This window comes from Pseudomonas sp. KK4 (assembly GCF_001984065.1).
In the GTDB taxonomy this organism is placed as follows: Bacteria; Pseudomonadota; Gammaproteobacteria; order Pseudomonadales; family Pseudomonadaceae; genus Aquipseudomonas.
Window position 1 is genome coordinate 1 of the sequence record NZ_LYVP01000002.1, and the last position, 115343, is coordinate 115343.

The 115343-nt window shown below is 59.5% G+C and carries 99 protein-coding genes, 2 tRNA genes and 5 pseudogenes; 53 read left to right on the forward strand and 53 right to left on the reverse strand.

Annotated features, from left to right (window positions below):
* From B0W55_RS00730 to hutC, 12 genes are all read right to left on the reverse strand, one after another.
* On the reverse strand, nucleotides 1-1167 hold a 1167-nt coding region (locus B0W55_RS00730), incomplete at its 3' end, for a hypothetical protein (RefSeq protein ID WP_139340852.1).
* A gap of 165 nt (nucleotides 1168-1332) precedes the next feature.
* Nucleotides 1333-2136 (reverse strand): N-formylglutamate deformylase, encoded by an 804-nt coding sequence (gene hutG / locus B0W55_RS00735; protein ID WP_077044152.1) that lies wholly within the window; start codon nucleotides 2134-2136, stop codon nucleotides 1333-1335.
* Nucleotides 2137-2146: 10 nt separating this feature from the next.
* Nucleotides 2147-3352, reverse strand: a complete 1206-nt coding sequence (gene hutI, locus B0W55_RS00740) for an imidazolonepropionase (RefSeq protein WP_077044153.1) — start codon at nucleotides 3350-3352, stop codon at nucleotides 2147-2149.
* A 100-nt stretch (nucleotides 3353-3452) separates the two neighbouring features.
* Nucleotides 3453-4985 (reverse strand): histidine ammonia-lyase, encoded by a 1533-nt coding sequence (gene hutH, locus B0W55_RS00745; RefSeq protein WP_077044154.1) that lies wholly within the window; start codon nucleotides 4983-4985, stop codon nucleotides 3453-3455.
* A 116-nt stretch (nucleotides 4986-5101) separates the two neighbouring features.
* A complete protein-coding gene (gene hutH / locus B0W55_RS00750; RefSeq protein ID WP_077044155.1) occupies nucleotides 5102-6625 on the reverse strand; it encodes a histidine ammonia-lyase in 1524 nt (507 codons plus the stop codon).
* 143 nt (nucleotides 6626-6768) lie between these two features.
* The gene (locus tag B0W55_RS00755; RefSeq protein ID WP_077044156.1) at nucleotides 6769-7599 is read right to left on the reverse strand and encodes a glycine betaine/L-proline ABC transporter ATP-binding protein; all 831 of its coding nucleotides are present in this window, start codon (nucleotides 7597-7599) and stop codon (nucleotides 6769-6771) included.
* On the reverse strand, nucleotides 7596-8447 hold the full coding sequence (locus tag B0W55_RS00760) for a proline/glycine betaine ABC transporter permease (RefSeq protein WP_034148578.1): 852 nt from the start codon (nucleotides 8445-8447) through the stop codon (nucleotides 7596-7598). Before B0W55_RS00760 ends, B0W55_RS00755 begins: the two co-directional genes overlap by 4 nt.
* A 193-nt stretch (nucleotides 8448-8640) precedes the next feature.
* The gene (locus tag B0W55_RS00770; RefSeq protein ID WP_077044158.1) at nucleotides 8641-9609 is read right to left on the reverse strand and encodes an ABC transporter substrate-binding protein; all 969 of its coding nucleotides are present in this window, start codon (nucleotides 9607-9609) and stop codon (nucleotides 8641-8643) included.
* Between the two features lie 69 nt (nucleotides 9610-9678).
* Complete coding sequence (locus B0W55_RS00775; protein ID WP_077044159.1) at nucleotides 9679-11151, reverse strand: cytosine permease; 1473 nt, start codon at nucleotides 11149-11151, stop codon at nucleotides 9679-9681.
* A 161-nt stretch (nucleotides 11152-11312) separates the two neighbouring features.
* Complete coding sequence (gene hutU / locus B0W55_RS00780; RefSeq protein ID WP_077044160.1) at nucleotides 11313-13001, reverse strand: urocanate hydratase; 1689 nt, start codon at nucleotides 12999-13001, stop codon at nucleotides 11313-11315.
* Between the two features lie 481 nt (nucleotides 13002-13482).
* Nucleotides 13483-14052 carry a HutD family protein gene (locus B0W55_RS00785; protein ID WP_077044161.1) on the reverse strand — a complete coding sequence of 190 codons (570 nt, stop codon included), beginning with the start codon at nucleotides 14050-14052 and terminating at the stop codon, nucleotides 13483-13485.
* On the reverse strand, nucleotides 14049-14759 hold the full coding sequence (hutC, locus tag B0W55_RS00790) for a histidine utilization repressor (RefSeq protein WP_175645450.1): 711 nt from the start codon (nucleotides 14757-14759) through the stop codon (nucleotides 14049-14051). Before hutC ends, B0W55_RS00785 begins: the two co-directional genes overlap by 4 nt.
* Nucleotides 14760-14905: 146 nt before the next feature.
* Between hutC and B0W55_RS00795 the strand changes: the two genes are divergently transcribed.
* Nucleotides 14906-16270, forward strand: a complete 1365-nt coding sequence (locus B0W55_RS00795; RefSeq protein WP_077044163.1) for a formimidoylglutamate deiminase — start codon at nucleotides 14906-14908, stop codon at nucleotides 16268-16270.
* Between the two features lie 123 nt (nucleotides 16271-16393).
* Here B0W55_RS00795 and B0W55_RS00800 read toward each other — a convergent pair whose 3' ends face one another.
* Complete coding sequence (locus B0W55_RS00800) at nucleotides 16394-16963, reverse strand: lipocalin family protein (protein WP_077044164.1); 570 nt, start codon at nucleotides 16961-16963, stop codon at nucleotides 16394-16396.
* Between the two features lie 31 nt (nucleotides 16964-16994).
* Nucleotides 16995-17249: a hypothetical protein gene (locus tag B0W55_RS00805; protein WP_077044165.1), complete on the reverse strand. Its 255-nt coding sequence runs from the start codon at nucleotides 17247-17249 to the stop codon at nucleotides 16995-16997.
* 419 nt (nucleotides 17250-17668) lie between these two features.
* Here B0W55_RS00805 and B0W55_RS31440 point away from each other — a divergent pair.
* The 4 genes and pseudogenes from B0W55_RS31440 to B0W55_RS00820 form a co-directional block, all read left to right on the forward strand.
* Nucleotides 17669-18568: pseudogene (locus tag B0W55_RS31440) on the forward strand (cache domain-containing protein); the annotation flags it as partial.
* Between the two features lie 93 nt (nucleotides 18569-18661).
* Nucleotides 18662-19426: a methyl-accepting chemotaxis protein gene (locus B0W55_RS31445; protein WP_371807248.1), complete on the forward strand. Its 765-nt coding sequence runs from the start codon at nucleotides 18662-18664 to the stop codon at nucleotides 19424-19426.
* A 178-nt stretch (nucleotides 19427-19604) separates the two neighbouring features.
* Nucleotides 19605-19877 (forward strand): type II toxin-antitoxin system Phd/YefM family antitoxin, encoded by a 273-nt coding sequence (locus B0W55_RS00815; protein ID WP_077044167.1) that lies wholly within the window; start codon nucleotides 19605-19607, stop codon nucleotides 19875-19877.
* A complete protein-coding gene (locus B0W55_RS00820) occupies nucleotides 19874-20200 on the forward strand; it encodes a type II toxin-antitoxin system RelE/ParE family toxin (protein WP_077044168.1) in 327 nt (108 codons plus the stop codon). The genes B0W55_RS00815 and B0W55_RS00820 overlap by 4 nt, the downstream gene beginning before the upstream one ends.
* Here B0W55_RS00820 and B0W55_RS00825 read toward each other — a convergent pair.
* The 5 genes from B0W55_RS00825 to B0W55_RS00845 all read right to left on the reverse strand — a co-directional run bounded on the left by B0W55_RS00825 (nucleotide 20197) and on the right by B0W55_RS00845 (nucleotide 29327).
* The gene (locus tag B0W55_RS00825; RefSeq protein ID WP_077044169.1) at nucleotides 20197-20799 is read right to left on the reverse strand and encodes a DUF924 family protein; all 603 of its coding nucleotides are present in this window, start codon (nucleotides 20797-20799) and stop codon (nucleotides 20197-20199) included. The two genes, B0W55_RS00820 and B0W55_RS00825, sit on opposite strands and share 4 nt — an antisense overlap.
* A gap of 3 nt (nucleotides 20800-20802) precedes the next feature.
* Entirely contained in the window at nucleotides 20803-21813 is a 1011-nt protein-coding gene (locus B0W55_RS00830) for a class 1 fructose-bisphosphatase (RefSeq protein ID WP_077044170.1), read from the reverse strand.
* A 263-nt stretch (nucleotides 21814-22076) separates the two neighbouring features.
* Nucleotides 22077-23447: a DUF3999 domain-containing protein gene (locus B0W55_RS00835; RefSeq protein WP_077044171.1), complete on the reverse strand. Its 1371-nt coding sequence runs from the start codon at nucleotides 23445-23447 to the stop codon at nucleotides 22077-22079.
* A complete protein-coding gene (locus tag B0W55_RS00840; protein WP_077044172.1) occupies nucleotides 23444-26617 on the reverse strand; it encodes a DUF2339 domain-containing protein in 3174 nt (1057 codons plus the stop codon). Before B0W55_RS00840 ends, B0W55_RS00835 begins: the two co-directional genes overlap by 4 nt.
* Before the next feature lie 259 nt (nucleotides 26618-26876).
* Nucleotides 26877-29327, reverse strand: coding sequence for a glycogen/starch/alpha-glucan phosphorylase (locus tag B0W55_RS00845; RefSeq protein ID WP_077044173.1), 2451 nt, complete (start codon nucleotides 29325-29327; stop codon nucleotides 26877-26879).
* A gap of 257 nt (nucleotides 29328-29584) precedes the next feature.
* On the opposite strand from B0W55_RS00845, the gene B0W55_RS00850 reads away from it, so the two are divergent.
* A complete protein-coding gene (locus B0W55_RS00850) occupies nucleotides 29585-30022 on the forward strand; it encodes a YkgJ family cysteine cluster protein (RefSeq protein ID WP_077044174.1) in 438 nt (145 codons plus the stop codon).
* Between the two features lie 210 nt (nucleotides 30023-30232).
* Here B0W55_RS00850 and typA read toward each other — a convergent pair whose 3' ends face one another.
* Together typA and thiI are read right to left on the reverse strand one after the other, a co-directional pair.
* Nucleotides 30233-32053: a translational GTPase TypA gene (typA, locus tag B0W55_RS00855; RefSeq protein WP_040063516.1), complete on the reverse strand. Its 1821-nt coding sequence runs from the start codon at nucleotides 32051-32053 to the stop codon at nucleotides 30233-30235.
* Nucleotides 32054-32192: 139 nt separating this feature from the next.
* On the reverse strand, nucleotides 32193-33647 hold the full coding sequence (gene thiI / locus B0W55_RS00860) for a tRNA uracil 4-sulfurtransferase ThiI (RefSeq protein ID WP_077044175.1): 1455 nt from the start codon (nucleotides 33645-33647) through the stop codon (nucleotides 32193-32195).
* Nucleotides 33648-33975: 328 nt separating this feature from the next.
* Here thiI and glnA point away from each other — a divergent pair, with 328 nt between their 5' ends.
* The 5 genes from glnA to ntrC all read left to right on the forward strand — a co-directional run bounded on the left by glnA (nucleotide 33976) and on the right by ntrC (nucleotide 39424).
* Complete coding sequence (glnA, locus tag B0W55_RS00870) at nucleotides 33976-35382, forward strand: type I glutamate--ammonia ligase (RefSeq protein ID WP_077044176.1); 1407 nt, start codon at nucleotides 33976-33978, stop codon at nucleotides 35380-35382.
* A gap of 179 nt (nucleotides 35383-35561) precedes the next feature.
* Nucleotides 35562-36071, forward strand: coding sequence for a DUF4124 domain-containing protein (locus B0W55_RS00875; protein WP_077044177.1), 510 nt, complete (start codon nucleotides 35562-35564; stop codon nucleotides 36069-36071).
* Nucleotides 36068-36685: a DUF4124 domain-containing protein gene (locus B0W55_RS00880; RefSeq protein ID WP_077044178.1), complete on the forward strand. Its 618-nt coding sequence runs from the start codon at nucleotides 36068-36070 to the stop codon at nucleotides 36683-36685. The genes B0W55_RS00875 and B0W55_RS00880 overlap by 4 nt, the downstream gene beginning before the upstream one ends.
* Nucleotides 36686-36905: 220 nt before the next feature.
* Nucleotides 36906-37991: a nitrogen regulation protein NR(II) gene (glnL, locus tag B0W55_RS00885; RefSeq protein ID WP_077044179.1), complete on the forward strand. Its 1086-nt coding sequence runs from the start codon at nucleotides 36906-36908 to the stop codon at nucleotides 37989-37991.
* Nucleotides 37988-39424 (forward strand): nitrogen regulation protein NR(I), encoded by a 1437-nt coding sequence (ntrC, locus tag B0W55_RS00890; protein WP_077044180.1) that lies wholly within the window; start codon nucleotides 37988-37990, stop codon nucleotides 39422-39424. Before glnL ends, ntrC begins: the two co-directional genes overlap by 4 nt.
* A 692-nt stretch (nucleotides 39425-40116) precedes the next feature.
* Here the strand turns inward: ntrC and B0W55_RS00895 are convergent.
* A complete protein-coding gene (locus B0W55_RS00895; RefSeq protein WP_077044181.1) occupies nucleotides 40117-40557 on the reverse strand; it encodes a hypothetical protein in 441 nt (146 codons plus the stop codon).
* On the opposite strand from B0W55_RS00895, the gene B0W55_RS00900 reads away from it, so the two are divergent.
* The gene (locus B0W55_RS00900; protein ID WP_077044182.1) at nucleotides 40556-41011 is read left to right on the forward strand and encodes a tRNA (cytidine(34)-2'-O)-methyltransferase; all 456 of its coding nucleotides are present in this window, start codon (nucleotides 40556-40558) and stop codon (nucleotides 41009-41011) included. The genes B0W55_RS00895 and B0W55_RS00900 overlap by 2 nt on opposite strands.
* Before the next feature lie 126 nt (nucleotides 41012-41137).
* On the opposite strand, the gene secB is transcribed toward B0W55_RS00900, so the two are convergent.
* The 3 genes from secB to B0W55_RS00915 are packed head-to-tail and all read right to left on the reverse strand — an operon-like array spanning nucleotide 41138 to nucleotide 42336.
* On the reverse strand, nucleotides 41138-41623 hold the full coding sequence (secB, locus tag B0W55_RS00905) for a protein-export chaperone SecB (protein WP_077044183.1): 486 nt from the start codon (nucleotides 41621-41623) through the stop codon (nucleotides 41138-41140).
* 43 nt (nucleotides 41624-41666) lie between these two features.
* Complete coding sequence (gene grxC, locus B0W55_RS00910; RefSeq protein WP_053153180.1) at nucleotides 41667-41921, reverse strand: glutaredoxin 3; 255 nt, start codon at nucleotides 41919-41921, stop codon at nucleotides 41667-41669.
* A gap of 1 nt (nucleotide 41922) precedes the next feature.
* Entirely contained in the window at nucleotides 41923-42336 is a 414-nt protein-coding gene (locus B0W55_RS00915) for a rhodanese-like domain-containing protein (RefSeq protein WP_077044184.1), read from the reverse strand.
* Nucleotides 42337-42487: 151 nt separating this feature from the next.
* On the opposite strand from B0W55_RS00915, the gene gpmI reads away from it, so the two are divergent.
* From gpmI to B0W55_RS00940, 5 genes are all read left to right on the forward strand, one after another.
* Nucleotides 42488-44017 (forward strand): 2,3-bisphosphoglycerate-independent phosphoglycerate mutase, encoded by a 1530-nt coding sequence (gpmI, locus tag B0W55_RS00920; protein ID WP_077044185.1) that lies wholly within the window; start codon nucleotides 42488-42490, stop codon nucleotides 44015-44017.
* Between the two features lie 253 nt (nucleotides 44018-44270).
* Entirely contained in the window at nucleotides 44271-45566 is a 1296-nt protein-coding gene (locus B0W55_RS00925) for a murein hydrolase activator EnvC (protein WP_077044186.1), read from the forward strand.
* Between the two features lie 31 nt (nucleotides 45567-45597).
* Nucleotides 45598-46917, forward strand: a complete 1320-nt coding sequence (locus tag B0W55_RS00930; RefSeq protein ID WP_077044187.1) for a S41 family peptidase — start codon at nucleotides 45598-45600, stop codon at nucleotides 46915-46917.
* Nucleotides 46918-46919: 2 nt separating this feature from the next.
* A complete protein-coding gene (locus B0W55_RS00935; protein WP_077044188.1) occupies nucleotides 46920-47696 on the forward strand; it encodes a divergent polysaccharide deacetylase family protein in 777 nt (258 codons plus the stop codon).
* A gap of 102 nt (nucleotides 47697-47798) precedes the next feature.
* A complete protein-coding gene (locus B0W55_RS00940; RefSeq protein WP_077044189.1) occupies nucleotides 47799-49133 on the forward strand; it encodes a Vps62-related protein in 1335 nt (444 codons plus the stop codon).
* Here the strand turns inward: B0W55_RS00940 and B0W55_RS00945 are convergent.
* The 7 genes from B0W55_RS00945 to B0W55_RS00980 all read right to left on the reverse strand — a co-directional run bounded on the left by B0W55_RS00945 (nucleotide 49114) and on the right by B0W55_RS00980 (nucleotide 54915).
* Nucleotides 49114-49869, reverse strand: a complete 756-nt coding sequence (locus B0W55_RS00945; protein WP_077044190.1) for an ABC transporter substrate-binding protein — start codon at nucleotides 49867-49869, stop codon at nucleotides 49114-49116. The genes B0W55_RS00940 and B0W55_RS00945 overlap by 20 nt on opposite strands.
* 77 nt (nucleotides 49870-49946) lie before the next feature.
* On the reverse strand, nucleotides 49947-50717 hold the full coding sequence (gene hisF, locus B0W55_RS00950; RefSeq protein ID WP_077044191.1) for an imidazole glycerol phosphate synthase subunit HisF: 771 nt from the start codon (nucleotides 50715-50717) through the stop codon (nucleotides 49947-49949).
* A gap of 9 nt (nucleotides 50718-50726) precedes the next feature.
* Nucleotides 50727-51464, reverse strand: coding sequence for a 1-(5-phosphoribosyl)-5-[(5-phosphoribosylamino)methylideneamino]imidazole-4-carboxamide isomerase (gene hisA / locus B0W55_RS00955; RefSeq protein ID WP_015093076.1), 738 nt, complete (start codon nucleotides 51462-51464; stop codon nucleotides 50727-50729).
* A gap of 42 nt (nucleotides 51465-51506) precedes the next feature.
* Nucleotides 51507-51764: a DUF2164 domain-containing protein gene (locus B0W55_RS00960; RefSeq protein ID WP_077044192.1), complete on the reverse strand. Its 258-nt coding sequence runs from the start codon at nucleotides 51762-51764 to the stop codon at nucleotides 51507-51509.
* On the reverse strand, nucleotides 51765-52403 hold the full coding sequence (gene hisH / locus B0W55_RS00965; RefSeq protein WP_077044193.1) for an imidazole glycerol phosphate synthase subunit HisH: 639 nt from the start codon (nucleotides 52401-52403) through the stop codon (nucleotides 51765-51767). It lies immediately after the preceding gene.
* Nucleotides 52403-52996, reverse strand: a complete 594-nt coding sequence (hisB, locus tag B0W55_RS00970) for an imidazoleglycerol-phosphate dehydratase HisB (RefSeq protein ID WP_024778052.1) — start codon at nucleotides 52994-52996, stop codon at nucleotides 52403-52405. The genes hisH and hisB overlap by 1 nt, the downstream gene beginning before the upstream one ends.
* Nucleotides 52997-53253: 257 nt before the next feature.
* Nucleotides 53254-54915 (reverse strand): OFA family MFS transporter, encoded by a 1662-nt coding sequence (locus tag B0W55_RS00980; protein WP_077044195.1) that lies wholly within the window; start codon nucleotides 54913-54915, stop codon nucleotides 53254-53256.
* A 268-nt stretch (nucleotides 54916-55183) separates the two neighbouring features.
* Here B0W55_RS00980 and B0W55_RS00985 point away from each other — a divergent pair, with 268 nt between their 5' ends.
* The 6 genes from B0W55_RS00985 to B0W55_RS01010 all read left to right on the forward strand — a co-directional run bounded on the left by B0W55_RS00985 (nucleotide 55184) and on the right by B0W55_RS01010 (nucleotide 60064).
* Complete coding sequence (locus B0W55_RS00985; RefSeq protein ID WP_077044196.1) at nucleotides 55184-55588, forward strand: acetyl-CoA sensor PanZ family protein; 405 nt, start codon at nucleotides 55184-55186, stop codon at nucleotides 55586-55588.
* A 78-nt stretch (nucleotides 55589-55666) separates the two neighbouring features.
* Entirely contained in the window at nucleotides 55667-57889 is a 2223-nt protein-coding gene (locus tag B0W55_RS00990) for an AsmA family protein (RefSeq protein ID WP_077044197.1), read from the forward strand.
* Nucleotides 57886-58953, forward strand: a complete 1068-nt coding sequence (gene mutY / locus B0W55_RS00995) for an A/G-specific adenine glycosylase (RefSeq protein ID WP_077044198.1) — start codon at nucleotides 57886-57888, stop codon at nucleotides 58951-58953. The genes B0W55_RS00990 and mutY overlap by 4 nt, the downstream gene beginning before the upstream one ends.
* Nucleotides 58950-59222 carry an oxidative damage protection protein gene (locus tag B0W55_RS01000; protein WP_003220737.1) on the forward strand — a complete coding sequence of 91 codons (273 nt, stop codon included), beginning with the start codon at nucleotides 58950-58952 and terminating at the stop codon, nucleotides 59220-59222. Before mutY ends, B0W55_RS01000 begins: the two co-directional genes overlap by 4 nt.
* Before the next feature lie 91 nt (nucleotides 59223-59313).
* Nucleotides 59314-59389: transfer RNA gene (locus B0W55_RS01005), tRNA-Phe, on the forward strand.
* 234 nt (nucleotides 59390-59623) lie between these two features.
* Complete coding sequence (locus B0W55_RS01010) at nucleotides 59624-60064, forward strand: hypothetical protein (RefSeq protein ID WP_077044199.1); 441 nt, start codon at nucleotides 59624-59626, stop codon at nucleotides 60062-60064.
* A gap of 143 nt (nucleotides 60065-60207) precedes the next feature.
* Here the strand turns inward: B0W55_RS01010 and B0W55_RS01015 are convergent, their stop codons facing one another.
* The gene (locus tag B0W55_RS01015; protein WP_077044200.1) at nucleotides 60208-60657 is read right to left on the reverse strand and encodes a carboxypeptidase-like regulatory domain-containing protein; all 450 of its coding nucleotides are present in this window, start codon (nucleotides 60655-60657) and stop codon (nucleotides 60208-60210) included.
* 261 nt (nucleotides 60658-60918) lie between these two features.
* Here B0W55_RS01015 and B0W55_RS01020 point away from each other — a divergent pair, with 261 nt between their 5' ends.
* The 4 genes from B0W55_RS01020 (at nucleotide 60919) to B0W55_RS01035 (ending at nucleotide 63929) form a co-directional block, all read left to right on the forward strand.
* Nucleotides 60919-61965 carry a YhcG family protein gene (locus B0W55_RS01020; RefSeq protein WP_077044201.1) on the forward strand — a complete coding sequence of 349 codons (1047 nt, stop codon included), beginning with the start codon at nucleotides 60919-60921 and terminating at the stop codon, nucleotides 61963-61965.
* A 77-nt stretch (nucleotides 61966-62042) separates the two neighbouring features.
* Nucleotides 62043-63017 carry an alpha/beta fold hydrolase gene (locus B0W55_RS01025; protein ID WP_077044202.1) on the forward strand — a complete coding sequence of 325 codons (975 nt, stop codon included), beginning with the start codon at nucleotides 62043-62045 and terminating at the stop codon, nucleotides 63015-63017.
* A gap of 36 nt (nucleotides 63018-63053) precedes the next feature.
* Nucleotides 63054-63470, forward strand: a complete 417-nt coding sequence (locus B0W55_RS01030; RefSeq protein ID WP_077044203.1) for a hypothetical protein — start codon at nucleotides 63054-63056, stop codon at nucleotides 63468-63470.
* A 6-nt stretch (nucleotides 63471-63476) separates the two neighbouring features.
* A complete protein-coding gene (locus tag B0W55_RS01035) occupies nucleotides 63477-63929 on the forward strand; it encodes a hypothetical protein (protein ID WP_077044204.1) in 453 nt (150 codons plus the stop codon).
* A gap of 102 nt (nucleotides 63930-64031) precedes the next feature.
* On the opposite strand, the gene gabP is transcribed toward B0W55_RS01035, so the two are convergent.
* Entirely contained in the window at nucleotides 64032-65423 is a 1392-nt protein-coding gene (gene gabP / locus B0W55_RS01040; RefSeq protein WP_077044205.1) for a GABA permease, read from the reverse strand.
* Between the two features lie 542 nt (nucleotides 65424-65965).
* Between gabP and B0W55_RS01045 the strand changes: the two genes are divergently transcribed.
* From B0W55_RS01045 to B0W55_RS01110, 12 genes are all read left to right on the forward strand, one after another.
* On the forward strand, nucleotides 65966-66739 hold the full coding sequence (locus B0W55_RS01045; protein ID WP_007972784.1) for an ABC transporter ATP-binding protein: 774 nt from the start codon (nucleotides 65966-65968) through the stop codon (nucleotides 66737-66739).
* A 13-nt stretch (nucleotides 66740-66752) separates the two neighbouring features.
* Nucleotides 66753-67499 carry an ABC transporter substrate-binding protein gene (locus B0W55_RS01050; protein WP_077044206.1) on the forward strand — a complete coding sequence of 249 codons (747 nt, stop codon included), beginning with the start codon at nucleotides 66753-66755 and terminating at the stop codon, nucleotides 67497-67499.
* 72 nt (nucleotides 67500-67571) lie between these two features.
* Nucleotides 67572-68267 (forward strand): ABC transporter permease, encoded by a 696-nt coding sequence (locus tag B0W55_RS01055; protein ID WP_077044207.1) that lies wholly within the window; start codon nucleotides 67572-67574, stop codon nucleotides 68265-68267.
* A complete protein-coding gene (locus B0W55_RS01060) occupies nucleotides 68264-68953 on the forward strand; it encodes an ABC transporter permease (protein ID WP_077044208.1) in 690 nt (229 codons plus the stop codon). The genes B0W55_RS01055 and B0W55_RS01060 overlap by 4 nt, the downstream gene beginning before the upstream one ends.
* Nucleotides 68934-70163, forward strand: a complete 1230-nt coding sequence (locus tag B0W55_RS01065) for a methyltransferase (protein ID WP_077044209.1) — start codon at nucleotides 68934-68936, stop codon at nucleotides 70161-70163. Before B0W55_RS01060 ends, B0W55_RS01065 begins: the two co-directional genes overlap by 20 nt.
* A 371-nt stretch (nucleotides 70164-70534) precedes the next feature.
* Nucleotides 70535-70610 (forward strand) — tRNA-Thr (locus B0W55_RS01070).
* A 171-nt stretch (nucleotides 70611-70781) separates the two neighbouring features.
* Entirely contained in the window at nucleotides 70782-72104 is a 1323-nt protein-coding gene (locus B0W55_RS01075) for an integrase arm-type DNA-binding domain-containing protein (protein WP_077044210.1), read from the forward strand.
* Nucleotides 72105-73011: 907 nt separating this feature from the next.
* Nucleotides 73012-73992: an integrase domain-containing protein gene (locus tag B0W55_RS01085; RefSeq protein ID WP_077044211.1), complete on the forward strand. Its 981-nt coding sequence runs from the start codon at nucleotides 73012-73014 to the stop codon at nucleotides 73990-73992.
* Nucleotides 73993-74500: 508 nt separating this feature from the next.
* Nucleotides 74501-78310, forward strand: a complete 3810-nt coding sequence (locus B0W55_RS01095; protein ID WP_083743150.1) for an SIR2 family protein — start codon at nucleotides 74501-74503, stop codon at nucleotides 78308-78310.
* Between the two features lie 503 nt (nucleotides 78311-78813).
* Entirely contained in the window at nucleotides 78814-79632 is an 819-nt protein-coding gene (locus tag B0W55_RS01100; protein ID WP_077044214.1) for a hypothetical protein, read from the forward strand.
* Nucleotides 79633-80990: 1358 nt separating this feature from the next.
* On the forward strand, nucleotides 80991-81548 hold the full coding sequence (locus tag B0W55_RS01105) for a Panacea domain-containing protein (protein ID WP_256576159.1): 558 nt from the start codon (nucleotides 80991-80993) through the stop codon (nucleotides 81546-81548).
* On the forward strand, nucleotides 81548-81946 hold the full coding sequence (locus B0W55_RS01110) for a hypothetical protein (RefSeq protein ID WP_077044215.1): 399 nt from the start codon (nucleotides 81548-81550) through the stop codon (nucleotides 81944-81946). Before B0W55_RS01105 ends, B0W55_RS01110 begins: the two co-directional genes overlap by 1 nt.
* A 15-nt stretch (nucleotides 81947-81961) precedes the next feature.
* Here B0W55_RS01110 and B0W55_RS01115 read toward each other — a convergent pair.
* Together B0W55_RS01115 and B0W55_RS31450 are read right to left on the reverse strand one after the other, a co-directional pair.
* Nucleotides 81962-83009 (reverse strand): annotated as a pseudogene (locus tag B0W55_RS01115) (phage portal protein).
* Nucleotides 83009-83170, reverse strand: a pseudogene (locus B0W55_RS31450) (hypothetical protein); the annotation flags it as partial. The pseudogenes B0W55_RS31450 and B0W55_RS01115, both read right to left, overlap by 1 nt.
* 7 nt (nucleotides 83171-83177) lie before the next feature.
* Between B0W55_RS31450 and B0W55_RS31040 the strand changes: the two are divergent.
* A pseudogene (locus B0W55_RS31040) lies at nucleotides 83178-83357 on the forward strand (integrase); the annotation flags it as partial.
* Nucleotides 83358-83566: 209 nt separating this feature from the next.
* Here B0W55_RS31040 and B0W55_RS01125 read toward each other — a convergent pair.
* The 8 genes from B0W55_RS01125 to B0W55_RS01160 all read right to left on the reverse strand — a co-directional run bounded on the left by B0W55_RS01125 (nucleotide 83567) and on the right by B0W55_RS01160 (nucleotide 92741).
* Entirely contained in the window at nucleotides 83567-84277 is a 711-nt protein-coding gene (locus tag B0W55_RS01125) for an SDR family NAD(P)-dependent oxidoreductase (protein WP_077044216.1), read from the reverse strand.
* Between the two features lie 42 nt (nucleotides 84278-84319).
* Entirely contained in the window at nucleotides 84320-84976 is a 657-nt protein-coding gene (locus B0W55_RS01130) for a DsbA family oxidoreductase (RefSeq protein WP_077044217.1), read from the reverse strand.
* Nucleotides 84973-85191, reverse strand: coding sequence for a 4-oxalocrotonate tautomerase family protein (locus tag B0W55_RS01135; protein ID WP_056852134.1), 219 nt, complete (start codon nucleotides 85189-85191; stop codon nucleotides 84973-84975). Before B0W55_RS01135 ends, B0W55_RS01130 begins: the two co-directional genes overlap by 4 nt.
* A 298-nt stretch (nucleotides 85192-85489) precedes the next feature.
* Complete coding sequence (locus B0W55_RS01140) at nucleotides 85490-86776, reverse strand: OprD family porin (RefSeq protein ID WP_077044218.1); 1287 nt, start codon at nucleotides 86774-86776, stop codon at nucleotides 85490-85492.
* A 337-nt stretch (nucleotides 86777-87113) separates the two neighbouring features.
* Nucleotides 87114-87326 (reverse strand): hypothetical protein, encoded by a 213-nt coding sequence (locus tag B0W55_RS01145; protein WP_077044219.1) that lies wholly within the window; start codon nucleotides 87324-87326, stop codon nucleotides 87114-87116.
* 246 nt (nucleotides 87327-87572) lie between these two features.
* Entirely contained in the window at nucleotides 87573-88679 is a 1107-nt protein-coding gene (gene aguA, locus B0W55_RS01150; RefSeq protein ID WP_077044220.1) for an agmatine deiminase, read from the reverse strand.
* Nucleotides 88680-88684: 5 nt separating this feature from the next.
* The gene (aguB, locus tag B0W55_RS01155) at nucleotides 88685-89563 is read right to left on the reverse strand and encodes an N-carbamoylputrescine amidase (protein ID WP_077044221.1); all 879 of its coding nucleotides are present in this window, start codon (nucleotides 89561-89563) and stop codon (nucleotides 88685-88687) included.
* 265 nt (nucleotides 89564-89828) lie between these two features.
* Nucleotides 89829-92741 (reverse strand): aminotransferase, encoded by a 2913-nt coding sequence (locus B0W55_RS01160; RefSeq protein ID WP_077044222.1) that lies wholly within the window; start codon nucleotides 92739-92741, stop codon nucleotides 89829-89831.
* A gap of 154 nt (nucleotides 92742-92895) precedes the next feature.
* Between B0W55_RS01160 and rfbC the strand changes: the two genes are divergently transcribed.
* From rfbC to B0W55_RS01180, 4 genes are read left to right on the forward strand one after another with little or no spacing between them, the layout of a single operon-like run.
* Complete coding sequence (rfbC, locus tag B0W55_RS01165) at nucleotides 92896-93441, forward strand: dTDP-4-dehydrorhamnose 3,5-epimerase (protein WP_077044275.1); 546 nt, start codon at nucleotides 92896-92898, stop codon at nucleotides 93439-93441.
* A 36-nt stretch (nucleotides 93442-93477) separates the two neighbouring features.
* A complete protein-coding gene (locus B0W55_RS01170; protein ID WP_077044223.1) occupies nucleotides 93478-95286 on the forward strand; it encodes an ATP-binding protein in 1809 nt (602 codons plus the stop codon).
* Complete coding sequence (locus B0W55_RS01175; protein WP_077044224.1) at nucleotides 95283-96677, forward strand: sigma-54 dependent transcriptional regulator; 1395 nt, start codon at nucleotides 95283-95285, stop codon at nucleotides 96675-96677. The genes B0W55_RS01170 and B0W55_RS01175 overlap by 4 nt, the downstream gene beginning before the upstream one ends.
* A 31-nt stretch (nucleotides 96678-96708) precedes the next feature.
* Nucleotides 96709-97164, forward strand: a complete 456-nt coding sequence (locus tag B0W55_RS01180) for a thioesterase domain-containing protein (RefSeq protein WP_077044225.1) — start codon at nucleotides 96709-96711, stop codon at nucleotides 97162-97164.
* Between the two features lie 180 nt (nucleotides 97165-97344).
* On the opposite strand, the gene cysQ is transcribed toward B0W55_RS01180, so the two are convergent.
* A complete protein-coding gene (gene cysQ, locus B0W55_RS01185; protein WP_077044226.1) occupies nucleotides 97345-98172 on the reverse strand; it encodes a 3'(2'),5'-bisphosphate nucleotidase CysQ in 828 nt (275 codons plus the stop codon).
* Nucleotides 98169-98735 carry an ADP compounds hydrolase NudE gene (gene nudE, locus B0W55_RS01190; protein WP_077044227.1) on the reverse strand — a complete coding sequence of 189 codons (567 nt, stop codon included), beginning with the start codon at nucleotides 98733-98735 and terminating at the stop codon, nucleotides 98169-98171. The genes cysQ and nudE overlap by 4 nt, the downstream gene beginning before the upstream one ends.
* Nucleotides 98736-98823: 88 nt before the next feature.
* On the opposite strand from nudE, the gene yrfG reads away from it, so the two are divergent.
* A complete protein-coding gene (yrfG, locus tag B0W55_RS01195) occupies nucleotides 98824-99492 on the forward strand; it encodes a GMP/IMP nucleotidase (protein WP_077044228.1) in 669 nt (222 codons plus the stop codon).
* A gap of 47 nt (nucleotides 99493-99539) precedes the next feature.
* On the opposite strand, the gene lysM is transcribed toward yrfG, so the two are convergent.
* Nucleotides 99540-99980, reverse strand: coding sequence for a peptidoglycan-binding protein LysM (lysM, locus tag B0W55_RS01200; protein ID WP_077044229.1), 441 nt, complete (start codon nucleotides 99978-99980; stop codon nucleotides 99540-99542).
* Between the two features lie 137 nt (nucleotides 99981-100117).
* Between lysM and B0W55_RS01205 the strand changes: the two genes are divergently transcribed.
* The 4 genes from B0W55_RS01205 (at nucleotide 100118) to B0W55_RS01220 (ending at nucleotide 105118) form a co-directional block, all read left to right on the forward strand.
* Nucleotides 100118-101005, forward strand: a complete 888-nt coding sequence (locus B0W55_RS01205; protein WP_077044230.1) for a LysR family transcriptional regulator — start codon at nucleotides 100118-100120, stop codon at nucleotides 101003-101005.
* Between the two features lie 92 nt (nucleotides 101006-101097).
* Nucleotides 101098-101937: a formate dehydrogenase accessory sulfurtransferase FdhD gene (gene fdhD / locus B0W55_RS01210; RefSeq protein ID WP_077044231.1), complete on the forward strand. Its 840-nt coding sequence runs from the start codon at nucleotides 101098-101100 to the stop codon at nucleotides 101935-101937.
* Nucleotides 101934-104282, forward strand: a complete 2349-nt coding sequence (locus B0W55_RS01215; protein ID WP_077044232.1) for an FdhF/YdeP family oxidoreductase — start codon at nucleotides 101934-101936, stop codon at nucleotides 104280-104282. Before fdhD ends, B0W55_RS01215 begins: the two co-directional genes overlap by 4 nt.
* Before the next feature lie 356 nt (nucleotides 104283-104638).
* Entirely contained in the window at nucleotides 104639-105118 is a 480-nt protein-coding gene (locus B0W55_RS01220) for a glycine zipper domain-containing protein (RefSeq protein WP_077044233.1), read from the forward strand.
* Between the two features lie 67 nt (nucleotides 105119-105185).
* On the opposite strand, the gene B0W55_RS01225 is transcribed toward B0W55_RS01220, so the two are convergent.
* From B0W55_RS01225 to B0W55_RS01235, 3 genes are all read right to left on the reverse strand, one after another.
* Nucleotides 105186-105605, reverse strand: coding sequence for a thioesterase family protein (locus B0W55_RS01225; protein ID WP_077044234.1), 420 nt, complete (start codon nucleotides 105603-105605; stop codon nucleotides 105186-105188).
* 158 nt (nucleotides 105606-105763) lie between these two features.
* Nucleotides 105764-106990, reverse strand: coding sequence for a 3-hydroxyacyl-CoA dehydrogenase (locus B0W55_RS01230; protein WP_077044235.1), 1227 nt, complete (start codon nucleotides 106988-106990; stop codon nucleotides 105764-105766).
* A 116-nt stretch (nucleotides 106991-107106) separates the two neighbouring features.
* Nucleotides 107107-109041: an ATP-dependent DNA helicase RecQ gene (locus B0W55_RS01235; protein WP_077044236.1), complete on the reverse strand. Its 1935-nt coding sequence runs from the start codon at nucleotides 109039-109041 to the stop codon at nucleotides 107107-107109.
* Between the two features lie 327 nt (nucleotides 109042-109368).
* On the opposite strand from B0W55_RS01235, the pseudogene B0W55_RS01240 reads away from it, so the two are divergent.
* Both B0W55_RS01240 and B0W55_RS01245 read left to right on the forward strand, forming a co-directional pair.
* Nucleotides 109369-109548, forward strand: a pseudogene (locus B0W55_RS01240) (hypothetical protein); the annotation flags it as partial.
* A 42-nt stretch (nucleotides 109549-109590) separates the two neighbouring features.
* Entirely contained in the window at nucleotides 109591-110445 is an 855-nt protein-coding gene (locus B0W55_RS01245; RefSeq protein ID WP_077044276.1) for a DMT family transporter, read from the forward strand.
* Nucleotides 110446-110505: 60 nt separating this feature from the next.
* Here the strand turns inward: B0W55_RS01245 and B0W55_RS01250 are convergent, their stop codons facing one another.
* The 3 genes from B0W55_RS01250 to B0W55_RS01260 all read right to left on the reverse strand — a co-directional run bounded on the left by B0W55_RS01250 (nucleotide 110506) and on the right by B0W55_RS01260 (nucleotide 113741).
* Complete coding sequence (locus B0W55_RS01250) at nucleotides 110506-112047, reverse strand: phosphoenolpyruvate carboxykinase (RefSeq protein WP_077044237.1); 1542 nt, start codon at nucleotides 112045-112047, stop codon at nucleotides 110506-110508.
* Nucleotides 112048-112228: 181 nt separating this feature from the next.
* Complete coding sequence (gene hslO / locus B0W55_RS01255; RefSeq protein WP_077044238.1) at nucleotides 112229-113131, reverse strand: Hsp33 family molecular chaperone HslO; 903 nt, start codon at nucleotides 113129-113131, stop codon at nucleotides 112229-112231.
* A gap of 202 nt (nucleotides 113132-113333) precedes the next feature.
* On the reverse strand, nucleotides 113334-113741 hold the full coding sequence (locus tag B0W55_RS01260; protein WP_077044239.1) for an RNA-binding S4 domain-containing protein: 408 nt from the start codon (nucleotides 113739-113741) through the stop codon (nucleotides 113334-113336).
* 234 nt (nucleotides 113742-113975) lie between these two features.
* Between B0W55_RS01260 and B0W55_RS01265 the strand changes: the two genes are divergently transcribed.
* Complete coding sequence (locus B0W55_RS01265) at nucleotides 113976-114437, forward strand: ATP-dependent zinc protease (protein WP_175645451.1); 462 nt, start codon at nucleotides 113976-113978, stop codon at nucleotides 114435-114437.
* Nucleotides 114434-115339 (forward strand): 30S ribosomal protein S6--L-glutamate ligase, encoded by a 906-nt coding sequence (rimK, locus tag B0W55_RS01270; RefSeq protein WP_034148478.1) that lies wholly within the window; start codon nucleotides 114434-114436, stop codon nucleotides 115337-115339. The genes B0W55_RS01265 and rimK overlap by 4 nt, the downstream gene beginning before the upstream one ends.
* The last annotated feature ends 4 nt before the right edge of the window (nucleotides 115340-115343 follow it).

The window sequence follows — 115343 nt, forward strand, 5'->3', positions numbered from 1 at the left end:
ACCCAGGACGGCGCCATCCTGGGCGGCGATGATTTCGACTTCTGCGTCTTGGTCACAAACACCTGAAACATAAACATTGACTGCGGAATAGGTAACGCCGTTGACTGGGAAAAGAACAAGAGGCGGGGACATTACGAAATTTACCGTGACGGTATGGCTGTAATCCGAGAACTCTGAACCGTTCACCTGCTGCTTTACACGGAATTGGAGCGAAGCACCGAAATCCAAATAGTATTTATTCCGCCCCCTTGAAAACCATCTCGTACCGACAACGCTCGCTGTGTACTCCTCGCCATTCTCTTCAACGATGACCGTTGCCCCCTGCGCGCATTCGCCAACGATCTGCAATTCTTTCTCTACTAATTGATTGGTTCCGTTCGCGGGCGAAACAATAGTAGGAGATCCAGGTTTTTGAGCATTCGTCGATGCAGCGTCGCAAAGCTTTTCAGAAGACGAGCGCGCAGACCCTACGTATTTGACGGTAACAAGCGGACCAGGATCGGAGGGTAAGTAACCGGGTACCGTCTGCCGGACTTGATAAGTGACGGTTCGAGGATAAGAGGACCAGTTGGTGCTAAACCAGACGCCGCTATGCTCTACGGCGTATCGCACATACCAAGCTCCATCGATGGCCACATCAACTCCAGCGCCGAGATCGCATATACCCCACAAGATAATTCCGGGATCGCCTATCGGATGCTCACTTCCATTCTCGGGTGACCCCATCTGCGGAACGGGCGACTTTTCGAGATTCCCCACTGAAAATGTCTGAGTACCGCTCTGTATGCGATCGTTGCCTACCGTTTGAATGACAAAGCAACTCAGTGAACCCGCTCCATGCCCAATCCAGCCGAGCCAAAGGCCCGTGTATAGCGGGTGGGCCGCTTCTCCCCACACGACATAGAAATACCAGCGAAAGCCGATGACTACGGCGTCACCCATTTTGCCCTGAAGGCTGTACACCTCAATTTTCGCATCCGTCGCGCAGGTGCCACTGAGTAGCACTGATGTACCGGCTGGATGCTGGCTCATCTGGGAAGGCGTAATGATCACCGGGTTAACCAGCGTCTTCTTCGGTAGCCCAAACCTCTGTCCGTGAGCATAAGGATTCAGGTCAGACTCAGCGACTTGCGACTCTGAACTCGATTCATCGATTTTGCTGGACATGATTGCAATGCTCCTTTGCGACGCACGGCGTGCGCTCTTCTGGCGAAGTGTTTAGCAAAAGGAGAACGGGATTTGACCTGTCACAAATGACAGTGAGGACGAATGGCAGGGGCAAAAGCCTGTGGATGTCCGTTCCCACGCAGAGCGTGGGAACGATCAAGGAGGTTACGCACCGTAGTGCTTTTCGCCCCAGGCCAGCAGGCCCTGGAGCAATTCTTTCAACACCACGCGGGTGGGCTCGGCGAGGTCCGGACGGTAGCGGAACGGTTCGAATTCTTCCATGTAGGTGCACTGGCCCAGTTCCAGTTGCACGGCGTGGATGTTGTCGGCCGGGTTGCCGTAGTGGCGGGTGATGTGGCCGCCCTTGAAACGTCCGTTGAGCACATGGCTGTACTGCGGGTGGCCGGCGCAGATGGCCTCCAGTTGCGAGGCCAACTGCGGATCGCAACTGGCGCCGTTGAAGGTGCCGAGGTTGAAGTCCGGGAGTTTGCCGTCGAACAGGTGCGGGATGATCGAGCGGATCGAGTGGGCGTCGAACAACAAGGCGTAACCGAACTCGGCCTTCAGGCGCGCCAGTTCCTGCTGCAGGGTGCTGTGATACGGCGTCCAGATCTGCTCCAGGTAGGTTGCGCGTTCTTCCTTGGACGGCTCCAGGCCTTCGCGGAACAACGGCACGCCATCAAACAGGGTCGCCGGGTACAGGCCGGTGGTCGCGCCCACGTATAGAGGTTTGTCGTCGGACGGCCGGTTGAGGTCGATGACGAAACGCGAATACTCGGCCGCCAGGGTGCTGGCGCCCAGTTCGGCAGCAAAGTCGTACAGCTGCGGGATATGCCAGTCGGTGTCCGGCAGGCTTTTCGCATCGGGGATCAACCCGGCCTCGACCGCAGGCGTCAGGCGCACGCCGGCGTGGGGCATGCTGATCAGCAGCGGCACGCGGCCTTGTTTGAAGTTCAGAACCTTATCCACTACTGCCCTCCTACAGGCTTGTTTCGACGCCGTGACGCACGACGCGTTTGTCCAGGTCACCGCCCAGCCAGTACGACAGGTCGGCCGGGCGATCGATTTGCCAGGCGACGAAGTCCGCGACTTTGCCGGCTTCGATCGAACCGTGGGTGTCGGCCATGCCAAGTGCCTGCGCGGCATGAATGGTCGCGCCCGCCAGGGCTTCTTCCGGGGTCATGCGGAAACAGGTGCAGGCCATGTTGAGCATCAGGCGCAACGACAGCCCTGGCGAGGTACCCGGGTTGAGGTCGCTGGCGATGGCGATTTTCACGCCGTGCTTGCGCAAGGCTTCCATCGGCGGCAACTGGGTTTCGCGCAGGAAGTAGAACGCGCCGGGCAGCAGTACAGCGACGGTGCCAGACTCGGCCATGGCAATGGCGTCGTCTCCGGTCATGAATTCCAGATGATCGGCGGACAACGCCTGATAACGCGCCGCCAGGCTCGAACCGTGCAGCGACGACAGTTGCTCGGCGTGCAGTTTCACCGGCAGCCCCAGTTCCTGGGCCTTGATGAATACGCGCTCGACCTGCGCCGGGGAAAACGCCAGGTATTCGCAGAACGCATCCACGGCATCTACCAGCCCTTCGGCGGCCAAAGCCGGGAGCATTTCGGCGCAGATGTGCTCGATGTAGTCGTCGGCGCGATCTTTGTATTCCGGCGGCAAGGCATGGGCCGCCAGGCAGGTGCTGCGCACGCTGACCGGCAGCTCGGCGCCAAGGCGACGTGCGACCCGCAGCATCTTGCGCTCGTTGGCCAGGTCCAGGCCGTAACCGGACTTGATCTCGATGCTGGTAACGCCGTCGCGCATCAGGCTTTTCAGGCGCTTGGCGGCGCTGGCGAACAATTCGTCTTCGCTGGCGGCGCGGGTGGCGCGCACGGTGCTGGCGATGCCGCCACCGCTGGCGGCGATTTCCGCGTAGCTCACACCTTGCAGACGCTTTTCGAATTCGCCGCTGCGGTTACCGCCGAACACCGTATGGGTGTGGCAGTCGATCAGGCCCGGCGTGACCCAGGCCCCGTTCAAATCATTGACCGCCGGGTATTCGCCGGACGGCAGCTCACTGCGCGGGCCGACCCACTCGATGTGTGCACCGCACGTCACGATGGCCGCGTCCTCGATGATCGAGTAGACGCCTTGCGCCATGGTTGCGACGTGGCAGTGTTGCCAGAGGGTTTTCATCCCTTAGTCTCCACAGTATTCAAAATCGATTCGCGAGCAAGCCCGCTCCCACCTTGGAATGCATTCCCCTGTGGGAGCGGGCTTGCTCGCGAAGAGGCCCTTACAGGCTCGGCAAAAGCTGGGTCGAGACCAGCTCATTCAGGCACCGCGACGCCAGAAGCTCAGTCGCCGCAATGATGTCCGGCGCGAAGAAACGGTCCTTCTCGTAGAACGGCACTTCGTTACGCAGGATGGCGCGGGCCTTTTCCAGTTTTGGCGAAGTCTTCAGGCCGTTGCGCAAGTCCAGGCCCTGCACCGCCGCCAGCCATTCCACCGCCAGAATCCCACGGGTGTTCTCGGCCATTTCCCACAAGCGCTTGCCAGCAGCCGGAGCCATGGACACATGGTCTTCCTGGTTGGCGGAGGTCGGCAGGCTGTCCACCGAATGCGGATGGGACAGGGCCTTGTTTTCGCTGGCCAGGGCCGCTGCGGTCACCTGGGCGATCATGAAGCCGGAGTTCACGCCGCCATTGGCCACCAGGAACGGCGGCAGTTGCGACATGTGCTTGTCCATCATCAGCGAGATGCGACGCTCGCTCAGGGAGCCGATTTCGGCGATGGCCAGGGCCATGTTGTCGGCGGCCATGGCCACCGGTTCGGCGTGGAAGTTACCGCCGGAAATCACATCGCCTTCAGCAGCGAACACCAACGGGTTGTCGGAAACGGCATTGGCTTCCACCGCCAGCACCTCAGCGGCCTGACGGAACTGGGTCAGGCAGGCGCCCATGACTTGCGGCTGGCAGCGCAGGGAGTAAGGGTCCTGGACTTTTTCGCAGTTCTCGTGGGAGTCGGACACTTCGCTGCGCTCACCCAGCAAGTCGCGGTAAGCGGCGGCGGCGTCGATCTGGCCTTGCTGGCCACGGGCGGCGTGGATACGTGCATCAAATGGCGAGCGCGAGCCGAGCACCGCTTCGACGGTCAGGCTGCCCAAGGCCAAGGCACCGGCGAACAGGTCTTCACCTTCGAACAGGCCACGCAGCGCGAATGCGGTGGACACCTGGGTGCCGTTGAGCAGCGCCAGGCCTTCTTTGGCGGCCAGAGTCAGCGGAGTCAGGCCGGCGACTTTCAGCGCTTCGGTAGCCTCCATCCACTCGCCCTTGTAGCGAGCCTTGCCTTCACCGAGCAGCACCAGCGACATGTGCGCCAGCGGTGCCAGGTCGCCGGACGCGCCCACCGAACCTTTCAATGGAATGTGCGGGTAGACCTCGGCGTTGATCAGGGCGATCAGCGCGTCGATCACCACACGGCGAATACCGGAGAAGCCACGGCTCAGGCTGTTGACCTTGAGCACCATGATCAGCCGTACCAGGTCGTCACTGATCGGCTGGCCGACACCGGCGGCGTGGGACAGCACCAGCGAGCGCTGCAGGTTTTCCAGGTCTTCGCTGGCGATGCGGGTCGAGGCCAGCAGGCCGAAACCGGTGTTGATGCCATAGGCCGTGCGGTTTTCGGCGAGGATCTGTTCCACGCAGGCAACGCTGGCTTCGATCTGCTTCGATGCGCTGTTGTCGAGGGTCAGTTTCACCGGTTGCTGGTACACGTCACGCAGTTGGGCCAGGGTCAGTTGGCCGGGAATCAGGTTAAGCGCAGTCATTTTTGGCTCCTTTTGAGAGTTGTCAGTAACTACCAGACGCTCCGGAAATGTCCGTTGTCCGTCGCTTCCCGCCTTTTGGGCGGGCTGGCGCCTTGGCACGCTGGTGTCGGGGAAAATCAGTGCAAATTCGGTATGGCCTGGTGCAGCACAATCGGGTCTTTCAATACGCTTGCAGCGGCGGCAATGTCCGGCGCCAGCCAGCGGTCCTGATCGTAGGCCGGCACCCGCTCGCGCAGCAGACGCCACGCCGCATCGGTGCCCGCGCCGAAACGTTGCGCTTTGAGGAACTCAAACGCCTGGGCCGCCAGCAGGTATTCGATGGCGAGGATCTGCGTGCAATTTTCCAGTGCGCGATGCAGCTTGAGCGCGGCGTTGGTCCCCATGCTCAGGTGGTCTTCCTGCAGGCCCGAGGTGACGTAATTATCGAGCACCGCCGGTTGTGCCAGTTGGCGGTTTTCCGCGCACAGCGAAGCGGCGACGTACTGCACGATCATCATCCCGGAATTGACCCCCGGGTTGGCCACCAGGAATGCCGGCAGACCGCTGACGTGGGGGTTGATCAAACGATCGAGGCGACGTTCGGCGATCGAGCCGATTTCCGCCATGGCAATCGCCAGCAGGTCAGCCGCCAGCGCCACGGATTGACCGTGGGGATTGGCCTGTGACATCACACGGAAATTGTCCGGCGTACCCAGCAGCAGCGGGTTATCGGTGCAGCCGTTGAGTTCGGTTTCGATCTGTTTTATCGCGTGTTCCAGCTGATCGCGAGCGGCGCCGTGCACCTGCGGAATCGAACGGATGCTCAATGCATCCTGGGTGCGAATGCCTTTGCTCGAAGCAATCACTTCACTGCCATCGAGCAGCGCCCTCAGATTGATTCCGACCTGCTGCATGCCCGGGTGCGGCTTGAGCGCAATGATCTCGGCATCGAACGCGGCGATCTGCCCGCGCTGGGCTTCGAAGCTCATGGCGCTGATCACATCGGCCCATTGCAGCAGGCGCGTGGCGTCGGCGATCGCCAGGCAGCTGAGGCCGGTCATGCATGGCGTACCGTTGACCAGGCACAGACCGTCCTTGGCGCCGAGCTGAACCGGTTGCAGGCCTTCCTCTGCCAGCGCCTCTTGAGCAGAAACGATCTGCCCGCGATAACTGACGTTGCCGACGCCCAACAGCGCGATGCCGACGTGGGCCATGTGGGTCAGGTAACCGACCGAGCCCTGGGACGGCACCTGCGGGGTGATGCCGTGGTTGAGCAGCGCCAGCAAGGCCTGAACCACTTGGCGATGAATGCCGGACTTGCCCTGGGAATAATTGCGGACCGCCGCGCACATGATCGCGCGGGTCTGTTCGTCGGCCAGTGGCGCCCCGACACCGCAGGCGTGGCTGAGCAGGGTGTTGCGCGACAGTTGGCTGAGCTGTTCGTCCTTGAGCGACACGTTGCACAGCGCGCCCAGGCCGGTGTTCACGCCATAGGCGCGTTCGCCGCTGGTGACGATGCGCTGGACGATGGCCTGGGCATTGTCGATGCGTGCCCAGGCTTGCGCCGACAGCTCGAGTTGCGCGCCATGACGGGCTACCGCGACCACATCCTGCCAACGCAATTTGGCGTCGGCGATAACGATTTTTTCAGCCTGGGACATCTTTGACCTCAAACAAAATTCATGGCGCATGAAACCTGTGGCGAGGGAGCTTGCTCCCGTACGACCGCGCAGCGGTCGCCAAAGTCGGGTCTGCTGCGCAGCCCAGCGGGAGCAAGCTCCCTCGCCACAAAGGCGTTCGATCCTCAGACCACTGCAGCCCGGCGCTGCACGAAGCGGTCGACATACTCGTCCGCGGGCGAATGCAGGATCTCTTTCGGCGTGCCGACCTGAATCAGGCGGCCGTCCTTGAGGATCGCGATGCGGTTGCCGATGCGCACGGCCTCGTCGAGGTCGTGGGTGATGAAAACGATGGTCTTGTGCAGGGTCTTTTGCAGCTCGAGCAACTGGTCCTGCATTTCCGCGCGGATCAGCGGGTCGAGGGCACTGAACGCTTCGTCCATCAGGATGATGTCGGTGTCCGCCGCCAGGGCGCGGGCCAGACCCACGCGCTGGCGCATGCCACCGGAGAGCTGGTGCGGGTATTTGTTTTCGTAGCCCTTGAGGCCCACGGTGTTGATCCAGTGCAGCGCACGTTCGTTGCACAGGGCTTTGCTTTCGCCACGGATTTTCAGGCCGTAGGCGACGTTGTCCAGCACGGTCTTGTGCGGCAGCAGGCCAAAGCTCTGGAACACCATGCTGATCTTGCGCCGACGAAATTCGCGCAGGGCTTCCATGTCGTATTGCAGGATGTCCACGCCGTCCACCAGGATCGCGCCGCTGGTCGGGTCGATCAGGCGGTTGAAGTGGCGCACCAGGGTCGATTTGCCGGAACCGGACAGGCCCATGATCACGAAGATCTCGCCGCTGCCGATGCTCAGCGACAGGTCGTTGACGCCGACCACGCAGCCGATTTCCGACAGCACCTGATCCTTGGTCTTGCCCTGGCCGACCATGGCCAGCGCATCTTTGGCGCGGTTGCCGAAAATCTTGAAGACGTTTTTGACTTCGATCTTGCTTACGGTTGCGTTGTTCATTTGCTCACCTCATGCCGTGCGCGACCGTACGCCTGTGTAATGCGGTCGATCACCACTGCCAGAATCACGATCGCCAGGCCGGCTTCCAGGCCACGGCCGACGTTGAGGGTCTGAATCCCCACCAGCACGTCTTCACCCAGGCCACGGGCACCGATCATCGAGGCGATCACCACCATCGACAGGGCCATCATGGTGGTCTGGTTGATCCCGGCCATGATGCTCGGCAGGGCCAGCGGCAGTTGCACGCCGAACAGTTGCTGCCAGCGGTTGGCACCAAAGGCGTTGATCGCTTCCATCACTTCGCCGTCCACCTGGCGGATGCCCAGGTCGGTCAGACGGATCAGCGGCGGCGCGGCGTAGATCACGGTGGCGAAAATCGCCGGCACCTTGCCCAGGCCGAACAGCATCAACACCGGGATCAGGTACACGAAGCTGGGCATGGTCTGCATGATGTCCAGCAGCGGCATCAATACCGAGCGCAGACGATTGCTGCGGGCCGAGAGAATGCCCAGCGGGATGCCGATAAGCACCGAAATGATCGTCGCCACCATCATCAGCGCGAGGGTCTGCATCAGCTTGTCCCAGAGGCCGACCGCCCCCACCAGGAACAGCAACCCGACGATCACCGCCGTGGTCACCACTTTGCGGGTGGCGTGCCAGGCCACGCCGGCCACGATCGCCAGCATCAGCCACCAGGGCGCCGCGCGCAGCAGGCCTTCGAGATTGACGATGGCCCACAACAGGGTGTCGGAGATGTGCCGGAACACGTCGCCGTAGTTGGTGACCAGCGAATCGACCCAACCGTTGACCCAGTCGGCGATGGAAAAGGTAAAGCTTTCGGGAAACATAAGAGACTCTCAATCAAGGGCTTCGCAGCACCACAAAGCAGTGCTGTAAAGCTTTGCCCTTATAAACAAGCTGTTTGAAAACGTAGCGAGCGAAGGCAAGACAAGGCGAAAGCAGGCGAGAAAGCGGAGTTGACTTTAGTCAATGAGCATTTCGAGTCTGCTTTCAACGCAGTATTGCCGAGCGCAGTAGTTTTCAAAGCGCAGCGTCGATTTTCTTGGCTGCGTCTTCGCTCACCCATGCGTGCCAGACTTCAGGATGTTCCTTCAGGAAGATCTTGGCCAGTTTTGGCGACTCGATCCGCTCCTTGGTCATGCGGCCCAGGTTCTGGTTGAGCAGGTCGATCGGCAGGTTGACCTTTTCCAGCACGGTCACCAGTTCCGGGGCTTCGTCGTGGAAGGTCTTGGACAGGCCGACCTTGATGGTCACGCTCTTGTCCACGCCTGGCTTCTCTTCGAGCTTGACCACATCGACCTGGCCCATCAGCGGCGTTGGCGACCAGTAGTAGAACAGGATCGGCTCGCCACGCTTGTAGCTCGACAGCACGGCGGCATCCAGCGCCGGGCCGGTGCCTGGGCGGAAGTTGGTGTAGGTGCTTTCCAGGCCGTAGCTCTTGAGCATCTCGCTGTTGTCCAGCTCACAGGTCCAGCCGGCCGGGCAATTGTAGAAACGGCCTTTGGAGGGCTCTTCGGCGTCCTTGAAGATGGCGGAGTACTTGGCCAGGTCGGCGATGTTTTTCAGGTCCGGCGCCTTGGCTTCCAGTTTGCGCTTGGCGTCGCCTTCGATCACATAACGTGGCACGTACCAGCCTTCAACGGCACCGACGACTGGGGCGCCAACGCCGACGACCTTGCCGGCCTTCTCCGCCTTGTTCCAGACTTCGCTGCGGCCGACCCACTCTTCGGAAAACACCTGGATGTCGTTGCTGCTCAGGGCGTTTTCCATGGTGATGGAGTTGCCGGGCAGGCTGTCGGTCTTGCAGTCGTAGCCTTTTTCCAGCACGAACTGCATCACGTCGGTCAGCAGCATGCCGCTTTCCCAGTTCAGGCCGGCGAATTTCACCGGTTTGCCCGACTCGCACCAGCCCGCCGCCTGAGTGGCGCCGGCACTGGCCAGCAGGCCCATGGAAAGCAGTGTGGTCAGCAGGGTCTTGTTCGATTTCATTGTTGTGACGCTCCTAATCATGAATTGGCTTACGGCAGTCAAGAGGCATCCAGCCCTGTCCACGTCCAATCAGGCCTGCGCCGCAGCGCGACCAGCCCCACTTGTTTTTTGTTCGATGACCGCGTCCTGCTCGACCGGCAGGATCAGTCGATCAGGCACGCTGCCGTGCCATTTTTTCGCACACACGTAATACAGGGCAGCGGGTAGCACCAGACCGATGATCCAGGAAATATCCACATCACCCAGGGCCGCCACCAGCGGACCGGTATAGAACTTGGTGGAGATGAACGGCAGCTGCACCAGCACCCCGAAAACATAGACGCTGATGCCCAGGGCGTTCCAGCGACCGTAGCGACCTTTCGGATCGGCCAGCGCCGGCACGTCATAGCGCTCGCGGGTGATGCAGTAGTAGTCCACCAGGTTGATCGCACTCCACGGCGTGAAAAACGCCAGCAGGAACAGGATGAAGGACTTGAATGCACCGAGGAACGAGTGCTGGCCGAGCAACGCCATCAGGGTCGCGGCACCGACGATCACCAGCACGAAGACCAGACGCTGCAGGCGCGAGACCTTAAGCTCACCACGGAAACCGCTGATGATGGTCGCAATGCACATGAAGCTGCCGTAGGAGTTCAGCGTGGAAATGGTGACCTTGCCGAACGCGATGCTGAAGTACAGCAGCGCGGCGGTGGCACCGGTCCCGCCCAGGCCCACGATGTAGGCCACTTCGTGACCGGCGAATTGGCCATTGGCCGAGGCTGCGGCAAACACGCCGAGGATCATCGCCACTTGTGCGCCGATCACCGAACCTGCGCCGGCAGCGAAGAAGGTTTTCACCGAGGAAACCTTGCTCGGCAGGTAACGGGAATAGTCAGCCACGTAAGGGCCGAAAGCGATCTGCCAGGAAGCCGCGAGCGACACCGCCAGCAGGAAGCTGCTCCAGCTGAAATGACGGATTTGCAGGAGTGCGCCAATGTCGACCTGGCTCATCAAACGACTGAACAGGTAAACGAAGGCAATGACACCAATGATAGTGGCGACACGGCCGATGAAGTGAATCACCCGATAACCCAGCACCGTCACCAGCACGATGACACTGGCGAAAATAAGAATGCCGGCACTGTCGCTGACATCAAACAACTGACCCAGCGCCTGACCGGAAAGCACGGTCCCCGTTGCGGTGAAACCGAGGTACATCAAGCACACCAGCACGATCGGGATGGCTGCGCCATAAACACCGAACTGGACACGGCTGGAAATCATCTGTGGCAGGCCCAGTTTCGGCCCTTGCGCCGCATGCAACGCCATGACGGCGCCGCCCAGCAGTTGACCGATCAACAGACCGATCAACGACCAGAACACGTCACCGCCCAGCACCACGGCCAGGGCCCCGGTGACAATCGCGGTGATTTGCAGGTTGGCCCCCATCCAGAGGGTGAACTGACTCAACAGACGACCGTGTCTTTCCGCTTCCGGGATGTAGTCGATCGAACGCCTTTCGATCAACGGTTTGTTACCTGCACGATCATCATTGACAGCCATGGTTCAACCTCTGTGGATTGTTCTGGGTAAGTTCTTGTCCAGCCCCCCGTGGGAGCGGGCTTGCTCGCGAAGAGGCAGGCACATTCAACATGTGTGCTGACTGATCCGCCGCATTCGCGAGCAAGCCTGCTCCCACAAAGAGCAGCGCCGACAGGTCCGGGTTACTTGCCGGTAATCATCGGCAGGTTCAGCCCTTGTTCCTTGGCGCAGTCGATCGCGATCTGGTAACCGGCATCGGCGTGACGCATCACACCCGTCGCCGGGTCGTTGTGCAGCACGCGAGCAATACGCTCGGCCGCTTCATCGGTACCGTCGCACACGATCACCATGCCCGAGTGCTGGGAGAAGCCCATGCCGACGCCGCCGCCGTGGTGCAGGGAAACCCAGGTCGCGCCGCTGGCGGTGTTGAGCAAGGCGTTGAGCAGTGGCCAGTCGGACACGGCATCTGAACCGTCCTGCATCGATTCGGTTTCGCGGTTCGGGCTGGATACCGAACCGGAGTCCAGGTGGTCGCGACCGATGACGATCGGTGCCGACAATTCGCCGCTGCGAACCATTTCGTTGAACGCCAGGCCGAGCTTGGCGCGCAGGCCCAGGCCGACCCAGCAGATACGTGCCGGCAGGCCCTGGAAGCTGATGCGCTCGCGGGCCATGTCCAGCCAGTTGTGCAGGTGGGCGTCGTCCGGGATCAGTTCTTTGACCTTGGCGTCGGTCTTGTAGATGTCTTCGGCGTTGCCCGACAGCGCCGCCCAGCGGAACGGGCCGATGCCACGGCAGAACAGCGGACGGATGTAGGCCGGTACGAAGCCTGGGAAGTCGAATGCGTTTTCCACGCCTTCTTCCTGGGCCATCTGACGGATGTTGTTGCCGTAATCGAAGGTCGGGATGCCTTGCTTCTGGAATTCCAGCATGGCTTTGACGTGCACGGCCATCGACTGCTTGGCGGCCTTGATCACAGCGGCTGGCTCGGTCTTGGCGCGAGCGCGGTATTCGTCCCAGGTCCAGCCGGCCGGCAGGTAGCCGTTCAGCGGGTCGTGGGCGCTGGTCTGGTCGGTGACCATGTCCGGGCGTACGCCACGGCGAACCAGTTCCGGCAGGATTTCGGCGGCGTTGCCCAGCAGCGCGATGGAGATGGCCTTGCCTTCCTTGGTGTATTTGTCGATGCGGGCCAGGGCGTCGTCGAGGTCTTTGGCCTGCTCGTCGACGTAACGGCTTTTCAAGCGGAAATCGATGCTCACTTGCTGGCATTCGATGTTCAGCGAGCAGGCACCGGCCAGGGTGGCGGCCAGTGGCTGAGCGCCGCCCATGCCACCCAGGCCTGCGGTCAGGACCCAACGGCCTTTGAGGTCATCGTTGTAGTGCTGGCGACCGGCTTCGACGAAGGTTTCGTAGGTGCCCTGGACGATGCCCTGGCTGCCGATGTAGATCCAGCTGCCGGCGGTCATCTGGCCGTACATGGCCAGGCCTTTGGCGTCCAGTTCGTTGAAGTGTTCCCAGCTCGCCCAGTGCGGCACCAGGTTGGAGTTGGCGATCAGTACGCGCGGGGCGTTGCTGTGGGTCTTGAACACGCCGACCGGCTTGCCCGATTGCACCAGCAGGGTCTCGTCGTCGTTCAGGTGGGTCAGGCTCTCGACGATCTTGTCGTAGCACTCCCAGTTACGCGCGGCACGGCCGATACCACCGTACACCACCAGTTCCTTGGGATTCTCGGCCACTTCCGGGTCGAGGTTGTTCATCAGCATGCGCAGCGGCGCTTCGGTCAGCCAGCTTTTGGCGGTCAGCGTGTTACCGCGGGCAGCGCGGATTTCAACGTCACGGTATTTAGTAGGTTTCTGGGTATTGTCAGTCACGAAAAAGACTCCTCAGCGATCAATCCAAACCAACCCTGGCGGTGGGTAAGCCAGCCTGTGCGCCTCGTTGCGCTACAGGCGAATCAGTGGACGCTGCGGAGAGTCTCTGTCGACTCATACGCATACGTCTTTACTTGTACATACAAGCATATGCAATCAAGCGGCCAACTTATTGGATGGGTGTTCAAGAAAAATTCTGAAACACCTTGGAGGGCTTGTGGATCAAGGGGTCTGGGGGAGATGAAATTTTTTGAGGGGTATTTTTGTCAGGAGGCAGCGCTGTTACTTGAGCATGGTTTTGCGCCACGCTGGGGCGTTCGGTAACAAGTTGGTGCGGTGAGGGAAACGATTTTTCACTGTAGGAGCGAGCATGCTCGCGAGGGTCGCGGACGATGACGCGCGGAGCCGCATGCCCTGCGGCGCTCTCGGGTTTTCTCGCGAGCGTGATCGCTCCTACAGGGGATAGTGCAAGGATCAGGAATCAGCGTGCAGTCAGCTCGATCACGCAGCAGGCGCCATTGCTGGAGACTTCCAGAAGGCCAGTGTTACCGTCGAATTGCAGGCAGTCGTGGCGACCCAGTTGCTGGGCACTGTTACCGACCGTCACTTCCAGCGCATCACTGACGCTGAACACCAGCACCGTCCCGGCTTCGCTGAAAAACCGCTGGTCACCCGCCAACCATTGCAGCCGCGCGCTGTAGCGCTTTGGCGCGTAGATCAGGTTGAAATCCCGAATCGGGCCACCGAGCAGGGTGCAGGACACCTGGCTCTCGCCGCTGAAGGCAAACGGATCGATAGGCAGCAGTGACCGGGTGACCTGCCCGTCGACGGACAAGGTCATGCCGTCGCCCTGCAATACGGTGATGACCCGCTGGTAACCGGCGAAGGTGGAAAACCCGCCCGACTCACCGATGTCGGCAATCGACAGGCGCCAGCCGAAGCCATCGAGGCCAGCGCCGGCATCGCGGGTGATTTCTTCGGTGCTGCCGCCGCCGTTTTTCCACGGCATGCGCGGATAATCTTTGGCGCGTAGGACTTTTACGTTACTCATTTATGGAAACGACCTTCCAGACGATGACGAGAACCGGGGTGGATCAAGCGAGCGGCGGTCACCGGTTGACGGCCGGACCAGGTGCGACGACGAATCAGCAGGCAGGGCTCGCCCTTTTCAATCTGCAGCAACTTGCATTCGGACGGCTCGGCCAGGATCGCCTCGACCACATGCTCGCCTTCGGTCAGCGGAGCGACCTGGTTCAGGTAGGCGTAAGGCGTTTGCAGGGTGAAGTCCTGCTTGAGGTATTCGGGCGCCACCAGCGCGTTGACGAAACGGTCCTCGATTTGCACCGGGATGTCGTTTTCGAAATGCACGATCAACGAATGGAACACCTTCTGCCCTTCGCGCATGTCCAGAGCCAGGGCGCGTTCGGAACCGGCGGCCTCTTCCTCCAGGGTGATGACCTGACAGGTGTGGCGATGACCACGGGAGGCGATTTCGTCGGCAATGTTGTGGACTTCAAACAGCGCGGACTGGCTCTTGGGCTCGGCGACGAACGTACCGACGCCTTGCATGCGCACCAACAGACCGTCGGCGGTCATCTCGCGCAGGGCGCGGTTGATGGTCATGCGGCTGAAGCCCAACAGGCTGACCAGCTCGCTTTCCGACGGAACGCGGTAGTGCGGCGGCCAGTTTCCGCTGTCGATTTGCTGGGTGATCATTTGTTTGACGCGAGCGTACAAGGGCGCCGGACTGTCGCCCATGTTCGCGGCCAACGGAGAGACTGGAGGCGGAGTCGGCACGGTTGATCCTTGTTCGTTTGGATAGGGTGGCTAGCTTGCCGGAGTTTACCGGGCAGGCAAACGTCTGTATATGTATATACAAATAACACACGATGGGGTGCTGAACCATGTCCGCCTTCTTTGCCGAACGCGCGCTGCTGCCTAGTGGATGGGCCAACAATGTACGTCTTGAGGTCAGCGCCGATGGCGTCCTGACCCATATCCAGGCCGATTCCCACGCAGATGGCGCCGAACGGCTGAGCGGCCCGCTATTGCCGGGTATGCCGAACCTTCACTCCCATGCGTTCCAGCGGGCGATGGCCGGGCTGGCGGAAGTGGCGGGCAATCCGAACGACAGCTTCTGGACCTGGCGCGACCTGATGTATCGCCTCGTCGGAAAAATCAGCCCGGAACAACTCGGCGTCATCGCCCGTCAGCTGTACATCGAGATGCTCAAGGCCGGTTACACCTCGGTCGCCGAATTTCATTACGTGCACCATGACACCAGCGGCCAGCCCTACGCCGATCCGGCGGAACTGGCGTTGCGCATCAGCCAGGCCGCCAGCGCCGCCGGCATCGGCCTGACGCTGCTGCCGGTGCTCTACAGCCACTCCGGCTTTGGTGGCCAGACGCCAAACGACGGCCAGCGCCGCTTTATCAACAGCACCGAAAACTACCTCAAGCTGCAATCGCGCCTGCAACCGCTGCTGGCCGAGCAGAAGGCCCAATCCCTGGGCCTGTGCTTCCACTCGTTGCGTGCGGTCACGCCACCACAGATCAGCGAAGTTCTGGCAGCCAGCGATAAGCAAATCCCGGTGCATATCCATATCGCCGAACAGCAGAAGGAAGTCGACGACTGCCTGACCTGGAGCGGCCGTCGCCCGCTGCAATGGCTCTACGAAAACGTCGAGGTCGATCAGCGCTGGTGCCTGGTCCACGCCACCCACGCCAACCCGGAAGAAGTCACGCTGATGGCCAAGAGTCGCGCCATCGCCGGCCTGTGCCTGACCACCGAAGCGAACCTGGGCGACGGGATTTTCCCGGCAGTGGATTTTCTCGCCCAGGGCGGGCGCATGGGCATCGGCTCCGACAGCCATGTGTCCTTGAGTGTGGTGGAAGAACTGCGCTGGCTCGAGTATGGCCAGCGTCTGCGCGATCAGCGACGTAACCGCTTGTATGGGGCAGACCAACCAATGGTCGGCCGCACGCTCTACGACGCAGCGCTGGACGGCGGCGCCCAGGCACTGGGCCAGCCGATCGGGGCCTTGGAAGTGGGCAAGCGCGCCGACTGGCTGGTGCTCGATGGCAGCGATCCATACCTGGCCACGGCCACCGGTGACGGGATTCTGAACCGCTGGTTGTTTGCCGGGGGCGATCGTCAGGTGCGCGATGTGCTGGTCAATGGCCAGTGGGTCGTGCGCGATGGGCGGCATGCTGCCGAAGAGGAAAGCAACCGCGCGTTCACCCAGGTGCTGCGCGATCTCCTGGGCTGATACACAAACAAAATGTGGGAGCGGGCTTGCTCGCGAAGAGGACGTCACATTCAACACAGATGTTGACTGACAGTCCGTCTTCGCGAGCAAGCCCGCTCCCACATTTTTGCCCAGCGCTGCCCGCTAATTCGAAGTCTTGGCCATCTGCGTATCCGACGCCCGCCAGATCAGCCTAGTGGTGTCGTAGCCCTGCTGACGCGCCTTGCTCAGCAATTCTTCACGCACGACACCATTGACCGTTGGCGTGCGTGACAGCAGCCACAAGTAGCGACGGCTCGGGTCGCCGACGATGGCTGTCTTGTAGTCATCGCTGACGTACAGCACCCAGTATTCACCCTTGGCCACGCCCGGTATCAAGCGCGAGAACCAGGTATCGAACTCGACCCACAGCTTGTCGGTCTTGCCGGGGACCTGCGGATACGCCGTACCCTTGACCTCTTCCCATTGCCACTGAGCCGTCAGGCAACGGTTCAACACCGCCACATTGCCGTCAGGCTTGAGGGTGTAATGAGCTTCCGATTGCGCACAGTCGCGCTGGAAATACATCGGCAAACGCGCCAATTCGTACCAGGTGCCCTGGTAACGCTTGAGGTTCACACTGCTGGCGGTCTTGGGCGCCAACGAATCCTGGCCAGAAGTGGCACAGCCAGCCAATACCAGGCTGGCAAAAAGCATGATCAATAACCGCTTCATTGTTTTTCTCCCGTGGGCACAGCGCCCCGGTTTACTTCAGGCCTTGGCCGGAAAACATCAACACTTTGTCACCGGCGTATTGCACGCTGATAAAGCTGTTCTTGTCGCCCCATGTGCAACTGGACATGCCGAGCGCGCCTGAACAATCGGCGGGCTTACCCAGCAAGGATTCGACCTCGGCCTTGGCCATGCCGGCCGAAAGCTTCGAGTAGTTTTCCTGATTGACCTTGCTGCATGCAGCCAACAACACACAGAACGAAAGCAGGGCGAGGGATCGCAGCGACATGGTGTAACTCCGGGGGGCGAAGAGGGTTGGCATGGCTGCCAAGCAGAACCTTAGAAGAGAAAACGCCCTTCTGGTTCCCTGGCGAGGCGCCTATTTATAGGGCCGCTCGTCTGCCTTTTGCCGAATAATCAACCACTTTTTCTGGCCATCGAGCCTTTTGTCGTTTTTTGTGAAAAACGACTAATCTTTGGCGCCGCCTGGCCGACATCGAAGGCAGCGCAATGCCCAGGGATGTGGACGTTGCCCCCTCTTTGTCGACAAGCCTTTTTGCGGTAGCTCATTTAATGACCAGAAACATGAAATTCAGCCACAAGATCCTGCTGGCTGCCGCCCTCGTGGTGGTCGTCGCGTTCGCTTGTTTCATCCTGTTCAACGACTATCGCCAGCGTCAGACGTTGCGCAGCAGCACTGAAGCGTCGATGCAGGAACTGGGCAGCCTGACCACCAGCAACATCCAGACCTGGCTGGTCAGCCGCATCCAATTGCTGCAATCGCTGTCCCAGCAAATCGCCGTGGACGGCAGCGCCCCGGCCAGCCTCAAGCGCGCCATCGACCTGCCCGCCTACACCGGCAACTTTCAGCTGAGCTACTTCGGCGGCACCGATGGCGTGATGTTCTCGATCCCGGCGGGCAACCGCGCGGCAGACTACGACCCACGCGCCCGGGGCTGGTACAAGGCGGCCAACGGCGCGCAACAGACCATCGTCACTGAACCCTACATCGCGGCTTCCTCCGGCAAACTGGTGATTACCGTGGCAACCCCGGTGCAGCGTCAGGGCCAGATGATTGGCGTGGCCGGTGCAGACATCGACTTGTCCAGCGTCAGCGCGATCATCAACTCGCTGAATTTCGGCGGCCACGGCCATGCTTTCATCGTCGGCGCCGACGGCAAGATCCTGATCCACCCGGACAGCAAACTGGTGCTCAAGAGCCTGGCCGAGGCGTATCCGAACGACACCCCGAAAGTCAGCCCGGGCATGCAGGAAGTCGAGATCGACGGCCAACGCCAGTTCATCGCCTTCACCCACGTCAACGGCGTGCCGTCGGCGGATTGGTATGTAGCGCTGGTTCTCGACCAGGACACCGCTTTCGCGATGCTCAGCGAATTGCGCACCTCGGCGATCATTGCCATGGTGATCGCAGTGGTGATCATCATCGCCTTGCTGGGCATGCTGATCAGTTTCCTGATGCAGCCGTTGCTGACCATGGGCCGCGCCATGCACGACATCGCCGAGGGCGAAGGGGATCTGACCAAACGCCTGACCATTCACGGTCACGATGAATTCGGCGCGCTGGGGCTGTCGTTCAACCGTTTCGTCGAACGCATCCACACCTCGATCCGCGAAGTGTCCTCGGCCACCGGCCAGGTCAACGAAGTGGCGTTGCGGGTGGTGGCGGCTTCCAACTCCTCGATGTTCAACTCCGACCAGCAGGCCTCGCGCACCAGCAGCGTGGCCGCGGCGATCAACCAGCTCGGCGCCGCCGCCCAGGAAATCGCCCAGAACGCCGCCCTCGCCTCTCAACACTCGAGCGATGCCCGTGCGATGGCCGAAGAAGGTCAGCAAGTGGTGGATAAAACCATCTCGGCCATGCATCAGCTGTCGGCGAAGATCAGCGATTCGTGCGGCAACATCGAGACGCTCAACAGCAACACGGTCAACATCGGGCAGATTCTGGAAGTGATCACCAGCATCTCCCAGCAAACCAACCTGCTGGCATTGAACGCCGCCATCGAAGCGGCCCGTGCCGGCGAGGCCGGGCGTGGTTTCGCCGTGGTTGCCGACGAAGTGCGCAACCTCGCCCACCGCACCCAGGATTCGGCGCAGCAAGTACAGAAGATGATCGAAGAGCTGCAAGTGGGGGCACGCGAAGCGGTCGGCACCATGACCGAAAGCCAGCGCCAGAGCGAAAGCAGCGTCGGCATCGCCAACCAGGCCGGCGAGCGCCTGGGCAGCGTGACCCAGCGTATCGGGGAGATCGACGGCATGAACCAATCTGTGGCCACCGCGACCGAAGAACAGACCGCCGTGGTGGAGTCGATCAACGTCGACATCACCGAGATCAACACGCTGAACCAGGAAGGCGTGGAGAACCTGCAATCGACCTTGCGCGCCTGTGCCGATCTGGAGCAGCAGGCGGCGCGGTTGAAGCAGTTGGTGGGTAGTTTCAGGATCTAGGTCGTTCTTACCGGCCTCTTCGCGAGCAAGCCCGCTCCCACAACGGATCTGTGTACGAGCGTCTCGCGAAGGCGGCCTGGCGGCAGAATTTTCTCAAGCAATCACTGGTCGCCTGGCCCTGACGCAAGACTGAATTAAGACTAAACTCAGTCCTGTTCAACTCGCCGAGCCTGCCAATATGAAGCTTTCATCCCAAATAAAACCCATCAGCTATCTGAAAAGTCATACCGCTGAAATCGTCAAAACTCTCTCAGAAAGCCGCGAGCCTTTGATCATCACTCAAAACGGTGAAGCGAAGCTGGTGGTCATGGATGTGAAAAGCTTTGAAGAGCAGGAAGACACCATGGCCTTGCTGAAGCTCTTGGCGATGGGAAATCGAGAGATTGAAGAAGGCAAGTTTCGCGATGCAGAAGATGTCTTCGCTGATCTGGACAGGGATGATCATCAATGAGTTTGAAGGTCGTCATTCTTCAGTCGGCTGAGTCAGACCTGAAAGAACTTCGTGCCTACCTCATCAAAGAGTTTTCGAACCAAACCTGGCAAACCACCTATGCCAGCCTGAAGAAAGCCATCCGCCATTTGGCAATGCAGCCTTATTCAGGATCAATTCCGGAAGAAATCGAGAAGCTGAACCTCAGCCAGTACAGACAAGTGTTATCGGGAATGAACCGGGTCATTTACGAAGTTCGGGAGAAGACTGTCTTCGTCCACATCATTGCCGACACGCGAAAAAACCTGCCCGCGCTACTGATGAAGCGATTGCTTCAAAGTTAAAACCTCGACCCCGGCTTTGACAGAAACGCCAACTCCTCGGCCGTTGACTCCCTCCCCAACACCGCATTGCGATGGGGAAAGCGTCCGAACTGCGCGATCACTTTCCGATGCTTTTCGGCGTAATTCAGGTAATCGGTAAACAGCGCCTTATCGCTTTCTGGCTGCTGTGCCACCAGGTCGATGTAGCGTGAGATGCATTCGTTTTGTACCGCCAGGTGTTCGCAGTGCTCCAGCACCAGGTAGATGAATACCCGCTGGATCGGCTGCAATTGCCGATCGAAATCCGCGGCAATACCCTGCGCCACCAGGGCCTGCGCTTGGCTGTCACCGGAAAAGGCTTTGGGTGAGTCGCGAAAGAGCATTCGCGGCAGTTGATCGAGCAGCAACACAAGGGCCAGCCAACCTTCGGGGCGTTGCGCCCACTCGGTCAATCCGCCGGCCAGTGCCTGGTCCACCAGTTCCCCGAAACGCGTGCGCGCTTCGAGGTCCTGGCTATCACGTTTGCCGAACCACAACTTGCCCTTCTGCGCCGCCACCTCTTTGGCTGATCTGGCATCGCCGAACCACCACTGAAGCAACGGCTGCCAGGGCGCGTTCATGGCTTATTCCTTGTGGTAGGCCGTGACCCGTGCCACTTCTTCTTTCGAGCCGAGGAACACCGCTACGCGCTGGTGCAGGCCTTCAGGCTTGATGTCGAGGATGCGCTGGTGACCGTCGGTCGAGGCACCACCCGCCTGCTCCACCAGGAACGACATCGGATTGGCTTCGTACATCAGACGCAGTTTGCCTGGCTTGGAAGGCTCGCGGCTGTCGCGCGGGTACATGAACAGGCCGCCACGGGTCAGGATACGGTGCACGTCGGCCACCATCGCGGCGACCCAGCGCATGTTGTAGTTCTTTTTCAGCGGGCCTTCGTCGCCTGCCAGCAGTTCGCTGACGTAGCGCTGCACCGGTGCTTCCCAGTGACGCTGGTTGGAGGCGTTGATCGCGAATTCCTGAGTGGTCTCGGGAATGGTGATGTCTTCGTGGGTCAGTACGAAGCTGCCCATTTCACGGTCCAGGGTGAAGCCCTTGACGCCGTCGCCCAGGGTCAGGACCAGCATGGTCTGCGGGCCGTAGATGGCATAACCGGCAGCGACCTGCTGGGTGCCTGGCTGCAGGAAGGCCTTTTCGTTCAGGGCTTCGTTCTGGCTCAGGTACTCATTAGGGCAACGCAGTACGGAGAAGATGGTACCGACCGGGGCGTTGATGTCGATGTTCGACGAACCGTCCAGCGGGTCGAATACCAGCAGGTAGGCACCCTTCGGGTATTTGCCGGGGATCTGGTAGGCGTTGTCCATTTCTTCGGACGCCATGCCGGCCAGGTGACCGCCCCATTCGTTGGCTTCGAGCAGGATCTCGTTGGACAGTACGTCGAGTTTCTTCTGCACTTCGCCCTGAACGTTCTCAGTGCCCATGCTGCCCAGAACGCCGCCCAGGGCGCCTTTGGAAACGGCGTGGCTGATCTCCTTGCAAGCACGCGCCACCACTTCGATCAGGAAGCGCAGATCGGCAGGAGTGTTGTTGCTGCGGGTCTGCTCAATCAAATAGCGACTCAAGGTAACGCGGGACATGGAAGGCTCCGGTGGAATGGGGGGGCTAAAAACCCGCGCAGTTTAGCGCGAGTCGGGGCGCATTTCCTCCTATCAGACGTGATCGGCCAAAGAGAGTTCATGCGCGGGGTTCAGCGTAGTCCGAAATGGGCTCGGGAATGGTGGCAGGTTCAAGATTTTCATGGCTGATAAACCGTATTCGCGAGCAAGCCCGCTCCCACAGGAATATGCATTCCAATGTGGGAGCGGGCTTGCTCGCGAATGGCGCGCAGCGCCAGCCATCCTCAGGACTTGGCCGGTGGCTTGCGCAACAGACTGAACGCCATCGCCGCCAGAAACAGCACGCTGAGCAACAGCACCGCCCACAGGCCGAACCTCTTCCAGTCGGTGCCCGCAGGCGCTGGCACGGTTGCCGCAACCGGCGCCACTACCACCGCGCCATCAACCGAAGCCCTGCCCAGTGTCGCCAGCTTCGCCGGGCTGTAATCGGGAATCAGCGTCGACAAGGGCAGGTTCGCGGCTTTCGCCGTCGCATTGCCCAAGGCCAGCGTGTAAGGCCCCGGCCCCCGCGCCAGGAACACCAGTTGCGTGGCGCGCACGGCAAATTTCAATGCCGGCGCTTGCGCCCCGAGTCCACCGCCGCGCTCGTCCACGGTCAGTTTCAGCTGCTGGACAGTCTGCCCATACAGCTGCAATTCGTTCTGCACCACGTCCTGGCCGCTCTGGGTCAGGCGATAGAGCAAACCGCTGCTCAATTGCTGCCACGGCAGGCTGCTGTCCCGACGACCGGCCAGGGTCGCGGGCGCCAGGCTGTTGGGTTGATCCAGCACCACCTGCACCCGCTCCACATTCATTCCCATCGGCAGCTGCCAGGTGTACTCACCGGCCTTCACACTGTCGCCGGCCAATGCCTGCGACCACACCAACGGCAACGGCAGGCTGCGCGGACTGGCGCTTTGCACTTGCGCCGAGGTCAGGATCGGCGCCGACTGCGGTGTGTTCCACAGCAGTCGCAGATAGCGCGCCGCCTGCCCCGGCAAGCCCACTTCATGCTGTTCGACCCGTTCGTCGGCAAAGGTCAGCCGCGCCACCTGCCCTTCCCCCCAGGACTGCCAGTTCTGCATATCGTCGCTGGCCTCGATGGTGAACAGCTGGAAGCCGTCGCGCTCACTGGTCCAGTCGAGCAGCAGGCGCTGCAAAGGCGCCTTGATTGCACTGGCATCGAGCAACCAGCCGCGCAGCACTTCCTCGCCCGGCTCCAGCTGACGGGACGGCTGCACCTCGACGAGCGTGCCATTGGCACTCGATTGCACCCGCACACCCGGTACGCGCTCGGTATCGTCCGCCGAATCGTACAAGGGGAACCATTTGACGTCGGTCAGGCTGCGATTGTCTTCGGTTGCCGCAGTTTCCCGGGCCAAGGCATAGGCCTGGGGCTGGCCGGCGGCGTTGAATACCCGCACATCGCCGAGGTCGGTCTGCCGGGCATTGAGCTGCACCGTCAAAGGCAATTGCAGGCGATACCACGGGCCTTCGCCGCTCACCGACAGCGCAACCCGAGTGGCAAAGTCCTCAGGTTTGTCCTGGGCGCCGGCCGACAAGGCCATGCCCATCGCGATGACACCCAACCAGCCCAGGTTCAGCTTCTGATTCAAGACGACACTCCTTCGGTTTCAGGGGCCGGTTTTTCGGCTTGCGGCGCAGCCTCGACGCGTTTGGGCGGCAACGGGGCGAAGTAACCCACCACCAACAGCAACACGCCCACACCAATGAACGAAACGATCCGGGCGAGCCCGCCACGGTTGCTCAGTTCGACAAAGAACAGTTTGGCCACCACGACGCCGATCAGCGCCGCGCCGATCAGCCAGACTTCGCGACGATGGCGCAGGTGGCCGCCGATCATCAGGGCCAGGGCCATCAAGGTCCAGACGATGGAGAGCCCGGCCTGCACCCGCATCGATTCGAGCAACGCATCGAGTTCGAACGGCACGCCGCTCCAATGATGGGCCGCACGCATCACCATGGCCGTGAAAAAAGCGAACAACGAAACGCCGACGATCAGTTGTGCGGCACGGTCCACAGGGGCCCTGTAGATCGTCAGTTGCGGCACCGCGCTGCGCAACCAGGCATAAACACCGAACAACGCAAACAACAATCCCAGCTCCAGCGGATTGATCAGCGGCACATAAGGCAGCGGCTCGGCATTGCCGTCACTGAAGGTATTGGCCAGCCAGAACCAGCCCAGCATCAGCACCGCCAACGGTGCCGCTGCATAAAAGCGGTACTCGCGGGGATACGCGGACACTGGCCACGGCCAGTTGCGCGGCGCGGCCATCAGCACCAGGTACAGGCTCGGCAGGATCGCCCAACCCAACCAGCGCCAGGCGTTGTATTGCTCGGACAACAGCAACAGACCGTAGCGCAATTCCAGGGCCAGCACGCCGATCAGCAGCCAGCAACCCAGTACATGGGCGCCACTCGACGCCCACGCCGGCAGCATCGGCGCCAGACGGCGCAATGAGATGAAATGGACAAGGAACACCGCCGCCCAGGACAACCAGCCGACGTTGGCCGCCGGGTGATAACGCGAATGCCACGCGGCCAGCAACACCAGCCCGGCGGCGGGAATCAACACGGTGCAGAGCACGCCCAGCGATGGCCACTTCAGGCGCAGCGCTAGCAATGTCCACAGCGCAACGCTCAGCGCTGCGACGCCGAGCAGCAGTGTCGCTTGCAACTCCAACGGGGCAAAGCGCAGCACTTCACTGGACCCCGCCAACGCCCACCAAGCCGCGCCCCACACCAGCATTCCCTGAGACAAGCGGCGCGCCAGCAAGCCGTCGATGGCCACAGAACAATTGCCGAACTGCAATCCCCAGGCCGCGACGAACCCGGCCAGCCCCAACAGCAGCGGCGCCCAGAATCCACCCTGGGCCAGCAGTGCTTGCGCGGGTGCCGGCCACACCGTCAGGAACAACGCACCCGCCAACCACTGCACGGCGAGCGCCGTAAACACAAACGCGCGCGATGGCAGGCGCAGGCCGACAAACAGGGTCACCACACCGGCCAGGGCCCAACTGATCACGGTGCCATGGCCGAAGAAAAACAAAGGTGCCAGCAGATAGAGAAACGCCAGCCCGAGGCAGGCCAATACCGGTTGGCCTTTGCGTTCCCAAATCGCCGTTTGCTCCGGCAACGCCTTGTGCAATTGGTGGAAACTGAACAACAAAGCGACGCCGAGCATCAGTGCGCCCAAGGTTGAGCCACCGAGCAAGCTGCTCTCTGAACCGCCCAATTCGCCAAGAAACACCAGCGCCGAGCCCAGCTGCAACAGCAAAGCGAACGCTCGGGCCAATTGCCGATGCTGACGCAGGCCGAGCCAGAAAATCCCCGCGCCTTCCACGGCCCAGGCGGCGGTGGTCCAGCGAGCGTCGAGCCCCAGGGGAATCGCCAGGCTGGTGAAAATCACGCCCAGGGCCAGGCAGGTTTCCGCCAGCAACAACGTGCGACCTTTGAACAACACCCGGGCCAGGCCCATGTAGAGGATGCCCAGCGCCAAGGCACTGAACGCAGCGGCAAACGCCAGATGCTGCACCAGGGCGAACTGCAACCCGAAGCCCACCAACGGCGGCCCGAACAACAGCGTACCGTCAACGTAGTCACCCTTGCGCGCCGACCAGCGCAGCAACGCGTCGCGGTCGTCCTGCTCGGGCGCGTCGCTCATCTCGAGCAACTTGCGCCGGGCAAACAGCAGGCCGATGGCCAGGTACATCAGGAAGAACAGGATCAGGAACGGCTCGGTACTCCACAACATCTCGGGAGAATAGGAGCGCAACCCCCAGGCGACACCGATGCCGAAGGTGCCGACGAAACCGATCACGTTCAGCATGCGCCAGGCCTTGAACCAGGCGATGGCGAGGATGCCGGTATTGAGCAAGGCGAAATAGCTGAACAGCGCGACGTGACTGCCCTCACCGGTGGAGGCGAGAATCGGCGCTGCGAATCCGCCCAAGGCTGCGGCGGCGGCCAAGCCCAGAGAGTCCTGGGTAATGGCGAGGATGGCTGAGAACACCGTCACCGCGACGAGCAAGCCAAACGCCGCCGAGGGCTCAAGCAAGGGGTGCAGACGCATTGCGGCAAATACCGTCAAGTACAAAACGGCAACCCCGGCGCCTTGCAGGATCAGCGCGTACTGAGCGTTGCGCTGTCGCAACCACCAACCCAAGCCCAGCAAACCCAGCGCCGCGCCCGCGACCCCGGCGTAACGCAATTCGAGCGGCACCACCACGCCTTCGGTTGCATAGCGCAGCAGGAACGCCAGACCGAGAAACAACAGCACCACGCCGACCCGCAGCACCGTGTTGCCGCCAAACAGCCAGGCACGTGCAGCATTGATGGCGCGCTCGATGAAGTTGGGGCCTTGGAGGATCGTGGGTTGCTGCTCGCGAACAGCGGGCTGGGGTCTCCAGGGATCGATGGGCGCAACGTTGACCGGGTCGAGTTCCGGTGGCAGTTCCCAGACCAGTTCAGGGGTTTCGACAGGGGGTTGTGCGACAACGATTTGCTCGGCAGGAACGGTTTCGACAGTTTCCTGCGTCCTGACGCCTGACGCTTCCAGCAAGGCCAGCCGCTGTTCCATGCCGTGCAGCGCAACCTGTGCCTGCTCCAGCAGACGCTGCTGCGCACTGGCCAGCGAGGCCAACCGCGCGACACGAATGCCCTGACCAATCGCCAACCCCAGCAACGCGCCCAACAGCGCATCGCTGAACGACTCGTCGAGTATCCAGCCCAGCACCAGGCCAATCAGCATGAACATCCATTGCATGGTCGATATCCCTAAGCGGCCCCATCGCGAGGCATGTCCGGGCAGTACAGCGTCTGACTCAGTCTAGTGTCCAGACACCCGGCATCCAGTGTGAAAGCAGAATGTACCTGCTTCCCAAAATCCAATGTGGGAGCGGGCTTGCTCGCGAAGAGGGCTTGGCAATCAACATCGATGTTGAATGACAGTCCGCTTTCGCGAGCAAGCCCGCTCCCACAAGGATCGAGTTGATGCCCAGTATATCGATCAGGCCCCGCTGACGTTACTCCAACGCCTTCCAGATATCGGTGGCGTATTCACGAATCGTCCGGTCCGAGGAGAACCAGCCCATCCGCGCCGTGTTCAACACCGCCGAGCGCCACCATTCGTTCGAATCGTGCCAGTGGGCTTCGACGCGCATTTGTGCGTTCCAGTAGGAGTCGAAATCGGCGCAGACCAGGAAGCGGTCATAGTCCACCAGCGAGTCGATCAGCCCGGTGTAGCGCGACGGATCATCCGGCGAGAACACCCCGCCGCGAATGGCCTGCAACACATCATTGAGACGATGGGACGCGGCGATGTCCGGCACCGCGCTGAACTCATGGTTCTGTTTGCGCGCTTCCACCTGCTGGGCGCTCAGGCCGAAGATGAACATGTGCTCGGCACCGATGCGCTCGCACATTTCCACGTTGGCACCGTCCAGGGTGCCGATGGTCAGTGCGCCGTTGAGGCCGAACTTCATGTTGCTGGTGCCCGATGCCTCGAACCCGGCGGTGGAAATCTGCTCGGACAAGTCCGCTGCCGGAATGATGCTCTCGGCCAGGCTGACGTTGTAGTTGGGCAGGAACACCACTTTGAGCAAGCCGCGCACGGTCGGGTCGTTGTTCACCACCCGGGCGATGTCGTTGGTCAGTTTGATGATCAGCTTGGCCTGGTGATAACTGGCCGCGGCTTTACCGGCGAAGATTTTCACCCGCGGCACCCAGTCGATTTCCGGCTCGGCACGAATCGCCTGATACAACGCCACGGTGTGCATCAGGTTCAGCAACTGGCGCTTGTACTCGTGGATCCGCTTGACCTGCACGTCGAACATCGCCGCCGGGTTGACCGCCACACCCAGACGCTCATGAATGATGTACGCCAGGGCTTTTTTGCTGTGCAACCGCTGCTCGGCGAAGGCCTTGCGGAACGCGGCTTTCTCGGCGAACGGCTCCAGGTCGAGCAGGCGCTCTTCAGGGTTGTCGAGCAAGTCCGCGCCGAGGGCATCGACCAGCATCGAGGTCAGTTCCTGGTTGGACTGGAACAGCCAGCGGCGGAAGGTGATGCCGTTGGTCTTGTTGTTGATCCGCTCCGGGTAAAGCTTGTGCAGTTCCGAGAACACCGTTTTGCGCATCAACTGCGTATGCAGGCCGGACACGCCGTTGACACTGTGGGAGCCGAGGAACGCCAGGTTGCCCATGCGCACGCGGCGGCCGTTGTCTTCCTCGATCAGCGACACCGCGCGCAATACGTCGAAGTCGTGAATGCCTTTGGCCCGCAGCGAGTCGATGTGCTGGGCGTTGATCAAATAGATGATCTGCATGTGCCGCGGCAGCATGCGTTCCATCAGGCCCACCGGCCAGGTTTCCAGCGCTTCGGGCAGCAGCGTGTGGTTGGTGTAGGACAGCGTATCGACAGTGACCTGCCAGGCGGCGTCCCAGGCCACGTCGTAGACGTCGACCAACTGACGCATCAACTCGGCGACGGCAATCGAGGGGTGGGTGTCGTTGAGCTGGATGGCGGCGTGGTCGCCCAGGGTCAGCACCGAGGTGTGCATGTTGCGATGGCGGCGCAGCAAATCCTGCAGCGACGCGGCGACGAAGAAGTACTCCTGGCGCAGGCGCAGTTCCTGGCCGGCTTCGGTGCTGTCCGCCGGGTAGAGCACGCGGGAAATACTTTCGGCCCGTGCTACTTCGGCGACTGCGCCCAGGTGGTCGCCGGCGTTGAAACGCTCAAGGTGCAGGTCTTCCATGGCCCGTGCGCGCCACAGCCGCAGGGTGTTGACGCTCGCCCCGCGCCAGCCGACCACCGGCGTGTCGTAGGCAATGGCCCGCACGGTTTCGGCCGGGTGCCAGACTTGTTTGGATTTACCGGTTTCGTCGGTCACCGTCTCGACGCTGCCGCCGAAGCCGATCGGGTAAACGACTTCCGGCCGCTCGAATTCCCAGGGGTTACCGAAGTCCAGCCAGTGCTCGGTCTGCTCCTGCTGCCAGCCGTCCACAATCGCCTGACGGAACAAGCCGTGTTCGTAGCGAATGCCGTAACCGTGCCCGGCGATGCCCAGGGTCGACATGCTCTCCATGAAGCACGCCGCCAGACGACCGAGGCCGCCGTTGCCCAGCGCGGCGTCCGGCTCCAGCAGACGGATGCGTTCCAGGTCGACGCCGAGTTCGGTCAGCGCCTCGCGCGCCACGTCGAGCAGGCCCAGGTTGCTCAGGCTGTCGTAGAGCAACCGGCCGATGAGGAATTCCAGGGAGAGGTAATAAACCCGTTTCTGACCTTTGCGGTAGATCTGCCGCGTGTGGTCCATCCAGTGCTCGACCATGTGATCACGCGCGGCCAGGGCGATGGCTTCGAACCAGTCATGGTCGAAGGCGTGATCGGGGTCTTTGCCCACCGCGTAGGTGAGCTTGGTCAAGACGGCGTCGCGAAATGCGGCCACCTCTGCTTCGCGAACAAGTGGTTCTTGAGTCATCGATAGGACCTCGAGCGAGCATGGAGTTGTTGAGCCTAGACGGTCTGACAGACGGTGAGGGCTCTGGTTCGGCAGTTTTTCCTACTAGTGCGAGACAGTCTGGCAATACATTGTCGTGTCGCCGAATCAATGCAGGTGTTGTGCCGGATCAAGGGTGTTTCCAGGGCCCTCTTTAAAAAAACTGGCGAAAGGTTGTTCAAAAATCCACCAGTCCCGGTATGATCGCGCGCCCTGATGCATACGCCTGGTAACAACCGATGATGAAGCCCAACCTGATCGCCGCCGCGGAGATCGACCGACTCGATACCTGGGCCAAATACAGCGCCCCGATGTGCGGCTCGTGCATGTCCAGTTGCTGCACCCTGCCGGTGGAAGTGAAGATCAAGGACCTGATCCGTATCGGCATCGTCGACGAGTTCGAGCGCGGTGAGCCGCCAAAGAACATCGCCAAGCGCCTGCAGAAGGAAGGGATCGTCGAGCGTTACAACCAGAAGTCCGAGATCTTCACCCTCCAGCGCATGAGCAACAACGATTGCCTGTACCTGGATCGTAAGAGTCGTCTGTGCACTATTTATGAAAAGCGCCCCGACACCTGCCGCAACCACCCGAAAATCGGCCCGCGGCCTGGGTATTGCGCGTACAAGCCCAAAGAAGTGGAGCGCGAGCGCAATTCGCGGGGTATTGAGCGCTTCTGACCTCCCCTGGTTGATGCGGCGACGGACCGGCCGCCTTCGCGAGCAAGCCCGCTCCCACAGTTGATCGCATTCTTGCTGAAAGAACTCGGTCACTGTGGGAGCGGGCTTGCTCGCGAAGAGGCCGGGACAAACACCACACAACCCCCCAGACAAACAAAAACGCCCCCGGCCTTTCGACCGGGGGCGTTTTCGTTCAGCCGGGGCTAAATCTTATGCCTTGGCTTTCTTCGCAGCGCGGGTACGCTCGCTTTCGTCCAGGATCTTCTTGCGAAGACGGATGGACTTAGGCGTCACTTCGCACAGTTCATCGTCCTGGATGAATTCCAGAGCCTGTTCCAGGGTGAAGCGAACAGGTGGAACCAGGGCGATGGTTTCGTCTTTACCCGAAGCACGCATGTTGTCGAGCTTCTTGCCCTTGGTAGGGTTGACGCCCAGGTCGTTGTCACGGCTGTTCAGACCAACGATCTGACCGTTGTAGATTTCCTGACCGTGTTCAACGAACAGCTTGCCACGCGCCTGCAGGGTTTCCAGGGAGTAGGTCAGTGCCTTGCCGGTTTCAACCGAAACCAGAACGCCGTTCTGACGGCCGGACATGTCGCCGGACTTCATCACGTCGTAACGGTCGAAGATCGAGGTCAGGATGCCAGCACCGTTGGTCAGGGTCAGGAACTGGTTACGGAAACCGATCAGACCACGAGCAGGGATGTTGTATTCCAGACGTACACGGCCCTTGCCATCCGGCACCATGTTGGTCAGGTCGCCCTTACGCAGGCCCATCTCTTCCATCACCTTGCCCTGGGATTCTTCCGGCAGGTCGATGGTGACGTTTTCGTACGGTTCGTGCTTCACGCCGTCAACCAGACGGATGATCACTTCCGGACGGCCTACAGCCATTTCGAAGCCTTCGCGACGCATGGTTTCGATCAGTACCGAGAGGTGCAGTTCGCCACGGCCGGAGACCTTGAACTTGTCAGCCGAGTCGCCTTCTTCAACGCGCAGTGCAACGTTGTACAGCAGCTCTTTGTCCAGACGCTCCTTGATGTTACGGGAGGTCACGAACTTGCCTTCTTTACCGCAGAACGGCGAGTCGTTCACCTGGAAGGTCATGGAAACGGTTGGCTCGTCGACGGTCAACGGCTTCATCGCTTCCGGGGTGTCCAGCTGGCACAGGGTGTCGGAGATGAACAGCTCGTCCATACCGCTGATGCACACGATGTCGCCAGCAGCTGCTTCTTCTACGTCTACACGGTGCAGACCGTGGTGACCCATCAGCTTCAGGATACGACCGTTACGCTTCTTGCCGTCGGCGCTGATAGCCACAACCGGAGTGTTCGGCTTGACGCGACCACGAGCGATACGGCCAACGCCGATAACACCCAGGAAGCTGTTGTAGTCCAGTGCGGAGATCTGCATCTGGAACGGACCGTCACGGTCAACAGCCGGCGCCGGAACGTTGTCGACGATCGACTGGTACAGCGGGGTCATGTCGTCAGCCATTTCGTTGTGGTCCAGACCGGCAATACCGTTCAGGGCCGAGGCGTAGACGACTTTGAAGTCCAGCTGTTCTTCGGTGGCACCCAGGTTGTCGAACAGGTCGAAGATCTGGTCCAGAACCCAGTCCGGACGCGCGCCTGGACGGTCAACCTTGTTGATGCACACGATTGGACGCAGGCCGGCTTCGAACGCCTTCTTGGTCACGAAACGGGTTTGCGGCATAGGGCCGTCTTGAGCGTCAACCAGCAGCAGAACGGAGTCGACCATCGACATGACGCGTTCAACTTCGCCGCCGAAGTCGGCGTGGCCCGGGGTGTCCACGATGTTGATGTGGTAGCCGTTCCAGTTGATGGCGGTGTTTTTCGCCAGAATGGTAATACCGCGCTCTTTTTCCTGGTCGTTGGAGTCCATCACGCGCTCGTCGTTGAGCTCGTTGCGCTCCAGGGTGCCGGACTGACGCAGGAGTTTGTCTACCAAGGTGGTCTTACCATGGTCAACGTGGGCAATGATGGCGATGTTGCGTAGATTTTCGATCACTTGTGTATCTCGATCAGAGGATTCGGTGTGCTGACAAGTCTTGGCAGCGATTAACAGTAGCGTCCGTGAAAGCCGTTACAGCTTGACGGTGGCATCGGGGGGCCGGTGACGCAGGCCACAGGCAAACAGCCCCGGGCACTTAGCTCGGTCGATAAACGCGCACATTGGCATGCCCCTCACTGAGCAAATGGTGGGCATGCAGGCGACTCATCACGCCTTTGTCGCAATACAGCAGGTACTGGCGAGTAGGGTCCAGTTCCTTGAAACGAGCGTTCAGTGCATAAAACGGCATCGTCTGTACCTCGATACCAGCGAGTTCCAGCGGGTCATCCTCGGCGGCATCCGGGTGGCGGATGTCGATCACGATCTGACCGGCCAGCGCATCGCTGACTTCTTCAATCTGTATGTCCTGGCCCAGTTCATCGATCACCCGATCGATCGGCACCAGCTTGGCATTCTCGAGCGCGCGCTCAAGGACGGCCATGTCGAATTCTTTCTCTTCGTGCTCCACGCGGTAGCGCTTGGCGGCGGTCTTCGGATTGACCGAAATGACCCCGCAGTACTCCGGCATGTGCCGGGCGAAATCGGCGGTGCCGATTTCGTTGGCCGTATCGATGATGTCCTGCTTGTGGCTGGCGATCAGCGGGCGCAATACCAGCTTGTCGGTCACGCAGTCGATCACGGACAGGTTCGGCAACGTCTGGCTCGATACCTGGGAGATCGCCTCACCGGTGACCAGCGCCTCAATGTGCAGTCGATCGGCGATTTGGGAAGAAGCGCGCAACATCATACGCTTCAATACGACGCCCATATGACTGTTATCGACTTTGCCGAGAATTTCGCCCAAAACTTCTTCGAACGGCACACTGACAAATAACACGCGCTGGGAGCTGCCGTACTTCTTCCAGATGAAATGCGCGACCTCCATGACGCCCAGTTCATGGGCCCTTCCGCCCAGATTGAAGAAGCAGAAGTGGGCCATCAGGCCGCGACGCATGATCTGGTAGGCCGCAACGGTGGAGTCGAAGCCACCGGACATCAGCACCAGCGTCTGTTCCAGGGCACCCAGCGGATAACCGCCGATGCCGTTGTGCTGGCTGTGGATCACGAACAACCGTTGGTCGCGAACTTCGATGCGCACTTCGATTTCCGGCTTTTTCAAGTCGATTCCGGCGGCACCGCACTGTCGGCGCAATTGGCTGCCGACATATTTCTCGATATCGATCGAGCTGAAGGGGTGCTTGCCGGCCCGCTTGCAACGCACCGAAAAAATCTTGCCGGCCAATGCATCGCCGTAGTGCTGCTTGCACTTGTCGACGATGTCATCGAAGTCACCCAGCGGGTACTCGTCGATCTGCAAAAAGTGTGCAACGCCTGGCATGCAGCTCAGGCGCTCGCCCATCTCTTTCAGGGCCTTGGGATCCGTGACGCGGGTTTCCAGTTCGAGATTGTCCCACACGCCGTTCACCACCACGGCCGGGTCCAGATCGCGGAGCACGGCACGGATGTTCTTGGCCAATTGGCGGATGAAACGCATCCGTACCGGGCGGCTCTTGATGGTGATCTCGGGAAAGACTTTTACGATTAGTTTCATGAAAACAGCGCGCGCTGGGCCAGCCGAAAAAGGGGGGCGCGGATTATAGCGGAAATTGCTCAAGGTTTAACCAGTTAATGTACAGAAGGTTTTGAGCGCACCAAAACAGGTCATTTTGCATTTTTAGCGCCACATTACGGGGCGATAAATGCTTCCTTTATGCGTCCTGAGCCGCCATAAGCGTGAAATTGGGGCAAAAAACCCATGCTGGGGCACTGGCATGCAATTTGCTCCCTTGTGAGGCAGGTTGCCTTGGCAGAGTATTCGCGCCGGCATCACAAACATTTAAGGGCATCCACTACCAGCCCTAAGCCACCCGGAGGACACTATGTCGAAGTCGGTTCAACTCATCAAAGATCATGACGTCAAGTGGATTGATCTGCGGTTCACGGACACCAAAGGCACTCAGCACCACGTGACCATGCCGGCTCGCGACGCGCTGGACGAAGACTTCTTTGAAGTCGGCAAGATGTTCGACGGTTCTTCCATCTCTGGCTGGAAAGGCATCGAAGCCTCCGACATGATCCTGATGCCGGACGATTCCACCGCGGTTCTGGACCCGTTCACCGAAGAGCCGACCCTGATCCTGGTCTGCGACATCATCGAACCTTCGAGCATGCAAGGCTACGACCGCGACCCACGTGCGATCGCCAAGCGCGCTGAAGAGCACCTCAAAGCCACCGGTATCGGTGACACCGTATTCGCCGGTCCAGAGCCAGAGTTCTTCATCTTTGACTCGGTGAAATTCAAGTCGGACATCTCCGGCTCGATGTTCAAGATCTACTCCGAGCAAGGCTCGTGGATGTCCGACCAGGACATCGAAGGCGGCAACAAGGGTCACCGTCCAGGCGTCAAAGGCGGCTACTTCCCGGTTCCACCGTTCGACCACGACCACGAAATCCGTACCTCCATGTGCAACGCACTGGAAGAAATGGGCCTGACCGTCGAAGTTCACCACCACGAAGTGGCAACTGCCGGCCAGAACGAAATCGGCGTCAAGTTCAACACCCTGGTGAAGAAAGCCGACGAAACCCAAACCCTGAAGTACGTTGTACACAACGTTGCCGACGCCTACGGCCGTACCGCTACCTTCATGCCTAAGCCTCTGTACGGCGACAACGGCTCGGGTATGCACGTACACATGTCCATCTGGAAAGATGGCAAGAACACCTTCGCAGGCGAAGGCTATGCCGGCCTGTCCGATACCGCTCTGTACTTCATCGGCGGCATCATCAAGCACGGTAAGGCCCTGAACGGCTTCACCAACCCGGCGACCAACTCCTACAAGCGTCTGGTGCCAGGCTTCGAGGCCCCGGTCATGCTGGCCTACTCGGCGCGCAACCGTTCCGCTTCGATCCGTATTCCTTACGTGTCGAGCCCTAAAGCCCGCCGTATCGAAGCCCGCTTCCCGGATCCGGCAGCCAACCCGTACCTGGCGTTCGCCGCACTGTTGATGGCTGGCCTGGACGGCATCCAGAACAAGATCCACCCTGGCGATGCCGCTGACAAAAACCTGTACGACCTGCCGCCTGAAGAGGCCAAAGAGATCCCACAAGTTTGCGGCAGCCTGAAAGAAGCCCTGGAAGAGCTGGACAAAGGTCGCGCGTTCCTGACCAAAGGCGGCGTGTTCTCCGACGACTTCATCGACGCTTACATTGCTCTGAAAAGCGAAGAAGAAATCAAGGTACGCACCTTCGTACACCCACTGGAATACGAGCTGTACTACAGCTGCTGATCCGGTAGCGCCTGCGCAAGCGGCGTGACAGAAAGAGGCCTCCTTCGGGAGGCCTTTTTCATTGCCCAAGTTTTAACGATCTCTCCCGCAGAAAAACATGCCCACATGTTGACGGCTTGGGCCAACCGCCATCCGTGACCTATGCTGCAACCCAACGCTTTCTATTTCCGGTCGATTCCATGGGTCGTGGTTTTCTCTTCATCCTGCTGTTGATCGCCCTGCCCGCCGCAGCGCAGATCTACAAGTACACCGACGCCGCCGGCAACACCGCCTACAGCAATCAGCCGCCCGATGGGGTGCAGGCTCAGCCGGTCGATTTGCCGCCCCTCAACAGCGTTGAACCTCAGGCACCGCCCAAGCCCTCTGCCCAGACCCGCACTCGCGAACAGGCTGCGAACCCCTATGAGGTGCTCGAACTCACCAACCTGCCCACCACCGAAGCCTTGCGCGCCAACAACGGCACGTTCACCGTCAACGTACTGATCAAACCGCGTCTGCAAGGTCCGCATCTGTTCAGGCTGCTGCTGGATGAACAACCCTACGGCCAGCCGGGCAACGTGCCGATCCTGCAACTGGTCAACGTCGACCGCGGCACGCACAGCCTCGCCGTGCAGGTCATCGAGGGTCAGACGGTGATACAGCAAAGCCCCACCGTAACCTTCACCGTGCAACGGGTGCACAAGCCTTGAAGGCCTGGCTGCTGATTGCCTGCCTGCTTGCCCTGCCGGCCTCGGCAGAGGTCTTCACCTACGTTGACGCCCAGGGCAATCGGGTGTTCACCGACCAGCCCAAACCCGGCAACGCCAAGCGCGTACCGCTGGCGCCCAGCAATCGCATGTCCGCCCCGGCCACCCCACCCGCTCTGGCGACAACAAACAAGCCTGAGAAAAAACCGCAGTTTCGATACGACATGCTGCGCATCCTGGTGCCGGAACCGGACGCCACCGTGCGCAGCACTGCCGGGGAAATCATCGTCAGCGTCACCAGCGAGCCAGGCCTGCAACGGGGTCACCGCTATCGCTTGCTGCTCGATGGCCAACCCACTGCCGAGCCAGGCCCGAGCCCGGTCTTCCCACTCACCGACATCGACCGCGGCACCCATCAGCTGTCGGTGGAAATCCTCGACGAGCAAGGCCAAATCGTCGAACGCACCGCCAATCAGCCGATGCACATGCTACGAATGTCTCTTGCGCAGAAGCGCAAGGTCAAACCCTGCGCCCTCGATGACTACGGCCAACGGCCGGAATGCCCGTTACGGGATAAACCCGCCGAAGAAAAAAATCTGCTCCAGCGCTTTTTCTAACGCTGTTCAGCTTTGCGCACTATATTGGTGCGATCTGTTGCGCGACGCGCTCATTGCAACCCATTTTGGTTCGAAACGACCCGCCAGAGCGGGCAAAGCGCCACGCAATCGAGCGTTAAACGCCTGTTTCAGGCATCTGGCGCTTCTTTTCGGAGCCTTGGTTTGGTTTTTGCAGTTTCCTCGCATCGGCTTTTTATTCATGCGCCAAAAGAGGTCCTGAATGACCATCAGTGACGCACTACACCGCTTGCTACTGGACAACCTGACCACCGCAACGATTCTGCTCGACGCCGAACTGCGCCTCGAGTACATGAACCCGGCGGCCGAGATGCTGCTGGCCATCAGCGGCCAGCGCAGCCATGGTCAGTTCATCAGCGAGCTGTTCACCGAGTCCACCGAGGCCTTGAACTCGTTGCGACAAGCGGTCCAGCAGGCGCACCCGTTCACCAAGCGCGAAGCCATGCTCACGGCGCTTACGGGGCAGACCCTGACGGTGGATTACGCGGTCACGCCAATCCTCAGCGCCGGCGAAACGATGCTGCTGCTCGAGGTCCATCCCCGCGACCGCCTGCTGCGCATCACCAAGGAAGAGGCGCAGTTGTCGAAGCAGGAAACCAGCAAGATGCTGGTGCGCGGCCTGGCCCATGAAATCAAGAACCCCCTCGGCGGGATTCGCGGCGCAGCCCAGTTGCTGGCCCGCGAGCTGCCGGAAGAAAGCCTGCGCGACTACACCAACGTCATCATTGAAGAGGCCGACCGTCTGCGCAATCTGGTGGATCGCATGCTCGGCTCCAACAAGCTGCCGTCGCTGGCCATGTGCAACGTCCACGAAGTATTGGAGCGGGTCTGCCATCTGGTCGAAGCCGAAAGCCAGGGCTGCATCACTTTGGTGCGCGACTACGACCCGAGCATTCCTGATGTCTTGATCGATCGCGAACAGATGATCCAGGCCGTGCTGAACATCGTGCGCAACGCCATGCAGGCCATCAGCAGCCAGAACGAACTGCGCCTGGGCCGCATCAGCCTGCGCACCCGCGCCATGCGCCAGTTCACCATTGGCCATGTGCGCCATCGCCTGGTGACCAAGATCGAAATCATCGACAACGGCCCGGGCATTCCGGCGGAACTGCAGGAAACCATTTTCTTTCCCATGGTCAGCGGCCGTCCGGACGGTACCGGGCTGGGCCTGGCCATTACCCAGAACATCATCAGCCAGCACCAGGGCCTGATCGAATGTGACAGCCACCCCGGCCACACCACTTTCTCGATCTTTCTGCCACTGGAACAAGGAGCCACATCGACATGAGCCGTAGTGAAACCGTGTGGATCGTCGATGACGACCGTTCTATCCGTTGGGTCCTGGAAAAAGCCTTGCAGCAGGAAGGCATGACCACGCAAAGCTTCGACAGTGCCGATGGCGTGATGAGCCGCCTGGCGCGTCAGCAGCCGGACGTGATCATCTCGGACATCCGCATGCCCGGCGCCAGCGGCCTGGACCTTCTGGCGCGGATTCGCGAGCAACATCCACGGTTGCCGGTGATCATCATGACCGCGCACTCGGATCTGGACAGCGCTGTCGCGTCCTATCAGGGCGGTGCCTTTGAGTACCTGCCCAAGCCGTTCGACGTCGACGAAGCGGTGTCGCTGGTCAAGCGCGCCAACCAGCACGCCCAGGAACAACAAGGCCTGGAAGTCGCCCCGACCCTGACCCGCACCCCGGAAATCATCGGTGAAGCGCCGGCGATGCAGGAAGTGTTTCGCGCCATCGGGCGCTTGAGCCACTCCAACATCACCGTATTGATCAACGGCGAGTCGGGTACCGGTAAAGAACTGGTCGCCCACGCCCTGCACCGCCACAGCCCGCGCGCGGCTTCGCCGTTCATCGCGCTGAACATGGCGGCGATCCCCAAGGACTTGATGGAATCCGAGCTGTTCGGCCACGAAAAAGGCGCCTTCACCGGCGCGGCCAACCTGCGTCGCGGCCGTTTCGAACAGGCTGACGGCGGCACCTTGTTCCTCGACGAAATCGGCGACATGCCGGCCGATACCCAGACCCGCCTGCTGCGAGTGCTGGCCGATGGCGAGTTCTATCGCGTCGGCGGTCATGTGCCGGTAAAGGTGGATGTGCGGATCATCGCCGCGACGCACCAGAACCTGGAAACCCTGGTGCACGCCGGCAAATTCCGTGAGGACTTGTTCCACCGCCTCAACGTGATCCGCATCCACATTCCGCGCCTGTCGGATCGCCGTGAAGACATCCCGACCCTGGCCAAGCACTTCCTCAGCCGTGCTGCGCAAGAGCTGGCGGTCGAGCCGAAGCTGCTCAAAAGCGAGACCGAGGAATACCTGAAAAACCTGCCGTGGCCGGGCAACGTGCGTCAGCTGGAGAACACTTGCCGTTGGATCACGGTGATGGCTTCGGGGCGCGAAGTGCACATCGGCGATCTGCCGCCAGAGCTGCTGAGCCTGCCGCAGGACGCGGCGCCCGTGACCAACTGGGAGCAGGCGCTGCGCCAGTGGGCCGACCAGGCGCTGGCTCGCGGCCAGTCGAGCCTGCTGGACAGCGCGGTGCCGGCCTTCGAGCGGATCATGATCGAAACCGCCCTCAAGCACACCGCTGGCCGCCGTCGCGATGCCGCCGTGCTGCTGGGCTGGGGTCGCAATACCTTGACGCGCAAGATCAAGGAATTGGGGATGAAGGTCGATGGCGGGGACGATGATGAAGGGGATGAAGGCTAAGCAGCCTTTGGGCTTTCGCTGACAGTCATACCGCCTTCGCGAGCAAGCCCGCTCCCACAGTGGATTTCTGGTGCTTTCACTCTCGTGTGAACGCCACTGAACCCTGTGGGAGCGGGCTTGCTCGCGAAGGGGCCATTACCTTCGACATCGATGCTGACGGACCCACCATTTCACGAGCAGGCTCGCGCCCTACTTTCAATCCCTGTGCACCGCCGCAATGCACCGTGAACCGCAATCGCGCACGGCAACGACTCTATCTTCCCTTCTGTTTTCACAAACGAACCCTGTTCGAAAAAACACGAAAGCCCCGAATTACGGGGCTTTCGACCATGGTACGCAACTTTCCATCTCAACTTCTTAACACCTGGCACGCCCCCTGCAATGGTCTCATCAGTGATTCAGATCACGACCCAGTTTCGGGGACCTTGGTACAGGCAGGCCGGGGATTCCCCTCTTTACACCGGGCTCACACCGCACACAGCGACGAGTCCACCGGTTTTGGGGCCCTTGATACAGGCAGGTCAGGGGTTCCTTCTTTACACCGGGCTCGACGCCATGCGCGAGCCCTCCCGTTTTGGGGTCCTTGGTACAGGCAGGCCGGGGATTCCCTCTTTACACCGGGTTCGCGACACCGTGCGCGAATCCTGCCGTTTTGGGGACCTTGGTACAGGCAGGCCGGGGAATCCCCTCTTTTATTGCTCCCGGAGATGGATCTCCAGCCGCCAGCGGTCATCGACCTCGCGACCGGCCCAGTCGCCTTGTAAAGGCCGGGCCGCCACTGCCGTCAGCAACAACCCCCCATCACTCAAACGCACCCGCCAGTTCACGCTTTTGTCGTTGAGCTTGAGCTGACCTTGCTGCGCCTTGCCCTGGGCTTCGAATAACAACGCGACGCTGCCATCGACGATCTCGCCATGGGTCTTGGGTTCGTTGTTGAACCACACCACCAGGCCATCACTGGTCACGTCGACCTGCTGCAGCTCGCTGGGGTCGGGGGTGGTCAGGCGGCCGATCATCATGCCCACCATCACCCCGACAATCGCCAGCGATGCCATCACCCGTGGGAATAGTTTCGAACGAGGGTCGGCTTGCGGCGTAGAATGCCGCTCATCTTTACCTTCGGAGCCGTGCATGTTTCACGTCATCCTTTTCCAACCGGAAATTCCGCCGAATACCGGCAACGTTATCAGGCTGTGCGCCAACAGTGGCTGCCACCTGCATTTGATCGAACCGCTGGGTTTCGAGATGGACGACAAGCGCCTGCGCCGGGCCGGCCTCGATTACCACGAGTATGCCACTCTGCAACGCCATGCGGACCTGGCCAGCTGCCTGGAAAGCCTGGGCCAGCCGCGCGTGTTCGCCTTCACCACCAAGGGCTCGCGGCCTTTCCATGACGCCAGTTTCGTCCCGGGCGATGCGTTCCTGTTCGGTCCGGAAAGCCGTGGCCTGCCCGCCGAGGTGCTCGACGCCCTGCCCGCCGACCAGCGCCTGCGCCTGCCGATGCGTGAAGGTTGTCGCAGCCTGAACCTGTCGAACACCGTCGCCGTGGCCGTCTACGAAGCCTGGCGCCAGAACGACTTCAAATAACACCGCATAGCAAATGTGGGAGCGGGCTTGCTCGCGAAAGCGGTTTGTCAGTCAGCATCAATGCTGAATGATCAAGCGCCTTCGCGAGCAAGCCCGCTCCCACATTGGACGTGCGTGGACGACCGGTTATTGAACGGTCGGCGTCTCGCCAGCCGCCTGCATGCGCTGCAGCTCTTGCGCGTACAGTGCGTCGAAATTCACCGGCGCCAGCATCAGGGCAGGGAACGAGCCACGGGTCACCAGGCTGTCCAGCGCTTCGCGAGCGTACGGGAACAGGATGTTCGGGCAGAACGCGCCCAGGGTGTGGCTCATCGAAGCGTCGTCCAGGTTCTTGATCAGGAAGATACCGGCCTGTTGCACTTCAGCGATGAACGCCACTTCGTCACCGTTTTTAACGGTAACCGACAGGGTCAGCACGACTTCGTGGAAATCGTTTTCCAGCGGCTTCTGGCGGGTGTTCAGATCCAGACCGACGCTCGGCTCCCATTGCTGGCGGAAGATCGCCGGGCTTTTCGGGGCTTCGAAGGACAAGTCACGTACGTAGATGCGCTGCAAGGAGAATTGCGGTGCGGTTTCTTCTTCGCCAGCTGCAGTGTTCTGTTGGTCAGTCATCTCAGATCCTTTCTGATCTTGGGCTTTTTATAGGGTATGGAGTTCAGGCCTTGAGCAGCGCGTCGAGCTTACCCGCGCGCTCCAGGGCAAACAAATCATCACAACCGCCAACGTGGGTGCTGCCGATCCAGATCTGCGGCACGGACGTGCGTCCGGCTTTCTGAGCCATGGCGGCACGCACCTGAGGCTTGCCATCGACCTTGATCTCTTCGAAGGCCACGCCTTTGTTCTCGAGCAGGTACTTGGCCCGCGAGCAATAAGGGCAGTAATCGCTGGAATAGACGACGACGTTGTTCATGTCACTTCACCAGCGGCAGGTTGTCGGCTTTCCAGCTGGAAACGCCACCGGACAGCTTGGCGGCGGTGAAGCCTGCCTTCATCAGCTCGCGAGCGTGGGTACCGGCGGTCTGGCCCAGGGCGTCGACCAGGATGATGGTCTTGGCCTTGTGCTTTTCCAGTTCGCCGATGCGTGCAGCCAGTTTGTCCTGCGGAATGTTCACCGCGCCGACAATGTGACCAGCGGCAAAATCCTTGGTTGGGCGGATGTCCACCACCACGCCGGCGTCCTTGTTGACCAGAGCGGTCAGTTCGCCGGTGCTCAGGCTACGGCCGCCGCCTTGCATCTGATAGGCAATCAGCAGGGCCAGCAGTACGACGAAGATACCGACGAGAATGTAGTGGTTAGTGGCAAATTCAATCAGGTGAGCAACCATCGAAGGAGGTTCCAGGGCGTTAAAATGTCGGCCAGTATACACAGCCCCCATGGTGGGCCAAACCCCGTCCGGCGGTGACGTGGCCGGAACTTCGCTTTAAACTGCCACTCCCTTTTCCATCGCCCCTTTTTAACAGCCACGAGTGGATTCCATGACTACCACGCCTAAACCTTTGGTCCTGATGATTCTCGACGGCTTCGGTCACAGTGACAGCCCTGAATCCAACGCCGTGTTTGCGGCCAACAAGCCCGTACTGGACCGCCTGTGGGCCACGGTGCCGAACGGCCTGATCTCCGGCAGCGGCATGGACGTCGGCCTGCCGGACGGCCAGATGGGCAACTCCGAAGTCGGTCACATGAACCTCGGCGCCGGTCGCGTGGTGTACCAGGACTTCACTCGCGTGACCAAATCGATCCGCGATGGCGATTTTTTCGAGAACCCGACCATTTGCGCTGCGGTGGACAAGGCCGTGGCTGCCGGTAAAGCGGTGCACTTCATGGGCCTGCTGTCCGATGGCGGCGTGCACAGCCACCAGGATCACCTGGTCGCCATGGCCGAACTGGCCGCCAAGCGCGGCGCGCAAAACATCTACCTGCACGCTTTCCTGGACGGCCGCGATACGCCGCCGAAAAGTGCGCAATCGTCGATCGAACTGCTCGACGCCACGTTCCAGGCTCTGGGCAAAGGTCGGATCGCCAGCCTCATTGGTCGCTACTTCGCGATGGACCGTGACAATCGCTGGGACCGCGTCGCCCAGGCTTACAACCTGATCGTCGATGGCCACGGTCAATTCAACGCCGCCACTGCCCAGGACGGCCTGCAAGCCGCCTACGAGCGCGGCGAAAGCGACGAATTCGTCAAAGCCACTTCCATCGGCGAGCCGGTGAAAGTCGAAGACGGCGATGCCGTGGTGTTCATGAACTTCCGCGCCGACCGTGCCCGCGAACTGACCCGCGTGTTCGTCGAAGACGATTTCAAGGAATTCGAACGCAGCCGCCAGCCAAAACTGGCCGGCTTCGTGATGCTCACCCAATACGCCGCCAGCATCCCTGCGCCATCGGCCTTCGCCGCCGGCAGCCTGGAAAACGTGCTGGGCGACTACCTGGCGAAAAACGGCAAGACCCAATTGCGCATCGCTGAAACCGAGAAATACGCCCACGTGACCTTCTTCTTCTCGGGCGGTCGCGAAGAACCGTTCCCGGGCGAAGAGCGCATCCTGATCCCGTCGCCGAAGGTCGCCACCTACGACCTGCAGCCGGAAATGAGTGCGCCTGAAGTCACCGACCGTATCGTCGATGCCATCGAGCACCAGCGCTACGACGTGATCGTGGTCAACTACGCCAACGGCGACATGGTCGGCCACAGCGGCGTGTTCGACGCGGCGGTCAAAGCCGTGGAATGCCTTGACCGGTGCGTTGGCCGCATCGTCGACGCACTGGAAAAAGTCGGCGGCGAAGCGCTGATCACCGCTGACCACGGCAACGTCGAGCAAATGGCCGATGCTTCCACGGGCCAGGCGCACACCGCCCACACCACCGAACCGGTGCCGTTCATCTATGTCGGCAAGCGCGACCTCAAGGTCCGTGAAGGCGGCGTGCTGGCGGACGTGGCGCCGACCATGCTCAAGCTGCTGGGCCTGGAAAAACCGGCGGAAATGACCGGGACATCGATTCTGGTGTAACCCGCCCGTCAAAACACCGCATAAACCCTGTGGGAGCGGGCTTGCTCGCGAAGGCGGTGTGCCAGTCAACGACATTGTCGACTGGCACACCGCCTTCGCGAGCAAGCCCGCTCCCACAGGGGTTTTTGGGGTTTTCAAAATGGAATACGCCCCGTCGCACGGGCCAGTTATCACACAGCCCCAATTGGGCGTTTTTTTTGCAGCGTGGGCCGGGCATACTAAGCTGTCCATTTCCCTGGTGCCGCCCGCCTCTATGCTTCGCGTCCTGATAGCCCTTGCTCTGACCTGCCTGCTCCAACCGGCCTTCGCGGATGAGCGCGCGCAAACCCAACAACAGTTGGACGCCACGCGTCAGGACATTGCCGAGCTGAAAAAACTGCTGGGCAAGCTGCAGGAAGAAAAATCCGGCGTGCAGAAAGACCTCAAGGGCACCGAAACCGAGATGGGCAAGCTCGAGAAGCAGGTCGAAGCCCTGCAAAAAGAGCTGAAGAAAAGCGAATCCGAGCTACAGCGACTCGATGCAGAGAAAAAAAAACTCCAGAGCGCGCGCACTGAACAGCAAAAACTGATCGCCCTGCAGGCCCGGGCCGCCTACCAGAACGGCCGCCAGGAATACCTCAAGCTGCTGCTCAACCAGCAGAACCCGGAAAAATTCGCCCGCACGCTCACCTATTACGATTACCTCAGCCAGGCTCGCATGGAGCAGTTGAAGAATTTCAACGAAACCCTGCGCCAGCTGACCAATGTCGAGAAAGACATCGCCTCGCAACAGGCGCAATTGCTGGTCCAGCAAAGCAGCCTCGACTCCCAGCGCGCCGAACTCGATAAGGTCCGCCAGGAACGCCAGCAGGTCCTGTCCAAGCTCAATGACGACGTGAAGGCCCGCGACCAGAAACTGGCGGCTCGCGAGCAGGATCAGGCAGACCTGTCTAAAGTCCTTAAAACCATTGAAGAAACCCTGGCTCGCCAGGCCCGTGAGGCAGAAGAAGCGCGGCAAAAAGCGCTGATTGCCCAGCAGGAAGCGGAAAAAAAGCGTTTACGTGAGGCCCAGGAGCAGGCAAATGCCAGCGACGACGCCCCACGAAAACCGGTCAGATCGACACCTGGCGCGCTGGTTTCCAGTTCCGGTGAAACTTTTGGCGGCCCGTTCGCGTCTACCCGCGGCAAACTTCCCTGGCCTGTCGATGGTCGACTGCTTGCGCGTTTCGGTGAAAGTCGCGGCGACGATGCGCGGACCAAGTGGGACGGCGTAATGATCGGTGCCTCCGCCGGCAGCACCGTGCATGCCGTACATGGCGGTCGCGTGGTGTTCGCCGACTGGTTGCGTGGCGCGGGGCTGCTGGTGATCCTCGATCACGGCAACGGTTTCTTGAGTCTTTATGGTCACAACCAGACGCTGCTCAAGTCTGCGGGTGACGTGGTAAAAGCCGGTGAGTCCATCTCCACTGTCGGTAACAGTGGCGGGCAGGACACGCCAGCGCTGTATTTCGCGATTCGTCAGCAGGGTCACCCGAGTGACCCGGCGCAATGGTGCCGCGCGCAAGGATAAGCGTGCCGCCTAATTCAGGAGTTCGTTCGACATGCTGCATTTGTCCCGCCTTACCTCGCTGGCCCTGACGATCGCCCTGGTGATCGGCGCGCCTCTGGCGTTTGCCGCTCAACCTGCCCCGGCGGCCGCACCGGCAGGCACTGCCGCGACCACCAAGGCGCCATTGCCGCTGGAAGAGTTGCGCACCTTTGCCGAGGTCATGGACCGGATCAAGGCCGCCTATGTCGAACCGGTGGACGACAAGACCCTGCTGGAAAACGCGATCAAGGGCATGCTCAGCAACCTTGACCCGCACTCCGCCTACCTGGGGCCGGAAGACTTTGCCGAACTGCAGGAAAGCACCAGCGGTGAATTCGGCGGCCTGGGCATCGAAGTCGGCGCCGAGGACGGGTTCATCAAGGTCGTGTCGCCCATCGACGACACCCCTGCCTCCAAGGCTGGCATCCAGGCCGGCGACTTCATCGTCAAGATCAACGGCCAGCCCACCCGCGGCCAGAGCATGACCGAAGCCGTGGACAAGATGCGCGGCAAGATCGGCCAGAAGATCACCCTGACCCTGGTACGTGACGGCGGCACGCCGTTCGACGTGACCCTGGCCCGCGCCATCATTCAGGTGAAGAGCGTGAAGAGCCAGTTGCTGGAGTCCGGCTACGGCTACATCCGCATCACCCAGTTCCAGGTCAAGACCGGCGAAGAGGTCTCCAAGGCGCTGGCCAAGCTGCGCAAGGAAAACGGCAAGAAGCTCAAAGGCATCGTGCTGGACCTGCGCAACAACCCGGGCGGCGTGCTGCAAGCGGCGGTGGAAGTCGTCGATCACTTCGTCACCAAAGGCCTGATCGTCTACACCAAGGGTCGTATCGCCAACTCCGAGCTGCGCTTCTCGGCCACCGGTAAAGACGAAAGCGAAGCGGTGCCAATGGTGGTGCTGATCAACGGCGGCAGCGCCTCGGCATCGGAAATTGTCGCCGGCGCCTTGCAGGATCTGAAACGCGCCGTGGTCATGGGCACCACCAGTTTCGGCAAAGGCTCGGTGCAGACCGTGCTGCCGCTGAACAACGATCGCGCGCTGAAGATCACCACGGCGCTGTACTACACGCCGAACGGCCGCTCGATCCAGGCCCAGGGCATTGTTCCGGACATCGAAGTGCGCAAGGCCAAGATCACCAGCGAGCAGGACGGCGATTACTTCAAGGAAGCCGATCTGCAAGGCCACCTGGGCAATGGCAACGGCGGCGAAGACAAACCGACCGGTTCCGGTGGCAAGGCCAAGGCCATGCCGCAGGATGACGACTACCAATTGGCCCAGGCCCTGAGCCTGCTCAAAGGGCTGAGCATCACCTCCGGCCGCTGAGGATGAGGCTGCGCTTCATCCTCGCCCTGTTGTGCTGCCTGGCAGGTACGGTTCACGCCGAACCCGCCGGGCAATCACCTCGAAAGGCCTACCTGAGCCTGATCATCGATGACCTGGGGCAGAACCTGCCCCGGGATCGCCGCGTGCTGGCCCTGCCCGGCCCGGTCACCACGGCAATCATGCCCGACACGCCCCACGCCACCGAATTCGCCCGCGAAGCCCATCGCGCCGGCAAAATCGTCATCCTGCACATGCCCATGGACCCGGCCACCGGCCCCTTCGCCTGGCACCCCGAACTGCCCCTCGAAGAACTGCAGAAACGCCTCGATGCCGCCTTCAAAAGGGTCCCCTACACGGCTGGCATCAACAACCACATGGGCAGCCGCATGACCGCTCAGCCCGTGGCCATGGCGTGGTTGATGGGGGAGTTGCAGCGGCGCCACAAGTTTTTCGTCGACAGCCGCACCAGCGCTCAGACAGTCGCGGCACAACAGGCGCAGAAGATCGACCTGGCCAGCGTTTCGAGGGATGTGTTTCTCGATGACGAACGCACCGAAGCGGCGATTCTCACCCAGTTGCAGACCGCGATAAGCCTGGCGCACAAGCAGGGCTCGGCGGTCATGATCGGCCATCCCTATCCCCAGACCCTGGCAGTGCTCGAGCGTGAACTGCCCAGGCTCAAGGCCCAGGGCATCGAATGGATCGATATTCGCCAGATGATCAGCCTGCGCAGCAATAAGGCCACTGCTGCCCATGGCAAAGATGGCGTCTACCGATAACCGCTATACATAGTTACCGCCAGACGCCCCGCCCCACTCCTGATAGTGAGCGCTCAACCCTTCGTGACATTGAATGTCACCTTTGAGCTATCAGGATCGCGTATGCAAGTCAGTGAACACGAACAATCGCCAGCACAACGGGCGCCGATAAAGCTCGGTAATCTGTTGATCAACTTCACCACCGAGTTTCACCGGGTCTGGGACAGCAAGGGGTCCGGCGCCAAACCGGGTGCCTTTTGGCGCCCTGTTCCCGCCCCGGATCTGCTGCCGGGGTATTTTCCACTGGGCGATTTCGCCACGCCCGGGTTCGACAATATCAACGGCAACACCATCGTGGCGGTGGTCTGCGAAGGTGCAGCCGAAGATGAAGATTCATCCAAGGGCAGAGCACTCAGCGCCCCCGATGATTTTGAGCGGGTCTGGAAAGATTCACGCTCCGGCGCCGACGCGGACTGCACGATATGGCGCCCGATTCCCCCCGCAGGTTACGTGGCACTGGGAATGGTGTGCTCCAACGGCCGCGACAAACCACTGGCCAACACCGTGCGTTGCGTGCGGGCGGACCTGGTGGTCGCGGCGCAAGCAGGCACCCTGATCTGGAGCGACAGCGGCAGTGGCGCCCGGCAGGACTTCAGCGCCTGGGCCATCAATCCGCCGAGTGCCGAGGCCGGCGAACTCTATTTTTCACCAGGCACCTTTGTCGGTGCCAACAGCCATACGCGCCCGGCGGACTCCGTCGCTTACTCGCTACGAATGCACATACCTCTGCAGGTCGCTGCCCCGCCGACGCCGCCTGTCCTCGGCGGATTCGAGGCGCCCGCCACCGAAGAAACAGCCAGGATCACTCAAACCGCGCGGTTGCCCTGGTTCGCGGTCACGGATCCTGAGTTGAACCCGCTCGAGCAGTTCCACACATCAGCGTTCTACAGCCTGCAAAGAGCGGATCGGTATGTACTTGTCGGGCATGGCCACAACACAGGCGCCGTCGGCCAGACCTTCAGATGGACCGCGCCGCGGGTGCAAAGGACGGAATCACTGGAGGCGTTCACCGACGTCACCACCATCCGGGTCGCCTCCGAATGGCCGCTGTACGTGACAAATCCGATGACGTTGCACCTGTTGCTGGCATCGTCCATCCGCTTTTCGGCGAAACTGGGCACAGGTTTCACCCACACCGAAACCTCGCCTCTGGACTGGACGACCTCTGCCGCCGTGGAGGTCATCACCCGCATAGCGAAAAACACCAGCCTGGCGGTTTATCTACTGCAAAGTCATTACAGACTGCTGCGAGAAGACGGCACTCAAGTGGCGAATGACGTCCTCTACACCGACATCGATAGCCTGTACTTGACCGAGTATCCATCGGAGAGGGACAGCGAAGTGCCTGCCTCCATGTCGAAGGCAGAGTCACCGGTCGCTACAGATAGCGCGCCATGATCTCGTCCACGCCACCTTCCTTGCGCAACTGGTCCAAAGCCGCTTGAAGCTTGGCAACGAACTCGTCCGGCACGTCCTTGTTCAGTGCCAGGTAAAGTTCGGCGCTGTTGAAGCGCAATACCGTCTTGAGCCCGGTCACGCCGTCCTGCCTTGCCAGGTAACGGCCGGCCGGGTCGCCGGTGGCCCACAGGTCGATCTGACCGTTGACCAGCTTCTTCGCGTTGTCCTGGTCGCGCAGCACCACCACCGGGTTCAAGCCCTGCTTGGTCAAGGTCTCGGCAATCGCATCGCCCTTGTAGGCGCCGATCTTGTACTTGCGCGCGTCTTCCAGGGTTTCGAGGGTGATCTTGCTGTCAGCCTTGGCGAGCATGATCCAGTCATCAGGCCCGATCGGGCCCACCCATTTGAAGAGTTTTTCGCGGTCGGGCAGGCGCGCCATGACGAACACGCCGTAGCCGGGCTTTTCCAGGGTGAGTTTGTAGATTCGCTCCCATGGGAAACGCAGCGTGAGGCTGTAGGTAATGTCGGCGCGCTTGAAGATTTCGCGGACGATATCGGTGGCGATGCCACTGATGTTCTCATCCTGAGCGAAGTTTTTGCCGTTCTTGGCCATGTTGTATGGCGGGAAGTTCTCCGTCAGCAACACCATGTCGGTATCGGGGCTGTCTTTGGCGTGCACACCACTGATGAACAACAGAGAAGCGCTGGCAAGAACGAGAAGAAGGCGTTTAAGCATGTCTGGCTACCGAAATCCATGGCGTACCCAAGAGTGCCTTGAGCCCGCCATGATGTCCACTGGCCTGCATCGAATGTTTAGCGCATCACGATTCCGCGATGGGCCATATAGGCTTTTGCTTCCTGAACGGTGTATTCGCCGAAGTGGAAAATACTGGCCGCCAGGACCGCACTGGCGTGACCTTCGAGAATGCCGTCAGCCAGGTGCTGCAGGTTGCCGACACCGCCGGAAGCGATGACTGGAATGCCCAGTGCATCGCTGATGGCGCGGGTAACGCCGAGGTCGAAACCGTTCTTCATGCCATCCTGGTCCATGCTGGTCAGGAGGATTTCACCGGCACCCAGGCCTTCCATCTTTTTCGCCCACTCGACCGCGTCGAGGCCGGTCGGCTTGCGGCCGCCGTGGGTGAAGATTTCCCAGCGCGGGTTTTCGCCCGGGCCCGAGACCTTCTTGGCGTCGATGGCGACGACGATGCACTGCGAGCCGAAATGCTGCGCCGCTTCACCGACGAATTCCGGGTTGAACACGGCCGCGGTGTTGATCGAGACCTTGTCCGCACCGGCATTGAGCAGGTTGCGGATGTCCTGCACGGTGCGTACGCCTCCGCCGACGGTCAGCGGGATGAACACCTGGCTGGCCATGCGTTCAACGGTGTGCAGCGTGGTGTCACGGCCGTCGACGCTGGCGGTGATGTCGAGAAAGGTAATCTCGTCGGCGCCCTGCTCGTCGTAACGACGGGCGATTTCCACCGGGTCACCGGCATCGCGGATGTTTTCGAATTTCACACCCTTGACCACCCGGCCGTTGTCCACGTCCAGGCAAGGGATGATGCGTTTGGCCAGCGCCATGGTCAGTCCTCAGCCTTTGTACGAATCGCAGAAAGCTTGCGCTTCAGCAACGTCGAGGGTGCCTTCATAGATTGCACGGCCGGTGATCGCGCCGATGATGCCTGGCGCCTTGGCGTCGAGCAGCGTCTTGATGTCACCCAGGTTGTGGATGCCGCCGGAGGCGATCACCGGGATCGACGTGGCCGCGGCCAGCGCGGCGGTGAACGGCACGTTGCAGCCTTGCATCATGCCGTCTTTGGCGATGTCGGTATAAACGATGGCGGACACGCCGTCGGCTTCGAACTGCTTGGCCAGGTCGATCACCTGGATGGTGCTGATTTCTGCCCAGCCATCGGTGGCGACGAAACCGTCTTTAGCGTCGAGACCAACGATCACTTTGCCCGGAAACGCGCGGCAGGCTTCGGCGACGAAGGCCGGGTCTTTCACGGCCTTGGTGCCGATGATCACGTAGCTCACGCCAGCCTTGACGTAGTGCTCGATGGTTTCCAGGGAGCGGATACCGCCGCCGATCTGGATCGGCAGGTTCGGGTAGCGCTTGGCGATCGCGGTAACCACTTCGCCGTTGACCGGCTGGCCTTCGAACGCACCGTTCAGATCGACCAGATGCAGACGGCGGCAACCGCCCTCCACCCACTTGGCGGCCATGCTCACCGGGTCATCGGAGAACACCGTGGAATCTTCCATGCGGCCCTGGCGCAGACGAACACAGGCACCGTCCTTGAGATCGATAGCGGGAATAATCAGCATCTGGCAAACCTTCAAATTCGATTGTTCAGCTTGGCTCGGAAATCAGTTTTTCTCGAGCGCCCACAAGTCGCTTTCGATGCTTTCGAACCTCTCTTTGAGGTGTGTCTGCACATCGAAAATCGCCCTGTTGTAATAGTGCGGAGCAATTTCGCGGGTAAACAGCTCAAGGATTTCAGCCGCTTCGAACGAACCCAGGTCCAGCTCGAAGCGATCCTCCATGAAGCGTTTGATCTTTTGATTGGCCTCGCTCTCCTGCTCGGGAGTGAGGGTCAGGATCGGCGGCTTCTTCTTGGCGGCCATTTACCAGCGACCGTCCCACGCCGCGAAGTTCTGCAGCAATTGCAGGCCATGGGTATGGCTCTTCTCGGGGTGGAACTGCACCGCGAAACGCGAGCCATCGGCCAGCGCGGCGGCGAAATCGACCCCGTAGTGACCACCACCCACCACCTGCCGCGCGTTGGCGGCGGCAATGTAGTAGCTGTGCACGAAGTAGAACCGCGCCAGGTCCGGAATGTTGTGCCACAGCGGGTGACTCACCGTCTGCTTCACTTCGTTCCAGCCCATGTGCGGGACTTTCAGGTGCTCGCCGTCTTCATGCAGGTCCTTGCCGAAGAACTTCACCGCCCCCGGGAACAGGCCGATGCAGTCCACGCCGTCGTTCTCTTCGCTGCTGTCGAGCAAGGCTTGCATGCCCACGCAGATGCCGAGAAACGGACGGTCCTGGCTGACTTCACGCACCAGCGAATCGAAACCCAGACGACGAATTTCCGCCATGCAATCGCGAATCGCACCGACGCCGGGGAAAACCACCCGGTCGGCTTCGCGAATCACGCTGGCATCGCTGGTGATCAGCACCTTGCCGGCACCGACGTGCTCGAGGGCCTTGGCCACCGAGTGCAGGTTGCCCATGCCGTAATCGATAACCGCGACTGTCTGCATTACAGAACGCCCTTGGTCGAAGGCATTTGCCCGGCCATGCGGTCATCGAGCTCGACGGCCATGCGCAGCGCGCGGCCGAAAGCCTTGAACACGGTTTCGATCTGGTGGTGGGTGTTGTGGCCGCGCAGGTTGTCGATGTGCAGGGTGACGTTGGCGTGGTTGACGAAGCCCTGGAAGAACTCCTGGAACAGGTCAACGTCGAAGCCGCCGACAGTGGCGCGGGTATAGGGAACATGCATCTGCAGGCCAGGACGGCCGGAGAAGTCGATGACCACGCGCGACAGGGCTTCATCGAGCGGCACGTAGGCGTGACCGTAGCGACGGATGCCTTTCTTGTCGCCGATGGCTTGGGTGAATGCCTGACCCAGGGTGATACCGACGTCTTCCACCGTGTGGTGGTCATCGATATGCAGGTCGCCCTTGCTGACGATATCCAGGTCGATCAGCCCGTGACGGGCGATCTGGTCGAGCATGTGCTCAAGAAAAGGAACACCGATATCAAACCGGGCCTTTCCGGTGCCATCCAGGTTGATCGAGGCTTTGATCTGGGTTTCCAGAGTGTCGCGCTCGACTGACGCCTTACGTTCGGCCATCACCAGCTCCGCAAAATCATTGGGCGAAAAAGGCAACCATTATAGGGGCGCGGGCCGCAAACAGAAACACGAGAGGTGATATCGCTGACGGGCTGAGCCCGATAGACATGTCCATACAAGCCAATTGCCGACACCACAAAACCAATGTGGGAGCGGGCTTGCTCGCGAAAACGGTGGATCAGCCAACAACATCTTCGACCGATATACCGCATTCGCGAGCAAGCCCGCTCCCACAAGGGTGACGCGCTACGATTTACTTAGTGGAACAGCACCGCAGTTTTCTGCAGAGTAACCCACACACCCCATGCCAACGGAATACCCACCACCAGCCAGGCAGCCACGGCCAGAGGCTTGGTGCCAGCAGCCGCTTTCCATTCCAGCACGGTGTTGCTGTCAGCGCCTTTGTCATGGCCCAGCGCCTGTTCGGCAGCCAGTTCAGCATCGGTCATGAAGTACTTGTCGGCCACCGGGCGCACCATCAGGTTGCAGAGGAAGCCCAGCACCAGCAGGCCTGCCAGGATGTACAAGGTGATGTCGTAAGCGGCGGCGCGTTCGACGCCGATGCTCAACTGATATTCACGCAGGTAGTTCACCAGCACCGGACCCAACACGCCCGCCGCTGCCCACGCCGTCAACAGACGACCGTGGATCGCACCAACCATTTGCGTACCGAACAGGTCCGCCAGGTAAGCCGGAACAGTGGCGAAACCGCCGCCATACATCGACAGGATGATGCAGAACGCCGCCACGAACAGTGCCACGTTGCCCAGGTGACCCAGGTTCGGGATCAGCGCGTACAAGGCAAACCCGAGGGCGAAGAACACGAAGTAGGTGTTTTTGCGGCCCAGGTAGTCCGAGAACGAGGCCCAGAAGAACCGGCCACCGATGTTGAACAGGCTAAGCAAACCGGTGAAACCGGCAGCGATCGCGGCGATCGAGGCCAGTTGCGACGCGTCCAGTTGGCCGAACGGCAGGTCATTGCCCAGCAGCTTGCCGCCAAACACTTCCTGCAACAGCGGCGAAGCCATGCCGAGAATGCCGATACCGGCCGATACGTTCAGGCACAGCACCAGCCACACCAGGCGGAACTGCGGAGTTTTCCACGCCACGTTCACGTGCACGTGACGGTGGGTGATCATCGCGTTCGAAGCTTTTTTCGCCGGCGCCGTCCAGCCTTCAGGCTTCCAGCCGGTTGGCGGAACGCGGTACGACAGCGCGCCGCCGATCATGAACACGAAGTAGATCGCGGCCATGGCCACGAAGCTCTGCCAGACGCCAACACCTTCGGGCGAAGCGAAGTGGCTCATCAAGGCTGTCGCCAGGGGAGCCCCGACCATTGCGCCACCGCCGAAGCCCATGATCGCCATGCCGGTCGCCATGCCGCGCTTGTCCGGGAACCACTTGATCAGGGTCGACACCGGCGAGATGTAACCCAGGCCCAGGCCGATACCGCCGATGACCCCGGAGCCGATCCACATCAGCCAGATCTGGTGGGTGTAGATACCCAATGCCGAGATCAGCAGACCGCCACACCAGCACAGTGCCGATACGACACCGGCCTTGCGCGGCCCGGCATGTTCCAGCCAGCCGCCCCAGATGGCTGCCGAGCAACCCAGGAAGATGAAGAACAGGGTGTAGATCCAGCCGAGCATCGAGATCGGCCAGTCGCATTGCGAAGAGAAGACTTGAGCGATGAAGCTCATGTCCGGCGCGCACGTCACGGCCTTGCTGATGCCCAAGGCCTTGGACAGTGGCAGCCAGAACACCGAGAAGCCGTAGGCCATGCCGATGCACAGGTGGATGGCCAAAGCGGCCGGTGGTACCAGCCAGCGGTTGAAACCGGGCTTGGCGATGATTCGCTCCTTGGACAGGAACGAGGGCTGGTCGGCGTAGCCGTCCGCCGCGACACTCGTGGTCATTGTGTATCCCCCAATTATTAGTATGGTTCGCCAGTCAATCTTCATCCCCAGCCTTGTTTGCACGCAGGCATGACTGTTGTTTTCAATGAAGCTCCGTTTTGATGCGACACCGGGTCGCAGAAGGAACGACGAACGGGCGAAGGTTACCATTTGCACGTGACAGAAAAACCAAAGTGCTATCACGTTTTTTCAACGTTGTCTGTTTTCGTACCACCGATGGCTTGCGCACTCCTCGCCGAAGGCCCTCGTATCTCTTGCAGGAATTTCCATGCCGATCATTGTCGAACTGCTGAACGAAGCCACCTATCAAGACCAACAGGATTTGCAGAAAATCTTCCGTGATGCGCCGCAGTGGCTGTTCGCGCCCTTCAGCGGTGGCGAGCAATTAATTGAAACAAGTCTGCGGGAGGGTTCATTGATTGCCGGACGTTTCAATGATCGACTGCTGGGTGCGGCGCGACTGATGCGGCAGCCGCATGTTTGGCATTTGTCGCACTTGTGTGTACGAAAAGTCACCCGGCGCCGTGGCGTCGCGGAACGTCTGGCGAGAGAAGCACAGGCCATGGCTGCGCGCTCCGGTGCCACCCTGCACCTGCTGGCGCCCGCCGGTCACCTGCAAGCCCAAGCCCTGGCGGCCAAGCTGAACGTGCCGCTGGATGTCCTGTCGCAATGATCACTGACCGGTCGTCCGTTCCGGAGCGCTATACTCCTCGGCTAAATTTTGAATTCGATCAACTACAAGGACTCGCCCATGAAAGCGTTCGGCAAAATCCTGGGTCTGGTACTTCTCGGGTTGTTGCTGATCATTGTGGCGCTGGGCTTTGCCCTGACCCACCTCTTCGATCCCAACGACTACAAAGACGAGATCCGTCAGATTGCCCGTGACAAGGCCCACATCGAGCTGACGCTCAATGGCGATATCGGCTGGAGTCTGTTCCCTTGGCTGGGCCTTGAGCTGCACGACGCGGCCGTGGCGACCCTGGCCAAGCCTGCCGAGCCGTTCGCTGATTTGCAGATGCTTGGCCTGTCAGTCCGTGTGCTGCCGTTACTGCGCCGGGAAGTGCAGATGAGCGACGTGCGTGTCGAAGGCCTGAACCTGCGCCTGAACCGCGACAAGGACGGCCATGGCAACTGGGAAGACATCGGCAAGATTCCGGCCAATACCGCTGGCACCCCTGCCGCCACCACCGGCGAAGCCCAGCCGAGAACCACCGCTCAGGCGGAAAAACCGGCACAGCCCATTCGCCTGGACATCGACAGCCTGACCGTCAACAACGCCAGGGTCGAATACAACGACGAAAAAACCGGCCGCCAGTTCAGCGCTGAAAGCATCCAGCTGAGCACCGGCCCGGTCCATGACTCCACCAACATTCCAGTCAAGTTGACCGCGTTCCTGGGCACCAACCAACCGGTCCTGCGGGTACGCACCGAACTCAACGGCGAACTGCGCTTCGAGCGTGCGTTGCAACGCTACAAGCTCGAAGACATGAAGCTGTCCGGTGAAGTCGCCGGCGATCCGCTGCAAGGCAAGACCATGACCTTTGCCGCCCAGGGCCAGTTGCTGTTGGACAGAGCTGCCAACGTCGCCGAGTGGACCGGCATCAAGATCTCCGCCAATCAATTGCGCGCACTGGGCGAGTTGAAGGTCAACGAGCTCGACAAAACCCCGCAGGTGAGCGGCGGCCTGTCGATTGCCCAGTTCGACCTGGCCAAATTCGTCGACAGCATCGGTCAGAAACTGCCGACAATGGCCGAAGGCAGCCTGAGCAAAGTCGAGTTGGTCAGCCGTCTGGCAGGCACACCCACCAGCATCACCCTCGATGACATCAACCTGAAAGTCGACGACAGCACCTTCAGTGGTCGCATCGCCGTTGAGGACTTTGCCAAACAGTCCCTGCGCGCCACCCTCAAGGCCGACACCTTCAACGTCGACCGTTACCTGCCGCCCAAATCGGCCGAAGCCAACAGTGCCAAACAGGTTCGAGAGGCCGAAGTGGCCAGCACCGAAGCCGATGCCATGGCCGGTGCCGGCAGCACACCGCTGCCGCAAGCGCCCACCAAAGAGGCCTGGAGTAACGAACGGCTGTTGCCCGTGGAGCGCCTGAGCAAGCTGGATGTGGATGCCGACCTGACATTCGGCCAGTTGATCCTGGATAAGTTGCCGATTCAGAACGCCACCCTCAAGGCCAGCGGCCAGGCCGGCCTGCTGACACTGACGAGCCTGCGCGGCGATCTGTACCAAGGCAACTTCGACGCCAAAGGCACCCTCGATGTGCGTCAGCAGGCGCCGGTGATGAATGTGCAGACCCAGATCAGTCGCGTACCGGTGGAAAAATTCCTCGAAAGCCAGGGCAAGACGCCACCGGTCAAAGGCCTGGTCACGCTCAACAGCACCCTGACCGGCACAGGCAACAGCCAGAAAGCGCTGATCGAAACCCTCAACGGCAACGCGAGCTTCGTCATCAACAATGGCGTGCTGCTAAATGCCAACCTCGAACAGCAACTGTGCAAAGGCATCGCCACGCTCAACCGCAAAACCCTCAGTGGCGAGCCGCGGGGCAAGGACACTCCGTTCCAGGAGCTCAAGGGCAACCTGAATTTCCGTAACGGCGTGGCCAGCAATCCGGACCTGAAAGTGCGCATCCCGGGGATGACCGTCAACGGCGACGGTGATGTCGATCTGCGGGTGCTGGGCATGGACTATCGCGTGGGCATCATCGTCGAAGGCGACAAGAGCGACATGCCTGACCCGGCTTGCCAGGTGGGCGAGAAATTCGTCGGCATTGAATGGCCGCTGCGTTGCCGGGGCCCGCTGGAACTGGGCGCCAAGGCGTGCCGACTGGACAACGAGCGCATGGGCCAGGTGGCCAGCAGACTGGCCGGCGAGCGCATCAGCGAAAAAATCGACGAGAAGCTGGGCGACAAGGTAAGCCCGGAACTCAAAGACGCACTCAAGGGGCTGTTCAAGCGATGAAAGCCGAGCAGTTTTCAACGGCGGTGCTGGACTGGTACGACCGCCACGGCCGTCATGATTTGCCCTGGCAGCAGGACATCAACCCCTATCGGGTCTGGGTCTCGGAAATCATGTTGCAGCAGACGCAGGTCAGCACGGTGCTCAATTACTTCGACCGCTTCATGGCGTCGCTGCCGACGGTCGAAGCCCTCGCCGCCGCGCCGGAAGACGAAGTGCTGCACTTGTGGACAGGGCTGGGCTATTACACCCGAGCGCGCAATCTGCAGAAAACCGCGAAGATCGTCGTCGAGCAGTACGGCGGCGAATTTCCCCGGGACGTGGAAAAGCTCACCGACCTGCCGGGCATCGGCCTGTCCACCGCCGGGGCCATCGCCAGCATCAGCATGGGCCTGCGCGCGCCGATCCTCGATGGCAACGTCAAACGCGTGCTGGCGCGCTTTACCGCGCAAGAGGGGTATCCGGGCGAGCCGAAGGTCGCCAGACAGCTTTGGGCGACCGCTGAGCGCTTTACGCCCCATGATCGGGTCAACGCGTACACCCAGGCCATGATGGATCTGGGCGCGACGCTGTGCACCCGCAGCAAACCGAGCTGCCTGCTCTGCCCGCTGGAAAAGGGCTGCGAAGCACACATGCTCGGCCTGGAAACCCGCTACCCGATCCCCAAGCCGCGCAAAGCCATCCCGCAGAAACGTACGCTGATGCCAATGTTCGCCAATAGCGAAGGGGCGATCCTGCTTTATCGTCGCCCCTCGACGGGCCTGTGGGGCGGCCTGTGGAGCCTGCCGGAACTCGACGACCTCGACGACCTGCAGCACCTGGCTTCGCAGCACGCGCTGGCACTCGGCGCCCATCAGGCTCTGCCGAACCTGGTGCACACCTTCAGCCACTTCCAGTTATCCATCGAACCCTGGCTGGTTCAGGTCCAGGAGTCAGGCCATTACGTGGCCGAGGCCGACTGGCTCTGGTATAACCTCGCCACCCCGCCGCGCCTGGGCCTCGCCGCCCCGGTCAAAACCTTGCTCGAACGCGCGGCCGCCGTATTGAACGCAGGAGAGTCGTCATGACCCGCACCATCATGTGCCGCAAGTACAAAGAAGAACTGCCCGCCCTGGAGCGCGCACCCTTCCCTGGCGCCAAAGGCCAGGACATTTTTGACCACGTCTCGGCCAAGGCCTGGGCCGACTGGCAAAAACACCAGACCCTGCTGATCAACGAAAAGCGCCTGAACATGATGAACGCCGAAGACCGCAAATATTTGCAGGGCGAAATGGACAAGTACTTCTCCGGCGAGGATTACGCCAAGGCCGAAGGCTACGTGCCGCCGGCCGAATGACCCCCGAATTTCGTAAGCGACGGAATTAATTTAAGAAATTTTAAAAAAGTCGTTGACGTAAATCCGAAAAACCCTTTTAATGCGCCCCGTTGCCCAGATAGCTCAGTCGGTAGAGCAGGGGATTGAAAATCCCCGTGTCGGCGGTTCGATTCCGTCTCTGGGCACCAAATACCGAAAACCCTGAATCGCAAGATTCAGGGTTTTTTTATGCCTGCGATTTACCAATCCTTCCATCATCGAAAATTCCCACATCGATGACGCCTCGATTCCTACTAACTGCATAGGGCTTTCATACGCCGCTTTAGGAATCGTCGAATAGATTGCCCACCTTGCCCAGTGAAACCATTGCCCGTGCAGTAACTGCATGAATGCATTCACGTTTCACAGTAAGGAAACCGCTCATGAATAAGCTTTTCAAGTTCCTCGCCCTGTCGGCAGTCTTTGCCACAGCCACCGGTTGCGTCAGCTACAACAACAGCCAGCCGTCCTCCCCGATCGACAGCACCGTCAAAGCCGACCTCAAGGCAGACATCGCAGTCGGTGACGCCATCTCCGGCCAATCCTCGGTCAACATCCTGTTCGGCTTCCTGAAGTTTGGCGGCGACTCCCAGTTTGCCGACGGTGTCAGCTATGGCGGCCAAAGTGGTGCCGGCCTGGGTAGCCTGGGTCTGGATCCAGTCAGCGCGGTCAAGTCGGCAGCAGCCTACAAAGCGGTCAAATCTTCCGGCGCCGACCTGATTGTCGCCCCTCGCTATGAAGTGAATGAAGAAAACTACTTCATCTTCAAGAAGGTTTCCGTCACCGTGAAAGGCAACAAAGGCAACATCCGCAGCATCCGCTAACCCCTCCCCAGGTGATTGTTAAGCGAACCATCCATCGCGCTTTGGCAAACCAATATTCTTAGCGCGTGGCAATCCGCAGACAGCCCATGAAAGCTGTTTGCGGATTTGATTGCTGACGAAGCAGCCTCGCTTCGAATTCCAACCTACTCATCCGCCTTCCAGTGAAAGACCAGGTTCCGCGATGCATTGGCGTCGACATCCGCCGAATCACGCCGCTCCTCACCATCACGCGTTGCAACCACGGTGTACTTGCCTGGAGGGAGCTGGACGTAAACCAACGGGCCAGCCTGAGTCAGCGTCAATACGGTCTGCCCCTGAACGCTCTTGATTGTCACATCGACGTCCGGAACGTATTTGTTTTCCACACCGATGGAGAACGTCATGTGCAGGTTGTAGCCCTTAGCCTGCTGGATTGCCTTTACCTCATCCTCACCAACGCCTCCGGACAAGTAGGCGATACCATTTTGTTCCTGCCGTTGAATTTGCACACCGGAGCTATCGATAGGCTCCAGGCTGGCGGCCTGCCCCACAAATGGAAACATCAGCATGCCGACTGCGGCGATGGAGAACATCATTGAACACATACGCTTCATCACCTCGACTCCCGGGCCCCACAGAACCCAATCGTTATTGAGTTGTGATACCTCGTGCAGCGGTCATGTTTTAGATCGATTCATGCTTTAGGCCACTACGAAACGTACTACGCAAAGTGCGACTGATGCCTTACCTGGCGGCATTCCGTTTCTGCCGACACGTCCGGCATTTCCTTCCGGTATCGAGGATGCGCCCTGCATCATGCGCCAGCCCACTCTTGCCATTCTCGTCCGCCCTGTTCAATCAGCCGCGGAAGACTTATGAGCACTTTAAGATCCAACGACCCACACGATTCACAGCTCGCCTCACTGCTTGGAACTCTCGGCGAGCTGATCCGCCAGGCACGCCAGAAGGTGCTGAGGAACGTTGATACCGTACAAGTGCAGACTTATTGGCAGATGGGTCGGCATATCGTTGATTTCGAGCAGGAAGGCGCTCGACGGGCGGTTTACGGCAAACGGTTGCTGGCCAAATTGGCCAAAGATCTATCAGCCGACTTTGGGAAGGGTTTTGACGAGCGCAATTTGCGGTACATGCGAGATTTTTATCAGACCTTTCCAATTTGGAACGCACTGCGCCCCGAATTGAGCTGGACCCACTATCGCAGGCTGCTGAGGGTCGACAACGACAACGCCCGCCTCTGGTACATGAACGAATCAGTGAGCCAGAACTGGTCAAGCCGCGCCCTCGAGCGTCAGATCAACACCCTCTACTACGAGCGCCTGCTAGCCAGCCGGGATCGTCCCGCCGTAAAGCAGGAGGCCACCACCAACATTCAGCAAATGAAGGCTACCCCTCGGGATTTCATCCGCGATCCGGTGGTACTGGAGTTCCTTGGCCTGCCCAACGCGGGCAAGCTTCAGGAGAGCGAAATCGAACAGGCACTGATCGAACAACTGCAAGGCTTCCTGCTCGAACTGGGCAAAGGCTTTGCCTTCGTAGCCCGCCAACAACGGATCAGTACCGACAGCAAGGATTTCTATATTGATCTGGTGTTTTACAACTACCTGCTCAACTGCTTCGTCATCTTCGATATCAAGCGCGGCGAACTGACCCACCAGGATGTAGGGCAGATGGACATGTATGTGCGCATGTACGACGACCTTAAACGCGGAGAGAAAGACGGGCCTACAGTCGGCATCATCCTCTGTGCGAAAAAAGATGAGTCCGTAGTGCGTTACTCGGTACTGAAGGGCAACGAACAACTCTTTGCGAGCAAATACCAACTGGTACTTCCCAGCGAAGAGGAACTGCGAGCCGAACTGGACCGAGAGCAAGCATTTCTTGAAGAACGGCTGAATCAGTAAACGTGATGGTGACGATGGATTGTCCATCCGCAACCCGAGGACTATCGTGGGCAACTACCCGCAAAGGTCCAACGCCGATGAATTTGCAGGACACGCCCTCACTGGCCCCAGCCCAAATCGAGTTGCAGCTGACCGCTGACGTTTCAGGCGAACCCTTCAGGCAAGCCGCAGCCGACGGATTCATTCTCGGCGGCTTCACCTGGCGGCACTCGGCCAGGGACACTTCCCGCCCAATCGTGATCATCAACGCCGCCACCTCGGTTCGCTGCCGCCACTACTCACGCTTCGCCGATTATCTGTTCGCCAACGACTTCGACGTCATGACCTTTGACTACCGCGGCATCGGCGAATCCCGCCCGGCCTCGCTCAAAGGGCTTCAAGCCTCGTGGAGTGATTGGGGCGCGCTGGATTTCGAAGCGATGCTCCAACGTGTGCAGCGGGAGTTTCCCGGGCAGCCTGTCGACGTGGTTGGCCACAGTTTTGGCGGTTGCGCAGCAGGACTGGGGGCGTCCGGCAAGATCATTCGGAGAATGGTGACCGTAGGGGCTCAGTTCGCTTACTGGCGTGACTACGCGCCCGAACATCGCTGGCGAATGTTCGGCAAATGGCATCTGGTGATGCCAATGGTGACAATGTTGTGCGGTTTCTTTCCCGGCAAGCGTCTCGGCTGGCTGGAAGACACCCCCGCTGGCGTCGTCCGGGACTGGAGCACACCCACGCCGCGCTACGAAACACGGCCCAGCGGTCGCGCCATACAGGCAAAAGCCGGTCGCCTGCCCTTCGCAGACGTCACGGCAAAGATACTGGCCATCAGCATCAGCGACGATCCCTACGGCACCGTTGCAGCCATCGAGCGCCTGCTCGGCTATTTCACCGGCAGCACCAACACCCACCTGCGAATCACCCCAAAAGACATCGGCCAGACAGAAGTCGGACATTTCGCCTTTTTTCGCAGCGCATACCAAGCCACACTATGGCCCATTGCATTGACCTGGCTGCAAAACGGCGAACTGGCCCCCGATACCCCTGGGCAAACAGTGCCCCGCAGCTGAGCCACTACCCTTTCAACGAATTACGGAACGACGCCCATGGCCTCCGCCAACAAGCAGCAAAAACGCGCCACTCGCGCCAAGGCCAAAGCCAAGCAGAACCGCACCCAACGCGCCGCCGCGCCGGTCGAGCTGGACCCGAACGACGATCGCATCGATTTCGAATCGGTGGACCTGACCGAGCTGTTCAAGGAAATGATCGACGCGCAAAAAATCAGCCAACAGGCCATGTGCACCGCCTTTCTGGAACACCCGTTGCTCGCGCTGGTGCTCGAACAGGAAGGCGAAGAAACAGCCACAGACTTCATCATTTCCGCGCTGATCGAATACCGCCAATGGTCCGCTGAAGTCGACGAAGCCGCCGCCTTGGCCTGGATCGAATCCCCGGAGTTCCAGGTTGACTACGTCGCGGCCTCCGAAGCCATCGCCGCCCAAAACCAACAGAAACCAGACTGAGTTCCCATGGCCTCCCTGAACAAGCAACAAAAACGCGCCAAACGCGCAAAAGCCAAAGCCAAGCAAATCCGCATGGTCGGCAGAAAGCCCGCCGCACTGGACGACGACCTCGACCACCTCGCCGAGCCAATCCCGGACTACACCCTGGCGATGTTCAGCAAAATGCGCGATGCCGAAGTCATCAGTAACAGCGAGATGCTCTCGGTTTTGCTGACCAACCTGGCCTTTATCATCATTGACCATCCAGAATTGCTGGACATGGAAAACGCCGATAACGAGGACATGGCCGCCACCCATCTGGCCGCCGACATGCTCATCGACTACCGCATGTGGGCCGACGGCATGGACCGCGAAACGGCACAGGCATGGCTGATGACTCCACAATTCATCGACGATTTTGGCCAGGCGCTGGACAGCTATCGGCAGACGCTGGAAGCGCAGGACGGAAAAAGCGAGTAGCGCTGAGCCACCACACCAGGTCCACGAAAACAAAACGGCCGCCTGTCATCACTGACAGCGGCCGTTTTTTATTTCAGCAACGCTTGGCTCAAATCAGAACACTCAGCGCGCGATTGCCGCAACACCCCGCTCGTGACGACGACGGCGAGCCACCAGCACACCGGCGGCAACCACCAGGATGCTCAGCAGACCGGTCGCCAGGATTTCCACGCGGTGGGCGTCCTGGAACAGCATGATGGTCAGGGCAGCGACGATGAAGATGATCACCGCGTAGGTCAGGCCTGGGAACAGCCACATGCTGAAGACGATTTTCTCGCCGCGAGCCATGCGCTGTTTGCGCATGCGCAGTTGCGAGATCGCGATCACCAGGTACACCAGCAGCGCGATGGCGCCAGAGCTGGCCAGCAGGAACTCGAACACCGCAGCCGGGGCCACGTAGTTGGCGAAGGTTGCAAGGAACGCTGCGCCGGTGGACAGCATCACAGCCCAGTAAGGCGTGCCGCTCTTGTTGGTGCGAGTGGACATGGCAGGGGCATCGCCGCGCTTGCCCAGGGAGAACAGCATGCGCGACGAGGTGTAGAGCGCCGAGTTCAGGCAACTGGTCACAGCAACCAGTACCACGATGTCGACGATCATCTTGGCGTTCGGAATGCCCATGCGATCAAGCACGGTCTGGTACGAACCCACGCTGGCCAGAATCGGGTCGTTCCATGGCACCAGGGCCACGACGATGAAGATCGATACGAGATAGAACAGGCCGATCCGCCAAATCACCGAATTGGTGGCCTTGGAGATTTGCTTGCCCGGGTCTTTCGATTCCGCGGCCGCAATGGTCACGATCTCGGTACCCATGAAGGAAAACATGGTGGTCAGAATGGCACCCAACACCGCGCCCATGCCGTTTGGCAGGAAGCCCTGGGTGTCGAACAGGTGCGAAACGCCGCTGACCTGACTGTTCGGCAGCAAGCCAAAGATCGCCGCCAGGCCGAGAATGATGAAACCGATGATCGCCAACACTTTGATCAGGGCGAACCAGAACTCGAACTCACCATAGTTCTTGACGCTGAACAGGTTGGTGACGGTCAACAGCATTGTGATGACCAGGGCGAAGGCCCAGATGTCCACACCCGGGAACCAGGCATGCAGGATGGTGGCAGCGGCGTTGGCTTCCAGCGGGATCACCAGAACCCAGAACCACCAGTACAGCCAGCCGATGGTAAAGCCGGCCCAGTGACCGATCGCGCGATCGGCGTAAGTCGAGAAAGATCCAGTGTCCGGCGAGGCAACAGCCATTTCACCGAGCATGCGCATGACCAACACCACCAGCATACCGGCGGCAGCGTAGGCCAACAGCACAGCCGGGCCTGCAGCAGCAATTGCGTGGCCCGAGCCCACGAACAGGCCGGCGCCGATGACTCCGGCGATCGACAGCATCGTCACGTGACGCGGTTTGAGCCCCTGTTCGAGGCCGTTAGAGCTTTGGATATTGCTCATTGAAACTACCTTTGTAAGGAAAAGCGAATGCATGCATCCCGTCCGGATTTCTCTTCTGTAAAAAGAAACCAACGGGGCGTTCCGGAATCTGCACGCAATAATTGCGCCAAAATGTTTCAACTCCGTCTAATCCGGCGATCTCGACCTGACCGGACAGTCATCGCAAGTCATTGAAAGTAATAGCACTTTGCCAGAACGTTACCCTGCGACCCACTTCCTGGACGAAATGGCGCACCGGAAACACACCGCTAAAACCCTCAACGCCCAATAAAAGTGCATTTGGCCGGTTAACGCTTCCAACGCCCTGTCAAAGCTGGCAACATCGCGCCCTTTTTTACGCGACAGCCCACCGACGCCTGCGTCAAACGGCTGTTCGGTTGTTGATGTGGCGACAGTCTGCTGCGCCGATGCGACAACCTGCCCCACGCCACCCGTTTACCGCCCGTAGCGCTGTTGGCTGCCATCGAAACGCTATGCTAGGTTGGCCGCCTCGCCAGGAAGGCCAACCAACAGCAGGAGCGCAATACACATGAGGAACGCCCATGGCTGAGGCCACGCCTGCGCTTGAAATCCGCAACCTGCACAAACGCTACGGTTCGCTGGAGGTGCTCAAGGGCATCTCGCTGACCGCCCGCGACGGTGATGTGATCTCGATCCTGGGCTCCTCCGGGTCCGGCAAGTCCACGTTCCTGCGCTGCATCAACCTTCTGGAAAATCCCCATCAGGGACAGATCCTGGTGGCCGGCGAAGAACTCAAGCTCAAGGCCGCGAAGAACGGGGAACTGGTCGCTGCCGATGGCAAGCAGATCAATCGCCTGCGCAGCGAGATTGGCTTTGTGTTTCAAAACTTTAATCTTTGGCCGCACATGAGCGTGCTCGACAACATCATCGAGGCCCCGCGCCGCGTGCTCGGCCAGAGCAAGGCCGAAGCCATCGAAGTGGCCGAAGCCTTGCTGGCCAAGGTCGGCATCGCCGACAAGCGCCACGCCTACCCCGCGCAGCTGTCCGGCGGTCAGCAACAGCGCGCAGCCATCGCCCGCACTCTGGCCATGCAACCCAAGGTCATCCTGTTCGACGAGCCGACTTCCGCCCTTGACCCGGAAATGGTCCAGGAAGTACTTAATGTCATCCGCGCCCTGGCCGAAGAAGGCCGCACCATGCTGTTGGTCACCCATGAAATGGGCTTTGCCCGTCAGGTTTCCAGCGAAGTGGTGTTCCTCCACCAAGGCCTGGTCGAAGAGCAAGGATCGCCACAGCAGGTGTTTGAAAACCCGCTTTCGGCGCGCTGCAAACAATTCATGTCCAGCAACCGCTAACGGAGCTACCCGCATGCAGAACTTCAAGAAAATCTTCCTGGCTGCGGCCGTCACCCTGTCGTTCAGCGCCGGTGCCATGGCCGAGACCCTGAAGATGGGCATCGAAGCGGCCTACCCGCCGTTCAACAACAAAGATGCCAGCGGCAACGTTGTCGGCTTCGACAAGGAAATCGGCGACGCCCTGTGCGCCAAGATGAAAGTCGAGTGCACCGTGGTCACCTCCGACTGGGACGGCATCATTCCGGCCCTGAACGCCAAGAAGTTCGACTTCCTGATCTCCTCGATGTCGATCACCGACGAGCGCAAGCAAGCGGTGGACTTCACCGACCCGTACTACTCCAACAAGCTGCAATTCATCGCCCCTAAAAACGTCGACTTCAAGACCGACAAGGACTCCCTGCAGGGCAAAGTGATCGGCGCGCAGCGTGCGACCCTCGCCGGCACCTGGCTGGAAGACAACACGACGGGTGTTGACATCAAACTCTACGACACCCAGGAAAACGCCTACCTCGACCTGACTTCCGGTCGCCTGGACGGCATCCTGGCCGACAAGTACGTCAACTACGAATGGCTCAAAAGCGACGCCGGCCGTTCCTACGAATTCAAAGGCGACCCGGTGGAAGAAAGCGACAAGATCGGTATTGCCGTGCGCAAGAACGATCCGATCCGCGACAAGCTGAACGCGGCCCTGAAAGAAATCGTGGCTGACGGCACCTACAAGAAGATCAACGACAAGTACTTCCCGTTCAGCATCTATTGATACTGACCTGCCTGGCCGGCGCCTGATGGCGCCGGCTCTCGGCATTGCCTGCCGCGACAGAAAAAGACATCCATGATTATCGACCTCTACGGATTCGGCCCGGCGCTCGCCGCTGGCGCGCTGATGACTGTAAAACTGGCACTCTCGGCCCTGTGTCTCGGGCTGGTGCTCGGCCTGCTCGGCGCCTTGGCCAAGACTTCTGCGTACAAGCCGCTACAGTGGCTTGGCGGTACTTACTCGACGTTGGTTCGTGGTGTTCCGGAATTGCTCTGGGTGCTGCTGATCTACTTCGGCACGGTCAACCTGATGCGTGCCCTGGGCGAATTTTTCGGCAACCCCGACCTTGAACTCAATGCCTTCGCTGCCGGCGTCATCGCGCTGGGCCTGTGCTTCGGCGCCTACGCCACGGAAGTGTTTCGCGGTGCGATCCTCGCCATTCCCAAGGGCCATCGTGAGGCCGGCGTGGCCCTGGGCCTGTCGAAATGGCGCATCTTCACCCGGTTGATCATGCCGCAGATGTGGCGCATCGCCCTGCCCGGCCTGGGCAACCTGTTCATGATCCTGATGAAGGACACTGCGCTGGTCTCGGTGATCGGCCTGGAAGAAATCATGCGTCATGCCCAGATTGGCGTGACCGTGTCCAAGCAACCGTTCACCTTCTATATGGTTGCTGCGTTCATGTACCTGGGCCTGACGATCCTGGCGATGACCGGCATGCACTTCCTGGAAAAACGCGCCGCTCGCGGCTTCGCGAGGAGCACCCAATGAACTGGGACGTCATCATCAAGTGGTTGCCGAAACTGGCCCAGGGCGCAACCCTGACCCTGGAACTGGTGGCCATCGCCGTGATCGCCGGCCTGTTGCTGGCGATCCCATTGGGCATCGCCCGCTCCTCGCGTCTGTGGTGGGTGCGGGCATTTCCCTACGGCTACATCTTCTTTTTCCGTGGCACGCCGTTGCTGGTTCAACTGTTCCTCGTCTACTACGGCCTGGCGCAGTTCGATGTCATCCGTAACAGCTCGATGTGGCCGTACCTGCGCGACCCGTTCTGGTGCGCAACCGCCACCATGACGCTGCACACCGCGGCCTATATTGCCGAGATTTTGCGCGGCGCCATTCAGGCGATTCCACCGGGTGAAATCGAAGCGGCGCGCGCGCTGGGCATGTCCAAACCCAAGGCGCTGTTCTACATCATCCTGCCCCGTGCCGCGCGCATCGGCCTGCCGGCCTACAGCAACGAAGTGATCCTGATGCTCAAGGCCAGCGCCCTGGCCAGCACCGTGACCCTGCTGGAGCTGACCGGCATGGCCCGCACCATCATTGCCCGGACGTACCTGCCGGTAGAGATCTTCTTCGCCGCCGGCATGTTCTACCTGCTGATGGCTTACATACTGGTGCGCGGCTTCAAGCTGCTGGAGCGCTGGTTGCGCGTCGATGCCTGCCAAGGACGATGATCGCTCGGTGCTGACGGGCGAGAACCTGCTCGCCCGCTTCACCGCGCTGGATGCTTTTCTTACAACGCATCAGGTGTTGTGGAAACCACGGCCGTTCACTCATCTGCAGCTGCCTTGGGAAACTTCCTACCCTGAGTTAGCCAGTTGGCTACGCGGGCGGTCTTTGGAAGAGGCGGAAAACGCTCACAACCAACCCGCCCTGATGGATGCGCCGGAGCCTTTTGCGACCCTGGCGGCGATGTCCATGACGTTGAGCGCTGTGGATGAATTGCCCGCCCATGCGCTTCAGGCGGCGGGGCACCGACTGAATGTCGACGTGCCGGGGCGCAAGTGGGAGCAGATCGAAGCCTTCGCCAGTCGCTTGCAGTTTGCCGATCCGCCGAAACATTGGCTGGACTGGTGTTCGGGCAAGGGGCACCTGGGGAGACGGCTGCTGCGGGACGGCCAACAACTGACCTGCCTGGAGTACGACCCGACGCTGGTGGCGAGCGGTCAGGCTCTCAGCCAGCGCCATCAATTGCACGCCTTGCATGTCGAACAGGATGTACTCGCTGCCGATGCGGCCTCGTTGCTGAACGCCGAACACACACCCGTCGCACTTCACGCCTGCGGCGATCTGCATGTGCGCCTGATTCAGCTCGCCAGTGCCGCAGGTTGCAAACAACTCGCTATCGCCCCCTGCTGCTTCAACCGGATAAGTCTGACCCAGTACGCGCCGCTTTCCTCAGCCGCCAAAAGCTCTGACCTACAGCTGTCACTCGACGATCTGGCATTACCGATGAGTGAAACCGTGACGGCCGGTGCTCGAGTCCGACGTCAGCGCGACACTTCCATGGCCCGCAGGCTGGGCTTTGACCTGCTGCAGCGCCGACTTAGAGTCGTCGACGAGTACTTGCCAACCCCTTCCCTGCCCAGCGCCTGGCTGGACAAACCCTTCGCGGAATACTGCCACCATTTGGCCCAACTCAAAGAGTTATCCACAATCGGTCCTCAAGATTGGTCAGCCTTGCAAGAAGCCGGTTGGAGGCGACTGGCGCACGTACGCAACCTGGAACTATTGCGCGGACTTTTCCGACGCCCATTGGAGCTTTGGCTGGTACTCGACCGAGCGCTTTTCCTGCGAGAACAGGGCTACACCGTGCGCCTCGGCACCTTCTGCGAAACCCGTCTTACACCGCGCAATTTTCTGATTCTGGCCGAACGCGATTAATACACTGCAGCCTGTGGATAACTCTGTTGATGAAAATAGCGTGGATCCAATATTTACAGCTGTTTCAGGGGTGAAACGAAACTGTTCAGTTTTCGTACACCTCAATAAAAACCCAAAAAACAGTGGTTTGCGTACGTGTGTGAACAGATCCACAAATCCTTCATATAACCCGTGCAACCCAAATCCGGTTGTGCATAAGCGTTCGACGAAAAGGGCATAACCGCAAAAATAATGGGTGACTGGAGCATGGAATCACGTCCAAAACGGCGGCCTCCGAGCCTCACTGCTCCACGCTTAACGCCCGCGCAAAAATAGTCAGAATTCAGGGGTTTACAGAACCTGCCCAATCGCTATAATCGTCGCCCTGACACGCCGGTATAGCTCAGATGGTAGAGCAACTGACTTGTAATCAGTAGGTCCCGGGTTCGATTCCTGGTGCCGGCACCATACAAGGTTCCATAGAAAGCTTTCAAAGTCTCTGGAACCCCCGAAAAACCCGCCTTCTGGCGGGTTTTTTCGTTTTGGCGTTCCATCGGTTTCCGTCAGAAACTGGTGGATTCCAACCGTTTTAGGGGTAGTGTTAGGGGTAAGGTAATTCGATAAAGGGGGAGTACCCTTATGTCGCGCACCACTGCTCCGCTCTCCGATTCGGCTTGCCGCTCAGCCAAGCCCACCGACCGCGCTTACAAGCTTTTCGACGGAGACGGCCTCTACCTTCTAGTCCAACCCAATGGCCGTAAAAGCTGGCGTCTCAGGTATGTAAAACCTGATGGCCGCGAAGGACTGACCTCGTTCGGCAGCTACCCCGTGGTCGGCCTCGCCGATGCGCGCAACAAGCGCCTGGAGGTCAAGCGGATGCTGGCGAAAGGCATCGACCCTATCGAGACCAAACACCAATCCAAGACACAGGCCGCAATCAAAGGCCGTACCTTTGAAAGCGCTGCACTGGAATGGCACAAAGCGATGTCTGCCAAATGGGCACCGGGTCATGCGAAGACGGTTCTGAGCCGCCTAAAAACCCATGTATTCCCGCTGATCGGCGCTCGCTCTATTGTCGATCTGGATACACATGACCTGATGCAACCTCTGGAAGCGATCCAAAAACGCGGCACGATTGACGTCGCTTTAAGGGTACAAAACTACCTACAAAGCATCATGCGCGAGGCGAAACGCGCTCGACAGATCGCGGTAAACCCTGCCTCCGACCTTGAAGGTTTGATCAAAGCCCCGAGGGTGATTCACCGCCCTGCTTTACCCTTATCGCGTCTGCCTGAATTGCAGGAGCGTATCGACACCTACAGAGGCCGCGCACTTACCCGGCTGACGGTCATGCTCTCGCTGCATGTGTTCGTCCGCTCCAGCGAACTGCGCTTCGCCCGTTGGAGTGAGTTCGACCTCAAGCGCGGCACCTGGGAGATACCGGACACTCGACCCGCGCTGGACGGAGTACCCTTTTCAACAAGGGGTACGAAGATGGCCGGAGACATCCACCTTGTACCCTTATCGCCGCAAGCCGTGACCCTGCTTGAACAGATCCACGTCCTCACCGGCAAATTCGACTTGGTGTTTGCAGGCGATGCCAAGCCCTGGAAGCCCATGTCTGAAAACACGGTGAACAGCGCGCTCAGAAAGATGGGCTACGACACCAAAACGGAAATCTGCGGTCATGGCTTTCGATCAATGGCCTGCAGCGCACTGATCGAGTCAGGATTGTGGTCGGAGACAGCCATTGAACGGCAGATGAGCCACAAGGAGCGCAACAACGTCCGCGCCGCTTACATCCACAAGGCCGAGTTCATTGAGGAGCGCCGGCTGATCATGAACTGGTGGAGCCGGTACTTGGAGGCCAACCGGCAGGAGCACGTCACTCCACACGAATTCGCGCACCAGACCGGAGCGAACGTCACTCGCCTAAAAGCAAAACGTGGCGCAACCGAGTAAGCGCTCGGTCTTCATATCTCAGTGATCCGCTTGTCCACGCGGGTCCATCCAAACAGGGCTGCAAAGCCGCCCTGCTTGGATGGACCTCACTTAAAAAATCTAAAGCCCACGCAACTGTCTGTGGAAAACCACGGATTTCCACCGGTGGATAATTTCATCCACAGGCGCAGGACTCCCAAAAATTGGGGTCTTGACCCGAATTATCCACAAGCGTAGAAAAGATCGGGCAAAGTGCTGTCGTTGACAGCAACCCAGGTAGCTAGAACCTTTAAGGCTACGCCACATAGTGGTGGTTCTCCCAAAGTGCGATTAGCGTCCGGCGGCTCGCACAGTCACTCACCGAGTGATGGATGCCCACTTCAGATCATTGCCATTGCGGCAAATTAATCCCCCTACCCAGCTGCACTACAGCAACCTATCCGCTTGGCCATTTCACTGCGCCAACCTGCGCCCGTCTCTTTCTTCCGGAAAGAGACGGGCGCTCCTACCGCTGCTGCAGCCCAAATCGTACAAGGCTTTGCGGCATTCCCCCTCGTGACAATCGGCGTGACAAACACCGAAGTCGCCAGCAACAGCGATGCAGATGATGGTGCCGCAGCCCAAGGAATGGACTGCACCTGACTGACAGTTAGGCACGCCCCGGTCATCGCTTCACTGCCTTCACCCGACTCAGGATCTCGCGGTGCCGGTCTCGTCAGCCAGCGCAGCCTCCACCCGCCCACTTCTTCGGAAGTGTTCAGGAGGCCAGATCATGAGATGCCCAAGCTCCCGGTCGTAAAGAGCCGCCAGTCCCGCGTTAGTGGACAACCCTCACAGGTCGCAGGGGCCTTGATCCCTGATAACACTCAACATTCTTGGCGGGATGACGTGGGGTGAGGACTGAAGAGCAAGAGATGAGGTGACCGACATGGCATTGGTGGGTAGACGCGATGGTCGTAATTTCGGCTACGGCAGGCAATTGAGTTACGCAGGACCTCAGGCACTGAAAGACATGTTCGGCGGTGGCCACTACGGCACGGTCAGGGCGCACAGTGATCGCTGGTTGGCATTCGTGAGGTGGTGCCGCTCCGAACAGGGGCCCGGCATCAATGATGCGCGGCAGATTGATCGCAAAGTGTTGGCCGACTATGCGGCGTATCTGCGTGACGTGGTTAGGCGCGGTGACCTCGCCGTCAGCACCGCACAAAACCGGCTATCCAGCGTTAACAGGACCATGGCGGCGCTTCGCGGTGATCAGTATGTGAAATTGTCCAGCCCGAGCAAGGCGTTGGGTATGCAGCGCACTGGGGTTCGACACTCGGTGTCTCAGGGCCAAGACCGCGAACAGGTTAAGCAGATTGTCGATGTGCTTTGCAGCCATCATCAGCTGCGGGCCGCCGCGATCGTTCTGTTGGCGCGAGCCACCGGCATGCGCTTGCGTGAGGCCATCTTGGCTGACCTGCCACGGCTGAGCCGTGAGGCTGAAGACTTAGGCAGGATCAACATTCAGGACGGCACCAAAGGCGGCCGTGCCGGAGCCTCGGCGTCCCGCTGGATTTCGGTCAATGATCAAGTTCGAGGTGCACTTGGGGTTGCATGGCAGGTGTCGCCTGCCGGTAGCCGCAACATGATTGCGCCACACGAAAGCTACCTGAGTCTTCTACAAGAGATCATCCGCCCTGCGCGCGACATCCTGCATGCACACAACCTCAAAGGCTTCCATGAGCTACGAGCGGCCTATGCATGTGAGCACTATGAGCAAATTACTCAACACCACGCGCCCATCAACGGCGGCCATTGTTGCCAGGTAGATAGGAACCTTGATCGTGAGGCCCGGAGGCAAATCAGCTATGAGCTGGGGCACGGTCGGATCGACGTGGTCGCTGCCTACATTGGCGGACGGGCATGAGTAAGCCATTCGATATGGGGCTATTCATGTCAGGGGTACTTACCGGGTCTCATTCCACACGCGTACGTCATATACGCCAAGCAAAGGCCATCCAAGCAGCCATCTCTGATCGCTGGCACCGGGAAAACCCATGGACTTGGCAACAAAAGCATCTCGAGTGGTTTCTAAATCACCATGTGAGCGTGCTCACTGAATCAACACGCTATTACTATCTACTCACAAGCCGCTTAATCACTCTCCGCTTAGGAAAACCTTGGAAGTTTAATGCTCCAAGGCGAGTACATATCTAGGAGTGGTTCAATACGCGCTTTCTTTGCGTACGGCGATACGCTGCTAACGCTCCTGGAGAAGATATATTCACCTTGCGCGAAGCCTCTGCCGCGGATATTGTAGTAGCAATTTAATATCGCAGACGTGCATTAGATATGTATCAATGCAGCTAGCGGATTCGGTATCGATGTAGCTGCTTAGTGCCCCTAGAGCCTTACGTGATTAATTGAGAACCTCGATGATTACAGATGATCTACAACACATCCTTCAATTACAAAAAGATCTTTGGCGCTGGCCGAAGTCTAGATCTTCCGTGATGATTGGTGCAGGATTTAGCTTGAACTCCCAAGCACTGCCCGGGGTAACTTCACGTTTCCCCACATGGAATCAGTTAGTCAATAGAATGTTTGACGAACTCTACCCAATACAGGCTGGGATGACAGACACTGAGAGGAAAAATAGAAAAGAGCGCTTTCAAAGTGAAAATTATCTTAGATTGGCTAGCAAATATGAAGCGGCTTTTGGTTATGCCCGGTTAGATAAATTAATAAGAGACATGAACCCTGACAATGACCATCTGCCGGGAACTTTGCACAAAAAACTTCTTGAACTGCCATGGAATGATGTATTCACCACAAATTATGACACCTTACTAGAGCGTACGGAAGCTTCAGAAAGAACATATCAGACAGTATCGAACGCGGCAGAGCTACCTGGAACTTTATCACCACGAATATTTAAACTACACGGATCATTTTCTAGAACCGAACGTTTAGTAATTGCCGAAGAACATTATAGAACATACCCGAAAGATTCAGCTCCGCTTGTTAACTCGGTGCAACAATCGTTACTGGAAAACAGCTTTGTTCTATTAGGTTTTTCAGGAGACGACCCCAACTTTTTAGCATGGACTGGCTGGATTAGAGATGAACTACAAGATAGGCACTCTGCCATCTATCTTGTGGGCCCACTGAATCTAGACAATACAGATCGACTACTACTAAAGAAACGTGGGGTCACACCAATAGATCTTTGCCCCATGTTCAAAAAAAATGAACACTATGATGCACTTTTATGGTTTTTAGAGTCATTGGCAAAAGCAGAACCACAGCGTCCTGAGAACTGGCTAGAGAAACTTCCAGCTACGAAATTTCAATCTGCATTACCACTAGCCACCGCAATTCAAGATCTTCCACCAGCCCTCCCAGACTTTGAATCAGGTACAAAAATATTGCTCCCAAGCGATATTCGCGACCTAACAAACATCTGGAAACATGAGAGACTTTCATATCCAGGATGGATTGTTGCACCAGAAGCGAAACGAGATATTGTTTGGCGATCAACGCAAAAATGGCTAAGTGCCTTTCAAAACACGATCACCACGCTAGATGAAATTGATAAATTGATTTGTATAAAGGAGCTAATCTGGCGCTTCGAGCTTTCGATGATGCCGCTCGATCAAGGATTAATATTCTCGTTTTACGATGACCTGGTGAAAACTTATTCAGAGCTCGAATCTCAGAAATTTAAAGCCAAGAATCACAAAAGCGCTCTATTCGGTGATTTATCAGGCGTTCAAATCAATGAAATGTGGTTATATATTGCGCTTGAAGTGATGCGAGAGGCGCGAGAGGTATATGACGATAGCCGCTGGTCTGAAATCTCAGCAATGGTTAAGAATCTTTTATCGGAAACCAGAATAAAATCTGAAAAATTCATATACGAGGGCTTTCTAAAGGCTGCATGGGATGTTCAACTGGACCTGGATATGAAGGAGCTATCAGCATGGGCTCCGCCCGCCAGTATGCCAATAGCACAAATTTGGAAAGCCGGCTTGTTGATCGAAACTGGTGGAGCGAACGAAGCAAAGTCGCTTCTACGATCCGCTTTAAAAAACATAAGAAGAAGCGCGCAAAACAAAACCAACAATATCGAACTTCTTTCACTTGAAGGCTGGTGCACATACTTAATTAGCTATGTGAGCTTTGGTTATCGCCGGGAGGTAGAGTTCAACCACCGGTGGCAGGAGCTCAAAGCGTGGGATTGCAATCCATGGGAACTGCGCAGAGAACTTGAGCGCCCACTCGACGAGACGAATTTAACTGACTCCACGAATGAAATCGTTAAACGTATTGGCTTTGATCCTAAGGCGGTCAGCCGTGCAAAAATTTATGGTGGTGGAATACGCACCATCAGATCCGCTTTCGCTTACTTACGTCATTTTGAGCAAGTCGGAATGCCGATGTACTGCCCCGGCATAAGAGTTTCGGGCAATCATTTGGAAAAAGCCCTGCAAATCGTCAAACCTTATTTGGGCTTTTGGAGCCCAGCGATGATGGTAAGGGCACGCCAGTTTGAGCAGATCACAGAAAACCCAAATTTACTGAGCCGTCCTGAAGTAGCTACTATGGATGTAGAGCTAGCAAAGAGGCTTAATAGGTGGGCATTAGCTATATTTGAGAAACAAACAGAAAAATATTACCAGTCGCGACACCAAGAAATACTCGAAGACAATCTCGTCGTTGGCTTACCAGAAATTCTATCAAGGCTCTCATTTAAACTTTCGCCGGAAGAGCTACAGTATTCGTTCACTGTTGCCTTAAGACTATATTCTAACTTATCTAATATTTCCGTTCGAGCGATGACCAGTGTTTGTCACGTTTGGCTTACTCGGATCTATCAAGCAGCGACAGATCAACAACTTGAAAATTGGTTACCACAATTACTAAGAGCTCCCTTCCGCGAAGCAGAGAGTGACTTCTCACGAGGCCGCAGCGGTTGGATAGATCCCATGAGTACTTTGCCAATACACAGAATCTCCTTAAAACCTAGGCAGTTATCTTCAGATCTAAAGAGCTCTATAGCTTGGTTAAACGGCAAGATTCATAGCCTTACCGGCGAATCGAGATCATCGGCAATTTGGCGATTGCTAATGTTGAACTCCGCAGCGCTGCTTGACAAAGAAAACAAAAAAACGTTCAAGGATCTATTATGGCTTGATGTAGCGCCTGATGCACTACCATCGGACTTACATCCTTTTAACTACCTCCATTTGCCTAAGCGCAATGAGCGGTCATTTCATGAGCTTTTCAAAAAACATTTAATCAGCATCCCATTTGTCAGCAGCCTCACTGTAGATGATGGACGAGCTACACTTCGATCAAATCATGAATTCCCCTCAGAACGCTTTAACAACATCACAATGTCATCAAAACCGCCAGTGCAGCTGATCAATCAGCCCAATGGCTTAATCACTTGGACCGCGAACGAAGTAACAGAGTTATTCGATGAACTCTCAAACTGGTGGAGCGAGATAAAAGAGTACAGTTTTAAATTTGAAGAAATTCGTCGACCTGGAGCAAGAAACATTGGAGATTTCATAGCTCGCCTGGTTGGTACGAATGCCGACACGCTGCCTGCAACATTTGTGCAAAGAGTTATTGATTGGGTTCTATCGCTTAGAAGTTACGAAATTTTTGCCGACACCGCCTTATCAGCTTTATATTTCCACGGCTCATCTTCCCAAGAAACCATAAAAACCCTAATACTGGGAGATGTAACTAGCTGCGACGAGCTGAAAGTATTAGGCGCAGCTGATGCCATACAATACCTTTACGCAATAGCACAAACACAATCAAGGCCGATAGACTCCGAACTTCTATTGCAGCTAGTGTATCGTGTAGCCTTCCGATCAGAGGTCGGTCTCACTAAGGTTATAGAGCGTGTTATGTTATTAGTAGCGCAATTCCCAAGCAATTTTGATGAAAACACGATCTTGATGCTTTGCAATAGTCTAAACTATTGGAGCGAGGCCGTTTCACTCCCCGTAGAAGATGAAAGTCATGGTTTCCATAAATTGACAAGGCCAGACCTGCAAGCCGGAATAGCAACTTTGGCTGGCGCGTTGTCGGCGTGGTTATCTCAGAACCCGGGAACGCTAAAGCAACACACCGCGATTAAACACTGGCGTGAACTATGCGCTAATAGTTGCCTTCCAGAGGTAAAGCGAGCTTTTTCCGAGGGATTGAAATATTCAAAAATAAAATAACAATTGATGCAGCATATATTATGCTGCATCATAATTTAGCCAAAGCCAAAAAGGGCAGATCGTTCTCAATAACTCCACCCCGACACAATTAGTTGGGGCGGAGTCACATAATACTATATTCATGTGACTTGATTGTCGCGTTTTTAATTACCCACAGGCCCTGCTCTCAAGCGCCACTTCTGCTCACTCGGCTATGTTTAGCTTACAGCCATAATTAGGCGAGTCGACCATCAGTGATGACAATCTGATTATTATCGCGAAATCTCTAAAAGGGTAGTTATTGGGATAGAAAATAATCACTAAACAAGTAAGCCCTTTGTTATGAATGAGCTAGTCAACGATTCGACTCCTGGTGCCGGCACCATTTAAAATCAAAGGCTTGCAGTGATGCAGGCCTTTATTTTTTGCGTCGGACGTAACAAGCGACGTAATAGGCACGAAGCGAGTGCTCTTATCAGACCTCTTGCCGGATGCTTGGGCGGACTGCCATTGGAGGCGAGCTTATGAAGCGGAGTTTCTTGGACTGGAATGCCGCACTCGGTACCCTGATAGCCCTCGCCGCATTTTTGCTACCCGTGTATTTGTGGCAAGCAGACTCAGCAGCCTATTCATTGACAGTTCGGCTCGTCTCATCCTCTGCTCTTGAACTCCCCCCTGATTCCAAGATTCACGATATGCAAATAGTCGTGAATGGCGAAAAAATAGACGCTCCCTATGTTTACTCCCTAGTACTCATCAATACCGGCTCGAAGCCTATTCCTTCTGGGAACTTTGAAACTCCGCTTCAGATACGCACAATGAACGATGGGAAGCTTGTTACAGCGCAGATCACTGGGTCCGAGCCAGCCGATATACCCGTCAAATTGTCGGTCGAAGAGAACCAGATAAAAATTTCGCCTTTCCTTTCGAACCCCGAAGACCAAATTGCAATCACCCTCGTCAGCTCAGGACCATTGGAACTGACGGCACAAGCTCGCATCTCCGGGGTGCGAGATGTTGTTTTCGAAGATACGTCTCAAAATAAGACGCGCCCGCTAGAGGCAACATTTTTCGCCGTATTAGCTGTGCCATGTTTGGCGTTATATCTGTTCTTCCTTCCGACATCGAGATCGCGAGGGGCAATCAAGATCGTGGCAGCGGTAAGGTATCTGACGACGGTCGTGCTCTTCGTATCAGGCGTGCATTTCGCTGCCAGAGTCAGCGGAGAACTCAACTATGGCGGAAGCTCTTCAGTCATGGTGATCCTTCCTTTATTCATAATTGGTTGGATCATCATGGTATTGCTGGAGCGCAAAAACCGTGCCGAAGGCCCGGCCTCGTGATCGTCGACCTCCAGTTTCCCAAGCTGATAACAAGGGTTCGATTCCCCTCACCCGCTCCACCACCTTCAGGCTTCCAGCGGTATCGATGTGACGAAGCGTAGAACTGGTGACAGTTTTGGTGACAGTAACTGTATTCCTGAGAGTGACTGTGCAGCAACGTGCATGCAAAACATCTGAGGGACCTTTGCCAGCGCCCCCTCCCTAGGCGCTTTCGGCATTTCATGTTGACCCACGGGAAAGAGGTAAGGACGGTTAGTTTTAGTCTGATCACCCTGTAAGCTTTGTTCTGTGCGGCTTTGCGGCTACTGATCCAAGTTAGGTTTTGGTTAGCAGAGGGTTATTAACTAACCTTTATAGATGTTAAAACCAGTAATATAAAATCTCTATAAATCAGTAAGCTACAATTTACTAACCTCTTAACCTCTAAAGTTAGCTCCAAAGCCCAGCAAACACGGGGCCTGTAAACATCGCCCTCCCACACTTCAAAAACTAACCCTGTTCCCAAGCCGCTTCATAAAATCGCTCACCGACATCACTCTGTCGTGCGTTAAAACGGCCCGTTCCTGCAGGGTTTCGCAGGGGTTTTCAACTCCACTAAATGCCAGAGCAAGTCCCAGCAGGCCTGCGCCGCAATCCGTGCAGAAGATGAGGAAATAACGACACATGTAGCCCGCAGGCGTGGCGGGGGGGACGAGCGCGCGCCAGGTGTCGTTTGACGGTTGTGATGTCCGTCGGCCTGGCATGACGCATCAGATGAGGGGAACAGCTAGGCGGCGATGCCGGTGCGGATGGGAGCAACTTGCGTCGAACCGAGTGCGTCCGTAACCGGGCGCACACAGTTTGAGTAACCACAACCGAACGCACCCCCCCGGTTAAACTGCTGACCCGCGCGATCATGGACGCGCAACTGCCATCCGGCGCACGCCAGACCTACCACCATGCCTACGGCTACATTGTCGCCTCGCAGGATGCGGATCTAGCCGACACGGCCGATAGCACACTCATGTGCACTACCGCCCACCGTGCCAGGAACGACGCCCTGCGGTGTTTGCAGGCAAAAAAGATGAAGACTGATTCATGAGCGGCCGTAACACGCCCAACCGCTTGGCCGGGTTGAATGCCGCTGGCGAATCGCAAAGATTACTAATGGAAAAGGTGCGCCTCCCATCAGGTGGTGCTATACGTGAACTGTGTTAAATCATCACATCGTGATACTGTTCATAAATACAGTACATGCAGCCCTTGGTCTGAATACGTTCGAACCTCTGAGAAAGCTGCTTGACTAATTGATACACATGGTGATAATTCGCCACCATTTGCGATGTGTGTCCCCACCGGAGTGGGGAAGAGAGGGTAATGTGATTTTCAGCGATCAGAAGGTGGCGCAGATGGCTGCTTTCTTTTTGGGCCAGGCTCAAGGAGCAATGCCGCATCTGAAACTCATCAAGCTCATGTACTTAGCGGATCGTGAGTCGATGGCCCGATTTGATGTTCCAATGACTGACGACCGCCCGGTATCGATGCCCCACGGCCCGGTGCTATCCAGTACCCTTAATTTGATTAAGGGTACATCGCGTTCAGATGCTTGGAGCCACTGGATCTCGCCGCTAGAAAATCATGAAGTTCGCTTGGCTTGCGAGATCGAAACACTGGACGACCTTGATGAGCTAAGCAAGGCCGACCTGAGTGTCATGGAGTCTGTCTGGCAACAATTCGGCCATATGTCGAAGTATCAGCTTCGCGACTACACTCATAAACATCTCCCCGAATGGCATGACCCCAATGGTTCATCGAAGGACATTGACATTCGAGAAACCTTTCAGGCACTTGGACAAGATGCTGAGCTAGCAAAGCGTAAAGTTAAATATTTGCAAGAGCGAAAAGCTCTTGGAAGAGTCTTAGCCGAGTTCACTTAATGCCAGGACCTGTTTTTCAGAAGGGAACTCTGCTGATCCCAACTGGTGGATCAGACCACCTGCATGTGGTTATGAATGACCCTATTCATTGCCCCGTCCACGGGCATGTCGTTGTTCTTTTGGTCAACATTTCAACCGTTTATCCCGATAAGTTTCATGATACCTCATGCATTCTCACACCGGGCGGTCACCCTTTTATCAATCGAGATAGTTGGGTTGTTTATCGTGAAGCCGTGATTTCTCGTGTTGATCGTGTTGAAAATGGAGTAAATCAAAACGTAATTAGAACTCACCAACCATTCCAGCAGAATGTTTTTGATCAGGTAAGGTACGGATTTGATGTCTCGCCACACGTTGCGACGAAAATTACTCGCTTCTTAAAACAGCACCAAATCTAAAACTGCGCAGCGACTTTAACCCTGCGCCGGAATCTCATACGGCCGGAACCGCACTACCTCTTCCCCCAACCAGTCGTTGATGTGCAACAACCTGGGCCTGCTCAGGCACTAGCTCGTTGACCGCCCAAACCCGCGCCGCATCGCGGATGGATCCAAACCCACCAGCGTTCTGGGGGACCACGCCCATCAACTGAGGCGGGATCCGCAGCATGGCGAGCTGGTCGTCCCGGCTGATGTTTTTGATCGCACCGAAATCATCCTTCGCCGCCACCTCGCTGATCGGGATCAGTTGCAGACCGTCTTTCTTTCCGCCCGGGGCATACATGAACAGGTTGCGGAAGTTGCCCGGATCCTTGCTGTTCTTCATCGCGATCCGTAGGTCGTTGACGAAATCCTCGTTCTGGGCCGCGTCAGTTATGTACATGATGAAACCGACATGGCTGCAATTCTGGTAATACTTGCGTCGAAACAGTGTCGCGCTCTCGTTGAGCAGCGCGCTCTACAATGCAGGTAGCCACTCGGGCAATCCGTAGATTTCCTGGTTGATATCGACCACCCGCATGGCAGATGCTGCCGGTCTTGAACTGGTGCTCGTCCTTCGACCCGTTCACCCGGTAACAGATGTCAAGGTCGGTACCGCGGCGAACGTATTTGGCCAGGCACGGCGTAAGGCCGATCGCCTGGCGAAGCATGTTGTCGCGCTTCTCCAGGCATAGGTTGCCTGACGAACCCCAGTCCATGACGATCTGCTCAAGGCTTGCCGACTAAGCAGACTGTGCGGGATGAAGGTACGGGCCAACGGGTTGCGCTTGAAGCTCAGGCCCGACTGCAGGTAAAGCTGGCCTTCGACTTCGCCAGTCGATTCAGCGCTACCGGCGGCTCGTACCAACGGCCATTGGACCAGCACTCCAGTGTCGAGGATCTCCTCGCCATCAAACACCGGTACTGGATCACCGAAGGTGAATGCCATCGACTGGTCGCCTGCGGCTTGCATCAGGTGTTCACCTTCGATGCGTTGAGACGTGGCGGTCTGTGTCTCGCGGCGGTTGCGGCGGCTACTCATCAGTAAATTTCCATGAAGCCGGTGTTGGCCGAGGTCTGACCCTCCAGCGGCTCGTTCTGTAATGCGTGAAAGAGTGCCCACGCCAGATCGTCGTGGCCGGTGTCGTCAGTGCGGCCAGTGTAGGTGACTTGGCGACCGCCCGCGGTGACGGTCTTACGGATGAGCTAAGCCGGGCCACAGACATTGCGCGATCTATTTGGCGGCGGGCATTACTGCACGGTCAAGGCGCACAGTGATCGCTGGCAGGCGTTTGTGCGCTGGTGTCGCTCGGAGGACGGTCCGGGGTTCAATGATGCGCGGCAGATTCATCGGCAGACCTTGTTGGACTATGCCGGACATCTGCGGCGTCATAAATCTGATCGCGACGTAGCTCCAGGTACTCCATTCGAAATCCTTCAGTGACCTTTCCGTGGGAAAGCGTCAATGATCATCAGGAGTGGCTGCCGCGTATGTCAGACACATCCGAAAATGATGTCCATAGCTTCCTAACCGGAAACAACAAAGCCCCCGTATCACTACGAGGGCTTTGTCGTTTCCAGGGCTCGTAACCTCAGGTCTTAGTGACCCGCGCTCTGCCCACCATCAACGTGCAGGATCTCACCCGTCACAAACTTCGCACCATCGAGGTACACAACCGCATTAGCAATGTCGTCAATCTCACCCATGTGGCCAACCGGATGCAGAGCACCCAGCGCCGCATGGGTTTCTTCGCCGTGCATCGGGGTCTTGATGATGCCAGGGGAGACGGCGTTCACACGGATACCACGCTTGGCGTATTCGATAGCCAGGGATTTGGTGGCCGCATTCAGGCCGCCTTTGGTCAGCGAAGCCAGTACCGATGGCACGCCGTCGATGGCGTGGTCGACCAGGCTGGTGGTGATGTTGACCACGTGGCCGCTGCCATTTTTTTCCATCTCGGCGATGGCCAGTTGAGTGATGTAGAAGAAGCCGTTCAGGTTCACGGACAGCACGTTGGCGTAGTCTTCAGCGGTGTACTGGGTGAACGGTTTGGCGATGAAGATACCGGCGTTGTTGACCAGGGTGTCGATGCGGCCAAAACGGGCGATGGCTTCACGGATCACGCGCTGGGCAGTTTCCGGTTCGCCGATGTCGCCGGCAACGGTCAGGATGTCCGGATCGGTGGACGGTTTGATCGAACGCGAAGTGGCGACGATCTGATAACCCTGTTCACGGAAGGCCTTGACCATGCCGTCGCCCAGACCTTGGGATGCGCCAGTGATTACGATGACTTTTTTCGAATTGCTCATGATGTAGACCTCTATCAAAAATGGGATGTGAAAGTGGGTGAATCAGGCTTCGGCGGGGGCCGCGGCCATTTGTCTCAACACTTGTTCGTAGTACTCGACCGACTGCGAACCGGACACCAGGTGACGGCCGTTCAACACCATGGCCGGGACCGAATTGATGCCGTGCTGCCGGTAAAACTCCTCAAGTTCACGCACCTCGTCGGCAAACTCGCCCGACGCCAGCACCTTGTGCGCCCGCTCCTCATCCAAACCTGCTTCACCTGCCAATCGCACCAGCGTCTGCCGATCACTCGGGTTCTGGCCTTCGCTGAAGTAAGCGCGAAGTAGGATTTTCTTCAGCGCCACTTGACGCCCTTCCCCCAATGCCCAAAGCAACAAACGGTGAGCGTCGAAGGTGTTGTAAAAGTGAGTGCGTTTTTCCAGATCGAACTTGAAGCCGATGGCATTGCCGCGTTCGATTTGCATCGCTTTGCCGTTGGCGACGTCCTGGGCGGTGCGTCCGTATTTGCGCATCAAGTGCTCAACGGCTTTCTCGCCTTCGGGCGGCATGTTCGGGTTCAGTTCGAAGGGCTTGTAGGTCAGCTCGACCGACACCTCACCCGCCACGTTCTCGATTGCCTGCTCCAGCGCCGTCGCCCCCAGTGCGCACCATGGGCACACCACATCGGAGATGAAATGGATGGTCACCGAGGCGGTCATGACTGCCCCTCTTCCGCCAGTTGCTTGCGGTACTGAGTGGTGGTGATCCCGGCGTAACCCCAGTTATCGGTGTCGACTTCTTCGATCACGATATGGGTCAGGTCCGGACGCTTGTTGAGAACGCGTTCCAGTGTTTCAGTGATTTCGGCGATCACCTGAGCTTTCTGCTCAGTGGTAACCCCGTCGCGGGTGATGCGAACACTTACGAAAGGCATTGAGGAATCTCCAGTGACCTTCCCGTCGGGATGATGGGAGAGGCGTTGGAGCTCAATGTAGGGAGTTGGCGGGAGGGGATAAAGGTGGGGATGGGAACATCATTAGTTACGTTGTGTAATAACCAGGGACATTTGTGGAGCGCGGAAAATGTCGCCGCTGACGACACGTCTTCAGAATATGTTCCCGAAAGCGCCTTTCGACGACATGACCCATTGAGCACGCACAAAAAAGCCCCGAATCAATCGGGGCTCCTTCGTTTTAAGGCCTCGAATCAGCCCTCTACACCACAACCCATCATCAGAAAATGTTGATCGGGTAGTCCACGAACACACGCACTTCGTTACCGCTGACGTTGTACTCGCTCGACTTCTGCGACACGCGCAGGATCGAGCTGCGCAGTTTCACGCTGAGGTCTTTGGCCGGACCGCTTTGCACGACGTATTTGAACTGGTTGAAGATCTCGCGCTCGGTGCCGCCTTCGCTGGTGGAGGTGGTGATGTTGTCACCGCGCACGTAGGCGAAGTTGTAGCTCAGGCCTGGAACGCCGAAGGTGCCGAAGTCCAGGCCGTAGCCCAGTTGCCAGCTGCGTTCGTCTTCGGCGTTGAAGTCGGACCAGTAGGAGTTGGCCAGGTAGATGGTGTTGCCGCCGTCACCGACGCGACCTTGCCCCTTCTGGTAACCGCCGTACGGGTAGCCCAGGTTGCTGTCGCCGGTGCTGCGCTGGTAACCGAGGGTGAACGAGTGTGGGCCGGTGGCGAAGGTGGCCGCCAGGCTCCAGATCTTGTTGTCGTCGCCGGTCAGGTTGTTGTCGCGAACGTAGGAATCGTCCAGCTTGGTACGGTAGCCGTTGAAGTCCAGGGTCAGGGACTGGTCCTTGGCCAACGGGAACACGTAGTTGGCGTTCACGTACTGCTTCTTCAACACGTCTTCGACGTCGGACGCGTACAAGGCCGCCTTGAATTGTTCGGTGAACTGGTAGCTGCCGCCCAACACGTTGATCGACTTCAGGCCACCGCTGTCACGACCTTCGGCGCTTTTGCGCGATTCGGCGGTGAAGCGACCGGCGTTCAGTTCCAGGCCCTTGATCTCTTTGGAGTTGATCAGGGTGCCGGTGTAGCTTTCCGGCAGCAGACGCACGTTGTCGTAGCTCAATACCGGCAGGGCCGGCATCTGGTCACCGTAGGTCAGCGTGGTGCTGGACAGACGGAATTTCACCGCTGCGCCCGCCTTGGACAGGTCGTCAGCCGGCTGGCCACTGTCACCTTTTTTGAAGAAATCGATACCCTGCGCGCCGCTGCGGTCTTCGCTGCGCTCCAGGTTCAGTGCGTACAGACCGAAGGCATCCACACCGACACCGACGGTGCCCTGGGTGAAGCCGGACGAGAACGTGCCGATGGCCGCTTGGCCCCACTCGGACTTATCGTCGTTGCCGTTTTTGTAGTCACGGTTCATGTAGGCGTTGCGCAGCAGCACTTTGAGGCTGCTGTCTTCGACAAATCCCTTGGATTCGGCCTGGTCGTTAGCCATGGCCTGTGAAGCGCTCAACATCCCCAGAGCGATCAGGCTGATTCGCTTGTTCAACATTTTGTTTTCCTTATTACGGGTTGAAACGCGCTGTGTCGAACGACTGAAATGGCACTATCGCGCTCTTTTTTCATTCCGCAAAGCAAAAGGCCCGCCCACGAAAATTCGAGGCGGGCCTTTTTATTATTTTGGGTCATGGCGGTCTGCCACAGGCGTTGGCCGAATCGTAGCCGCGCCCTCAACAGTGTGTCAATTTCATGATTGCGCAGTAATTAGGCGAAAATCTTCTAAGAAATCCCTTTACGCGGCAGAAAAACTCAAAACGAGCGGTTTCTATCAGCAAAAAAAACGCTGCCATCCCGGCAGCGTTCTCTTTGATCAATCCGTTGTTTTCTTCTTATCCTTCCATTACATCCCGCAACGCATCCAGTTCCGCTTCGCTGAATAAACCAGCGGGGTAGCGCTCGATTATCGTCCGGCGCGGATCAGGCTCACTGATCGGACGCGTTCCATTGGACTTTAACCAGTGCGCCAGGATCTGGAGCGATTCGCCTTTTACTGCCAGGGGATGCAACGTCCGCTCGCTGACCACATTTACTTCGGCGTTCATTTCAGCGCTCTCTCCTGGTTTGTGAGCGGCCTAACTTATCCAAGGTTTATGACAGAACGACTAAGTTCTCCCCCTCCCTGTTTTGCACCATGAGCGATACAAGAGCTATGCCAAGGTGCCCGGATTGTCGGCGCGCAGACACAAAAAAGCCCGCAGTCCTTCAGGGCTGCGGGCTCTGCGTACGGCAAGGGGCGAAAACGTTTGCCTGATTTTTTCCACAATCAACTCAAGCTGTTACGAGCTCACTCATTCCTTGTGCGGCGCTGGCTGTTGTTGGGTAAGGCAGTGGATGTTACCGCCACCCAGTAACAGTTCACGACCGGGCACCATCACCACTTCGTGTTGCGGGAACAAAGCCTGCAGAATTTCCTTGGCGGGACCGTCCAACGGGTCGTCGAAACTTGGCGCAATGATGCCGCCGTTGACGATCAGGAAGTTCACATAGGAACCGGCCAGACGCACCGAAGGATTACGCTCCTGGGTGCCGTCGACCGGGTCGACACCGGCGCATTCTTCTTCGGTCGCGTACAGCGGCCCCGGAATCGGCATCTTGTGCACCGTAAACGGGCGTCCCTTGGCGTCGGTGCTGCTTTGCAGTACGTCCATCGCCGCCTGGCAGCGCGAGTAGTTCGGGTCCTGCGGGTCGTCGGTCCACGCCAGCAGCACTTCGCCGGGGCGCACGTAGCAGCAGAAGTTATCCACATGGCCGTCGGTTTCGTCGTTGAACAAGCCATCCGGCAGCCAGATGATCTTGTCCACCGCCAGATTGTCCTTGAGCACCGCTTCGATTTCTGCACGATTGAGGTGCGGATTGCGATTGCGGTTGAGCAGGCATTCTTCGGTGGTGATCAGCGTCCCTTCGCCATCGACGTGAATCGAACCGCCTTCAAGCACGAAGCCTTCGGTGCGGTAACGCGGGCTGCGCTCGATCTCGAGGATCTTGCCGCCCACTTGCGAGTCGCGGTTCCACGGCGAGTACAGGCCACCGTCAAATCCACCCCAAGCGTTGAAGTCCCAGTTCACGCCACGGACTTCGCCGCTGTTATTGATGACGAACGTCGGGCCGGTGTCGCGCACCCAGGCGTCGTCGCTGGACATTTCCACGACGCGGATATTCGGCACGTCCAGGCGGGCCCGGGCGTTTTCATACTGGCCGGCGGAAACCGCCACGGTCACCGGTTCGAAACGGGCGATGGCCTTGGCCACCGCCACGTGCGCCGCTTGCGCCGGTTTGCCGCCCAGGCGCCAGTTGTCCGGACGCTCGGGCCATACCATCCAGGTCTGGGTCTGGGGTGCCCACTCGGCCGGCATGTAGAAGCCGTCGGCGCGAGGGGTGCTATTCAAAGTGGTCATGTCGATCAGGACTCCAGGGTTCCGTCGAGGGTTTTCAGCGCGCCGTACAGGTTCGGACGACGGTCACGGAACGAGCCCCACGCGCTACGGATGTGTTCCAGTTGGTCGAGGTCGAAGGTGTGAACCAGAACGCCTTCTTCGGTTTCATTGAGTTCCTGCACCTTCTCGCCGAACTGGTTGGCGATGAACGACGAACCATAAAAGGTAATGTCATAGCCGTCTTGTTCTTCGTTGCCGATGCGGTTACTGGCGATCAGCGGCATCAGGTTAGCGCCGGCGTGGCCCTGTTGCACGCGTTGCCAGTGATCGCGGGACGAAATGGTCTTGTCGTGGGGTTCGCTGCCGATCGCGGTCGGGTAGAACAGAATCTCTGCGCCCAGCAGCGCCATGCTGCGCGCCGCCTCCGGAAACCACTGGTCCCAGCAGATGCCCACGCCGATTTTCGCGTAACGGGTGTTCCACACCTTGAAGCCGGTATCGCCCGGGTTGAAGTAGTACTTCTCGTGATAGCCCGGGCCGTCTGGGATGTGGCTTTTCCGATAAATCCCGAGGTTGCTGCCGTCGGCATCGATGATCGCAATGCTGTTGAAACGCGCACGCCCGGCCAACTCGTAGAAGCTGATCGGCAGCACCACCTGCAGTTCTTTGGCGACTTTCTGGAAATGCTTGATGGCGACGTTGTCTTCAACCGTCGTGGCCAGTTGCAGGTAATCCGGGTTCGGCTTCTGGCAGAAGTACGGCGCCTCGAACAGCTCCTGGATGAGGATGATCTGCGCGCCTTTGGCGGCGGCTTCACGGACCAGTCTTTCGGCAACTTCGATATTGCCTTCCAGGTCCCAGGAACAGGCCATCTGAGTGGCGGCAACGGTAACGGTACGGCTCATGGAGCATCTCCGGGCAAGTGCGTGACGATCGGGCATGGCTTATCCACACCCTGGCATTGGCGACTTTATATCCGATAAAAATCGGCTTTAAAAGCTTTGAAAATGCATTTCGTCTTAATTTACGCACTTAAACCCGATAACAATCGAATAATAACGCTAGTCCCCTGTGGGAGCGGGCTTGCTCGCGAAGGCGATTTTTCAGCCAACGACCACGTAGCTGACACAACCCTTTCGCGAGCGAGCCCGCTCCCACAGTGGCATGCGTTTACAGATCTTCGGCGAGCACCTTCGAGAGCATGTCCACAAAGAAATCCACGCTGCGCCGCGAGGTCACCATCGGCGGTTTGATCTTGAGCACGTTCAGGTAGTCACCCGTCGGTTGCATGAAGATGCCCAGGTCGCGCAGGCGATCGCACAGCGCCGTGGTTTCTTCGGTCGCCGGCTCCAAGGTGTCGCGGTTGCGGACCAGCTCCACGCCCAGATAGAACCCGGAGCCATGCACCGCGCCTACCAGCGGATGAATATCGATCAACGCTTCCAGCCGCTCTTTGAAGTAGCCGCCCACCACCTGAGCGTTCTCCCAGAGCTTTTCTTCCTCCATCACATCCAGCACCGCCATGCCGATCTCGCAGCTGACCGGGCTGCCGCCAGCGGACGAGAAGAAATAACCCTCGGCCTCCAGCGCCTCGGCGATTTCCCGGCGGGTGATCACCGCGCCCAGTGGCTGGCCGTTGCCCATGCCCTTGGCCATGGTGATGATGTCCGGCACCACGCCCTGCTCTTCGAAGCCCCAGAAGAAATGGCCCATGCGCCCGTAGCCCACCTGTACTTCGTCGGCGATGCACACGCCGCCCTGGGCGCGGACCATGGCGTAGACCTGTTGCAGGTAACCCGGCGGCAGCGAAATGCCGCCGGCATTGCCGTACACCGGCTCGCAGATGAAACCGGCCAATTGGCGTTTTTGCTCGGCGATTTTCGCCAGATTGTGTTCGACGCTGCGCACGTAGTCCGGCGCGCTGTCCGCGCCACGGAATTCACCGCGATAGGTGTTCGGCGCCGTGACCGGATGCACCCAGTCCGGGCGGCTGCTCAAGGCTTTGGGGTTGTCGGCGATCGACGTCGACACCGCATCGGCGCCCACGGTCCAGCCGTGGTAGGCCTCCAGCACACTGACGATGTCGCGTCCGCCGCTGTAGGCCCAGGCCAGACGGATCGCCAGGTCATTGGCCTCGCTGCCGCTGTTGACCAGGAACACGCGGTCCATGGAATCCGGCGCCAGCTTCAACAGACGCTCGGAGAATTGCGCCACCGCGGCATAGTTGAACCGCGAGTTGGTGTTGAGCAGCGACCATTGCCGACTGGCCACCGCGGCCATGCGTGGATGGCCGTGGCCGAGCACCGCAACGTTGTTGAGCATGTCGAGGTAGGAGCGGCCCTGCATGTCGATCAGGTGGTTGCGCCAGCCACGCTCGATGCGCGGTGGGTCGACGTAATAGTGTTTTTGCGTGCGGGCAAAACTGGCGTCACGGCGGGCCAGCAAGGCCTGCGCATCCAGTTCTTCTTCAGCATCGCAGGCCAGCCCCAGCAGCGCCGCCGGTGACGGGCACAGCGCCTGCCAGGCTGGCGCACGGCTCGGTGTGCAAAACAGCGGCGCGGTGAACGAGTGACCTCGGCACAACTGCACCAGCAACGGCCCGCTGACCGCGCCCAACACCTGGCCTTTGACCAGCGCGGCGCCGGCATGCAGCGATGGCGTCACGCCCCACAGACGCACGCTCAATTGCGGGCCATCCAGTTGCAACACGCCCGGCAACGGCTGATGCACCACCCCGGCAAACGGCGCTTCCACCGCCGTGCCATGGGGCACACGCAACTCCACGTGCAGCGGGCAGGTGTCCGGCTCGACGGCGCTTTCCGGCCGGGTGCGGGACAAACGGTATTGCCCGTAACGACTGGCGACCAGCCCGTGGAAGCTCTCGGCGCTGTCGAGCAGGCGTTGGTCGATGCCTTCCTCTTCCCAATTGCCCGCCTCGAAGTGCGCGCTGAGCACACCCAGATCGAGCAAGGCAAATTCACGCCCCACCAGGCTCGGCAGCAGCGGCGCGAAACCTTCGCTGACAATCGGCGGCAGGTGTTGCCCGACGCAGGTCAGGATCGCCGCTTCCATCAGCGCCAGGGGCACCGAGGTCGCGACGCTGAAGATTTCCCACTCGTGAGTCAGGTTATCGCGGCTGTAGGTATTGCCCGGGTCGATGCTCACCTGCTGCTCGCCACTGAGCACCAGCACCGCCGCGCGCGCGACGATCAACGGCCACAGCGCCAGCAGTTCCTCATGGGTCAATGGATTGACCGCGTGATAGGCCTGCACTGCCGGCAAAATGCAGAACGGGTCGCCATCGGCGTGATGCAGCAAGGCCGCGCAGGTCACCGACAGGTCGGTGATGCGCCAGGTGCGCACCAGATCGCCGAAATCGATCACCCCCTGCAACTGCCAGTGACGCTCGGCATCGCGTTGCCAGACCACGTTGTCATCGGTGATGTCCATGTGGATGGCCTGCACCGGCAACTTGTCCACCAAGGGCTGCAAGTGCCGCTCGGCCCGCTCCGCCGCTTCGGCGATCAAGGTGCGCTGGGCGTCGTCCTGAATCACTGGCAGCAAATGCGCGATCAGTGCCTGAGCGTGGCGCGCGTCCCATTGCAGCGTACGCACCAGCCCCGGATGGTCGAAGTCCACCAGCGCCAGGTCCATTTCGCCGCACAGGCGACCGAAGCCGGCCACCACGGTGCGGTTGAAATGATCGAGATGGGTCAGGGACTGGCCTTCGATGTAATCGAGCAGGCGCACATGCACCGCCTGGCCAGCCACGTCCAGCGACAACAGGTCCTCGCCGTTCTTGGCCGGAATCACCCGCGGCACGTGCACATCGGGGTGCTGCGCCAAATGCTTGAGCCCGGCGTGTTGAGCCTGCAACTCCACCGCCGAATAGTCGCCCCTGCAGATTTTCAGGACGAAACGGCCCTGATCGCTGTCGACGCGGTAGTTCAGGTCCTGTTGACTGCCCAGGGCCTGCAACCTGCCGCCAAGCCCGTAATGTTCCTGCAACAGCTCTAGCGCTTGTTCCGCAGACACTTGCGGGCTGGGCAAACTGGCGCGATGAATCAACGTGGCGAGCGGCATGGAACGACCTCTGGAATTTTATTAGGCGCCTATATCGCCACCGCTCGAGTCGATACGCAACCCCCACCCCGTGCTGCACGCTCAGCGGTGGCTCGCGCCCGACGACGCTTTGCGCAAGAATGGCGGCCAGCAACGCCTACTGTCGGAGAAAACCATGAATGTGATTACCACCGCGCTGCCCGGCGTTCTGATCATCGAACCTCGGGTAATGAAGGACGAGCGTGGTTTCTTTTACGAAAGCTTCAATGCCAGAAGCTTCGAGCAAGCGACCGATGTGCCGGCGGCATTCGTGCAGGACAACCATTCGCGCTCGCAAAAAGGCGTGCTGCGCGGTCTGCATTACCAACTGCAATCGCCCCAGGGCAAACTGGTTCGCGTGACCCATGGCGAAATATTGGACGTGGCCGTGGACATCCGCCGCAGCTCAGCGCATTTCGGCCAATGGGTCGCCATGCGCCTGAGTGCCGACAACCACCGCCAGATGTGGATCCCCGAGGGTTTTGCCCACGGCTTCGTGGTGTTGAGCGATGCAGCCGAAGTGCTCTACAAGACCACTGACTATTACAACCCTCGCGGTGAGCGCAGCGTTCGCTGGGATGACCCGGACCTGGGTATCGACTGGCAACTGGACGGCACGCCAATCCTGTCGGCCAAAGATCAAGACGCGCCACTCTTCAAGGACGCCGACGTCTTTGCCTAGGCATAATGCGCCTGTCCCCACAGGCGCCCGAAGCTCATGACTCCGACCCTCCCCCGCAGACCCCGCTGGCGCAGCCTGGCCTTGCTCGCCCTGTGCCTGGCGCCGCTGCTGTGGCCGTTGCAGCACTTGGCCGAGCGCTATTACCGCAGCGAACTGGCCGGGCAGAATCGCCAGACCCTGGACCTCTACGTCGCCAACCTGCTGGGTACCCTGCACCGTTACGAAGTGCTGCCGCAGATTCTCGGCGACCTGCCGGCCCTGCGCGCCGTGCTGGGTGCGCCGGACGACAGCGTCACCCAGGGCAATGCCAACCGGCTGCTGAAAAATATCAGCAGCCAGACCGGCGCCGAAGTCATGTACCTGATGGACACCACGGGCAAGACCCTCGCGGCCTCCAACTGGGACAAACACGACAGTTTCGTGGGGCGCAATTTCGCCTTCCGGCCATATTTCAGCGAAGCCATGGCCGGGCGTCTCGGGCGATTCTTCGGGCTGGGCACCACGTCCGCCAAGCGCGGTTACTTCTTCGCCGCCGCCGTGCGCAACGGCGAGAAAATCACCGGTGTGCTGGTGGTCAAGGTCGACCTGGACCACACCGAAAGCCTGTGGGGCAAGACCCCGGAGCAGCTGCTGCTGACCGATCAGAACGGCGTGGTCATCCTCACCTCGCGCCCGGAATGGCGCTTCCGCTCGACCCGCCCCTTGAGCGAAGACGAGCGCAAGGCCATCAGCGCGATCCAGCCTTACCCGACCCGCGAGCCCAAGCCATTGCGGCTCAACCCCAACGCCTGGCTGACCCAGACTCAGGCCATCGCGGAAACCGGCTGGAACGTCAGTATCCTCGCCCCACGCACCCTGATCGACCGTCCCGTACGCACGGTGGTGGCCGTTGGCGGCGCGACGCTGTTGGTGGTGATGTTGCTGCTGGGCCTGATGATGCAGCGCCGTCGTCATTACCTGGAACGCATCGCCTTCGAAGCCAAGGCACGGCGCGAACTGGAAGGCCGGGTGGCCGAGCGCACCAGCGATCTGGAAGGCCTCAACCGTCGTTTGAAACAGGAAGTGCTGGAGCGCGAGCAGGCCCAGCAGGAACTGGTGCGCGCCCAGGATGACCTGGTGCAGGCCGGCAAACTGTCTGCCTTGGGGACGATGTCGGCCAGTATCAGCCACGAACTCAATCAACCCCTGGCCGCCATCCGCAGTTACGCGGAAAACGCCGAAGTCCTGCTCGACCATCAGCGCACCGACGATGCCCGCGGCAACCTCAAGCTGATCAGTGAACTGACCGGGCGCATGGCCTCGATCATCGCCCACTTGCGCGCCTTTGCCCGACGCGATCGCCACGCCCCGGAAAGCGTCGCTCTGCAACCGGCGCTGGACGATGCGCTGGCCCTGTTGGCCAAACGTCGGCGCAGCATGGACGTTGAATTGATTCGTGACTTGCCCGCCGCGACGCTGTGGGTCGAAGCCGGCGAAACTCGCTTGCGCCAAGTGCTCGGCAACCTGCTGGCCAACGCCCTGGACGCCCTGACGGAAAAAGGCCCGCCCCGTAAACTCTGGCTGAGCGCCCAATCCACCGCCGAGGGCGTTACCCTGTACATCCGCGACAACGGCCCCGGTTTCTGCATGGAAGCCCTGGGTCGCGCCAGCGAGCCGTTCTACACCACCAAGACCCGCACCCAGGGCCTTGGCCTGGGGCTGGCGATCTGCGAAACCCTGATGCGCGCCTTCGGCGGTGAACTGTCGTTCGCCAACCACAAGGAAGGCGGCGCGTTGATTACCTTGAAACTGCGCCCAGGCGCACCGGGCGTGAGCCTGCAACCGTCCGAGGACCGAAGTGCATGACCATCGACAATCGCATTCAGGTCGTGTTGATCGATGACGATCCGCACTTGCGTCAGGCCCTGAGCCAGACCCTGGACCTGGCCGGCCTCAAAATCCTGCCGCTGGCCGAAGCCAAGGGCCTGGCCGCGCAACTGGAGCGTGACTGGCCGGGGGTGGTGGTCAGCGACATCCGCATGCCGGGCATGGACGGCCTCGAACTACTGAACGAACTGCACGCCCAGGACCCTGAGCTGCCGGTGCTGCTGATCACCGGCCACGGCGACGTGCCGCTGGCCGTGCAGGCCATGCGCGCCGGGGCCTACGATTTTCTGGAGAAACCCTTCGCCAGCGACGCCCTGCTCGACAGTGTGCGCCGCGCCCTGGCCCTGCGCCGCCTGGTACTGGACAACCGCAGCCTGCGTCTGGCCCTGAGCGATCGCAACGAGTTGAGTACACGGCTGGTGGGGCATTCGCCTTCGATCCTGCGCCTGCGCGAGCAGATCGGCGCCCTGGCGGCGACCAAGGCCGATGTGTTGATCCTGGGCGAAACCGGCGCCGGCAAAGAAGTGGTGGCCCGGGCGCTGCATGATTTGTCGAGCCGCAGAAACGGCCCGTTCGTGGCGATCAACGCCGGGGCGCTGGCCGAATCGGTGGTCGAGAGTGAGCTGTTCGGCCATGAGCCCGGCGCCTTCACCGGGGCGCAGAAGCGCCGTATCGGCAAGTTCGAGTTCGCCAACGGCGGCACTTTGTTCCTCGATGAAATCGAAAGCATGAGCCTGGACGTGCAGGTGAAATTGCTGCGCTTGCTGCAGGAGCGGGTGGTCGAGCGGCTGGGCGGCAATCAACTGATCCCGCTGGACATCCGCATCATTGCCGCCACCAAAGAGGACCTGCGCCAGGCCGCCGATCAAGGGCGTTTCCGTGCCGACCTGTATTACCGCCTGAACGTTGCGCCGCTGCGCATTCCGCCGCTGCGCGAACGAGGTGAGGATGCATTGGTGTTGTTCCAGCACTTCGCCGACGAAGCCAGCGCCCGCCACGGTTTGCCGCTGCATGAACTGCAACCGGGGCAACGCGCCCTGCTGCTGCGCCACAGCTGGCCCGGCAACGTGCGCGAGCTGCAGAACGCCGCCGAACGCTTTGCCCTGGGTCTTGAGCTGGCGCTGGACGACAGCGAGGCGCAAAGCGCTGCCGGCACGCCGGTGGAGCTGGTCAGCGGCGGCCTGAGCGAACAAGTGGAAAACTTCGAAAAGACCCTGATTGCCGCCGAGCTGGCACGCTCGCACACCTCTTTGCGCAGCGTCGCCGAAGCCTTGGGTATTCCTCGCAAGACCCTGCACGACAAGCTGCGCAAACACGGCCTGAGCTTCGCCGACAGCGGTGCCGCCAGCCACGCCGACGATCTCGATTGAGCCACCTACCATCCCATCAAGAGGCCGCCGAATGAGCCGCGACAGTCGTCAACTGGAATCCGTGCTCCACCACGACATCCCCCTCACCCGGGACATGGGCCTCAAAGTGCTTGAATGGCACGACCAGCAACTGCGCCTGCATTTGCCGCTGGACGCCAACGTCAACCACAAGAGCACCATGTTCGGCGGCAGCCTGTATTGCGGTGCGGTGCTGGCCGGTTGGGGCTGGATGCATCTGCGGCTCAAAGAGGAAGGGATTACCGACGGGCACATCGTGATTCAGGAAGGCCAGATCCACTATCCACTGCCCGTGACGGGCGATGCCCACGCCATTTGCACGGCGCCGAGTGCGCTGGTGTGGAAGAAGTTTGTGGCGACGTACCAGCGCTATGGCCGGGCGCGACTGATCCTCAATACGCGGGTGGTGAATGCGGGGAGTGATCAGGATGCGGTGAAATTTACCGGGCAGTATGTCCTGCACCGCTGAACTGGCCACGCAACCTGTGGCGAGGGAGCTTGCTCCCGCTCGGCTGCGCAGCAGCCGCAAACCAGCGAATGGGATTTAACTGAAAGCGCGCGCTGCCTGGCTTTTGAGGCCGCTTCGCAGCCCAACGAGAGCAAGCTCCCTCGCCACAGGTCTTGCAGGCGCGTTTCATCGTGGGCCGATTCAGGATCGGGCAAGCTCCAGCAGTTTCTCCCGCCAAGCCGCCTTCGCCGGCAACGCCAGAAAGAACGCGTTCAACAACGACTCCCGCGCCGGATAGCAGAACGGCGCACCGCTCAGATCCAGCACCTCGCCGCCCGCCCCTTCCAGCACACCCTGCGCCGCCGCCGTGTCCCACTGCGAAGTCGGCGCCAGTCGCGGATAGCAATCGGCGGCCCCTTCGGCCAACAGACAGAATTTGAGCGAGCTGCCGATGTTCGCCAGCTCCAGTTCACCCAGACTGGCGCTCAAGCCGGCCAGCAAGCGCTCCTGTTCAGGGCTGGAATGACGGCGACTGGCAACCACGGTAAACGCCGCGCCCGTTGGCGGTACGTCGCGAACCTGAATCGGCTCTGGCTCGGCGCCCTTGTCACCCCGCCATGCCCCAAAACCTGCGCCGCCTACGTAAAAGCGGCCATTGGTCGGCATCGATACCACACCAAACACCACGCGGCCCTGCTCGATCAGGGCGATGTTGACGGTGAATTCTTCACTGCCCGAAATGAATTCCTTGGTGCCGTCCAACGGGTCCACCAGCCACCAGCGCTGCCACCCGGCGCGAACGCTTTGCGCGATGTTGGCGTCTTCTTCGGACAGCACCGGGATGCTTGGGTCCAGCGCCGTCAGCCCGGCCAGAATCAGGTGGTGGGCAGCCAGATCGGCGGCGGTCACCGGAGAGTCGTCAGCCTTGGCAGTCACCGCCGTGCCCGTGCGCCAGAACGGCAGGATCGCGTCGCCTGCCTTCAAAGCCAGTTCAATCACCGGCGCCATCAGCGGATGCGGGAAATTCATGGCAAGAACACCCCGCGCTGGGTCAGCAGATCACGGGCCAGGTACAGCGCCGCCAAGGCACGGCCCTCTGTGAACTGCGGGTTTTGCGCCAGCGCCGACAGCTCTCGCAGGTTGACTTTGCCCAGGCCCATGGGCTCCGGCTCGTCACCCTCCAGACGTTCTTCGTACAGATCGGTGGCCAGCACCACCTGGATTTTCTGGCTCATGTAACCGGGCGACAGCGACAGCTCGGTCAGATGCTCAAGCTGCCGCGCGCCAAACCCGGCCTCTTCCTTGAGCTCGCGTTCCGCCGCCGCCAGCACGTCTTCGCCAGGTTCGATCAGGCCTTTGGGCAGGGACAATTCGTACTCGTCGGTCCCGCCGCAATACTCCTCGACCAGCACCGCATGATCGGCATCAAGCATCGCCACGACCATCACCGCGCCATAACCGGCGCCCTTGCCAACCAATCGCTCATAGGTGCGCTCCACGCCGTTGGAAAAGCGCAGCTTGAGTTCCTCGACGCAAAACAAACGGCTGGTGGCGACAATTTCGCGGGCGAGGATCGTGGGTTTCTGGCGCATGCAAGGCTCCTTGGCGTGAACGCGCTACTATAACGCGGCTTTTGTGATTGTTTACGCCAGATATCTTTCTACCGCCCGAGACACTGCCATGCCTTTATTACCGTGGCCTGACATCGACACCGTTCTGCTGGACATGGACGGCACGCTGTTGGACCTGCACTTCGACAACCATTTCTGGCTGGAGCACCTGCCCCAGCGCTACGCCGAACTGCACGGGGTCAGCCGGGCCATGGCCGAGATGGAATTGCAGCCGTTGTTCGAGCGCAATGCCGGTCAGTTGCAGTGGTACTGCCTGGATTTCTGGAGCGCCGAACTGAAGCTGCCGGTGCGCGAACTGAAACTGGAAACCGCCCATCTGATCGCCCTGCGCCCGGACGCGGACACGTTCCTGGCCGCGATCAGGCAGGCCGGCAAACGCGTGATACTGATCACCAACGCGCACCGTGACTCTCTGTCGCTGAAACTGGAAAGAATCGAACTGGCGCCTTATTTCGAGCGCTTGATCAGTTCTCACGACTACGGTTTCCCCAAGGAAAACCCGCAGTTCTGGGAGGCGCTGCAGGCGGATATCGATTTCGATCCGGCGCGCAGCCTGTTCATCGACGACACCTTGCCGATCCTTCGCAGCGCCCGGGATTTTGGCGTGGCGCATTTGCTGGCCGTTCGTGAGCCGGACAGCCGCAAAGGGCCGAAGGACACCGCCGAGTTTAGGGCGGTGGAGGATTATCGGGATTTGATTGCAGGGCTTGAGGCCTGATGCAATCAATGTGGCGAGGGCGCTTGCTCCCTCGCCACAGGTTTCGATTACTCGGGAATCCGCAACGACTGCCCCGGATAAATCTTGTTTACATCCTTGAGCATCGGCTTATTGGCCTCGAAAATCTTCTGATATTTGTTGGCATCGCCATACACGCGCAAGGAAATCGCGCTGAGGGTGTCGCCCTTCACCACCGTGACGAACTTCGCGGCCACAACCACTGGGCCGGTCACCGTGATCTGGTCGTCCACGCTACCCACACCTTCAATATTGCCGACCGCCAGAAGAATTTTTTCCTTCTCCTCCTGGCTCGCCACTTCGCCGGTCACAGTGACCTTGTCGCCATCCACCGTCGCCTGCACATTCGGGCTCCCGAGGCCGACTTTGCTGATATGTTCCTTCAGTTGCTCGCTCGCGTTGGCGTTACCAGGTGTCAGCAGATCGATAAGCTTTTCGCCTGCTTCTTTCACAAAACTAAAAATGCTCATGGCGCACGCTCCTTGGTTTTCAGATTCCAGATGCAAAAGCCTAGACCAAGGTGGCCATACTCGGATCCAACCCGACCAATGACGCCGCTTCCCGCCAAGCGATAGAATCCTCACCTACTTGAAATCCTGGAGCGACGATGGACATCAAACAGCTGAAATTCCTCATCGCTCTGGACGAAACCCGGCACTTCGGCCAGGCCGCCGCGCGCTGCCACATCACCCAGCCGACACTGTCGATGCGCCTGCGCAGCCTCGAAGAAGAGCTGGAGCTGCCCCTGGTCAATCGCGGTCAGCGCTTCGAAGGCTTCACCGCTCCCGGCGAACGGGTGCTGGCCTGGGCCCGCACGGTGTTGGCGGCTTACGACGGTTTGTACGCCGAAGCGGCAGCCTGTCGCGGCAATCTGGTCGGCACCTTGCGCCTGGGGGTGGTGCCCCTGTCGAGCTTCGATCCGCTGCCATTGCTGCAGCGCCTGCACGCCGAACACCCCAGCCTGCGCTTCGAGCTGTCGTCGCTGAGTTCCGAGCAGATCCTCGAACAATTGGCGAACAATCGCCTGGATCTGGGCGTGTCCTATCTGGAACGCCTGGATGGCGAACACTTCGACTCGCTGTCATTCAGCGAAACCCACATGGGCCTGCTCTACGATCAACGTTACTTCAGTTTTGGCCAGGCGCCGTTGAGTTGGGAATCTCTGGTCGAACTGCCCTTGGGGATGCTCACCAGCGGGATGCATTTCAGGCAGTCCATCGACCATAACTTCCACAGCCGCGGCCTCACCCCGCAGCCGCTGTTGCAGACCGACGCCGTGCATCAACTGCTACAAGCCGTGCACGGTGGCCTGTGCTGCGCAGTGATGCCCCTGGATGGCGGCCTCGAAGGCCTGACCGACCACCTGCGCCTGCAACCTATCGAAAACGCCCAGACCCTGGGCAGGCTGGGGCTGATCATGCGTCGTACCGCGCCCCGCTCGGCGTTGGCCGAAGCCTGTTTTGCGATGTATCAGCAATCACTAAAGGGCGCTTGATCGACGGCATCTATCGGCGCATCAGTAATAGCAATTAGACGCGACCGTTTGCCGCGCCTAGTCTTAACGCTGATCAATCCGTCGGTGATGCCATGAACGCCAAGCGCCCTTCCTGCGCGGCGCCCGCCCTCGAAACGCCCGCGCCCGCCGCAAGCCAGACGTACAGTTACAGCGACCTCGAATACTCCGAATCGGCCAGCACCGCGCTGGCCGAGGAAGTGGCGCTGGCGATCGCCTACAACGGCATCAGCCAGGCCGTGATGCTGGTGACGCCGACCGATCTGGAAGACTTCATCGTCGGCTTCAGCCTTGGCAGCGGCATCATCCAGGACGCCACCGATATCTATGACCTGCAGCTGACCGGCTCAGGCTCGGCGCAGTACGCGCAAGTGACCATCGCCAACCGCGCGTTCTGGAACCTCAAGCAGCAGCGCCGGCAACTGGCCGGCACCAGCGGTTGCGGGCTGTGTGGGGTGGAAGCGGTCGAACAGGCGTTGCCGGACCTCAAGGTGTTGCCCGGTGCGCCACTGCCGCCGGCCGAATGGCTCGAAGGCCTGCGTCAACGCATCGGCCAGTTCCAGCCACTGGGCCAGCATTGCGGTGCGGTGCATGCGGCGGTGTTCATGAACGACCAGGGTGAATTGCTGCTCGGTCGCGAAGACATCGGCCGGCACAACGCACTGGACAAGCTGATCGGCGGCCTGATCCGTCGCAACATCCCGATCGAGGGCGGGCTGGCGATCGTCACCAGCCGCTGCAGCCTCGAATTGATCCAGAAAGTCTTGCGTGCAGGCATCCAGACCCTGGTCAGCCTGTCGTCGCCCACGGGCCTTGCCGTGCAATGGGCCCGTCGCCACAACCTCAACCTCATCCATCTGCCCCAGAAGAATGCGCCACGGGTATACAGCCCGGCTTTGGAGAACCAAGCGTGAGTCAACACCGTCAAGCCGACCAGACCCCTGTTCCTCGCTACAAACCCTACAAAGGCCCGGCCGGTGGCTGGGGCGCGCTGATCAGCGTCGCCCAGGCCTGGTTGACCAGCGACAACGCGTTGAAAAACCTGCGCATGATGCTCAAGACCAACAAGAACGGCGGCTTCGACTGCCCGGGTTGTGCCTGGGGTGACTCCAACGAAGCCGGCATGGTGGCGTTCTGCGAGAACGGCGCCAAGGCGGTGAACTGGGAAGCGACCAAGCGCCGTGTCGATGGCAAGTTCTTCGCCAAGCACAGCGTGACCTCGCTACTGGAGCAGAGCGACTACTGGCTTGAGTATCAGGGCCGTCTGACCGAGCCACTGCGCTACAACGCCGAAACCGATCGCTACCAGCCCATCAGCTGGGACGACGCCTTTGCCCTGATCGCCAAGCACCTGCAAGGCTTGGCGAGCCCCGATCAAGCCGAGTTCTACACCTCGGGACGGGCCAGCAACGAAGCGGCGTTTCTCTATCAATTGTTCGTACGTGCCTATGGCACCAACAACTTCCCCGACTGCTCGAACATGTGCCACGAGGCCAGTGGCGTCGCGTTGGCGCAAAGCGTTGGCGTCGGCAAAGGCACCGTGACCTTCGACGATTTCGAACACGCCGATGCAATTTTCGTCTGGGGCCAGAACCCGGGCACCAACCACCCGCGGATGCTCGAACCGCTGCGCGAAGCGGTGAAACGCGGCGCTCAAGTGGTGTGCATCAACCCGCTCAAAGAGCGCGGCCTGGAACGCTTCCAGCACCCGCAGCACCCGATCGAAATGCTCACCAACGGCGACAAGCCGACCAACACCGCGTACTTCCGCCCAGCCCTGGGCGGCGACATGGCGGTGCTGCGCGGCATGGCCAAGTTCCTGTTGCAATGGGAGCGTGATGCGCAGAAGGCGGGGCAGCCTGCGGTGTTCGACCACGACTTCCTCAATGAACACAGCGTCAACGTGCTGGAATACCTGGCCGTCGTCGATGACACCTCGTGGGAGCAGATCGTCGAGCAATCAGGCCTGGCGCTGGTCGAGATAGAGCAAGCCGCGCGCATGTACGCCAAAGGCAAGAACGTCATCATGTGCTGGGCCATGGGCATCACCCAGCACCGCCATTCGGTGGCGACCATCCAGGAAATCGCCAACCTGATGCTGCTGCGCGGCAACATCGGCCGGCCGGGCGCCGGCCTGTGCCCGGTACGTGGCCACAGTAACGTGCAAGGCGACCGCACCATGGGCATCAACGAACGCCCGCCGGTGGCGTTCCTCGATGCGCTGGAGCGTCGCTTCCAGTTCAAGGTGCCCCGTGAAAACGGCCACAATGTGGTCGAGGCGATCCACGCCATGGCCGAAGGTCGGGCCAAAGTGTTCATTGCCCTGGGCGGCAACTTCGCCCAGGCAACCCCGGACAGCCCTCGCACCTTCGCGGCCCTGAGCAATTGCGACCTGACCGTACAGATCAGCACCAAGCTCAACCGCAGCCACTTGGCCCATGGCAAAGACGCGCTGATCCTGCCGTGCCTGGGTCGCACCGACATCGACCGGCAAACCGAAGGCCCGCAAGCGGTGACCGTGGAAGACTCGTTCAGCATGGTCCACGCCTCCAACGGTCAGTTGGAACCGCTGTCGAACCAGATGCGTTCGGAGCCAGCGATCCTGGCCGGTATCGCCGCCGCCACCCTGGGCAGCCATCCGGTGGACTGGAACTGGCTGGTGGCCGACTACCGTCGCATCCGCGACCTGATCGCCGACACCATTCCCAACTTCAAAGACTTCAACGAGAAGATCAAGAATCCAGGCGGTTTCTACCTGGGCAACAGTGCCGGTGCGCGCAAGTGGAACACCGCCTCAGGCCGGGCCAATTTCCGCCCGAACGTTTTGCCCAGGGACCTGGTCCACGAACGCACCCGCGCTACCGGCGTGTTGCCGGACCTGATCCTGCAATCGATGCGCTCCCACGACCAATACAACACCACCATCTATGGCCTCAACGACCGCTATCGTGGGGTGAAAGGTCAACGTGATGTGTTGTTCGTCAACGAAGCCGACATTATTCGCCTGGGCTTCAAACCGGGGCAGAAGGCCGACATCGTGTCGATCTGGGATGATGGTGTGGAGCGTCGGGTCAAGGGCTTCACCTTGCTGGCGTTTGATATTCCGGCCGGGCAAGCGGCGGCGTACTACCCGGAGGTCAACCCACTGGTGCCGCTGGAAAGCACCGGGGATGGCAGCCATACACCGACGTCGAAGTTCGTGGCGATCCGGTTGGAAGCGGCGAGTGAGAGTGGATTGATTCTGGCCAGGTCGGCTTGACGCTTCGCCTCAACCGGCCTCTTCGCGAGCAAGCCCGCTCCCACATCAGGACTTCGGCGAACACGTCTTTTTGCGTGCAGCCGTGATCTAATGTGGGAGCGGGCTTGCTCGCGAATGCGTTGGACCATTGAGCGAGTCTCTGTAGTCGATCACTTTCCAAACGCCCACAAAAAAGGCCGTTTTCCTGAGAAAACAGCCTTTGTGAAGTAGTAAAAGACCGGCAAAAAAACGTTAAGTTCCGTCTAAAAAACAGCAACTTATGTAAATGTGCTGAAGTCGTGTTATTCGTCGGATTTCGATTGTCACACTCATGACACAGCCTCAGGATCGCGCCGTCATCCCCTTGAGGTTCCTCCATGAAGTTCTCCTCGATTCTCTTGTTGTCCCTTGGCCTGGTCAGTGGCTTTGCTTCTGCTGGCGGCACCACCGAAGCAGGTGTGGGCGGCGCATTGGGCGGGGTTTTAGGCTCGGTCGTCGGTCAGTCACTTGGCGGCAACACAGGTTCCACCATCGGCGCAGCCCTGGGCGGCGCGGGCGGTAGCGCAGTCGGCGCAGACAAACGCAGCCGTGGCGAAGCAGCCATTGGCGGTGCGTTGGGCGCAGCAGGCGGTAACGTGGTCGGCCGCAGCATGGGCGGCACCACCGGCAGCCTGATCGGCTCTGCGGCAGGCGGCGGCGCCGGTGGCGCGCTGGGTAACTATATGGGCAACAAGAGCGATGAAGACGATGATCGTCGCTCCTATCGTGGTGGTCACGACGACCGTCGCTACTACCGTGGCCATCCGGGCCGCGGTCATGCCTACGGGCATCGCAAGCATCATCGCTATCACGACTGAGGCGTGAGCGCCTCGTCCACGGATAGACCCCACAATCGCAGCCTCAGGGCTGCGATTTTTTTGCCCGTCAAACCACCAACCGTTCCAGCGCCTCACGCAACCGGGCAGGAATCGCCACTGGCTGATTCGACCCTCGATCCACAAACACATGCACGAAACGCCCCGCTGCGCAGGCCTCATCCTCGCCCTGCTTGAACACCGCCAATTCGTATTGCACCGAACTGTTGCCCAACTTGCCCACGCGCAGACCAATCTCGATCCGGTCCGGGAACGCGATTGAGGCGAAGTAATCGCAAGCCGAACTCACCACGAACCCCACCACCTCACCATCGTGAATATCCAGCCCGCCGACTTCGACCAGGTAGGTATTCACGGCCGTGTCGAAGAAACTGTAGTAGGTGACGTTGTTGACGTGGCCGTAGGCGTCGTTGTCGTGCCAACGGGTGGTGATGGGCTGGAAGTGCGGGTAGTCGGTGCGATGGGGCATCGGTGTTGATTCCTGAGGTTGGATCGACAGTGTAAGGCGAAAATCCGCGTTATCGTTCTTCGCGAGCAAGCCCGCTCCCACATGAGACCTGTGTACGACACGGATCTCATGTGGGAGCGGGCTTGCTCGCGAAGGCGCCCTCACGGACGCCAGATTGATTACCGATCGGCAAAGCCTTTACCCACCGCCGCCAACTCCCCAATCAACCGCGCCGGACTCCAGTGATCACCCTGGCGAGTCTGCAGCGCCAGCAATCGCTGATGAATGTCCGCCAGCCCTTGCTGATCCGCCCAGGCCATGGGCCCGCCCTTGTCCGCCGGGAAGCCGTAGCCGTTGAGGTAAACCAGATCGATGTCGTGGGCTGAACCGGCAATGCCTTCCTGCAGGATCTTCGCGCCCTCGTTGACCAAGGCCAGCAGACAACGCTCCAGAATCTCCTGCGAGCCAATCTCGCGGCGCTGCAAGCCCAGCCCTTCGCTGACTTGCAGCACCAACGCATCGACCGTCACATCATGCTCCGCCTGACGACTGCCCGGCTCGTAATGGTAAAAACCGTTGCCGCTTTTCTGGCCAAAGCGGCCCAACTCACACAGACGATTATCCACCTGGACCTCGGGTGCATCCTGGCCGATACCGGACAGTTGCCGCGCCCGCCACTGCAGGTCGACACCCACCACGTCGAACATGCGGAACGGCCCCATGGCGAAGCCGAAACCCTGCAGCGCGGCGTCTACCTGATAGGGATACGCGCCTTCGAGCAGCATCTTGCGCGCTTCCAGCACATAGGTATTGAGCATGCGGTTGCCGATGAAGCCGTCGCAATTGCCTGCCACCACGCTGACCTTGCCCATGCGCTTGCCCAGTGCCAGTGCGGCCTCGAGGACGGCCGGCGCCGTTTGGGCACCGCGCACGATTTCCAACAGTTTCATGATGTGCGCCGGGCTGAAGAAGTGCAGGCCGAGGACTTGTTGCGGTCGGCTTGTGACAGCGGCGATGGCGTCGATGTCCAGCGCGGAGGTGTTGCTGGCCAGGATGGCTTGGGGTTTGAGCAGGCCATCGAGTTCGCGAAAGATTGTTTGCTTGAGTTCAAGGTTTTCGTAGACGGCTTCGATGACCAGATCTACATCAGCGATCGCTGCGTAATCGGCAACTGCCGTGACGCGAGCGATGCGCGCGTCTGCCTCGGCCTGGTCGATGCGTTCCTGGCGCACGCTGTGGGCATAGGTGTCGGCAACAGCGGCCAGTGCCTGTTCAAGCATTTGCGGATTGTTATCGACCCACTGCACCGCCACGCCGGCATTGGCCAGGCACATGACGATGCCCCGACCCATGGTGCCCGCGCCGATCACGGCTGCGCGCTGAATATTGAACGGTGTCTGGCTCATGTTGTGTTCTCTTGTTGGCGATCCAAAGACAGTCCCCACCATAGTCAGCCATCGCACATTTTTGAAATTTATTCCTGTGATGGGCAACATTCAGCGCATGGATATGCTCCCCATATTCAACCCACCAGATGCTTCTCGGCCCACGCCCTGACTTGCGCGTACGGATAATCCTCGAGCACTGCATACCCGGCAATTGCGCGAACCTTGAGCTTGGTAAACAACGGCACGCTGATCCCGCACAGGAACCGCGTCACCCGTTCCGCCGACGGCACCTGCCCGGTGTGCTGTTCATGCCTGTGGATAAATTCGCCACACAATGCCTCGAAGTTTTTATCCACAAGGGGCGGTAATGCCGGGGGCTCTGGCAACCGAGCCACTTGACCGTGACAAACCGAGCAATGCCCACACTGGCGCGGCGCATCGTGGTCGCCAAAGTACCCGGCCAGGCGATAACCCAGGCAGCGATCGGTCGAGAACAGATCAAGCATGGCGTGAATTCGGGCGATCTCGGTGTGCTCGTGCCGAGTGAAATACCCGTGCAGTTCCTGACTCAGCGCAATGCTGTCGATGTTGCGTTGCAGCACGCTGTAGACCTCAGTCATCTGCTTGCTTTCCAGCTCCACCAAACCCTTTTCCTGAAAGTAATCCAGCGCCTTGACCACCCGCTCGCGCGGGGCTTGATAGTGCTCATACAACAGATCGAAATTCACCGTGGCCCAGGCCCGTGCGCGTTTGGAGGTCTGGATGATCGCGGCGACGAAATCCCTGCGCTCGCCCTCGAAACGGGTCAGCAAGGCTTCAGGCTCCTCCAGATATTTGAACCGGTACTCGGCGTAGTAGGCGTAGCGCGGTGCAATCAGGCCACGCAACTCCAGTTGCACCAGCAAGGTCTTGAGCGGGAGCTGACGGATGTTGCTCTGATCGGCCAGCGGTCCAAGCAGAAACTCCCACTGCCCTTCAGGTGCGCCTGCTTGCAATTCATCGAGCACGTGGCGGATGCCGTCCAGTTCAGGCGTGTCGCCGTAGACGAAGTTTTCCAGCACGTTGAGGCTGTCGCGGTTGGCCAATACGAGGCAGTCAGAAGGCTGACCGTCACGTCCGGCACGGCCGATTTCCTGGCTGTAGTTTTCGATGGATTTGGGCAGATCGAAATGCACCACGTTGCGAATATCGCTCTTGTCGATGCCCATGCCGAAGGCGATGGTGGCAACGATGCAATTGGACTGTCCGCCCATGAAGCGTTTCTGGATGGCTTCGCGCTGATCATGGGGCAATCCGGCATGATAAGCCTCGGCCTGAATGCCATTGCGCTGAAGATGTTCGGCAATGTGCTCAGCGGTTTTCTGCAGGGTGACGTAGACGATGCCTGGCTGATCGGGACGCTGCCCCATCCACTCGACCAGGCGTCGGCGCTTGTCCTGCCCGCGCACCGGCTCGACCCATAGGTTGAGGTTCGGCCGGTAAAAGCCTGTGGTCACCACGTCTTCGGGAGCGATGGCGAACTTGGCCTGCATGTCGGCGATGACCTTGGGCGTCGCAGTGGCGGTCAGCAACAAGACCTGCGGGATGTTGAACTGGCGTTGATAGTCCGGAAGCTTGAGGTAATCCGGGCGGAAGTTGTGGCCCCATTCGGAGATGCAGTGCGCCTCGTCCACCACCAGCAGAGAGATAGGGATCTGTTGCAGGAAGTTGCGAAAACGCTCGTTTTTCAGGCGCTCCACAGAAACCATCAGAATCTTCAATTCGCCAGATCTGGCACGGGCCATGACATCACTGGCGTCATCGCGACTCTGCACCGAATCGATACTGCCGGCGGCAATGCCGTGACGCTGCAGGAACTCCAATTGATCCTGCATCAACGCCAGCAACGGCGAGACCACCAGCGTCAGGTGCGGCAGCAGTACCGCCGACAGTTGATAGCACAGGGATTTACCGGAACCTGTGGGAAAAATCGCCGCCGCTGAGCGCCCGGCCAGCACTGCGCTGATCGCCTTCTCCTGGCCGGGTCGAAACTGTGGATAACCGAAAACCTGTTCCAGGGTGTTGTGCATAAGCTGTCACTCCGTTGACTGCTGCGATGGGCAAAGCCTAGCCGGTGATGGCAGCGAGTCGAGAAAAGGTCGGGGGTAAAGCGATACGGGATGATACAGCGGATGGCTGAAGGAGGCGGCGACTGACAGCTCGCTTACGCGAGCAAGCCCGCTCCCACAGTTGACCGAGTTGCTCTGGGTACGCGGCTCAATGTGGGAGCGGGCTTGCTCGCGAAGAAGGGTAAAGCGGTCCAACTGTCGCACGTCCGCACAAAGATAAATCTGTAGCAACGCCCTATCGCCTATCGACAGGCGAGCGTTCAAATCTATAGTCCGGGCTGTAGCTGTCAATTGCACCTCGATTTCGTGGATTGCGACAGCTATCGCTATTTTCAACCCGAAGGCTACGATGTGTATCTAACGCGTAAGGCCAAGGGTCGCGATGACAAAGTGGCATTGACCATCGGCATGCTCTACCGGGCAATCCAGGCCCAACGCTGGGACACTCAGGAGCTGGAAGGCCTGTAACGTCGCAGTGCATAACGATAAGGACATTGCGTGGACGTACTGATGGGGTTGTTGGCCGCCTTGCTGTGGGGTGGCACTGATTTTCTGGTCGGCGTGAACGCCCGTGCCGTTGGGGTCAAACGGGCTGTGTATTTCGGTCAGGCACTGGGCTTTACCATCATGAGCCTGCTGCTGATTGCCTTCCCCGCCTTCATACTTCGGTCCATGGCCGCACCGCTGCAAACCTGGTTGCTCGGGATGGTCGCGGCGATATTGACCGTGTCCGGCGCGCTGGCGCTTTCCAAGGCCTTTGCCTTGGGTAAAGCCTCGATCGTGGCGCCGTTGGTGACCACTTACGGGGTCGTGACGACGCTGCTGTCCTGGGCCGCGGGTGAACACATCAACCTGCTTCAATTGTCGTGCATCGCCCTGTGCGTGATCGGCGTGGTCCTTTCCAGCATCCACTCAGAACCCAAGGTGCCCCACACCACACAGGCGAGCGGTTCCATAACCTACGCGCTACTGGCAGCGCTGCTCTACGGCACCAGTTTCTGGCTGCAAGGCCAATTTGTACTGCCGGCACTGGGGCCTGTGACGATGCTGTGGCTGGCGTACCTGATCGGTTTGATCGTGCTGGTAGTGATCGTCCTTCGGATCGACGACGGCTTGAAAATCCCGCCACTGAAAAACTGCGTGACACTGACCGGCGCAAGCCTGATGAACCTCGGCGGTTTTTCAGCCTTTGCCTGGGGCGCGGTGGCCGGGTCGGTTTCGGTGGTGACGGTGATCAGCACATTATCGGGCGGCATCGCGGCGATTCTGGGCTACCTGTTTTTCAAGGAGCGGCTGACCAAGGTGCAGGTATTGGGGGTGGTACTGGTGTTGCTCGGGGCGTTGGTGTTACACCTGAAAACCTGAAACGTCGCACACAAAAAAGCCGCCCAGAGGTGCGGCTTTTTCATGGCTTCAAACCAACGCTTACAGCTTTGGACCCGCAGCCTTGATCGCGTCGCTCACTTCGAACTTCTTGAAGTTCTCGATGAACAGGCCGGCCAGTGCCTTGGCGGCTTCGTCGTAGGCGGCTTTGTCAGCCCAGGTGTTGCGTGGGTTCAGCAGGCCAGTCTCAACGCCCGGTACGGCCAGTGGCACGTCGAGGTTGATGGTGTCCAGGTGTTCGGTCTCGGTACCGATCAGCGCGCCGCTCTGGATCGCCGCGATCACCGCACGGGTGGTCGGGATGTTGAAGCGCTTGCCGACGCCGTAGCCACCGCCGGTCCAACCGGTATTGACCAGGTAGACCTTGGAACCGAAGCCGCGGATGCGCTTGATCAGCAGCTCTGCGTATTCGCCAGCCGGACGCGGGAAGAACGGTGCGCCGAAGCAGGTGGAGAAGGTCGACTTGATGCCGCTGCCCGAACCCATTTCCGTCGAGCCCACCAGAGCGGTGTAACCGGACAGGAAGTGGTAGGCCGCTTGCTCTTCGTTGAGGATCGACACGGGCGGCAGTACGCCGGTCAGGTCGCAGGTCAGGAAGATCACAGCGTTCGGCTCGCCGCCCAGGTTCTTCTCGGAACGCTTGGCAACGTGCTCCAGCGGGTAGGCGGCGCGGCTGTTCTGGGTCAGGCTGACGTCGGCGTAGTCGGCGTGTTTGGCATCGTCGATAACGACGTTTTCCAGTACGGCGCCGTGCTTGATGGCTTTCCAGATGACCGGCTCGTTCTTCTCGGACAGGTCGATGCACTTGGCATAGCAACCGCCTTCGATGTTGAACACCACGCCTTCGCCCCAACCGTGTTCGTCGTCACCGATCAGGTAACGGCTTTCGTCGGCGGACAGGGTGGTCTTGCCGGTGCCGGACAGACCGAAGAACAGGGTCACGTCGCCCTCTTCACCGATGTTGGCGGCGCAGTGCATTGGCAGCACGTCGGCGGCCGGCAGCAGGAAGTTCTGCACCGAGAACATGGCTTTCTTCATTTCACCGGCGTAACGCATGCCGGCGATCAGCACTTTTTTCTGTGCGAAGTTGAGGATCACGCAGCCATCGGAGTTGGTGCCGTCACGCTCAGGCACGCACTCGAAGTTGGCAACGTTGAGCACTTGCCACTCTTCACGGCCAGCCGGGTTGTACTGGGCCGGATTGATGAACAGGCAACGACCGAACAGGTTCTGCCAGGCAGTCTGGGTGGTCATTTTCACTGCCAGGTAGTGCTCGGAGGCGGCACCTACGTGGACGTGGGAAACGAAGTGCTCTTGCGCGTTGTTGAATGCCTCGACGCGAGCCCACAAGGCATCGAACTTGTCAGCCGGGAACTTGCGGTTGATCGGGCCCCAGGCGATGGCAGCCTGAGTGCTTGGCTCTTCAACAATGAAACGATCGACTGGCGAACGGCCGGTGCGGTGACCGGTACGAACAACCAGTGCGCCGGTATCGGCAAGCTCGCCCTCACCGCGTTTCAGGGCTTCTTTAACCAGATCATCAACACTCAGATCGGTGTACACGGCGTTATTGGCTTGCGTCATGAGTTTCCCCGTCGGCCACTGGCCGAGTGTGCTCCAAACGTTTTGTAGTAGAAAGTCGTGCACTACTACCGCGAAAAAAGTGGGCCGGATTATGCCAGAAAAGCCCAAAAAGAGTAGGGCCCTCCCGTCGTAACGGCGTTATTCCGGCACTAACCAGTGAATTTACCTGCGCTGAACCGTTTTAGTGACGGGTATCTGACGGCGTATCGACGCCCGCGCCGGCGAACAATTGAGCGACATCGGCGGCGTCGAACAGGTACTGCTGGTTGCAGAACTGGCAGTCGATCTCGATGTGGCCACCGTGTTCGACCACCAGGTTTTGCGCGTCTTCCATACCCAGACTGACCAGCGCATTGGCTGAACGTTCGCGCGAACAACTGCAGCGGAAACGCAGCTTCTGCACGTCGAACAGACGCACCTGCTCTTCGTGGTAGAGACGGTGCAGCACGGTTTCGTTGTCCAGGCTCAGCAGCTCATCGGCGGTCAGTGTCCCGGCCAGCGCGGTGAGGTGTTGCCAGCTGTCGGCGCGCTCCTCTTCGTCTTTCAAGCGGTCGGCCGGAAGTTGCTGCAGCAGCATGCCACGGGCGCGACGGCCATCGGCGCAGAGCTTGATGCGCGTGCCGATCTGCTGCGACATGACGAAGTAATTGGTGAAGCAGTCAGACAGAGTTTCGCCATCGAGATCGACGACGCCCTGGTAACGCTGGCCCTGTATCGGGTCGATGGTCAGTGTCAGCGAACCGTCCGGCATCAGGTCGCTCAGCGTGGCGTCGGGCGCGATCCGATCCGCCTCGTAACGGGCCAGGCCACGAATGTCGCGCTCGCTGGAGCACTCGATCATCAGCAACGGGATTGGGCCTTCGGAGCGTGCCTGAAGGATCAGCAAACCGTCGAACTTCAAGGTACCCACCAGCAGCGAGGCAGCCGCCATCAGCTCACCGAGCAGTTGCGCGACCGGTTCCGGATAGGCGTGTTTGGCCAGGACTTCGGCGTAGCTGAGTTCCAGCGAGACCAGCTCGCCACGGGTGTCGCTGTCATCGAAGATGAAGCGTTGGGTGAAGTCGGTATCCGGTAGGTCGGTCATAAGTCTGGGTATCTGAATTGTAAAAAATAGGGTTCAACGCCTCTGACGCCCTAGGCCCTCTTTATGGCCCATGGGGTCGGATGCTGTAGTGATTTTCGACGAGCGGCTATTTATTGGCTCGCTGGCCGTCGGGGAATCCCCCGATATGGTTGCTCATCCGCCCAATTGCAAGTCTGCCTTGAGCAAAGGCCCTCAAGACGCATTACTCGCCGCTACCGCTGTCACGAAACTTGAACAGGTCCCGCCGCTGCTTTTTGCTCGGCTTGCCGTCGGTGCTCACGCCCAGGGCGCCCGCCTTGCGTTGGGCCGCCGCATTTTCACGCTTGGCGATACTGGCTTCGGTCTCCGCATAAAGCGTCTGCGCCTCCGGGGCGCCACGGCGCACGATTGAAAGTGCCTGGACCACCACCGTGCGCTCATCAAAACCGGTGCGAATCACGAACTCATCGCCAATTCGCGGCTCTTTGCCAGGCTTGCAACGCTCGCCCCGGCAATGCACCTTGCCGCTTTCAATGGCCGCTTTGGCCAGGGCGCGGGTTTTGTAAAAACGCGCAGCCCACAACCATTTATCGAGGCGGACTTTATCGTCCTCTTCGTTTTTTTGTGCCATGGGATTTCCTCGTTCTGAAATATTGGTGAACTGTACTACCGTTCTGTCGTACCAAGAGCCAAGTGGTCACGGATTCCAATCCCGACATTTCCTAACCTTCCATCGAGGCTGGAAATCGGGGCCGTAGATATCTGTCGCCTTTTAACCATTATTCTGCGTGAATACCGCGAATTTCGGCCGCTAGCGGCCACTGCGGTTTCTACCGGTTGAGCAATTTTGAAGACATTTGACCATTTGACCGTTGTCGGTCTGCGCGAGTGGGTGGCTCTCCCGGATCTGGGAGTCGCCGGCCTTCGCGCGAAAATCGACACCGGCGCCAGTACCTCCAGCCTGCATGCCACCGACATCGAACGGTTCGATCGCGATGGCGAGCAGTGGGTGCGCTTCACGGCGCACCTGGGCACGGTGGTGCAACTGCGTCACCGTCGTTGCGAAGCCCCGCTGGTGACAATGAAAACCATTAAAAGCTCTAACGGTCACGCGCAGGTGCGATACGTGATCAGTACCACCCTGGCCCTCGGTGATCGGGTCTGGCGGGTCGAGTTCACCCTCGCCTGCCGCAAGTCCATGCGTTATCGCCTGCTACTCGGCTCAAAAGCCCTGATCGACGGCCAGTTGGTGGTCAATCCGGGCATCAAATATGTACAAGACAAGCCGGTGTTCCCGGTATCTACCTCTTCCACAGGTGTTGCATGAAGATCGCTGTGCTGTCGCGTAACCCGCGTCTGTATTCCACCCGTCGCCTGGTCGAAGCCGGTACCGAGCGCGGCCATGAAATGGTGGTGGTCGACACCCTGCGCGCCTACATGAACATCGCCAGCCACAAGCCGCAAATTCATTATCGCGGCAAACCGCTTGAAGGATTCGACGCGGTGATTCCACGGATCGGTGCATCCGTGACCTTTTATGGCTGCGCGGTGTTGCGCCAGTTTGAAATGATGGGCGTGTTTCCGCTTAACGAATCGGTGGCCATTGCCCGCTCGCGGGACAAGCTGCGCTCGTTGCAATTGCTGTCACGGCGCGGGATCGGATTGCCGGTCACCGGGTTCGCCCACTCCCCCGACGACATTCCCGATCTGATCGCCATGGTCAACGGCGCGCCGCTGGTGATCAAGGTGCTCGAAGGCACCCAGGGCATCGGTGTGGTGCTGTGCGAAACCGCCACCGCGGCGGAATCGGTGATCGAGGCGTTCATGGGCCTCAAACAAAACATCATGGTTCAGGAGTACATCAAGGAGGCCGGCGGTGCCGACATTCGCTGCTTCGTGGTGGGTGACAAGGTGATTGCCGCGATGAAGCGCCAGGCCAAGCCCGGCGAGTTCCGCTCCAACCTGCATCGCGGCGGCAGCGCCAGCCTGATCAAGATCACCCCGGAAGAGCGCATGACTGCATTGCGGGCAGCGAAGGTCATGGGGTTGGCGGTGGCGGGGGTGGATATCCTGCGCTCCAATCACGGGCCGTTGGTGATGGAAGTGAACTCATCACCGGGCCTCGAGGGCATCGAAACCACCACCGGCAAGAATGTGGCGGGGATCATCATCGAACATCTGGAGAAGAATGGCGGGCCGAACATGACCCGGACCAAAGGCAAGGGTTGACTCG

Coding starts and splice junctions, on each gene's coding strand:
- hutI (WP_077044153.1), bottom strand. CDS start 3,352: ATGAAAACCCTCTGGCAACACTGCCACGTCGCAACCATGGCGCAAGGC.
- hutH (WP_077044154.1), bottom strand. CDS start 4,985: ATGACTGCGCTTAACCTGATTCCCGGCCAACTGACCCTGGCCCAACTG.
- hutH (WP_077044155.1), bottom strand. CDS start 6,625: ATGTCCCAGGCTGAAAAAATCGTTATCGCCGACGCCAAATTGCGTTGG.
- B0W55_RS00755 (WP_077044156.1), bottom strand. CDS start 7,599: ATGAACAACGCAACCGTAAGCAAGATCGAAGTCAAAAACGTCTTCAAG.
- B0W55_RS00760 (WP_034148578.1), bottom strand. CDS start 8,447: ATGTTTCCCGAAAGCTTTACCTTTTCCATCGCCGACTGGGTCAACGGT.
- B0W55_RS00770 (WP_077044158.1), bottom strand. CDS start 9,609: ATGAAATCGAACAAGACCCTGCTGACCACACTGCTTTCCATGGGCCTG.
- B0W55_RS00775 (WP_077044159.1), bottom strand. CDS start 11,151: ATGGCTGTCAATGATGATCGTGCAGGTAACAAACCGTTGATCGAAAGG.
- B0W55_RS00785 (WP_077044161.1), bottom strand. CDS start 14,052: ATGAGTAACGTAAAAGTCCTACGCGCCAAAGATTATCCGCGCATGCCG.
- hutC (WP_175645450.1), bottom strand. CDS start 14,759: ATGGGCGACAGTCCGGCGCCCTTGTACGCTCGCGTCAAACAAATGATC.
- B0W55_RS00795 (WP_077044163.1), top strand. CDS start 14,906: ATGTCCGCCTTCTTTGCCGAACGCGCGCTGCTGCCTAGTGGATGGGCC.
- B0W55_RS00800 (WP_077044164.1), bottom strand. CDS start 16,963: ATGAAGCGGTTATTGATCATGCTTTTTGCCAGCCTGGTATTGGCTGGC.
- B0W55_RS00805 (WP_077044165.1), bottom strand. CDS start 17,249: ATGTCGCTGCGATCCCTCGCCCTGCTTTCGTTCTGTGTGTTGTTGGCT.
- B0W55_RS31445 (WP_371807248.1), top strand. CDS start 18,662: ATGTTCAACTCCGACCAGCAGGCCTCGCGCACCAGCAGCGTGGCCGCG.
- B0W55_RS00815 (WP_077044167.1), top strand. CDS start 19,605: ATGAAGCTTTCATCCCAAATAAAACCCATCAGCTATCTGAAAAGTCAT.
- B0W55_RS00820 (WP_077044168.1), top strand. CDS start 19,874: ATGAGTTTGAAGGTCGTCATTCTTCAGTCGGCTGAGTCAGACCTGAAA.
- B0W55_RS00825 (WP_077044169.1), bottom strand. CDS start 20,799: ATGAACGCGCCCTGGCAGCCGTTGCTTCAGTGGTGGTTCGGCGATGCC.
- B0W55_RS00830 (WP_077044170.1), bottom strand. CDS start 21,813: ATGTCCCGCGTTACCTTGAGTCGCTATTTGATTGAGCAGACCCGCAGC.
- B0W55_RS00840 (WP_077044172.1), bottom strand. CDS start 26,617: ATGCAATGGATGTTCATGCTGATTGGCCTGGTGCTGGGCTGGATACTC.
- B0W55_RS00845 (WP_077044173.1), bottom strand. CDS start 29,327: ATGACTCAAGAACCACTTGTTCGCGAAGCAGAGGTGGCCGCATTTCGC.
- B0W55_RS00850 (WP_077044174.1), top strand. CDS start 29,585: ATGATGAAGCCCAACCTGATCGCCGCCGCGGAGATCGACCGACTCGAT.
- thiI (WP_077044175.1), bottom strand. CDS start 33,647: ATGAAACTAATCGTAAAAGTCTTTCCCGAGATCACCATCAAGAGCCGC.
- glnA (WP_077044176.1), top strand. CDS start 33,976: ATGTCGAAGTCGGTTCAACTCATCAAAGATCATGACGTCAAGTGGATT.
- B0W55_RS00875 (WP_077044177.1), top strand. CDS start 35,562: ATGGGTCGTGGTTTTCTCTTCATCCTGCTGTTGATCGCCCTGCCCGCC.
- glnL (WP_077044179.1), top strand. CDS start 36,906: ATGACCATCAGTGACGCACTACACCGCTTGCTACTGGACAACCTGACC.
- ntrC (WP_077044180.1), top strand. CDS start 37,988: ATGAGCCGTAGTGAAACCGTGTGGATCGTCGATGACGACCGTTCTATC.
- B0W55_RS00900 (WP_077044182.1), top strand. CDS start 40,556: ATGTTTCACGTCATCCTTTTCCAACCGGAAATTCCGCCGAATACCGGC.
- B0W55_RS00895 (WP_077044181.1), bottom strand. CDS start 40,557: ATGCACGGCTCCGAAGGTAAAGATGAGCGGCATTCTACGCCGCAAGCC.
- secB (WP_077044183.1), bottom strand. CDS start 41,623: ATGACTGACCAACAGAACACTGCAGCTGGCGAAGAAGAAACCGCACCG.
- grxC (WP_053153180.1), bottom strand. CDS start 41,921: ATGAACAACGTCGTCGTCTATTCCAGCGATTACTGCCCTTATTGCTCG.
- B0W55_RS00915 (WP_077044184.1), bottom strand. CDS start 42,336: ATGGTTGCTCACCTGATTGAATTTGCCACTAACCACTACATTCTCGTC.
- gpmI (WP_077044185.1), top strand. CDS start 42,488: ATGACTACCACGCCTAAACCTTTGGTCCTGATGATTCTCGACGGCTTC.
- B0W55_RS00925 (WP_077044186.1), top strand. CDS start 44,271: ATGCTTCGCGTCCTGATAGCCCTTGCTCTGACCTGCCTGCTCCAACCG.
- B0W55_RS00930 (WP_077044187.1), top strand. CDS start 45,598: ATGCTGCATTTGTCCCGCCTTACCTCGCTGGCCCTGACGATCGCCCTG.
- B0W55_RS00935 (WP_077044188.1), top strand. CDS start 46,920: ATGAGGCTGCGCTTCATCCTCGCCCTGTTGTGCTGCCTGGCAGGTACG.
- B0W55_RS00940 (WP_077044189.1), top strand. CDS start 47,799: ATGCAAGTCAGTGAACACGAACAATCGCCAGCACAACGGGCGCCGATA.
- B0W55_RS00945 (WP_077044190.1), bottom strand. CDS start 49,869: ATGCTTAAACGCCTTCTTCTCGTTCTTGCCAGCGCTTCTCTGTTGTTC.
- hisF (WP_077044191.1), bottom strand. CDS start 50,717: ATGGCGCTGGCCAAACGCATCATCCCTTGCCTGGACGTGGACAACGGC.
- hisA (WP_015093076.1), bottom strand. CDS start 51,464: ATGCTGATTATTCCCGCTATCGATCTCAAGGACGGTGCCTGTGTTCGT.
- B0W55_RS00960 (WP_077044192.1), bottom strand. CDS start 51,764: ATGGCCGCCAAGAAGAAGCCGCCGATCCTGACCCTCACTCCCGAGCAG.
- hisH (WP_077044193.1), bottom strand. CDS start 52,403: ATGCAGACAGTCGCGGTTATCGATTACGGCATGGGCAACCTGCACTCG.
- hisB (WP_024778052.1), bottom strand. CDS start 52,996: ATGGCCGAACGTAAGGCGTCAGTCGAGCGCGACACTCTGGAAACCCAG.
- B0W55_RS00980 (WP_077044195.1), bottom strand. CDS start 54,915: ATGACCACGAGTGTCGCGGCGGACGGCTACGCCGACCAGCCCTCGTTC.
- B0W55_RS00985 (WP_077044196.1), top strand. CDS start 55,184: ATGCCGATCATTGTCGAACTGCTGAACGAAGCCACCTATCAAGACCAA.
- B0W55_RS00990 (WP_077044197.1), top strand. CDS start 55,667: ATGAAAGCGTTCGGCAAAATCCTGGGTCTGGTACTTCTCGGGTTGTTG.
- mutY (WP_077044198.1), top strand. CDS start 57,886: ATGAAAGCCGAGCAGTTTTCAACGGCGGTGCTGGACTGGTACGACCGC.
- B0W55_RS01000 (WP_003220737.1), top strand. CDS start 58,950: ATGACCCGCACCATCATGTGCCGCAAGTACAAAGAAGAACTGCCCGCC.
- B0W55_RS01010 (WP_077044199.1), top strand. CDS start 59,624: ATGAATAAGCTTTTCAAGTTCCTCGCCCTGTCGGCAGTCTTTGCCACA.
- B0W55_RS01015 (WP_077044200.1), bottom strand. CDS start 60,657: ATGAAGCGTATGTGTTCAATGATGTTCTCCATCGCCGCAGTCGGCATG.
- B0W55_RS01020 (WP_077044201.1), top strand. CDS start 60,919: ATGAGCACTTTAAGATCCAACGACCCACACGATTCACAGCTCGCCTCA.
- B0W55_RS01025 (WP_077044202.1), top strand. CDS start 62,043: ATGAATTTGCAGGACACGCCCTCACTGGCCCCAGCCCAAATCGAGTTG.
- B0W55_RS01030 (WP_077044203.1), top strand. CDS start 63,054: ATGGCCTCCGCCAACAAGCAGCAAAAACGCGCCACTCGCGCCAAGGCC.
- B0W55_RS01035 (WP_077044204.1), top strand. CDS start 63,477: ATGGCCTCCCTGAACAAGCAACAAAAACGCGCCAAACGCGCAAAAGCC.
- gabP (WP_077044205.1), bottom strand. CDS start 65,423: ATGAGCAATATCCAAAGCTCTAACGGCCTCGAACAGGGGCTCAAACCG.
- B0W55_RS01045 (WP_007972784.1), top strand. CDS start 65,966: ATGGCTGAGGCCACGCCTGCGCTTGAAATCCGCAACCTGCACAAACGC.
- B0W55_RS01050 (WP_077044206.1), top strand. CDS start 66,753: ATGCAGAACTTCAAGAAAATCTTCCTGGCTGCGGCCGTCACCCTGTCG.
- B0W55_RS01055 (WP_077044207.1), top strand. CDS start 67,572: ATGATTATCGACCTCTACGGATTCGGCCCGGCGCTCGCCGCTGGCGCG.
- B0W55_RS01060 (WP_077044208.1), top strand. CDS start 68,264: ATGAACTGGGACGTCATCATCAAGTGGTTGCCGAAACTGGCCCAGGGC.
- B0W55_RS01065 (WP_077044209.1), top strand. CDS start 68,934: ATGCCTGCCAAGGACGATGATCGCTCGGTGCTGACGGGCGAGAACCTG.
- B0W55_RS01075 (WP_077044210.1), top strand. CDS start 70,782: ATGTCGCGCACCACTGCTCCGCTCTCCGATTCGGCTTGCCGCTCAGCC.
- B0W55_RS01085 (WP_077044211.1), top strand. CDS start 73,012: ATGGCATTGGTGGGTAGACGCGATGGTCGTAATTTCGGCTACGGCAGG.
- B0W55_RS01095 (WP_083743150.1), top strand. CDS start 74,501: ATGATTACAGATGATCTACAACACATCCTTCAATTACAAAAAGATCTT.
- B0W55_RS01100 (WP_077044214.1), top strand. CDS start 78,814: ATGAAGCGGAGTTTCTTGGACTGGAATGCCGCACTCGGTACCCTGATA.
- B0W55_RS01110 (WP_077044215.1), top strand. CDS start 81,548: ATGCCAGGACCTGTTTTTCAGAAGGGAACTCTGCTGATCCCAACTGGT.
- B0W55_RS01125 (WP_077044216.1), bottom strand. CDS start 84,277: ATGAGCAATTCGAAAAAAGTCATCGTAATCACTGGCGCATCCCAAGGT.
- B0W55_RS01130 (WP_077044217.1), bottom strand. CDS start 84,976: ATGACCGCCTCGGTGACCATCCATTTCATCTCCGATGTGGTGTGCCCA.
- B0W55_RS01135 (WP_056852134.1), bottom strand. CDS start 85,191: ATGCCTTTCGTAAGTGTTCGCATCACCCGCGACGGGGTTACCACTGAG.
- B0W55_RS01140 (WP_077044218.1), bottom strand. CDS start 86,776: ATGTTGAACAAGCGAATCAGCCTGATCGCTCTGGGGATGTTGAGCGCT.
- B0W55_RS01145 (WP_077044219.1), bottom strand. CDS start 87,326: ATGAACGCCGAAGTAAATGTGGTCAGCGAGCGGACGTTGCATCCCCTG.
- aguA (WP_077044220.1), bottom strand. CDS start 88,679: ATGACCACTTTGAATAGCACCCCTCGCGCCGACGGCTTCTACATGCCG.
- aguB (WP_077044221.1), bottom strand. CDS start 89,563: ATGAGCCGTACCGTTACCGTTGCCGCCACTCAGATGGCCTGTTCCTGG.
- B0W55_RS01160 (WP_077044222.1), bottom strand. CDS start 92,741: ATGCCGCTCGCCACGTTGATTCATCGCGCCAGTTTGCCCAGCCCGCAA.
- rfbC (WP_077044275.1), top strand. CDS start 92,896: ATGAATGTGATTACCACCGCGCTGCCCGGCGTTCTGATCATCGAACCT.
- B0W55_RS01170 (WP_077044223.1), top strand. CDS start 93,478: ATGACTCCGACCCTCCCCCGCAGACCCCGCTGGCGCAGCCTGGCCTTG.
- B0W55_RS01175 (WP_077044224.1), top strand. CDS start 95,283: ATGACCATCGACAATCGCATTCAGGTCGTGTTGATCGATGACGATCCG.
- B0W55_RS01180 (WP_077044225.1), top strand. CDS start 96,709: ATGAGCCGCGACAGTCGTCAACTGGAATCCGTGCTCCACCACGACATC.
- cysQ (WP_077044226.1), bottom strand. CDS start 98,172: ATGAATTTCCCGCATCCGCTGATGGCGCCGGTGATTGAACTGGCTTTG.
- nudE (WP_077044227.1), bottom strand. CDS start 98,735: ATGCGCCAGAAACCCACGATCCTCGCCCGCGAAATTGTCGCCACCAGC.
- yrfG (WP_077044228.1), top strand. CDS start 98,824: ATGCCTTTATTACCGTGGCCTGACATCGACACCGTTCTGCTGGACATG.
- lysM (WP_077044229.1), bottom strand. CDS start 99,980: ATGAGCATTTTTAGTTTTGTGAAAGAAGCAGGCGAAAAGCTTATCGAT.
- B0W55_RS01205 (WP_077044230.1), top strand. CDS start 100,118: ATGGACATCAAACAGCTGAAATTCCTCATCGCTCTGGACGAAACCCGG.
- fdhD (WP_077044231.1), top strand. CDS start 101,098: ATGAACGCCAAGCGCCCTTCCTGCGCGGCGCCCGCCCTCGAAACGCCC.
- B0W55_RS01220 (WP_077044233.1), top strand. CDS start 104,639: ATGAAGTTCTCCTCGATTCTCTTGTTGTCCCTTGGCCTGGTCAGTGGC.
- B0W55_RS01225 (WP_077044234.1), bottom strand. CDS start 105,605: ATGCCCCATCGCACCGACTACCCGCACTTCCAGCCCATCACCACCCGT.
- B0W55_RS01230 (WP_077044235.1), bottom strand. CDS start 106,990: ATGAGCCAGACACCGTTCAATATTCAGCGCGCAGCCGTGATCGGCGCG.
- B0W55_RS01235 (WP_077044236.1), bottom strand. CDS start 109,041: ATGCACAACACCCTGGAACAGGTTTTCGGTTATCCACAGTTTCGACCC.
- B0W55_RS01245 (WP_077044276.1), top strand. CDS start 109,591: ATGGGGTTGTTGGCCGCCTTGCTGTGGGGTGGCACTGATTTTCTGGTC.
- B0W55_RS01250 (WP_077044237.1), bottom strand. CDS start 112,047: ATGACGCAAGCCAATAACGCCGTGTACACCGATCTGAGTGTTGATGAT.
- hslO (WP_077044238.1), bottom strand. CDS start 113,131: ATGACCGACCTACCGGATACCGACTTCACCCAACGCTTCATCTTCGAT.
- B0W55_RS01260 (WP_077044239.1), bottom strand. CDS start 113,741: ATGGCACAAAAAAACGAAGAGGACGATAAAGTCCGCCTCGATAAATGG.
- rimK (WP_034148478.1), top strand. CDS start 114,434: ATGAAGATCGCTGTGCTGTCGCGTAACCCGCGTCTGTATTCCACCCGT.